Origin of the sequence: Variovorax sp. PBL-E5 (assembly GCF_901827185.1) — a bacterium.
Classification (GTDB): Bacteria; Pseudomonadota; Gammaproteobacteria; order Burkholderiales; family Burkholderiaceae_C; genus Variovorax.
Genome location: NZ_LR594671.1, coordinates 2,069,729 through 2,180,451, shown reverse-complemented (window position 1 = coordinate 2,180,451; position 110,723 = coordinate 2,069,729). Strand labels below are relative to the sequence as shown.

The 110,723-nt window shown below is 68.6% G+C and carries 110 protein-coding genes and 1 pseudogene (2 of these 111 running past the window's edge); 36 read left to right on the top strand and 75 right to left on the bottom strand.

Annotated features, from left to right (window positions below):
* The 8 genes from WDLP6_RS10670 to WDLP6_RS10635 all read left to right on the top strand — a co-directional run.
* A protein-coding gene (locus WDLP6_RS10670) for a substrate-binding protein (protein WP_162592309.1) crosses the window boundary here: on the top strand, positions 1-1,186 show its 3' portion. It extends 158 nt beyond the left edge of the window; only the last 1,186 of its 1,344 coding nucleotides appear in the window; the start codon falls outside the window, past its left edge; the stop codon is at positions 1,184-1,186.
* Positions 1,187-1,227: 41 nt separating this feature from the next.
* Positions 1,228-2,103: a branched-chain amino acid ABC transporter permease gene (locus tag WDLP6_RS10665; RefSeq protein ID WP_162566974.1), complete on the top strand. Its 876-nt coding sequence runs from the start codon at positions 1,228-1,230 to the stop codon at positions 2,101-2,103.
* On the top strand, positions 2,100-3,953 hold the full coding sequence (locus WDLP6_RS10660) for a branched-chain amino acid ABC transporter ATP-binding protein/permease (RefSeq protein WP_162592308.1): 1,854 nt from the start codon (positions 2,100-2,102) through the stop codon (positions 3,951-3,953). The genes WDLP6_RS10665 and WDLP6_RS10660 overlap by 4 nt, the downstream gene beginning before the upstream one ends.
* A complete protein-coding gene (locus WDLP6_RS10655) occupies positions 3,940-4,644 on the top strand; it encodes an ABC transporter ATP-binding protein (RefSeq protein WP_162592307.1) in 705 nt (234 codons plus the stop codon). The genes WDLP6_RS10660 and WDLP6_RS10655 overlap by 14 nt, the downstream gene beginning before the upstream one ends.
* 17 nt (positions 4,645-4,661) lie before the next feature.
* On the top strand, positions 4,662-4,955 hold the full coding sequence (locus WDLP6_RS10650) for a DUF1330 domain-containing protein (protein ID WP_162592306.1): 294 nt from the start codon (positions 4,662-4,664) through the stop codon (positions 4,953-4,955).
* A 144-nt stretch (positions 4,956-5,099) separates the two neighbouring features.
* Positions 5,100-5,537, top strand: coding sequence for a YciI family protein (locus WDLP6_RS10645; RefSeq protein ID WP_162566970.1), 438 nt, complete (start codon positions 5,100-5,102; stop codon positions 5,535-5,537).
* A gap of 43 nt (positions 5,538-5,580) precedes the next feature.
* Complete coding sequence (locus WDLP6_RS10640; protein WP_162566969.1) at positions 5,581-5,988, top strand: YciI family protein; 408 nt, start codon at positions 5,581-5,583, stop codon at positions 5,986-5,988.
* 9 nt (positions 5,989-5,997) lie between these two features.
* On the top strand, positions 5,998-7,299 hold the full coding sequence (locus WDLP6_RS10635; RefSeq protein ID WP_232077023.1) for an RNA polymerase sigma factor: 1,302 nt from the start codon (positions 5,998-6,000) through the stop codon (positions 7,297-7,299).
* A gap of 9 nt (positions 7,300-7,308) precedes the next feature.
* On the opposite strand, the gene WDLP6_RS10630 is transcribed toward WDLP6_RS10635, so the two are convergent.
* A complete protein-coding gene (locus WDLP6_RS10630; protein WP_162592305.1) occupies positions 7,309-8,193 on the bottom strand; it encodes a DUF3014 domain-containing protein in 885 nt (294 codons plus the stop codon).
* A 141-nt stretch (positions 8,194-8,334) separates the two neighbouring features.
* On the opposite strand from WDLP6_RS10630, the gene WDLP6_RS10625 reads away from it, so the two are divergent.
* Entirely contained in the window at positions 8,335-9,177 is an 843-nt protein-coding gene (locus WDLP6_RS10625; RefSeq protein WP_162566967.1) for a gallate dioxygenase, read from the top strand.
* The gene (locus tag WDLP6_RS10620) at positions 9,174-9,533 is read left to right on the top strand and encodes a protocatechuate 3,4-dioxygenase (protein ID WP_162592304.1); all 360 of its coding nucleotides are present in this window, start codon (positions 9,174-9,176) and stop codon (positions 9,531-9,533) included. The genes WDLP6_RS10625 and WDLP6_RS10620 overlap by 4 nt, the downstream gene beginning before the upstream one ends.
* Positions 9,534-9,566: 33 nt before the next feature.
* Here the strand turns inward: WDLP6_RS10620 and WDLP6_RS10615 are convergent, their stop codons facing one another.
* The 4 genes from WDLP6_RS10615 to WDLP6_RS10600 form a co-directional block, all read right to left on the bottom strand.
* Positions 9,567-11,057, bottom strand: coding sequence for a carboxylesterase/lipase family protein (locus WDLP6_RS10615; protein WP_162592303.1), 1,491 nt, complete (start codon positions 11,055-11,057; stop codon positions 9,567-9,569).
* A 56-nt stretch (positions 11,058-11,113) separates the two neighbouring features.
* Complete coding sequence (locus WDLP6_RS10610; RefSeq protein WP_162592302.1) at positions 11,114-11,977, bottom strand: IclR family transcriptional regulator; 864 nt, start codon at positions 11,975-11,977, stop codon at positions 11,114-11,116.
* A gap of 96 nt (positions 11,978-12,073) precedes the next feature.
* A complete protein-coding gene (locus WDLP6_RS10605) occupies positions 12,074-13,030 on the bottom strand; it encodes a PDR/VanB family oxidoreductase (RefSeq protein WP_162592301.1) in 957 nt (318 codons plus the stop codon).
* Between the two features lie 20 nt (positions 13,031-13,050).
* Positions 13,051-14,037: a protocatechuate 3,4-dioxygenase gene (locus WDLP6_RS10600; RefSeq protein WP_197910154.1), complete on the bottom strand. Its 987-nt coding sequence runs from the start codon at positions 14,035-14,037 to the stop codon at positions 13,051-13,053.
* 157 nt (positions 14,038-14,194) lie between these two features.
* Here WDLP6_RS10600 and WDLP6_RS10595 point away from each other — a divergent pair, with 157 nt between their 5' ends.
* Positions 14,195-15,184: a Bug family tripartite tricarboxylate transporter substrate binding protein gene (locus WDLP6_RS10595; protein ID WP_162592300.1), complete on the top strand. Its 990-nt coding sequence runs from the start codon at positions 14,195-14,197 to the stop codon at positions 15,182-15,184.
* Between the two features lie 40 nt (positions 15,185-15,224).
* Here the strand turns inward: WDLP6_RS10595 and WDLP6_RS10590 are convergent, their stop codons facing one another.
* From WDLP6_RS10590 to WDLP6_RS10535, 12 genes are all read right to left on the bottom strand, one after another.
* Positions 15,225-16,217, bottom strand: coding sequence for a Bug family tripartite tricarboxylate transporter substrate binding protein (locus WDLP6_RS10590; protein WP_162592299.1), 993 nt, complete (start codon positions 16,215-16,217; stop codon positions 15,225-15,227).
* Positions 16,218-16,223: 6 nt separating this feature from the next.
* Positions 16,224-17,564, bottom strand: a complete 1,341-nt coding sequence (locus tag WDLP6_RS10585; protein ID WP_162592298.1) for a Rieske 2Fe-2S domain-containing protein — start codon at positions 17,562-17,564, stop codon at positions 16,224-16,226.
* Positions 17,565-17,596: 32 nt separating this feature from the next.
* Positions 17,597-18,418 carry a pyridoxamine 5'-phosphate oxidase family protein gene (locus tag WDLP6_RS10580; RefSeq protein ID WP_162592297.1) on the bottom strand — a complete coding sequence of 274 codons (822 nt, stop codon included), beginning with the start codon at positions 18,416-18,418 and terminating at the stop codon, positions 17,597-17,599.
* The gene (locus WDLP6_RS10575; RefSeq protein ID WP_232077022.1) at positions 18,418-19,401 is read right to left on the bottom strand and encodes a Bug family tripartite tricarboxylate transporter substrate binding protein; all 984 of its coding nucleotides are present in this window, start codon (positions 19,399-19,401) and stop codon (positions 18,418-18,420) included. Before WDLP6_RS10575 ends, WDLP6_RS10580 begins: the two co-directional genes overlap by 1 nt.
* A complete protein-coding gene (rfbC, locus tag WDLP6_RS10570; protein WP_162592295.1) occupies positions 19,398-19,970 on the bottom strand; it encodes a dTDP-4-dehydrorhamnose 3,5-epimerase in 573 nt (190 codons plus the stop codon). Before rfbC ends, WDLP6_RS10575 begins: the two co-directional genes overlap by 4 nt.
* A gap of 217 nt (positions 19,971-20,187) precedes the next feature.
* Complete coding sequence (locus WDLP6_RS10565) at positions 20,188-23,631, bottom strand: hypothetical protein (protein ID WP_197910153.1); 3,444 nt, start codon at positions 23,629-23,631, stop codon at positions 20,188-20,190.
* Between the two features lie 18 nt (positions 23,632-23,649).
* Entirely contained in the window at positions 23,650-23,898 is a 249-nt protein-coding gene (locus tag WDLP6_RS10560; protein WP_162592294.1) for a hypothetical protein, read from the bottom strand.
* An 11-nt stretch (positions 23,899-23,909) separates the two neighbouring features.
* On the bottom strand, positions 23,910-24,416 hold the full coding sequence (locus WDLP6_RS10555) for a type III secretion system chaperone (RefSeq protein WP_162592293.1): 507 nt from the start codon (positions 24,414-24,416) through the stop codon (positions 23,910-23,912).
* Between the two features lie 217 nt (positions 24,417-24,633).
* Positions 24,634-25,947: an ABC transporter ATP-binding protein gene (locus WDLP6_RS10550; protein WP_162566957.1), complete on the bottom strand. Its 1,314-nt coding sequence runs from the start codon at positions 25,945-25,947 to the stop codon at positions 24,634-24,636.
* Between the two features lie 20 nt (positions 25,948-25,967).
* On the bottom strand, positions 25,968-27,695 hold the full coding sequence (locus WDLP6_RS10545; protein ID WP_162592292.1) for an ABC transporter permease: 1,728 nt from the start codon (positions 27,693-27,695) through the stop codon (positions 25,968-25,970).
* Positions 27,696-27,833: 138 nt separating this feature from the next.
* A complete protein-coding gene (locus WDLP6_RS10540; RefSeq protein ID WP_162592291.1) occupies positions 27,834-28,871 on the bottom strand; it encodes an NAD(P)H-dependent flavin oxidoreductase in 1,038 nt (345 codons plus the stop codon).
* Between the two features lies 1 nt (position 28,872).
* Positions 28,873-30,096 carry a YbfB/YjiJ family MFS transporter gene (locus WDLP6_RS10535; RefSeq protein WP_162592290.1) on the bottom strand — a complete coding sequence of 408 codons (1,224 nt, stop codon included), beginning with the start codon at positions 30,094-30,096 and terminating at the stop codon, positions 28,873-28,875.
* A 66-nt stretch (positions 30,097-30,162) separates the two neighbouring features.
* Between WDLP6_RS10535 and WDLP6_RS10530 the strand changes: the two genes are divergently transcribed.
* Positions 30,163-31,026: a LysR family transcriptional regulator gene (locus WDLP6_RS10530; RefSeq protein WP_162592289.1), complete on the top strand. Its 864-nt coding sequence runs from the start codon at positions 30,163-30,165 to the stop codon at positions 31,024-31,026.
* Positions 31,027-31,048: 22 nt separating this feature from the next.
* Here WDLP6_RS10530 and WDLP6_RS10525 read toward each other — a convergent pair whose 3' ends face one another.
* From WDLP6_RS10525 to WDLP6_RS10480, 10 genes are all read right to left on the bottom strand, one after another.
* Positions 31,049-32,260 carry a DUF1501 domain-containing protein gene (locus WDLP6_RS10525; RefSeq protein WP_162592288.1) on the bottom strand — a complete coding sequence of 404 codons (1,212 nt, stop codon included), beginning with the start codon at positions 32,258-32,260 and terminating at the stop codon, positions 31,049-31,051.
* An 11-nt stretch (positions 32,261-32,271) separates the two neighbouring features.
* On the bottom strand, positions 32,272-33,834 hold the full coding sequence (locus tag WDLP6_RS10520) for a DUF1800 domain-containing protein (RefSeq protein ID WP_162592287.1): 1,563 nt from the start codon (positions 33,832-33,834) through the stop codon (positions 32,272-32,274).
* 84 nt (positions 33,835-33,918) lie between these two features.
* On the bottom strand, positions 33,919-34,593 hold the full coding sequence (locus tag WDLP6_RS10515) for a DsbA family oxidoreductase (protein ID WP_162592286.1): 675 nt from the start codon (positions 34,591-34,593) through the stop codon (positions 33,919-33,921).
* A gap of 99 nt (positions 34,594-34,692) precedes the next feature.
* On the bottom strand, positions 34,693-35,457 hold the full coding sequence (locus WDLP6_RS10510; RefSeq protein WP_162592285.1) for an alpha/beta fold hydrolase: 765 nt from the start codon (positions 35,455-35,457) through the stop codon (positions 34,693-34,695).
* Positions 35,454-36,605 (bottom strand): MFS transporter, encoded by a 1,152-nt coding sequence (locus WDLP6_RS10505; RefSeq protein ID WP_162595047.1) that lies wholly within the window; start codon positions 36,603-36,605, stop codon positions 35,454-35,456. The genes WDLP6_RS10510 and WDLP6_RS10505 overlap by 4 nt, the downstream gene beginning before the upstream one ends.
* Before the next feature lie 53 nt (positions 36,606-36,658).
* Positions 36,659-37,081: a carboxymuconolactone decarboxylase family protein gene (locus tag WDLP6_RS10500; RefSeq protein WP_162592284.1), complete on the bottom strand. Its 423-nt coding sequence runs from the start codon at positions 37,079-37,081 to the stop codon at positions 36,659-36,661.
* Positions 37,078-38,289 carry a 3-carboxy-cis,cis-muconate cycloisomerase gene (gene pcaB / locus WDLP6_RS10495; RefSeq protein ID WP_162592283.1) on the bottom strand — a complete coding sequence of 404 codons (1,212 nt, stop codon included), beginning with the start codon at positions 38,287-38,289 and terminating at the stop codon, positions 37,078-37,080. The genes WDLP6_RS10500 and pcaB overlap by 4 nt, the downstream gene beginning before the upstream one ends.
* A gap of 18 nt (positions 38,290-38,307) precedes the next feature.
* Complete coding sequence (locus WDLP6_RS10490) at positions 38,308-39,141, bottom strand: shikimate dehydrogenase family protein (protein WP_162592282.1); 834 nt, start codon at positions 39,139-39,141, stop codon at positions 38,308-38,310.
* Between the two features lie 16 nt (positions 39,142-39,157).
* The gene (locus WDLP6_RS10485; RefSeq protein WP_162592281.1) at positions 39,158-40,024 is read right to left on the bottom strand and encodes a sugar phosphate isomerase/epimerase family protein; all 867 of its coding nucleotides are present in this window, start codon (positions 40,022-40,024) and stop codon (positions 39,158-39,160) included.
* Between the two features lie 27 nt (positions 40,025-40,051).
* The gene (locus tag WDLP6_RS10480) at positions 40,052-40,975 is read right to left on the bottom strand and encodes a shikimate dehydrogenase family protein (RefSeq protein ID WP_162592280.1); all 924 of its coding nucleotides are present in this window, start codon (positions 40,973-40,975) and stop codon (positions 40,052-40,054) included.
* Between the two features lie 206 nt (positions 40,976-41,181).
* Between WDLP6_RS10480 and WDLP6_RS10475 the strand changes: the two genes are divergently transcribed.
* Positions 41,182-41,967 (top strand): IclR family transcriptional regulator domain-containing protein, encoded by a 786-nt coding sequence (locus tag WDLP6_RS10475; RefSeq protein WP_162592279.1) that lies wholly within the window; start codon positions 41,182-41,184, stop codon positions 41,965-41,967.
* Between the two features lie 7 nt (positions 41,968-41,974).
* Here WDLP6_RS10475 and WDLP6_RS10470 read toward each other — a convergent pair whose 3' ends face one another.
* Positions 41,975-43,432 carry an NAD-dependent succinate-semialdehyde dehydrogenase gene (locus WDLP6_RS10470; RefSeq protein ID WP_162592278.1) on the bottom strand — a complete coding sequence of 486 codons (1,458 nt, stop codon included), beginning with the start codon at positions 43,430-43,432 and terminating at the stop codon, positions 41,975-41,977.
* A gap of 204 nt (positions 43,433-43,636) precedes the next feature.
* Here WDLP6_RS10470 and WDLP6_RS10465 point away from each other — a divergent pair, with 204 nt between their 5' ends.
* Complete coding sequence (locus WDLP6_RS10465) at positions 43,637-44,563, top strand: carbohydrate kinase family protein (RefSeq protein WP_162592277.1); 927 nt, start codon at positions 43,637-43,639, stop codon at positions 44,561-44,563.
* Between the two features lie 117 nt (positions 44,564-44,680).
* Here WDLP6_RS10465 and WDLP6_RS35045 read toward each other — a convergent pair whose 3' ends face one another.
* From WDLP6_RS35045 to aroC, 4 genes and pseudogenes are all read right to left on the bottom strand, one after another.
* On the bottom strand, positions 44,681-44,863 hold the full coding sequence (locus WDLP6_RS35045; RefSeq protein ID WP_232077533.1) for a hypothetical protein: 183 nt from the start codon (positions 44,861-44,863) through the stop codon (positions 44,681-44,683).
* A 91-nt stretch (positions 44,864-44,954) separates the two neighbouring features.
* Positions 44,955-45,059 (bottom strand): annotated as a pseudogene (locus tag WDLP6_RS35040) (putative toxin-antitoxin system toxin component, PIN family); the annotation flags it as partial.
* A 37-nt stretch (positions 45,060-45,096) separates the two neighbouring features.
* Positions 45,097-45,315 carry a hypothetical protein gene (locus WDLP6_RS10455; RefSeq protein WP_197910152.1) on the bottom strand — a complete coding sequence of 73 codons (219 nt, stop codon included), beginning with the start codon at positions 45,313-45,315 and terminating at the stop codon, positions 45,097-45,099.
* A gap of 15 nt (positions 45,316-45,330) precedes the next feature.
* Positions 45,331-46,455: a chorismate synthase gene (gene aroC, locus WDLP6_RS10450; protein ID WP_162592276.1), complete on the bottom strand. Its 1,125-nt coding sequence runs from the start codon at positions 46,453-46,455 to the stop codon at positions 45,331-45,333.
* Positions 46,456-46,562: 107 nt separating this feature from the next.
* Between aroC and WDLP6_RS10445 the strand changes: the two genes are divergently transcribed.
* The 3 genes from WDLP6_RS10445 (at position 46,563) to WDLP6_RS10435 (ending at position 49,414) form a co-directional block, all read left to right on the top strand.
* Positions 46,563-46,985, top strand: coding sequence for a cupin domain-containing protein (locus WDLP6_RS10445; protein ID WP_162592275.1), 423 nt, complete (start codon positions 46,563-46,565; stop codon positions 46,983-46,985).
* Between the two features lie 243 nt (positions 46,986-47,228).
* A complete protein-coding gene (locus WDLP6_RS10440) occupies positions 47,229-48,287 on the top strand; it encodes a Gfo/Idh/MocA family protein (RefSeq protein ID WP_162592274.1) in 1,059 nt (352 codons plus the stop codon).
* A gap of 11 nt (positions 48,288-48,298) precedes the next feature.
* Positions 48,299-49,414 carry a glycosyltransferase family 4 protein gene (locus WDLP6_RS10435; protein WP_162592273.1) on the top strand — a complete coding sequence of 372 codons (1,116 nt, stop codon included), beginning with the start codon at positions 48,299-48,301 and terminating at the stop codon, positions 49,412-49,414.
* Here WDLP6_RS10435 and WDLP6_RS10430 read toward each other — a convergent pair.
* The 7 genes from WDLP6_RS10430 to WDLP6_RS10400 all read right to left on the bottom strand — a co-directional run bounded on the left by WDLP6_RS10430 (position 49,411) and on the right by WDLP6_RS10400 (position 57,504).
* Positions 49,411-50,517, bottom strand: a complete 1,107-nt coding sequence (locus WDLP6_RS10430; protein WP_162595046.1) for an acyltransferase family protein — start codon at positions 50,515-50,517, stop codon at positions 49,411-49,413. The two genes, WDLP6_RS10435 and WDLP6_RS10430, sit on opposite strands and share 4 nt — an antisense overlap.
* A 40-nt stretch (positions 50,518-50,557) precedes the next feature.
* Positions 50,558-51,520: an NAD(P)H-dependent flavin oxidoreductase gene (locus WDLP6_RS10425; RefSeq protein WP_162592272.1), complete on the bottom strand. Its 963-nt coding sequence runs from the start codon at positions 51,518-51,520 to the stop codon at positions 50,558-50,560.
* A 51-nt stretch (positions 51,521-51,571) separates the two neighbouring features.
* On the bottom strand, positions 51,572-53,362 hold the full coding sequence (locus WDLP6_RS10420) for an acyl-CoA dehydrogenase (protein ID WP_162592271.1): 1,791 nt from the start codon (positions 53,360-53,362) through the stop codon (positions 51,572-51,574).
* A 74-nt stretch (positions 53,363-53,436) separates the two neighbouring features.
* Entirely contained in the window at positions 53,437-54,372 is a 936-nt protein-coding gene (locus WDLP6_RS10415; protein WP_162592270.1) for an electron transfer flavoprotein subunit alpha/FixB family protein, read from the bottom strand.
* 2 nt (positions 54,373-54,374) lie between these two features.
* Positions 54,375-55,124 (bottom strand): electron transfer flavoprotein subunit beta/FixA family protein, encoded by a 750-nt coding sequence (locus tag WDLP6_RS10410; protein WP_162566932.1) that lies wholly within the window; start codon positions 55,122-55,124, stop codon positions 54,375-54,377.
* A gap of 138 nt (positions 55,125-55,262) precedes the next feature.
* Positions 55,263-56,543 (bottom strand): mechanosensitive ion channel family protein, encoded by a 1,281-nt coding sequence (locus WDLP6_RS10405; RefSeq protein WP_162592269.1) that lies wholly within the window; start codon positions 56,541-56,543, stop codon positions 55,263-55,265.
* Between the two features lie 7 nt (positions 56,544-56,550).
* Positions 56,551-57,504, bottom strand: coding sequence for a histone deacetylase family protein (locus tag WDLP6_RS10400; RefSeq protein ID WP_162592268.1), 954 nt, complete (start codon positions 57,502-57,504; stop codon positions 56,551-56,553).
* Between the two features lie 73 nt (positions 57,505-57,577).
* On the opposite strand from WDLP6_RS10400, the gene WDLP6_RS10395 reads away from it, so the two are divergent.
* From WDLP6_RS10395 to WDLP6_RS10375, 5 genes are read left to right on the top strand one after another with little or no spacing between them, the layout of a single operon-like run.
* Complete coding sequence (locus tag WDLP6_RS10395; RefSeq protein WP_162592267.1) at positions 57,578-58,498, top strand: AAA family ATPase; 921 nt, start codon at positions 57,578-57,580, stop codon at positions 58,496-58,498.
* Positions 58,499-58,514: 16 nt separating this feature from the next.
* Positions 58,515-59,486 (top strand): DUF58 domain-containing protein, encoded by a 972-nt coding sequence (locus WDLP6_RS10390; protein ID WP_162595045.1) that lies wholly within the window; start codon positions 58,515-58,517, stop codon positions 59,484-59,486.
* Entirely contained in the window at positions 59,483-61,477 is a 1,995-nt protein-coding gene (locus WDLP6_RS10385; protein WP_162592266.1) for a transglutaminase TgpA family protein, read from the top strand. Before WDLP6_RS10390 ends, WDLP6_RS10385 begins: the two co-directional genes overlap by 4 nt.
* Before the next feature lie 53 nt (positions 61,478-61,530).
* Positions 61,531-62,613 (top strand): lytic murein transglycosylase B, encoded by a 1,083-nt coding sequence (gene mltB, locus WDLP6_RS10380; RefSeq protein ID WP_162592265.1) that lies wholly within the window; start codon positions 61,531-61,533, stop codon positions 62,611-62,613.
* A gap of 2 nt (positions 62,614-62,615) precedes the next feature.
* Positions 62,616-63,278, top strand: a complete 663-nt coding sequence (locus tag WDLP6_RS10375) for an N-methyl-D-aspartate receptor NMDAR2C subunit (RefSeq protein ID WP_162595044.1) — start codon at positions 62,616-62,618, stop codon at positions 63,276-63,278.
* A gap of 27 nt (positions 63,279-63,305) precedes the next feature.
* Here the strand turns inward: WDLP6_RS10375 and glpD are convergent, their stop codons facing one another.
* Positions 63,306-64,970 (bottom strand): glycerol-3-phosphate dehydrogenase, encoded by a 1,665-nt coding sequence (gene glpD / locus WDLP6_RS10370; RefSeq protein WP_162592264.1) that lies wholly within the window; start codon positions 64,968-64,970, stop codon positions 63,306-63,308.
* A 98-nt stretch (positions 64,971-65,068) separates the two neighbouring features.
* On the opposite strand from glpD, the gene WDLP6_RS10365 reads away from it, so the two are divergent.
* Both WDLP6_RS10365 and glpK read left to right on the top strand, forming a co-directional pair.
* Entirely contained in the window at positions 65,069-65,839 is a 771-nt protein-coding gene (locus WDLP6_RS10365; RefSeq protein WP_162592263.1) for a DeoR/GlpR family DNA-binding transcription regulator, read from the top strand.
* Between the two features lie 13 nt (positions 65,840-65,852).
* Positions 65,853-67,349, top strand: a complete 1,497-nt coding sequence (gene glpK, locus WDLP6_RS10360; RefSeq protein ID WP_162592262.1) for a glycerol kinase GlpK — start codon at positions 65,853-65,855, stop codon at positions 67,347-67,349.
* Between the two features lie 31 nt (positions 67,350-67,380).
* Here the strand turns inward: glpK and WDLP6_RS10355 are convergent, their stop codons facing one another.
* Positions 67,381-67,557 carry a hypothetical protein gene (locus WDLP6_RS10355; protein WP_162592261.1) on the bottom strand — a complete coding sequence of 59 codons (177 nt, stop codon included), beginning with the start codon at positions 67,555-67,557 and terminating at the stop codon, positions 67,381-67,383.
* 207 nt (positions 67,558-67,764) lie between these two features.
* Here WDLP6_RS10355 and WDLP6_RS10350 point away from each other — a divergent pair, with 207 nt between their 5' ends.
* Positions 67,765-69,894 (top strand): putative bifunctional diguanylate cyclase/phosphodiesterase, encoded by a 2,130-nt coding sequence (locus WDLP6_RS10350; protein ID WP_162592260.1) that lies wholly within the window; start codon positions 67,765-67,767, stop codon positions 69,892-69,894.
* 20 nt (positions 69,895-69,914) lie between these two features.
* On the opposite strand, the gene WDLP6_RS10345 is transcribed toward WDLP6_RS10350, so the two are convergent.
* Together WDLP6_RS10345 and pcaQ are read right to left on the bottom strand one after the other, a co-directional pair.
* Positions 69,915-70,283 (bottom strand): hypothetical protein, encoded by a 369-nt coding sequence (locus WDLP6_RS10345; protein ID WP_162592259.1) that lies wholly within the window; start codon positions 70,281-70,283, stop codon positions 69,915-69,917.
* Positions 70,284-70,330: 47 nt separating this feature from the next.
* On the bottom strand, positions 70,331-71,299 hold the full coding sequence (pcaQ, locus tag WDLP6_RS10340) for a pca operon transcription factor PcaQ (protein ID WP_162592258.1): 969 nt from the start codon (positions 71,297-71,299) through the stop codon (positions 70,331-70,333).
* Between the two features lie 175 nt (positions 71,300-71,474).
* Here pcaQ and WDLP6_RS10335 point away from each other — a divergent pair, with 175 nt between their 5' ends.
* Entirely contained in the window at positions 71,475-72,473 is a 999-nt protein-coding gene (locus WDLP6_RS10335; RefSeq protein WP_162592257.1) for a Bug family tripartite tricarboxylate transporter substrate binding protein, read from the top strand.
* 10 nt (positions 72,474-72,483) lie between these two features.
* Entirely contained in the window at positions 72,484-73,803 is a 1,320-nt protein-coding gene (locus WDLP6_RS10330) for a sulfatase family protein (protein ID WP_162592256.1), read from the top strand.
* A gap of 22 nt (positions 73,804-73,825) precedes the next feature.
* Here the strand turns inward: WDLP6_RS10330 and WDLP6_RS10325 are convergent, their stop codons facing one another.
* On the bottom strand, positions 73,826-74,740 hold the full coding sequence (locus tag WDLP6_RS10325) for a YihY/virulence factor BrkB family protein (protein WP_162566917.1): 915 nt from the start codon (positions 74,738-74,740) through the stop codon (positions 73,826-73,828).
* A 90-nt stretch (positions 74,741-74,830) separates the two neighbouring features.
* Here WDLP6_RS10325 and WDLP6_RS10320 point away from each other — a divergent pair, with 90 nt between their 5' ends.
* The 5 genes from WDLP6_RS10320 (at position 74,831) to WDLP6_RS10300 (ending at position 77,858) form a co-directional block, all read left to right on the top strand.
* The gene (locus WDLP6_RS10320) at positions 74,831-75,427 is read left to right on the top strand and encodes a chromate transporter (RefSeq protein ID WP_162592255.1); all 597 of its coding nucleotides are present in this window, start codon (positions 74,831-74,833) and stop codon (positions 75,425-75,427) included.
* Positions 75,424-76,023, top strand: coding sequence for a chromate transporter (locus WDLP6_RS10315; protein ID WP_162592254.1), 600 nt, complete (start codon positions 75,424-75,426; stop codon positions 76,021-76,023). The genes WDLP6_RS10320 and WDLP6_RS10315 overlap by 4 nt, the downstream gene beginning before the upstream one ends.
* A 24-nt stretch (positions 76,024-76,047) precedes the next feature.
* Positions 76,048-77,013, top strand: coding sequence for an aldo/keto reductase (locus WDLP6_RS10310; protein ID WP_162592253.1), 966 nt, complete (start codon positions 76,048-76,050; stop codon positions 77,011-77,013).
* 3 nt (positions 77,014-77,016) lie between these two features.
* Positions 77,017-77,493 (top strand): DUF3237 domain-containing protein, encoded by a 477-nt coding sequence (locus WDLP6_RS10305; RefSeq protein WP_162592252.1) that lies wholly within the window; start codon positions 77,017-77,019, stop codon positions 77,491-77,493.
* A 101-nt stretch (positions 77,494-77,594) separates the two neighbouring features.
* A complete protein-coding gene (locus tag WDLP6_RS10300; protein WP_162592251.1) occupies positions 77,595-77,858 on the top strand; it encodes a hypothetical protein in 264 nt (87 codons plus the stop codon).
* On the opposite strand, the gene WDLP6_RS35035 is transcribed toward WDLP6_RS10300, so the two are convergent.
* Genes WDLP6_RS35035 through WDLP6_RS10275 form a run of 5 tightly spaced genes read right to left on the bottom strand, consistent with a single transcriptional unit; the run spans position 77,855 to position 81,745 of the window.
* On the bottom strand, positions 77,855-78,478 hold the full coding sequence (locus tag WDLP6_RS35035) for a hypothetical protein (RefSeq protein WP_232077020.1): 624 nt from the start codon (positions 78,476-78,478) through the stop codon (positions 77,855-77,857). The two genes, WDLP6_RS10300 and WDLP6_RS35035, sit on opposite strands and share 4 nt — an antisense overlap.
* A gap of 2 nt (positions 78,479-78,480) precedes the next feature.
* Positions 78,481-78,999, bottom strand: coding sequence for a carboxymuconolactone decarboxylase family protein (locus WDLP6_RS10290; protein WP_162592250.1), 519 nt, complete (start codon positions 78,997-78,999; stop codon positions 78,481-78,483).
* Positions 79,000-79,986, bottom strand: coding sequence for a Bug family tripartite tricarboxylate transporter substrate binding protein (locus WDLP6_RS10285; RefSeq protein WP_162592249.1), 987 nt, complete (start codon positions 79,984-79,986; stop codon positions 79,000-79,002).
* Positions 79,987-80,018: 32 nt separating this feature from the next.
* Positions 80,019-80,843: an SDR family NAD(P)-dependent oxidoreductase gene (locus WDLP6_RS10280; RefSeq protein ID WP_162592248.1), complete on the bottom strand. Its 825-nt coding sequence runs from the start codon at positions 80,841-80,843 to the stop codon at positions 80,019-80,021.
* Positions 80,840-81,745 (bottom strand): amidohydrolase family protein, encoded by a 906-nt coding sequence (locus WDLP6_RS10275; protein WP_232077019.1) that lies wholly within the window; start codon positions 81,743-81,745, stop codon positions 80,840-80,842. Before WDLP6_RS10275 ends, WDLP6_RS10280 begins: the two co-directional genes overlap by 4 nt.
* Positions 81,746-81,814: 69 nt before the next feature.
* Here WDLP6_RS10275 and WDLP6_RS10270 point away from each other — a divergent pair, with 69 nt between their 5' ends.
* Positions 81,815-82,702 (top strand): LysR family transcriptional regulator, encoded by an 888-nt coding sequence (locus WDLP6_RS10270; RefSeq protein WP_162592247.1) that lies wholly within the window; start codon positions 81,815-81,817, stop codon positions 82,700-82,702.
* Positions 82,703-82,721: 19 nt separating this feature from the next.
* Here WDLP6_RS10270 and rlmB read toward each other — a convergent pair whose 3' ends face one another.
* Entirely contained in the window at positions 82,722-83,468 is a 747-nt protein-coding gene (rlmB, locus tag WDLP6_RS10265) for a 23S rRNA (guanosine(2251)-2'-O)-methyltransferase RlmB (RefSeq protein ID WP_162566907.1), read from the bottom strand.
* 7 nt (positions 83,469-83,475) lie between these two features.
* Positions 83,476-84,207 carry an ABC transporter ATP-binding protein gene (locus WDLP6_RS10260; protein WP_162592246.1) on the bottom strand — a complete coding sequence of 244 codons (732 nt, stop codon included), beginning with the start codon at positions 84,205-84,207 and terminating at the stop codon, positions 83,476-83,478.
* 34 nt (positions 84,208-84,241) lie between these two features.
* Here WDLP6_RS10260 and WDLP6_RS10255 point away from each other — a divergent pair, with 34 nt between their 5' ends.
* The gene (locus WDLP6_RS10255; RefSeq protein WP_174259931.1) at positions 84,242-84,880 is read left to right on the top strand and encodes an arylesterase; all 639 of its coding nucleotides are present in this window, start codon (positions 84,242-84,244) and stop codon (positions 84,878-84,880) included.
* Positions 84,881-84,974: 94 nt separating this feature from the next.
* Here the strand turns inward: WDLP6_RS10255 and WDLP6_RS10250 are convergent, their stop codons facing one another.
* The 22 genes from WDLP6_RS10250 to WDLP6_RS10145 all read right to left on the bottom strand — a co-directional run bounded on the left by WDLP6_RS10250 (position 84,975) and on the right by WDLP6_RS10145 (position 106,832).
* Positions 84,975-85,178 carry a hypothetical protein gene (locus tag WDLP6_RS10250; protein WP_162566905.1) on the bottom strand — a complete coding sequence of 68 codons (204 nt, stop codon included), beginning with the start codon at positions 85,176-85,178 and terminating at the stop codon, positions 84,975-84,977.
* Positions 85,179-85,248: 70 nt separating this feature from the next.
* Complete coding sequence (locus WDLP6_RS10245; protein WP_162592245.1) at positions 85,249-86,442, bottom strand: PLP-dependent transferase; 1,194 nt, start codon at positions 86,440-86,442, stop codon at positions 85,249-85,251.
* 20 nt (positions 86,443-86,462) lie between these two features.
* Complete coding sequence (locus WDLP6_RS10240) at positions 86,463-86,987, bottom strand: phosphoribosyltransferase (RefSeq protein WP_162592244.1); 525 nt, start codon at positions 86,985-86,987, stop codon at positions 86,463-86,465.
* A gap of 29 nt (positions 86,988-87,016) precedes the next feature.
* A complete protein-coding gene (locus WDLP6_RS10235) occupies positions 87,017-88,348 on the bottom strand; it encodes an adenylosuccinate synthase (RefSeq protein WP_162566902.1) in 1,332 nt (443 codons plus the stop codon).
* Positions 88,349-88,495: 147 nt separating this feature from the next.
* Positions 88,496-89,659, bottom strand: coding sequence for an ATP phosphoribosyltransferase regulatory subunit (locus tag WDLP6_RS10230; protein ID WP_162592243.1), 1,164 nt, complete (start codon positions 89,657-89,659; stop codon positions 88,496-88,498).
* A gap of 43 nt (positions 89,660-89,702) precedes the next feature.
* Positions 89,703-89,891, bottom strand: a complete 189-nt coding sequence (locus WDLP6_RS10225) for a DUF2065 domain-containing protein (RefSeq protein ID WP_162592242.1) — start codon at positions 89,889-89,891, stop codon at positions 89,703-89,705.
* 12 nt (positions 89,892-89,903) lie between these two features.
* A complete protein-coding gene (hflC, locus tag WDLP6_RS10220) occupies positions 89,904-90,821 on the bottom strand; it encodes a protease modulator HflC (protein ID WP_162592241.1) in 918 nt (305 codons plus the stop codon).
* A gap of 19 nt (positions 90,822-90,840) precedes the next feature.
* The gene (gene hflK, locus WDLP6_RS10215) at positions 90,841-92,205 is read right to left on the bottom strand and encodes an FtsH protease activity modulator HflK (protein ID WP_162592240.1); all 1,365 of its coding nucleotides are present in this window, start codon (positions 92,203-92,205) and stop codon (positions 90,841-90,843) included.
* A gap of 74 nt (positions 92,206-92,279) precedes the next feature.
* Entirely contained in the window at positions 92,280-93,452 is a 1,173-nt protein-coding gene (gene hflX, locus WDLP6_RS10210) for a GTPase HflX (RefSeq protein ID WP_162592239.1), read from the bottom strand.
* Positions 93,453-93,505: 53 nt separating this feature from the next.
* Entirely contained in the window at positions 93,506-93,751 is a 246-nt protein-coding gene (hfq, locus tag WDLP6_RS10205; protein WP_162566896.1) for an RNA chaperone Hfq, read from the bottom strand.
* A gap of 204 nt (positions 93,752-93,955) precedes the next feature.
* Positions 93,956-95,305, bottom strand: a complete 1,350-nt coding sequence (gene der, locus WDLP6_RS10200) for a ribosome biogenesis GTPase Der (RefSeq protein WP_162592238.1) — start codon at positions 95,303-95,305, stop codon at positions 93,956-93,958.
* Positions 95,306-95,324: 19 nt separating this feature from the next.
* On the bottom strand, positions 95,325-96,467 hold the full coding sequence (gene bamB, locus WDLP6_RS10195; RefSeq protein ID WP_162592237.1) for an outer membrane protein assembly factor BamB: 1,143 nt from the start codon (positions 96,465-96,467) through the stop codon (positions 95,325-95,327).
* Positions 96,464-97,177 carry a YfgM family protein gene (locus WDLP6_RS10190; protein WP_162592236.1) on the bottom strand — a complete coding sequence of 238 codons (714 nt, stop codon included), beginning with the start codon at positions 97,175-97,177 and terminating at the stop codon, positions 96,464-96,466. Before WDLP6_RS10190 ends, bamB begins: the two co-directional genes overlap by 4 nt.
* Before the next feature lie 6 nt (positions 97,178-97,183).
* A complete protein-coding gene (gene hisS, locus WDLP6_RS10185; protein ID WP_162592235.1) occupies positions 97,184-98,494 on the bottom strand; it encodes a histidine--tRNA ligase in 1,311 nt (436 codons plus the stop codon).
* 11 nt (positions 98,495-98,505) lie between these two features.
* On the bottom strand, positions 98,506-99,804 hold the full coding sequence (ispG, locus tag WDLP6_RS10180) for a flavodoxin-dependent (E)-4-hydroxy-3-methylbut-2-enyl-diphosphate synthase (protein WP_162592234.1): 1,299 nt from the start codon (positions 99,802-99,804) through the stop codon (positions 98,506-98,508).
* Positions 99,801-100,715, bottom strand: a complete 915-nt coding sequence (locus WDLP6_RS10175; protein ID WP_162592233.1) for a helix-turn-helix domain-containing protein — start codon at positions 100,713-100,715, stop codon at positions 99,801-99,803. Before WDLP6_RS10175 ends, ispG begins: the two co-directional genes overlap by 4 nt.
* The gene (gene pilW / locus WDLP6_RS10170; protein ID WP_162592232.1) at positions 100,708-101,538 is read right to left on the bottom strand and encodes a type IV pilus biogenesis/stability protein PilW; all 831 of its coding nucleotides are present in this window, start codon (positions 101,536-101,538) and stop codon (positions 100,708-100,710) included. The genes WDLP6_RS10175 and pilW overlap by 8 nt, the downstream gene beginning before the upstream one ends.
* A 4-nt stretch (positions 101,539-101,542) precedes the next feature.
* Positions 101,543-102,694 carry a 23S rRNA (adenine(2503)-C(2))-methyltransferase RlmN gene (gene rlmN / locus WDLP6_RS10165; RefSeq protein ID WP_162592231.1) on the bottom strand — a complete coding sequence of 384 codons (1,152 nt, stop codon included), beginning with the start codon at positions 102,692-102,694 and terminating at the stop codon, positions 101,543-101,545.
* A gap of 20 nt (positions 102,695-102,714) precedes the next feature.
* The gene (gene ndk, locus WDLP6_RS10160) at positions 102,715-103,140 is read right to left on the bottom strand and encodes a nucleoside-diphosphate kinase (protein WP_162592230.1); all 426 of its coding nucleotides are present in this window, start codon (positions 103,138-103,140) and stop codon (positions 102,715-102,717) included.
* 146 nt (positions 103,141-103,286) lie between these two features.
* Positions 103,287-104,966: a pseudouridine synthase gene (locus WDLP6_RS10155; protein WP_162592229.1), complete on the bottom strand. Its 1,680-nt coding sequence runs from the start codon at positions 104,964-104,966 to the stop codon at positions 103,287-103,289.
* Positions 104,963-105,679, bottom strand: a complete 717-nt coding sequence (scpB, locus tag WDLP6_RS10150) for an SMC-Scp complex subunit ScpB (RefSeq protein WP_162592228.1) — start codon at positions 105,677-105,679, stop codon at positions 104,963-104,965. The genes WDLP6_RS10155 and scpB overlap by 4 nt, the downstream gene beginning before the upstream one ends.
* A 127-nt stretch (positions 105,680-105,806) precedes the next feature.
* On the bottom strand, positions 105,807-106,832 hold the full coding sequence (locus WDLP6_RS10145; protein ID WP_232077018.1) for an RluA family pseudouridine synthase: 1,026 nt from the start codon (positions 106,830-106,832) through the stop codon (positions 105,807-105,809).
* Between the two features lie 14 nt (positions 106,833-106,846).
* On the opposite strand from WDLP6_RS10145, the gene WDLP6_RS10140 reads away from it, so the two are divergent.
* A complete protein-coding gene (locus WDLP6_RS10140) occupies positions 106,847-107,656 on the top strand; it encodes an outer membrane protein assembly factor BamD (protein ID WP_162566884.1) in 810 nt (269 codons plus the stop codon).
* Between the two features lie 3 nt (positions 107,657-107,659).
* Here WDLP6_RS10140 and WDLP6_RS10135 read toward each other — a convergent pair whose 3' ends face one another.
* A complete protein-coding gene (locus WDLP6_RS10135) occupies positions 107,660-109,564 on the bottom strand; it encodes an ATP-dependent DNA helicase (protein ID WP_232077432.1) in 1,905 nt (634 codons plus the stop codon).
* 245 nt (positions 109,565-109,809) lie between these two features.
* Here WDLP6_RS10135 and WDLP6_RS10130 point away from each other — a divergent pair, with 245 nt between their 5' ends.
* Positions 109,810-110,580, top strand: coding sequence for a PP2C family protein-serine/threonine phosphatase (locus WDLP6_RS10130; RefSeq protein ID WP_162595042.1), 771 nt, complete (start codon positions 109,810-109,812; stop codon positions 110,578-110,580).
* 20 nt (positions 110,581-110,600) lie between these two features.
* Here the strand turns inward: WDLP6_RS10130 and WDLP6_RS10125 are convergent, their stop codons facing one another.
* Positions 110,601-110,723 carry the end of a hypothetical protein gene (locus WDLP6_RS10125; protein ID WP_162592225.1) on the bottom strand. The gene runs 522 nt beyond the window's last position, so only the last 123 of its 645 coding nucleotides appear in the window; its start codon lies off the right edge, out of view — the gene reads right to left on this strand; the stop codon is at positions 110,601-110,603.

The following is a 110,723-nucleotide window of genomic DNA, read 5'->3' as shown; positions in this document are numbered from 1 at the left end:
CAGCGTGTTTGTCGGCCTGCCGGTCGACCTCACCGGCCCGTATTCGGCCGAGGGCGCGGACGAGCGGCGCGGCTACGAGCTCGCGGCAGAACAGCTCAACGCCGGCCATCCGAACGTGCTCAAGATCTCCCCGCTCACCAAGAAGGGCGTGCTCGGCAAGAAGATCGTGCTCGGCGTGGCCGATGCCGAGACCAAGCCCAACACCGCGGTGCAGGCGGCCACCCGCTTCATCCACGAGAACAAGGCGATGATGATCAGCGGCAGCGTCAGCAGCGCCGTCGCCATCGCATTGCAGAAGGTGTGCGACCGCGAGAAGACCATCTACCTCGCGGCCATCAGCGGCTCCAACGAAACCACCGGCGTCGACTGCCAGCGCTACGGCTTTCGCCTCTGCCATTACGCCTACTCCGCGGCCAAGGCGATCTCGCCGGTGCTCGGCCAGTCGCTCGGCAAGAACCGCAAGGCGGTGTACCTCGTGCCCGACTACACCTACGGCCACACCACGCACGACTCGATGGTCGAGTTCACCGCCAAGGAAGGCTGGAAAGAGGTCGGCCAGCAGGTCCATCCGCTGGGCGCCAAGGACTACAGCTCCTACCTCATCAACATCGCCAACAGCGGCGCCGACACGCTGGTCGTGATCGACTACGGCCTCGACGCGGTCAACTCCATCAAGCAGGCCAAGCAGTTCGGCATCCTCGACAAGATGAAGCTGGTCATTCCGTACATGGCGCCCTTCCTCGGCGAGGAGCTCGGCGCCGACATCATGCAGGGTGTCTACGGCTGCATGGGCTTCTGGTGGACGCTGCAGGACAAGTACCCGATCGCGAAGGACTTCGTCTCGGCCTTCGAGGCCAAGTACAAGGACAAGCCGCACGACTCGGCCTACATCGCCTACCTCAACACCGTGCTGTGGGCCGACGCCGTCGAGCGCGCCAAGACCTTCTATGCGCCCGAGGTGATCAAGGCCTACGAGAAGGGCGTCAAGCGCCAGGGCCCGGTCGGCGAGGTCTGGTTCCGCGGCGAGGACCACCAGGGCGTCGTCAACTTCCCGATCGTGCGCGGCAAGAAGCCGGCCGACATGAAGGCCAAGAGCGACTTCTTCGACATCGTCACCGTGGTCAACGGCGCCGATGTGGTTGCGCCGGTGGGATTGCTCGGCTGCAAGCTCGGTTCGTACACCTGATCCGCCCTCCCGCAACCGTCCGTTCCTGAAGGGAGTGCTGGATGCCCAGCATGCCGCTTGTCCTGTCGCAGCTGTTCAATGGCCTGGCTGCGGGCCTGCTGCTGGCATTGATCAGCACCGGGCTGACCATCATCTATGGCACCCTGGGCGTCATCAACTTCGCCCACGGTGCCATCTTCGTGGTGGGCGCCTACGCAGGGCTGATGACCTTCAACGCCACCGGCTCGTTCATCCTCGCGATCGTGGTCGGCTCGGCCGTCACGCTGGTGCTGGGGCTCGTCATCGAGCGCGGCATCGTGCGCCTGTTCTACGGACGGCCGCCGGAAGACCAACTGCTGGTCACCTTCGGCATCGGCATCGTGCTGGTGGAGATCGTGCGCTCCATCTTCGGCGGCATCGGCCTCACGATGCCCGAGCCGGCCTGGGGCCATGGCATCGTCAACATGGGCTTCCTGATCTATCCGCTCTACCGCATGGAGATCCTCGGCATCTCGGCGCTGACGCTGGTGGCGCTCTACATCGTGCTGTACCGCACCCGCCTCGGCCTGATCGTGCGCGCCGGCATCGAGGACGCGCTGATGGTCAACATGCTCGGCGTCAACGTGCAGCGCTCCTTCCTGATGGTGTTCGGCCTCGGCGCGATGGCGGCGGGCTATGCCGGCGTCATCAACTCGCCGATCGTCTCGCTGTCGCCGGACATGGGCGCGCGCATCCTGGTCGATTCCTTCGTGGTGGTCGTGATCGGCGGCGTCGGCTCCTTTCCTGGCGCGATCATCGGCGGCATCATCGCCGGCGAGATCCAGAGCCTGACCTCGATGTTCGATCCGGCCTACTCCGACGTGATGCTGTTCGCGGTGATGGCGCTGGTGCTGATCTTCCGGCCGCAAGGTCTGATGGGGCAGGAGGGACGCGAATGAGCCGCGGCATCCCGACTCCGCCCCTGCGCAGCCGCCTCGGGCCGGAGATCGCAGTGGCGATCGGGCTGGTCATCGCGCCTTTCATCCTGCCCCATCTCGGCATCGGCGCCGACCTGATGGGCCGCATCCTGATCTGGGGCCTGTTCGGCATCGGCTTCGACCTGCTGTTCGGCTACGCGGGGCTGCTGTCCTTCGGGCAGGCCGCGTTCTACGGCGTCGGCGGCTTCGTGACCGCCTACCTGCTGACCGACAACGTCGTGCCGAACATGCTGGTGGCGCTGCTGATCGGCACCGTCGCCGCCGGCATCGCGGGCCTGGTCATCGGCTACCTGACCCTGCGCCGCACCGGCATCTATTTCGCGATGAGCACGCTGGCCTTCGCCGAGATGTTCTTCTTCATCGAGAACGGGCCGCTGCGCGCCTGGACCGGCGGTGAGAACGGCGTCGCCGGCATCCCGCCGCCGGCGGTGGCGATCGGCTCGCTCACGCTGAACATCACGAGCGGCTGGCCGATGTACACCTTCCTCGCGCTCTTCTTCTTCGTCGGCTACCTCATCGCGCGCCGCATCGTGCGCTCGCCCTTCGGCGCGGTGCTGACGGCGATCCGCGGCAACCCGCTGCGCGCCACCGCGCTCGGCCACTCGATCCAGCACTACAAGCTCGCGGTGTTCGTCATCGCGGCGCTCTACGGCGGCGTGGCCGGCGGCCTGCTCGGCGTGTTCCAGAGCTTCATGCCGCCCGACGCCTTCATGCTGGACACCTCGGCGCAGTTGGTGATCCAGACGGTGATCGGCGGTGCCGGCACCCTGCTCGGCCCGCTGCTCGGCGCGACCATCTGGCTCTACCTGTACGAAGGCCTGCAGCACATCCCGAGCATCGGCGCCTACTGGAAGCTGGTGCTGGGCGTGGTCTTCGTGGTGCTGATCACGCTGTTCCGCCATGGCGTCGGCGGCGTGCTCGTGGCCGCGCTCAAGCGCCGCACCGGCACGGCCGAGAACATGCTCGCGCCCGAGGCCGCGCAGGCCGCAGCGACCTCGAACGCGCCCTCGCTCGCCATCGTGGCACCGGCCGCGGCGGCCGCCGGCACGCCGGTGCTCGAGACGCGCGGCGTCACCAAGGCCTATGGCGGCCTGACGGCCGTCAGCGACGTGAGCTTCACGCTGGCCGAAGGCGAGATCCGCGGCGTGATCGGGCCGAACGGCGCCGGCAAGTCGACCTTCTTCAAGATGCTGGCCGGCGAGGTACAGCCGACCCGCGGCCAGGTGTTCATGCGCGGCGCCGAGATCACCGGCATCGGCGTGACCGCGGTGTGCCAGCGCGGCATGAGCAAGAGCTACCAGATCAACCAGCTGTTCGAGACGCTCACCGTGCGCGAGAACATGGTGATCGCGGTGCTCGCCCGCGCACGCGGGCGCTTCAGGCTCGACATGCTGCGCCGGCTGTTCAGGGTGCAGGGCCTGGGCGACCAGGTCGAGGCGGCGATCGGCCTGGTCGGCCTCGGGGGCTCGGCCGCGACGCGCGTGTCCGAACTGTCCTATGGCGAGAAGCGGCGCCTCGAGATCGGGCTGGCGCTGGCCACCGGCGCCAACGTGCTGCTGTTCGACGAACCGCTCGCCGGCCTCGGACCCGAAGAGCGCGTGCACATCGTCGCGCTGCTCAAGTCGATCCGCCAAGGTCGCACGATGGTGATCGTGGAGCACGACATGGACGCGCTGTTCGAACTGGCCGAACGCATCACGGTGCTGTACGAAGGCCGCAAGCTCGCGGAAGGCACGCCCGCCGAGATCCAGCGCGATCCGGCCGTGCAGACCGCCTATCTCGGAGGGCTCGAAGAGCATGAGTCTGCTTGAGATCGACAAGCTCAACAGCTTCTACGGCGACTCGCACATCCTGTTCGATGTGTCGATGCGGGTGGAGGCCAACGAGGTCGTCGCGCTGCTCGGGCGCAACGGCGCGGGCAAGAGCACGACGCTGAAATCGCTGATGGGCGTGGTGCAGGCCAAGTCCGGCACCATCCGGCTCGACGGCCGCGACGTGACCGGCACCGCGCCCTACAAGCTGGCGCGCGCCGGCATCCAGCTGGTGCCCGAGGAGCGCCGCATCTTCGGCAGCCTGACGGTGCACGAGAACCTCGTGCTCGCCGCCATGACGGCCGACAAGCCGCTGTCCTTCGATGCGGTCTACCAGACCTTCCCGCGCCTGGACGAGCGCCGGCGCAACCGCGGCAAGCAGTTGTCGGGCGGCGAGCAGCAGATGCTGGCGATCGCGCGCGCGATGATCCGCGACCCGCGCATCATCCTGCTGGACGAGCCTTTCGAAGGCCTGGCGCCGCTGATCGTGCGCGACCTGATGCGGGTCTGCAAGGGCCTTGCGGAACGCGGCCACACCATCGTCATCGTCGAGCAGAACGTGCATGCGGCGCTGTCGCTCGCGCACCGCTGCTATGTGGTGAACAATGGCCATATCGTCTACGACGGCACGCCCGAGCATCTGCGCACCGAGCGCGATCTGGTCGAAAAATACCTGGGCGTGAAAACCTGAAGCCCGGAGCACCCGCCATGACGCCCACCGCCGCCTGCGTGATCGGACACATCACCGTCAAGGATGCCGCCAGGTGGGCGCAGTACGTGGCCAGCGTGCCGGGCACGCTGGCCGACTGGCAGGCCGAGCTGGTGTTCCGCGGCCAATGCCGCGAGGTGCTCGGCGGCGCGCACGGCCACACCGACACCGTGGTGCTGCGCTTCCCGAGCGTCGAGGCGGCCGAGGGCTGGTTCCGCTCGCCGGCCTACCAGGCGCTGATCCCGCTGCGCCACCAGGCCGCGGACGTCGACCTGATCCTCTGCGCGGCCTGAAGCCGGCGGGCAAACAAATATTTACACACCGGCGCGTCGCGGCGTGTCGATCTCGCCGACGCTCGCACGACGTTCATTCAGAGCCCAGCCTCGTTTCCGGTCGCACCGACCGGAGGGCGGGTTCGCGTTTCAAGGAGCGATGCGATGCGATTCATGGTGATCGTCAAGGCCAACAAGGACTCGGAAGCCGGCGTGATGCCCAGCCAGGACATGCTGACCGAGATGGGCAAGTACAACGAGGAGCTGGTCAAAGCCGGCATCGTGCTCGGCATGGAAGGCCTGCATGCGAGCTCGAAGGGCGCGCGCATGCGCTTCGACGGCAAGCAGCGCACGGTGACCGACGGCCCGTTCAGCGAGACCAAGGAGCTGATCGCCGGCTTCTGGCTGTGGCAGGTGCGCTCGAAGGAGGAAGCGCTCGAATGGCTCAGGCGCGCGCCCTTCGACGGCGGCACCGAGATCGAGCTGCGCCAGGTCTTCGAGGCCGAGGACTTCGGCGCCGAGTTCACGCCCGAGTTGCGCGAACAGGAAGAGCGGCAGCTCGCGCAGATGGCGGCCACGAAAGCGTCGGGCGAGCGCCGTTGATACGGAACAATAGCCTCTTCAATCCGAGCAAGGAGTGACCGACATGCGATTCATGATGCTGATGATCCCCAAGGGCTACGAGAGCGCGACGCCCGGTACCATGCCCGATGCCAAGGCCGTCGAGGCGATGATGAAATACAACGAGTCCCTCAAGCAGGCCGGCGTGCTGCTCGCGCTCGACGGCCTGCATCCGCCGTCGATGGGTGCGCGCGTGAGCTTTTCCGGCGGCAAGCCGAAGGTGACCGACGGCCCCTTCGCCGAGGCCAAGGAAGTGCTCGGCGGCTACTGGATGATCGACGTCGCCTCGAAGGCGGAGGCGATCGCCTGGGCCTCGCGCTGCCCCGGCTCGGAGAACGAGACCATCGAGGTGCGCCAGGTGCAGGAGTTCTCCGACTTCCCGCCCGACGTGCAGAAGGCCGCCGAGGGCTTCGACGACCTGAAGAAGCGCTGAGACCAACGCGTGCCCACCGACGCCGAGATCCACCGCAGCATCAACGCCGTCTGGCGCATCGAGTCCGCCCGGATCATCGGTGCGCTGGCGCGCATGCTGCGCGATGTCGGCACGGCCGAGGAACTGGCGCAGGACGCGCTGGTCGCGGCGCTGGAGCAATGGCCGCGCGACGGTGTTCCCGACAATCCCGCGGCCTGGCTCACGGCCACCGCCAAGCACCGCGCGATCGACCTGCTGCGCAAGCGCACGCTGCATGCGAGCAAGGAAGAGGAGCTCGGCCGCGAACTCGATGCGCAGCACGCGATGGCCGCGGCGGACTTCGCCGAGGCGGTCGATGTCGCGCTCGACGACGAGGTCGGCGACGACCTGTTGCGCCTGGTGTTCACCGCCTGCCATCCGGTGCTGTCGCCCGAGGCGCGCGTGGCGCTGACCCTGCGCCTGCTCGGCGGCCTGAGCACCGACGAGATCGCGCGCTCCTTCCTCGTGCCGGAGTCGACCATCGCGCAGCGCATCGTGCGCGCCAAGCGCACGCTGGCCGCTGCGCGCGTGCCCTTCGAGGCGCCGCGCGCCGACGAACTGGCGGCACGCCTGTCGTCCGTGCTGGAGGTCGTCTACCTGGTGTTCAACGAAGGCTACTCGGCCACCACCGGCGACGACTGGATGCGGCCCGCGCTGTGCGACGAGGCGCTGCGCCTCGGGCGCATCCTGGCCGAGCTCGTGCCGGACGAGCCCGAGGTCCATGGGCTGGTCGGGCTGATGGAGATCCAGGCCTCGCGCGCATCGGCGCGCGTCGATGCGGACGGCGAGCCGATCCTCCTGCTCGAACAGAACCGCAGCCGCTGGGACCAGCTGCTGATCCGCCGCGGATTCGCCGCGCTGGCGCGGGCCGAGAAGCTCGGCGGCGCGCTCGGGCCGTACGCGCTGCAGGGCGCGATCGCCGCCTGCCATGCGCGCGCCCGCACGCCCGAACAGACCGACTGGAACCGCATCGCCGCGCTCTACGACGCGCTGGCCCAGCGCATGCCCTCGCCCATCGTCGAGCTCAACCGCGCCGTCGCACTGTCGATGGCCTTCGGCCCGGCCGCCGGTCTCGAACGGGTCGATGCGCTGCAGTCCGAGCCGCAGCTCCAGGGCTACCACCTGCTGCCGAGCGTGCGCGGCGATCTGCTCGCCAGGCTCGGCCGCCACGCCGAGGCCGGTGAAGAGTTCCAGCGCGCGGCCTCGCTCACGCGCAATGCGCGCGAGCGCAAGCTGCTGCTGATGCGCGCGCTGGCCTGCGCCGGCGGCGCCGCGGCCGACGCGCAGGACTGAAGGGCCGCCCTACTTCTTCGCCATCGCGCCGGTCGCGATCTGGCGCCGCAGCTCCGACAGCTTCGTCTTCATGCGCCGCTCGTTGACCGGCCCCATGCGCACCATCATCTTCTGCCCGGCCGACAGCGCCTGCAGCTGAGGATCGGCGAATTCGTAGCGGACCCAGGGCCGATCGGGCGCCTGGTCGCCCTTGACCTCGGTCAACGTGACGCGGACCGGCCCCGAAGGCTCGGGCGCCTGCAGCAGATGGTCGAGCACCGCCACCAGCCGGTCGTTGAAGTAGCGCCCCGGATAGCCCAGCTCTTCGTAGGCCTGCTGGAACAGCGGATAGAGCCGCGCATAGACCGCCACCGCGCGCGCCGTATCGACCGACTCGGCGAACAACACGAAGGGCGTGTAGCGGCTGCCGTTGTCGGCGCTGATGGTCTGGTTGTCGCCCTCGCCCTGCACGGTGAAGCGCTGCGGCGCCGGGTTCAGCGGCCACACGCGGGCCGGCGCCTGCGCGCGCGGCAGGTTGTCCACGGTGGCGACGAAGCGGCGCACGAAGCCATCGAGCTGCAGGAAGGAGGCCACCGACTTCTTGCCGAGCAAATCGGTGAGCGCGGCGCTGACCTGTGCATCGGCATCGGCCAGCGCGGGCAAGGCGGCGTCGGGCGCGGCCAGCGCGTCGACGGGGTTCTGCGGACCCGACGCGACCGCGGCCGGTGCGGGCGCAGGCGGGTTGTCCGACGGCGGCGCGGATGCGGCCGGCGGCGGTGGCGGCGGTTCCACCTGCCGCTGCGACCCGTACCACCATCCGGCGCCGGCCGCGATCAGCACGAGCACGATGATGACGAAGGTCCAGGGCGAGGACTCGCGGCCCGGCCTGAATTCCGTGGGGTCCCGTTCGGACATGGGGCGTGTTCCTTTCATCGGTTGGCAACGGTCATTGTCCATTGGATACCACTGCGTTTCGCCGCGCCGTAACGCCCTGTGACGCCCAGTGCCTTCACATGCGCGGAATACAATTCCATTGTCATTTTCAGGAGCAGCGCGTTGGCACACATCATCGGCGGCATCGGTACCTCGCATGTGCCCACGATCGGCGTGACCTACGACAAGGGACGCCAGAACGAGCCGGCCTGGGCACCGCTGTTCGAAGGCTACAAGCCGGTGGCGAAGTGGCTCGCCGAACAGCGGCCCGACGTGCTGATCGTGTTCTACAACGACCACGCCAACAGCTTCTTCTTCGATTGCTATCCGACCTTCGCGATCGGCATCGGCGCACTGCACGCGCTGGCCGACGAAGGCGCCGGGCTGCGGCCGCTGCCGCCGATCCCGGGGCATTCCGATCTCGCGGTGCACCTGGCCGAATCGCTGGTCAACGACGAGTTCGACATGACGGTGTTCCAGGACCGCCCGCTCGACCACGGCTGCCATTCGCCGTTGCCGCTGCTGTGGCCGCATGCCGAGGGCTGGCCGGGCGCGATCGTCCCGATCCAGATCAACGTGCTCCAGTACCCGCTGCCGACCGCGCTGCGCTGCTACAAGCTGGGCCAGGCGGTGCGCCGCGCCGTGCAGTCGTACCCCGGCGATCTGCGCGTCGCGGTGGTCGGCACCGGCGGCCTCTCGCACCAGATCCATGGCGAGCGCACCGGCTTCAACAACACCGAGTGGGATCTGCGCTTCCTCGATCTGCTGGAGCACGAGCCCGAGGCACTCACGAAGCTCAGGCACGTGGACTACGTGCGCCTCGGCGGCGCCGAAGGGGCCGAGGTCATCATGTGGCTGGCGATGCGTGGCGCGCTCGCGCCGCGCATTCGCCAGCTGCACCGCAACTACTACCTGGCGACCACCACCGCGATGACGGTCACGCTCTACGAGGAGCTCGCCGCATGAACGCGCAGCTCGAAGGCATCGAGTCGATCGCGGGCACCTACCCCTTCGATCTGAAGGCGAGCCTGCGCACGCTGCGCATCAACCGTTTCTTCTGGCACCTGGCGCGCGCCGAGCATCGCGAATTGTTCCTGCGCGACGAGGAAGAAGCGATGCGCCGCGAAGCCCTGAGCGAGGAGGAGAAGGCGCTGGTGCGCACGCGCGACTGGCTGGGCCTGGTGCGCTACGGCACCAACTTCTTCGTGCTCGAGAAATTCGCGCGCGTGGTGAAGATGAGCAACCTCGAGGTCTACGCGAAGATGCGCGGCGAGAGCTTCGAGGATTTCATGAAGACGCGGCGCGTGCCGGACGCGCGCTGAAGGGCGCGCGGCCTCATCGCCGCGCCGGCTTCTTCAGCGCCGGTCGAGGTAGCTGTCCAGGAATTCGAGCGGCGCGGCATGCCATGCCCGGCCGGTGCCGACGCGGTCGCCGAACTCGATGTGCGCATCCGCGTCCGGTGCATAGGCCGGCCATGCGGCCAGGCCCGGCGCATTGGGATCGCCGCTGCGCGCGAACGCGATCCAGGCCGAGCGCATGGCCTGCGAGACCGCCACGTCGGTCGCGTCGAAGGGCTCCGGCTGCGCGCTGCGGCCGGCCGCGAGATGGCCGAACACGTGCGCGACCTCGTCGCCATGGTGGGGACCGTCGAGCTGCCCGGGCCGCCGCCGCGTGAACACATAGCGCCAGGTGCGCGGCTCGCGCCGGCTCATGGTCTGCGCCAGCAGGCGCGCGCCATGGTTGAACTGCGTGTCGGCGAAGATCCGCGCGATGGCCGCGCGGGCTTCGAAGTCGCTGCCTGCCGGATAGAGCGCCAGCGCTTCCTGCACGGCACCGCCGAAGTTGGCCTCGACCATGCGGCGATAGTCGTCCACCGTATCGATCGGCCAGCTGGCGGTGAGCAGCGTGCCCTCGTCGGCATTGGTGCCGACGATGAGCGGCATTGCGTGGATGCGGCCGGCCTTGAAGGCCGTCCGTTCGTCCTCGGGAATGAGCCAGCCGTCGCAGATCGGCCGCAGCACGCGCGGCGTGGTGAGGCCGCGCACCTTGGGCGAGCACTTCGCGGTCAGCGCGAAGACCTCGGCGGCGCTCAGGCGGCGCAGCGCATCGATGTCCTCGTCGAGGCTGCGGCCGACACCTTCCGCATCAGCCAGCGTGGCCAGCGGACGCCCCGCGCCCGGGCTGTGCAGGATCGCCTGCTGGAACAGGCCCTGGGCCATCGGCGAACTCAGCAGCAGCGAGATCGACGCCGACCCGGCCGAGACGCCGAACACCGTCACGCGCCGCGGATCGCCGCCGAAGGCCGCGATGTTGTCGCGCACCCAGGCCAGCGCCTGCAGCTGATCCAGCAAGCCGTAGTTGCCGGACACGCCCTGCCCCGACTCGCGGCTGAGCGCCGGATGTGCGAGGAAGCCGAACATGCCCGAGCGGTAGTTGAAGCTCACCACCACCACGCCCTCGCGCGCCATCTGCGTGCCCTCGCAGCGCGCATCGGCACCGCTGCCGCCGACGAAGCCGCCGCCGTGCACCCAGACCATCACGGGCAGCGAGCCCGGCGCGGCGCCGGCGGGTGACCAGACGTTGAGGTACAGGCAGTCCTCGCTCATCGAGGGCGCACGCGAGGCCGGCATCGGCGCCTGCGGAAAGTCGGGGCCGAACTCCAGCGCGGGGCGCACGCCGTCCCATGCGGCAGGCGCCTGCGGCGCACGCCAGCGCAGCGCGCCGACCGGCGGCGCCGCATAGGGAATGCCCTTCCAGGCCCGCACGCCGGCCGTGCCGGAGGCCCGGGCACCGGCCACCGTGCCGTCGCGGGTCGCCACGATCAGATCGTCTTGTCGCTCGCTCATTTGAAACTTAATTCCATTCATCAACGACGTCGATGCCCGACGCAGGCACCCGGACTTCAGTGTCCGAGCGAAGGCCCGTGGCCGTGCGGCGCGTCGGCCAGCCGGCGGCGGACTTCGGCCGTCAGCTCCAGCAGGCGTTTGCCGTTGCGCAGCATGGCGTCGGGCGTGTGGGTCTGCGAATGGCCCTGGCAGTTGAACGCCATGATGGTCTGGCCGTCGCCATGGATGAAGGGCACGGCCACCGAGTTGGTGGTCGACCGGAAGGTGCCGGCCGCGATGCAGAAGCCGCGCGTCTGCACCTGACCGGCCGCGTCCTCGAGCTCGTCGTGGAGCTTCGGCCACTCACGCTTGTAGTGCTCGCGCAGCTCCACATAGAACTGCTCGCGCTGCTCGGGGCGCATGCCGGCGATGCAGGCGCGGCCCATGCCGGTGCGCACCAGCGGCACGCGAAAACCGGCGCGCTGCAGGCGATTGGGATTGGCCTCGCCGAGCGCGTATTCCAGGTAGAGCACGCTCATGCCCTCCTGCACGCCGAGGCCCACGTTGGTCTTCGACTTGAGGGCCAGCTCGACCATCAGCGGCCGCGCGACCGGCGGCACCACCTGCCCCGCCAGATAGGGATAGGCCAGCCCCACGACACCGGCCGCGAGTTCGTACTTGCCGAACTCGGGGCGATAGCGCAGGTAGCCCAGTTGCGTCAGCGTGAAGCTCAGGCGCGAGACGGTGGATTTGGGAAGCCCGGTCAGCTCCGCGATCTCGAGGTTGCCCAGGAGCTTGATGTCGACATGGAATGCGCGAAGGATGGCGAGGCCGCGGGCGAGCGCGTTGTTGAAGCGCGGATCCTCATCCTCCGTCTTGATCTGGATGCCTTCGGAATAGTCCGGCTGGACGATCTTGTCTTTTCGACTGGGACGACCCAAGGCCCCTCTCCTTGTTCGGTGGCTGAACGGCGCTGCGAGCGCGGCCGATTCTAGCAAGGGGCCCGCGCGGTCGAGGCTCGGCATCGTGCGGCGCCTTCAGAGGTCGAGCACGAGTTCGCCGCCCAGACTGCCCGAGCAGCAGATCATCATCACGCGGTTGCTCTTTCTTTCTTCGGCGGACAACAGGCTGTCGCGATGGTCCGGCAAGCCGCCGAGCACGCGCGTCTCGCAGGTGCCGCAGATGCCCTGTTCGCACGAGGCCTGGACTTCGACGCCGGCCTCGCGCAGCGCTTCGAGGATCGTCCGGCCCGGTGCGACGGGGATGCTGCGCTTCGAGGCCGCAAGCCGCACGGTGTAGCCGCCCCCGGTGGCACCGGGCGCGACCGGCGCGAAGCGCTCGACATGCACGCAGGCCGGCGGCCGGCCGCCGGCCGCGGCCTCGAAGGCATCGAGCATCGGTGCCGGACCGCAGCAGTACAGATGCGCATCCGCAGGCGCCGCGGCAACGATGGCCGCGATGTCGAGCAGCGCGCCAGCGCTTTCGGCATCGACATGGAGATGCACGCGATCGTCGCCCAGTTCCTCGACGAAGGCCGCTTCCCTGCGCTCGCGCACGCTGTAGTGCAGTTCCCACGAGCGCCCGTCGCGGCGCAGCCGGTCCACCATGCAGGCGATCGGCGTGATGCCGATGCCGCCGGCGATGAAGACCGCCTGCGCCGAGCCTGCGTGCAGCTCGAAGTTGTTGCGCGGCACGCCAACCTCCAGCTCCGCACCGACGCGCAGTACCTCGTGCACGAAGGCCGAGCCGCCGCGGCTCGCGGGGTCGCGCTTGACCGCGACCACGTAGCGTTCACTGTCTTCGGGTGGATTCACCAGCGAATAGGGGCGCACCAGGCCGTTGGCCAGATGCAGATCGACGTGTGCGCCGGGTGTGAAGGCCGGCAGCGGCGCGGCGCCGTCGGGCCGGCCGAACTCGAGGAGGTGAATGCCGTGCGCCGCGTAGCGGATGCCGATGAGGCGCAGTCGCAGCGTTTGCGCCGGTGCGGTGCGCATGCCGGCCTCTACGCCGGGATTCAGTTCCAGACCGCGAAGCACAGACCCGTTCCCGTGCCGGCCGGCGTGCGATAGGCCGGAATGTATTCGAGCGAATCCAGCGCCAGATGCTCGACCGCGCCGGCCATGCAGATCCAGTTGCGGATCTCGGAGTTGCCCGAGTTGAGCTGTCTGCGCGGCAGGTCGTGGAGCGCCTGCGCATCGCGTTCGCGCAGCGCACGGATGATGCGGCCATCGAATTCTTCGTCGATGGTGAAGTGGCTCAGGCCGCCCGAAGCGATCACGCCCACGCGGGCATCGCGCGGCAGGCTTTCCACCGCCCTTCGCAGTTCCTGGCCGAGCCGGTGGCAGCGCTGCGGCGTCGGCTGGTTCGGCGGGTAGTAGGTATTGAGGAAGATCGGCACCACCGGCACCGTCGCGCCGTTGAGCAGGCGGTTGTGCACGAAGCCGAAGGCATGGCCTTCGCCGTAGCCGTCGGCGATCGTGTCGGCCACCGAGACGTCGAACTCGCGCTCCACCAGCTGGCCGATCAGATGGTTCGCCAGTTCGGTGTCGACCGGATAGTCCTTCGGCGTCTCGCGCTCGTAGTAGCGCGCGGCCGCGGCACGCGACCAGTCGGGGCCGGGATGGTTGGTGTGCAGCGGCACGTTGCGGATGCTGTTGCCGTGGTAGACCAGCACCGAGGGCAGGTTGTCGGTGTCGTAGAGCTCTTTCTGATCGTCGCCGACGATGATCAGCGTGTCGAGCTCGGCGCGCCGCAGCACGCCGGCCAGCTTCTCGACCTGCGCCGCCGCGGCCGCATGGCGCTGGGCCAGCACCTCGGGACGCAGCTCGGGCGCGATGCTGTCGCCGGCGATCTTCGCGAGCTCGTCGTAGCTCACCGGATTGCCGGCCTTGTCGAGATGGGCGCGCGCCCGGTCGCGTTCGATGAAGCGGGTCCAGTCCGCGAGGGGCGCATTGAGCATCGGCGTGTGCGACGAACCGATGCCGAGGACGATCTTGGCCATGAGAGGATGCATCCCAGGTGTTTCGATTTTGGAATTATATTCTGTTATTCAACCCCGAACGACACGGACGCCGAGCCGCGCGGCTTGGGTGAAATCCCGTTTGACATCGATTGTTTTTCGGAAGTAAATTCCATTTCTAAAAAGCAGGAGACAAGCCGTGAGTGACTCCACCTCGACGACGCGCCGCACCACGCTCAAGGGCCTCGCGGCCGGCGCATTCTGGCTGGCTGCCGACCGTGCGCTCGCGCAGGACGACAAGGCGGCCATCACGGTGCTGGTCGGCGCCGCTTCGTCGATGGACTTCACGGCCCGCATGATCGCCGACCAGCTGACCGAATCGCTCGGCCGCCCTGCCATCACGCTGAGCAAGCTCGGCGCCGGGCAGCGCATCGCGCTGGCCGAGGCGCGGCACGCGGCGCCCGACGGCCGCACCCTGCTGTTCGCGACCAACGGCCCGTTCTGCATCTATCCGCACATCTACACCCGGCTCGACTACGACCCCGACCGCGACTTCACGCCGATCGCGGGCGTCTCGAACTTCGACGTCGCCGTCGCCACCGGCCCGGCCACCGGCGCGCAGGACATGAAGCAGATGATCGCCTGGGCCAAGGCCAAGGGAAAGGACGCGGTGTTCGGCTCCGCGCCCGGCAATGGCTCGCTGTCGCAGTTCTTCGGCATCTCGATCTCGCTCGCGACGCACACGCCGATGGAGCACGTGCCTTACAAGGACAGCGGCGTGGGCATCATCGACCTGGCTGCGGGCCGGCTGCCGATGATGATCACCGGCTTGCAGCCGCTGGTCGAGATGCACAAGAACGGCAAGATCAGGATCCTCGCCGTCTCGGGCGAACAGCGCTCGCCGCTGGTGCCCGAGGTGCCGACGCTGAAGGAGACCGGCATCAACCTGAGCAGTTCCACGACGACCGGCCTGTTCGGCCCGGCGCGCATGTCGCCCAAGCTGGTCGCCACACTGCACGACGCGCTCGCGCCGATGTTCACCAAGCCCGCGACGCTCGAGAAGATGAGGCAGCAGGGCATGACGCCGGCCTACACCGACGGCAAGACGCTCGCGGCCTCGCTGGTGTCGGAGCGAAAGCATTTCGGGATGCTGGTGAAGGCGAGCGGCTACGTGCCGCAGGAAACCTGAGTTCATCCGCAGCACAGGCGATGCGCCGCCCTGCCCCGCTTCACTCCGGCTGGTAGCCGCTCAATTTCACCAGCCGCGCGAATTCGCGGTCCTCGCCGGCCATCAGCGTCGACAAAGCCTGCGCGCTCGACGGCGCCGGCGCGAACAGGAACTTCAGCAGCTTGTCGCGCGCCTCCTGGCCCTGCACCGCAGCCACCGCGGCCGCATTGAAGCGCTGCACGAGTTCCGGCGCCATGCCCGCGGGTCCGTAGACGCCGCAGGTCGTGGTGTTGCTGACGTCGATGCCGCTTTCCTTCAGCGTGGGCACGTCGGGCAGCGAAGGCGAGCGCTGCGCGCCCGACACCGCCAGGATGCGGATGCGGCCCGACCTGTGCATCTCGACCAGCTGGCTCACGCCGGTGATCAGCATCGGCAGCCGGCCGCTGGCCAGATCCACCACCGAGGTGCCGCTGTCCTTGTAGGGCACATGCGTGAACTGGATCCCGGTCGCGATGCCCGTGGCGATGCCGACGAAATGCGACAGCGAGCCATTGCCCGGCGAGCCGAAGGCCGCGAGCGACTTGTCGCTGCGCGCCATCGCCAGTTGCTGCTGAATGGTCGTCGCATGCGTCAGCGGACCGCTGGCGATGCCGACGTCGAAGGAGGCCACCGCACCGATCGGCGTGAAGTCCTTGACCGGGTCGTAGTCGAGCTTCTTGTAGATGTGCGGATAGATGGTGAAAGGCCCGGTGGTGCACAGGATGAGCGTGCGCCCGTCCGGCGCCGCACGCTTGAGCTCGCCGAGCGCGATGCGCTGGCCGGCGCCCGGCTTGTTGTCCACCACCACCGGGCGGCCCAGCGCCTCGCGCATGCTGTCGGCCACCAGGCGCGCGGTGAAGTCGTTGCCCGAGCCGGCCGAGATGCCGCACAGCATGCGGATCGGCGACTTGTCGTCCTCGGCGCGCGCGCCGCCGGCCGCGAGTGCCAGTGCACCCGCGCCCAAAGCGCGCAAGGCCTCGCGGCGCCCGCGGCTTTCGGGGTCTTCGTGCGACACGGCCGACTACTTCGCCATCGCCGATTCGGCCGGCACCTTGGGCGCCTTGGGCGCGCGCTGCGCGGTGCGCATCATGTCGGCATAAGCCTTCTGCCAATCGACCGACTGGTGCATCTCGAAGTAGCCGCTGCGCGCCGCCATCATGACCTCGGGCGTGGCGATGCCCGGCGCCGGCGCGCCGTCGCGAAAGGCGCGCGCGGCCTGCAGCGCGCGGCGCCGCGTGCGGGCGATCATCAGGTCGCCGGGGCCGAGGTGTTCCTTCGAATGGTCGGTGATCGGCCCCATGCTCTCGGTCACGGCCTGGTCCTGCGAACCGATGTGGTCGATGCCCGAATAGATGCGGCCGGTGCGCTGCGCTTCGCGGTCGATCAGCCAGTCGTTCGACTCGTTGGCCTTGATGCGGTAGCGGCCCAGCCACTCGGTGGAGACCGGCAGGAAATCCGGCTGCGGCTTGGAGCCGGCCAGCGGCTTGCCGTCCTTCAGCGGCGCGCCGCTGCCGGGCATGCTGCTGCGCTGGCGCCAGAAGATCATCATCACGTGCTCGTCGTCCAGCGGCACCCAGGCGCGGGCCTGGATGTTGCGCGGGAATTCGCCCTGCGGCGTCTGCGTCCAGAACGGGAACATGTAGTTGGCGAAGCGCCAGTAGATGGTCTCGGGCCGCACGGTGCGGTAGGCGCCGTAGGTGGTGCCCCAGGGCGTGTCCTGCACGTGGTATTCGGGTGCGCGCTCGCTCGCCGTGTGCTGCAGCGGATGGCCTTCGGGCACGTTGTCCGGATCGAGGTGGCCGACGTGCAGGAAGCCGAAGTGCGAAGTGTCGATGTCGCCTTCCAGCGCCTGCATCCAGTTGCAGGCGCGCTGCATGAAGAACAGATCCACCTCGTGCTCTTCGAGCAGCGTGGCCTCGACCATCGGCATCGGCGGCGGCGCGTCCTGGTGCTCGCCCATGTAGACCCAGAGGATGCCGTTGCGGTCGACCGCCTTGTAGGCGCGCGCCTTCACCTTCTCCTTGAAGTCCTGGCTCGGCGGCACGCTGGGCATGTCGACGCAGTTGCCGTCGACATCGAACTTCCAGCCGTGGTAGATGCAGCGGATGCCGTCTTCCTCGTTGCGCCCCAGCACCAGCGACGCGCAGCGGTGCGGGCACTGGTGGTCCATCACGCCGACGCGGCCGCTGCTGTCGCGGAACGCAACCAGTTTCTCGCCCAGCAGCAGCAGACGCATCGGCGTACCGTCGACGCCGAGCTCGCTCGACTTGGCCGCCGGTATCCAGTACTGGCGCATGAAGTTGCCCATCACCGTGCCCGGACCGACCCGGGTCAGTTCCTCGCTGTCTTTGCCTGCCTTCATATCCGCTCCATGTGAGTTGAGAAAAGAAAAAATCAGTTCGGCACCGTGCCGCGCACCAGCCGGATCTGGTCGACCTGCCCCGCCGGACCGAGGCCCGCATAGCCTTCGACCCGGTCCAGGTCCACCAGCACCACCACGCCGAGCATCGCGAAATCGTGGCCGCGCTCGGCCTCGGGCGATGCATCGAAGACGCGCCGGCGATCGCTCCCGAGATCGCTCACGCGCGCACGGCCCTGGAAGTTGTAGGTCGCCTTGGTCTCCTCGTTGCGGTAGACCAGCGCCAGCTTCGGGTTGTGGCGGATCGCACGGATGAAGGCGCCGTCGGGGCTGCGGATCCACATCGCGAGTTGGTCGTCGCCGTAAGCCTGCACCGAGCCGCGAAAGCTCAGCACCGGCTGGCCTTCGGGATCGCTGTAGGCGACCAGCATCGGATGGCGCTCGACCAGCGCGTGGTCGATCATTCGCTTGAGCGACGCCGGCAGCACGAGCGGCTGCGCATCGGGCGGTGGCGGTGGGGTGCGCTGTTGCTGCACCAGCGCGATCGCATCGCCGTCGAAGCCGAGCGTGACGACCAGGCCGCGATCGCGCTCGCCGGGGCGCCGCTCGCCGACAAGACGCACCACGCTGTCCACCACCGGCTGCGGCGCCTGCCATTGCAGACGGCGCGACAGCTCGCCATTCGCGCCCTGCCGCAGTTCGTCGATCACCGCGGCCGTGCCGTCCACGGTCTTGCCCAGGCGCATCAGGCGAACGTCCGGATGGAGCAAGGGCATCAGCGCGTCGGCCCCAGTGCCCTGCGGCGCGGCCAGCGCGTCCAGAAAGCGCTGCGCCGTCGTCATGCGTGCATCGCTCATCACAGCGCCTCCGGCACGTAGCCGCTGGCCTTCACCAGGGCCGCGTAGCGCTTGCGCTCGCCCGCCAGCGAGGCCGCGAGCTGGCTGCCATTCATCGGCGAAGGCGCCATGCCCTGCCCGATCATCTTGTCGCGCATGTCGGCCTTCTGCAGCATCGGCATCACCGCACCGTAGAGACGCTCCACCATGTCGCGCGGCATCTTCGCGGGCGCATAGAGGCCGGCGGAGTTCTGGATGGTGATGTCGAGGCCGGACTCCTTCAGCGTCGGCACCTCGGGCACGAGGGGCGATCGCTGCTCGCCCGACACCGCGAGCAGGCGGATCTTGCCGGACTTGTGCATCTCGACCAACGGACTCGTGCCGGTGATCATGATCGGCAGCCGGCCGGCCGCCAGGTCGACGATGCCGACGCCGCTGTCCTTGTACTGCACCGGCGTCATCGGCACGCCGCTGGCCAGCGCCATGGCGATGCCGGCGAAGTGCGACGACGAGCCCGCGCCGGGCGCCGCGCCGTAGACGACGCTGGCGCCTTCCTGGGTTCGGGTCTTGGCCCAGCCGATGAGTTGGTGGATGTCGGTGACGCCGGTCGACGGCCCGGTGGCGATCCCGACATCGAACCAGCAGACGCCTGCGATCGGCGTGAAGTCGGTCACGGGGTCGTAGTCCAGCTTGGTGTAGATGTTCGGATAGATCGCGAACGGGCTGCTGGTGGAGAACATCAGCGTGCGGCCGTCGGGTGCCGAGCGCTTGAGCTCCTGCAACGCCACGCGACCGCCCGCGCCGAGCTTGCTCAGCACGATGACCGGGCGGCCCAGCGGCTCGCGCAGCTGTTCGGCAATGAGCCGCGCAGTGAAGTCCATCGACGATGCGGCACCGACCAGCAGCGTGACCGGTGACTTGTCGTCCTGCGCCAGCGCGGGTCCGGCGATCATCGCGGCAGCGCCTGCAGCCAGGCCATGAAGGGTTGCTCGGCGTGTGATCATTGCGGCATGTCTCCAGCGTGGAAGGGTGAATCCAGTGTGTCGAGCAGCGGCCATTCACGGTCCACCGGGAAGACGAAGCCCGGCGCATCGCCGCAGGGCCAGTCGATGCCGAGCGCGGGGTCGTTCCAGCGCAGGCCGCCGGCGAAGGCACGGTCGTTGTAATCAGTGAGCCGGAACACGATTTCGCAATCAGGCTCGAGCGTGCAGAAGCCGTGCGCGAAACCCGGCGGCACATGCAGCTGCCGCCAGTCGCCGGCGGCGAGTTCCACCGCCGCATGCCAGCCATAGGTCGGCGAACCGCGCCGGACATCGACGCACACATCCCAGATGCGGCCGCGCGCGACCCGCACCACCTTGTGCTGCGCGTGCGGCGGCTTCTGGAAATGCAGGCCGCGCACGGTATGGCGCTGCGGATAGAAGGAGGCGTGCTCCTGCACGTAGTGCGATGCCGCGCCGGCCTCGGCGAACGCACGCTCGCTGTAGTAGTAGCTGTAGCGGCCGTTCGCGTCGGCGCTCACATCGGGCGCGATGACGAACAGGCCTGCGAGGCCGAGTGCTTGCGTCTCCATCGTTGCAGCGATGCCTTGTCAATTTGTTATCAGAATATAATTCCATTTTTGAAATTGCGCAACGCGCAGGCACAGCGAAAGCGCCGGGAGCCGGCGCGATCGGCCGCGAGGCACGGGAATGCATGGCTGCCATGGCGCCGCCCGGGCCGGGCCTTTGCGCCATCGGTTCTTTGCCCGATGCGGCACTGGCGGCCGCGATCACGTCGACTGCCGCGGATCAGTTTCCCTGGAACGGAAAGCCGGTCGGCGTCGGAGGCAGATCTTCGGGAGGAGCCGACGAAGACCGCGCCTCCACTGCCACTGCAAGTTGGCGCATGACCTCGTCGGGCGACGCTTCCGCAGCTTGGACCAGCCGATAGATGGCGGCGAAAGCGCCTTCTGGGGCGAGAAGGTTCAGCAGAATGTTCTGGAAACTCTCGCCAAACTCGCGCAGATCTTTCTGTTGATCGGCTGGCAATTGAGCAATGTAGTTCTCGTCGGTGAACAGTGCCGCCGCAAACTGCAGCGCATTCAATTGAGAGAGCACGGCATCCTTCAGTGCCCGCGCGTCTTGGATGAAGAATATTTTTCCGAGCAAGAGATTTTCCAGCGGCACGGACATTGCCGCCATGGACCTGCGGATCGATGAAAGCATGGTCCTCGCGGCCTGCGCCGACGGCATGCGGTAAGGGCCGGCGGGCATCTGCCTGACAAAGGAGTCGGTGATCTTGATGAAGCTCTCGAGTTTTGCCTGGCTTGACTGGCTGATTTGCTGTGCGCGCAATTCACCAGTCTTGACGTGCTGCATCAATTCAGATGTGGGCGCCGAGGACGCCGGGATCGACCGGCCAATATCGCGAAAGACGTGGTGCTTCACGTTGCGGTCGACAATGCGCGGCCCAATGGCGGCCATGAACCCGTTGATCGTGCCTGGGATATCGGACGTGCTGGGCTGTTGCTCCATCTGAGAACGCAAAACATTGATGCGGTCGTGATTGGCAGCAGCAAGCTGCTCACGTCGCGGCGCCGCCGCAGTGGATGACTTGCTGTTCCGGGCGGGGAACAATCCGTCGGCGATCCGCCGACGGACACGACGCACGCGGTCTGCGACATTGGGACGCGCAAGCGCAGGCCCGGGCGTGGTCGACGTCGATGCGGGCGAAGCCGTGGATGGCACAGGAAGAGGCGGAGGGAAATCCAGAGGTGGGGGGACTTCCCCGAACTCCGAGGAGTTCGCGGAAGGCAGAGCGCTGTCGGGCACGCCATCGCCCGGCAATGGCAATGGCAATGGCAATGGCAATGGCAATGGCAATGGCAATGACGACTCAGCCTCCTGCTTGAACGGCGGCGGCGGCACGTCAGAAGGCGGCGCTGGCATCGCCGATCGCAATTGCTGCAAGACCTCTGCCGGCGAAGCTATCGCAGCCTGAGCCAGACCATAGGTGGCCGCGAAGGCCCCATCGGGATCGAAAAGCCTCAGCGCGATCTGCTGGAAACTCTCGCCAAGCTCGCGCAGCGCCATCCGCTGATCTGCCGGCCATCGAGCGAGGTAGTTCTCGTCGGTGAAGAGCTGCGACGCAAACTGCAGCTGGTTCAATTGCGAAAGCATGGTTTGCTCCAAAGCCTTTGCTTTCTGGGCGAATTTGACGGGATCGTCTTCGGACAGGAAAGCGTCAAGCCAGGTAGGCAATCTCTCCGCGAAATCGTCGATCGACCCGAGAAGGCTCTGCGTCGCATCCGCCGCCATGCGGTAGGAGGCAGGCTCGGGGCCGGCAGGCATCTGCTCGATGAACGACTGAGTGACGGCGGCGAACTTCTCGTAGTCCTTGCGGCTGGATGGGCCGATCTTCGCCGCCCGCGATGCGCCGATCTTGATGTCTTCCATCAGCTCAAGCTTTTCCGGGTTTGCGGAGCCGGCGGCTGAACTGCCGGTCCCGGCGCCTGCAGGCAGGCCAGAAGGTGTCTTGAGCGAGTCGCGGATGTCGCTGAAGACGTGCTGCGCCTTCTCGCCAACGAAGTGCAGACCGCTGGTGGCCTGGAATGCATCGATCGTGGCCCGGGTACCGAGCGTGCGGGGCTTGCGTATTTCCGCAGCGTACCGATCGATACCGTCCTGCTGGACTTTGGCGGCGCCTCTGCGCAACGGCTCGATGGGCTGCCTGGCATCGTTGGTTCGGCTGGCGGGGGACAGCTGTCTGGCAAGGCGCTGGCCGACACGACGCACGCGACCTGCGACATTGGGGCGCACAGGCACAGGCGTTGGCAAGGGGGGTGGCGCAACCAAGGGCGGCGAAACAGACGCAGGCGCGGGCGTGGTCGGCAAGGGAGGTGGCGGAACCAAAGGCAGCGTGCTGTTGGCCCGGGGCGCCAGTTGAGGCGGAAGCAAAGGCTGCGTCGGGGTCTCGGGCGGTGGCCGCCGCGGAGGCTGCGTCGGGGTCTCGGGCGGTGGCCTGTTCGGTGTTGGTGTTGGTGTTGGTGTTGGTGTTGGTGTTGGCAATGGTGCCGTGACCGCCGCAAGTCGCTGCTGGATCTCGCCAGGCCATGTCTGCGCCGCCTGCGCCAGACTGTTGACGGTCATGAGTGCGCTCCGAGGATCGAGAAGCTGCAGGACAATTTCCTGCAGTGTCTCGCCGTAGTTGCGCATCGTTTCGCGGAACTCTTCCGGTATGGATGCGAGATACTCCGCGCTGGTGCAAACGTACGCGGCAAACCGCAGGTCGTTCACATGGGTGGTGATGCTTCTGCGCAGTTCCGCCACCGCCGCCGCGAACTGCGCAGGGTCGCCCTCGGCTGCGCTGAACAACTCGTCGATGCGAAGCGACATGTCCGCCATCGTCGTGCCGACCACTGTGAGCATGCTGCTCATCGGTCCGTTTTTCATCGCCTGCGAAACGGCCGCGAGATTGGCGGGCGCCAATCCATTGATGAACGACCGGCTTGCCCTGTCCAGGTCCCCGAGAGCGTCAGCGCGGATGTCTTTGCGGGTGAAGATCTTTTGCGAAAGCCTGGCAGCGTTCTGGATATCCTGCATCAGCTTTTCTTTGCCGGGAATATCACGCAGGGTGGACTTCGTGAGTTCTTCTGTCCGAGCTGATGGATTTGTGGAACGCGCGAGCATGGACAGGGTGTCGTCGAAAAAATTCCATGCTTTGCCGTGAACGAACGCCACATCATTGGCGGCCATGAAGCCGTCGAACGACGACGCGGCGTCGGAGGTGGTCCGCTGCAAGGCCTCGTCGATGCGCTCCTGGATGTGCTTGTTACGGTCCTCAACGTCCATGGCTTGCTCCATGGACATCGCCCGATGGGCGTTGATGATGTCCTTCAAATGAGGCTTGATTTTCGCCAGCCGGACGTTCCCGCCGGAACTGCTGGCTTTCGCCAGCAGCTGGTCGATGCTCGTGATGGCAGTCTGGACGTAGCCGGTGTCCATCATGCGGGCGTTGCGCTTGACTTGCTCGACCAGCGACGCGACGGTGTGAAGAGCGTCATCCCGCTGGGCGGTCCTGCGTACTTCGAGGTCGACCGTTGCGCCGCCGCGGGTCGCTGTCTTGGACCCATTGCCTGAGCCCATCTTGATGGGGGTCAGATACTTCTTGTTCGAATTGACGACACTTTGGAGGTCGGCAACGATGCTGTCGAGACTCTCGACGCGTCTCGCGGGCTTTTGAATGTTCTGCATGGCGTGCGCTCCTCTTGGTCAGGCAGGGAGGGCTCGGTCATTGACTTTCCTGACAATCGATTGGAACGCCGACATGGCTTCCTCGTGCTGGGCAGTCCTTCGTCCCCTGAGCTTGTCCGAGGCCGACTGCAGCGGGTTCGTCTTCGTGCGCGCGCTGAGATAGAGCATTCTCTCGTTCTGAGTCGCGCGCCTGAGGCCCTTGCTCGCATCGGCCTTGATGCTGTGGAGATCCTGGGTGGTAGCGGATGGCTGGATGTTCTGCACCATGTTCACCCTCCTCAGGCACGTGAAGTCAGCTCTGCCATTCCAGGCATGTTCATGCCGAGGTCTTCGCTGGTGACATAGCCCTCCCACCACCGCGTCAGCTCTGCAAAGTGTTCGAGGGTCCCGATGAAATCGCCGCCCCGCACGCTGTCCGCATCCAGTTCGCGGACCAGCAGCAGATCGCCGGGTTCGCCACCCATGCAGATCCTGGCGCCGCCGGTTTCGCGCCACAGGGTGTTGTAGGAAAGCCCGGCCGCGTGGACTTCGGCGGTGCGTTGCGCCGGCGGCTTGCCGATGTCGGCGCTGAGGACGATGCGCGCCGGCTCGTCGGCCCACTCGATCAGCATCGCAACGTCGTTGTCGAAGGCGAGCGCCCAGGTGCTTTCACTGTTCTGGAGCACGGCCGCAATGGCTTCGGATTGCGGCGCCACTTCGCTCAGGCGCTGGCTGACGTATTCAGGATCGAGAAGAAAGGTCACGGACGTTGCCTCCGGCAGATAGGTGGACGCACGCACCTCCACGGATACATGCCTGCCGTGAGTAACGTCAGAGTCTTTTTGGTTCAGTCCTCGCGTCAGCCCGCCTGCATCGAACAGCGCCGGTCTATGCCCAGCGCCCGGCCGGCACAGCCAGGCCCCTTCGTGAAACACCGCGGATCCGGCTTCGCCGGTCCGCCGGTGTTGCCCCCTGCAAGGGGGTGCAGAGCCACACGAAGTGGGCGAGGCCGGGGGGTGAGCTTTATTCCACCGCCTCGGCCTCTTCCCCGGCCGGCAAGTGGATCAGGCCGGTATTGAATTCGTATTCGAACACCTCGCCATAGCGCCCCCACTCGATCGCGGTGCGCAGCACGCGCTCGGCCACGACCGCGTCGAGGCTTTCGCGCAGCAGATCCAGGAAGGGCTCTTCGGGCAGCTCGCCCGACGGGGCCTGCTCCAGGCTGTGGCGGATGTGCGCGGCCAGCGGCACATGGGCCAGCAGCTGCTGGCCGAACAGCTGCTGGCGCAGCGTGTGGGCGCCTTCGACGTAGCGGCGGCCCAGGCTGGTGAGGTGCAGGTCGGCATCGGCCAGCTGCGCGAAGCCGAGCAGCGCGAGCGCCTGCGCCAGCGGCAGCAGTTCGTGGTCGGTGAGCTCGGCTTCTTCGGCCAGCTGCGGCAGGTCGGCGCGTCCGTCGCGGCCGTCCTCCACCAGCATCTCGAGCAAGGCCTCCATGCGGCCGACATCGGCGTCGGGCAGGCGGTCGCTCAGATGCATGTGCACCACTTCGTCGGCCGGGCGGCCGGCGACGGCCACGCTCTCTGTCATGAGCGCATAGACCTCGTCGATCAGCGCCCTCACCTCCAGGCTTTCGACGGCGCGCGGCCGCGGCAGGCGGATCGGCAGCTCGGCGCGCACGCGGCCCGGGTCGGTCGCGAAGATCAGCACGCGGTCGGCCATCAGCACCGCTTCCTCGATGTTGTGCGAGACGATGAGCATGGCCTTGGTCGGCATCTCGCCGCCGCCCCAGAGCTGCAGGATGTCGTCGCGCAGGCGCTCGCCGGTGAGCACGTCGAGCGCCGAGAAGGCTTCGTCCATCAGCAGGACCTCGGGCTCGACCACCAGCGCGCGCGCGATGCCCACGCGCTGGCGCATGCCGCCCGACAGTTCACGCGGCAGCGCGCCCTCGAAGCCCGCGAGACCGATGAGTTCGATCGCCGCCTCGGCCCGCCGTGCGCGCTCGGCCGGCTCGATGCCGCGCGCTTCCAGGCCCAGCTCCACGTTCTGCTGCACCGTGAGCCAGGGAAAAAGCGCGAAGGACTGGAACACCATCGCGATGCCGCGCGCCGGTCCATAGAGCGGTTGCCCGCGATAGCGCACGCTGCCCGCATCGACGCCGATCAGTCCCGCCAGGATGCGCAGCAGCGTCGACTTGCCCGAGCCCGACTGGCCCAGCAGCGCGACGATCTCGCCTTCGGCCAGGCGCAGGTCCACGCCCTCGAGCACCGACCGTGCAGTGCCGTCGGCGGAGCGGAAGGACTTGCCCACCCCCTTGAGTTCAACGATGGCTTCGGCCATGGGCCCTCCTCGCGCGTTCATCAGAAATGCATCCTGTTCTCCGCCAATTCATAGAGCCGGCGCCAGACGAAATGGTTCATGCCCATCACGAACACGCACATCACGCCGATGCCGAGCGCGATGCGCGGGAAGTCGCCGATGGCCGTCATGTGGGCGATGTAGCTGCCGAGGCCCGCGGCCTGCAGCGTGGTGTCGCCCCAGGTCACGTATTCGGCCACGATGCTGGCGTTCCACGAGCCGCCGCTGGCGGTGATGGCACCGGTGACGAAGCTAGGGAACACCGCCGGCAGCAGATAGCGCCGCCACATCAGCCAGCCGCGCAGGCCGAGGTTCCTGGCCGCGTAGCGCAGCTCGGTCGGCACGCTCGACGCGCCGGCGATCACGTTGAAGAGCAGATACCACTGCGTGCCCAGCACCATCAGCGGCGCGAGCCAGATGTTCGGGTTGAGATGCCAGCGCACGATGAACACCACCGCCACCGGGAACATCAGGTTGGCCGGGAAGGCTGCCATGAACTGCGCCACCGCCTGCAGCCGCCCGGCCCAGCGCGGGTTCATGCCGATCCACACACCGACCGGCACCCACACCAGCGCGGCCAGCGCGATCAGCACCAGCACGCGCAGCAGCGTGTAGAAGCCGAGCAGGAACACATGCGCCACCTCGGACCAGCCGACCTCGGCATGGATGAAGCGCGCCAGCCACACCACCGCGAGCAGCACCCCGGCGGCGATCGCGGCGTCCCACACGCGCGCCACGGCCGGATTGGGCGGCCGCGGGCGGGCCTTGATCGAGGTGCCGTCATGGTCGCGCCGGAACAGCACCAGCGAGCGTTCGAGCAGCCGCGCGGCGCGCACCATCAGGCCCTTGAGCCGGTCGGTGCGGCGCAGCCAGGTCAGCAGCCAGGAGTTCGGCATGTCCTCGCTGCTGCCTTCCTCGAAGCGGAACTTGTCGGCCCAGGCGATCAGCGGCCGGAAGAACAGCTGGTCGTAGAGCACGATGCCGATCAGCATGCCGCCGATGGCCCAGCCGATCGCGCCGAGGTCACGCGCCTCGATCGCCATCGCGATGTAGGAGCCCACGCCCGGCAGCTTGATGTTCTGGTTCGACACCGAGATCGCCTCGGACGCGACCACGAAGAACCAGCCGCCCGACATCGACATCATCATGTTCCACAGCAGCCCCGGCATGGCGAAGGGCAGCTCGAGCCGCCAGAAGCGATGCCAGCCCGAGAGCTGGAACACGGACGCCGCCTCGCGCAGTTCCGGCGGCACGGTGCGCAGCGACTGGTAGAGGCTGAAGGCCATGTTCCAGGCCTGCGAGGTGAAGATGGCGAAGATCGCCGCGCATTCGACGCCCAGCAGGTTGCCCGGGAACAGCGCGATGAAGCCGGTGACCGTGATGGACAGAAAGCCCAGGATCGGGATCGACTGCAGGATGTCGAGCACCGGGATCAGGATCTTCTCGGCGGTGCGGTTCTTCGCCGCCAGCGCCGCGAAGCAGCAGCTGAAGACCAGCGACGCGCCCAGCGCGAGGAACATGCGCAGCGTGGTGCGCAGCAGGTAGTAAGGCAGGTACCACGGGTCGAGGCTGATCGGCAGCGACTCGCCGAGCTGGTAGGGCCGCGCCATCTGCGAGCCGCCCCAGGCGAGCGCGAACAGCAGCGCCAGCACCAGCGGCAGCAGCGCCCAGTCCCATCGGTTGCCGCCGGAGGCGACGGCCTGGCGAGGGAAAAATCGTTTGTCGAACATGGAGCGGAGGCAACGGGTCGGATTCACGGACCCTGTCCGCGCGGGGCGCCATTGTGCCTGCGGCACATGGCAGCAACCTGACGGCCTCGCGGCGCCCCGGTCCTACGGGCTTGCAGGAAGCCTCGCCGCTTCGCGGACTCAGAGGCCTTCCGCCAGCCCGCGCGTGATCTCCGCGGCCGGCACCGCCCGGCAGCCGCTCGCGTTCTGTCCGGACCACAGCGGCGAGAAATCGCCACTGCCCTGCCGCTCCGCCGCCGCGCGCAAGGGCGCGATGGCCGGCGTGGCCAGCGGAAAGTCGGGGGCCGCGTCGCTGATGGGGCCGAGCTCGCGCATCACGCGGTTGACCATGCCGCGCGCCGGCCCGCCGCTGAAGAGATTGGTCAGCGCGGTGTGCGTGCCGCCGGCCTGCAGCGCGCTGCGGTGCACCGCGCTGATGGTGGCTTCCGGTGTCAGCAGATAGGCCGTGCCGGCCTGCACGCCGCTCGCGCCCAGTGCCAGCGCGGCCGCGACCCCCGCGGCATCGGCGATGCCGCCGGCCGCGACCACTGGCACCCGCACCGCGCGCACCATTTGCGGCAGCAGCGCGAAGGTGCCGACCTGCGTACTCAGGTCGCGCGTGAGGAACATGCCGCGATGGCCGCCGGCCTCGAGCCCCTGCGCCACGATCACGTCGGCGCCGTGCTGTTCGAGCCAGCGCGCCTCGTCCAGCGTGGTGGCCGACGAGACCACGATCGCGCCCCAGGCCTTCACGCGCGCCAGCAGCTCGGCCGAGGGCAGGCCGAAATGAAAGCTCAGCACGCGCGGCCGGAACTCGGCCAGCACATCGGCCATTTCGGCATTGAAGGGCCGGCGCCCCGCGCCGGCAGGCACGCCGGCGGCAGCGATGCCGAACTCGGCGTAGAACGGCGCCAGCGCCTCGCGCCAGCGCGCCTCGCGTGCCGGGTCCGGGGCCGGCGGCGTGTGGCAGAAGAAATTGACGTTGTACGGCCGCGTGGTCTGCGCAGCGATCGTCGCCAGTTCCTTGCGCAGCGCGTTCGCGTCGAGCATCGCCGCAGGCAGCGAGCCGAGGCCGCCGGCATTGCTCACTGCGATCGCCAGCGCGCTGTCCTGGGCGCCGGCCATGGGGGCCTGGATGATCGGCAGCTCGATGCCGAGGAGGGTGGTCAGCGATGTCATCTCATGTCCTTTCGCGAGAGGGAACCCGGTTCGTGCCGAAAGCCAGCCAGACCGCGCTGCCGAGCAGCGCCACGGCACCCGCCGCCAACGCGATGAAGAGGCCACCGAAACCGTGCGTCCGGGTGCTCAGCACGGACGAGAGCATGGGCCCGATCATCTGGCCGATCGCGAACGCGGCGGTCATGCGGCCGAGCGCGCGCGTCGGATCGCCGGCGGCGCCGGCCCGGGCTTCCTGCATGCCGGCCATGGTCGCGACCACGAAGGTGCCGCCCACCAGCAATGCCGCCGCGAGGACCGTGAAGGCGGACAGGTGCAGCACCGGCAACAGGCATCCGAGCGCCATCAGCACGTGGCTTCCCGCCAGCAGGTCGCGGCGCGAAAGCTGCGAGAACAGTGCGCCGGCAAGCAGCGTGGACACGGCCGCCGCCGCACCGAACACCGGCCACGCCGCGCCGAACACGGCGGGGTCGTCGACCACCGCGCGCGCCAGCACCGGCAGGAAGGTGGCAGGCAGGATGTAGCCGAAGCCGAGCATGCCGTAGCTGATCACCAGGCCCCGCGGCAATCCGGCGGACGGCGCCGGCGCGGCCGTGGCCGTGGCCGTGGGGGTGGCCGCGGGCGCGGCGCCGCCCGCCGCATCGCGCGGCATCAGCGCCGCAACGACCGCAAAACCCACCAGCGACAGCGCACCGAGCTGCAGCCAGAGCCGGTCGGGCGCGACCTCGGCCGCGCCTGCGCGCCAGCAATAGAGCCCCGCGACTGCGATGCCCGCGCCGACGCCCGCATACAGGATGCCGGCGCCCGACGGCCGCCCGAGGCGCGCGAGCCACGCCAGGCACCAGACGCTGGTGCTGATCAGCACCCACGCGCTCGCCACGCCGGCCGCGAAGCGCAGCACCAGCCAGATCGGCAGCGACGCGGTCCAGCCCATGGCCGCGGTCGACAGCACGATGACGGCCAGCGCGGCCAGCCCGATGCGTTGCGGCGAGAGCGGCAGCCGCGCGGTCGTCAACGCACCCACCAGGTAGCCCGCATAGTTGGCCGCCGCGAGCCAGCCGCCCGCCGCCACGTCGGTGCTGCCGGCGCGGAGCATCAGCGCCAGCATCGGCGTGAAGGCGAAACGCCCGATGCCCATCGCCAGCGCGAGCGCCAGCAGGCCGGCGGTGCCAACCGCGAGGAACGACGGCGTCGCCACGGGGATGGAGGGGTTGGAGGCATTCGACATGGGCCTTCATTAGACGCAGAATCGATACTCTCCACAAATGAATTATCCAGAACAATCATTCTTTCTATGAGAACCATCGACCTGGACTCCCTCGAGATCTTCCGCACCGTCGTGGCCGAAGGCGGCGTGATCCGCGCGGCCGGCAAGCTCCATCGCGTGCAGTCGAACGTCACGACCCGCATCCAGCAGCTCGAGGAACGGCTGGGCCACAAGCTGTTCCATCGGCAGGGCCGCACGCTCGCGCTCGCGCCGGCCGGCCACAAGCTGCTGCCCTATGCCGAACGCCTGCTGCGCCTGGCCGACGAGGCCGAGAGCGAACTGCGCAGCGATCTTCCGCTCGGCGCCTTCAGGCTCGGCTCGCTCGAAAGCACGGCGGGCAGCCGGCTCGCACCGGTGCTCTCGCGCTTCCACAAGCTCTATCCGGGCGTGGTCGTCGAGCTGGTCACCGGCACCACGGGTGCGCTGCTCGAGCGCGTGAATGCCTTCGAGGTCGAGGCGGCCTTCGTGTCCGAGCCCTTCTCCGCGGCCGGCATGAGCACCCTGTCGGTCTTCGACGAGGAACTGGTGCTGATCACCGCGCGCAGCGCAGCGCCGGTGGTGCGGCCGGCCGACCTCGCCGGCTCGACGCTGATCGGCTTCGCCCATGGCTGTTCGTACCGCCGGTTGCTGGAGCAGTGGCTGGGCAAGGGCGGCTTCGCGCCGGGGCGCTCGCTGGAGTTCGCGTCCTACCAGGCCATGATCGCCTGCGTGGCTGCCGGCACCGGCTTCGCGATCGTGCCGGTGTCGGTGCTCAAGGCCCTGCGCGCCACGGCCGACGTGCGCCAGCATGCGCTGCCGGCGCGCATCCGCGCCAACCACACGCACCTGGTGTGGCGCGGCACGCCGTCGGTGGCGCTGGCGCGGCTGATCGAGATGGTGCGCAAGCCCTGATCGCGCCACCCGACGCGCCGGGCTACACCAGCTTCAGATCCCTCGGCGCCACGCCCGCGAAGACGCGGTCCAGCTGCGCCGGCGAAAGCCCGTACATGCGCTGGAACAGGCCGCCGAACACGGCCCGGTATTCGTTGAGCACCGGATAGTCGCGGTTCTGGAACAGGGTCGGCTGCGACACCTCGACCTGTTCGCCCAGCACGCGGCCGCCGGCCTGCGCCGCAAGCCCGCCGCCGAGTACCCAGTAGACCGTGCCATGGCCATGGTCGGTGCCGCGGTTGCCGTTCTCGCGGAAGGTGCGGCCGAATTCGCTGAGGACCACGACCACCGTGTCGCGCCAGGCCTCGGGACCCATTTCCTCGGCGAAGCCGGCCACGCCGCGGCCCAGCTCGTCCAGCCGGTTCGCGAGATAGCCGGTGGCGGCGCCCTGCCCCACGTGCGTGTCCCAGCCGCCGACATCGACGAAGCCGAGGTCGTAGTTCTCGCGCATCAGGCGGGCCATGCGACGGGCCACGCGTTCGAAGCCGCGGGCCGTCATCGCGTTGCGGCTCGCGGCATCCATCTCGTCCTTCACCGCGCGCTGCACCTCGTCGCGCACCTGGAAGCCTTCGGCCACCGGCTGGGCCAGTGCGGTGTGGCGGTACATCGCCTCGATCACCTGGCTCTGCCGCGCATCGACCGATGGCCGGCCGACCGACGCGAGCGCCATGTTGGCCGCCTTGGCATCGCCGCGCAGCGAGATCGGCAGCTCGTCGGTGAAGGCGATCGGCGCGACGCCGATCGACGGGCCGGCGCCGAGCACGGCGGCCAGCCGGTTCAGAAAGCCCGAGCGATAGTCGCGGCCCCGGTCGAGCGGTTGTCCGAGTTCGATCGAATCCTGCGTCTCGAAGTGGCTGCGCGTGAGGTCGTCGGTGCCCGCGAAGGCGATGAACGCGGCCTGCTTGCTTTCGAAGAGCGGCATGACACTCGACGCCAGCACCGGATGCAGCCCCCATGCAGCATCGATAGGGAGCGCACCGCCGGGCTCGCCCGGCCGCGCGATCGCGATGTTCGGGCGCGACGCACGGTAGAAGTCGCTCGCGACCGGCACCAGCAGGCTGGCGCAGTCGTAGGCGCCGCGCAGGAAGACCACCAGCAGCCGCGCATGGCCGGCCGCCGGCGCGGCGATGAGTTGGCCAGCCGCGCCGGCAAGGGGCGCCGCGGCAAGCAGCCTGACGAGATCGCGTCGTTGCATGAAGGCTCCTTTCAACGGTGCATGAGTTCGGGCGATGCCAGCAGGAAGGTGTTCCAGTCCTGCGGCGACGTCGCCTGCGCCAGCGCGTCGCGCGTGTCGGCGCTCAGGCCGGGCCATGCCGCGCGCACGGTGCGCGAATCGGCGAGTTGCGGAAACGCGGGCCGCTCGAGCGGCGCCTTGTCGTCGGTGCGGAACAGCACCGCGCCGCTGGCGCCGATGGCGCGCGCCACCTCGAAACGCGTGCTCATCTGGCCGGCGCTGGCCCAGGCGTCCTGCGTGAGCGGATAGCCGTCGGGCGTCTGGTGCGCATAGAGCGGCTCGCCCATGCGGTTCATCCAGGCCAGCATCGGGTTCACGTTGGCGACGACGCGGCCGTCGTAGGCGAGCCGCACGCCGGCGATGACGTAGTGCACCGGATCGCGGAACTTGCCGCCCAGCGAGGCAGTGAATTCCGGCGACTCGAACATCGTCGTCAGCGTGGCCGCGATGTCGCCGTCGGTCCGCTCGAAGGTCTGCGCCATGTGCGCGACCAGCGGCGCCGGCGGCGCATCGGCGACGAAGTAGACGGCCAGCTGGCTGGCGATGAAATGCGCCGTGGCCGGCGCGCGCGCCAAGCGGTCGAGCGCCTCGTCGACCTCGGCCAGGCCATGCTGCGTGATCGGCTGCCCGAGGAAGGTCTTCGGTCCATCGTCGTGGCGATTGGGATTGAACGCGAACACGCCGCGCCGGACGTAGCCGGCCTGCAGCGCCGGGCGCATGCGCGGCGGCGGCGCGTCGAGCGCGCGCAGGTCGAGCCCGACGCCGGTGAGCACGCGCGCGAGCTCCTGCACGTCCGTCTGCGAATAACCGCCGCCGACGCCGAGCGTGTGCAGCTCCATCAGCTCGCGCGCATAGTTCTCGTTGATGTGGCCGGCGCCGTTCTGCGCGTTGTCGAGGTAGCGCAGCATCGCCGGGTGATGCAGCGTCGCGCCGAGCAGGTCGCGGAACCTGCCGAGCGCATGCGGGCGGATGGCGTTTTCCTCGTAGTCGCCGACCAGCACGCGCAGGTTGTTCTTGCGCGCATCGATGTTGAAGTGATTCATCCAGAACCAGGTCATCTGCTCCTGCAGCTGGTTCGGCGAGTACAGCGCACGCAGCACGAAGCGCTGCTGCGCCTCGCGCATCAGGCGCGTGAGTTCCTGCTGCCAGGCCTGGCGCGCGGCCTTCTTCTGGTCGTCGTCGGTCAGCGCGTCGGCGGCGACGCGCTGCGCTTCCAGCGCCACGGCCAGCTGATCGACCGGCGTGCGGGAGATCGTCATCGCGTCGATCTGCGCTTGCGCCTCGGCCGTCAGCACCGCGGGCCCCGGATGCAACTGCTGCTGCAACCAGGAAGGCAGACCCAGGCGCGCGAGCCGCTGCGCGTCGCGTGCATCGGCGCCCCAGGTGACGCGGTCGAGCCAGCGCAATTGCGCGGCCTCGCCGCTGGCCGAGACCTTCGGCGGCGGGCCGAGGTCCGGCCGCGCCGCGCAGGCGGCCAGCAGCGTGGCGGTCATCGCCAGCACAGACGCTGCAGCCGAAAGTCGGGGAATCTTCATCGGGGCTCCCGGCCCGCGATGCCGGGCCATGCGCCATCAATCGCCCGGTCGCGCCCGCGGTTGACCGGCTTTACATGCCGTGCGTCAGGCTGCGGACAGGGTGGCCGGTGCAGCGCCGGCGATCTGCCGCAACGCGCGCTCGAACACCTCGACCGGCTGGCCGCCCGAGATCAGGTGCTGGTTGTCGATGATGATGGCGGGCACCGAATGGATGCCGGCATCGGTGTAGAGGCGCTCGCGTTCGCGGGTCTCGGCCGCGTACTCGTCGCTCTCGAGGATGGCGCGCGCACGTTGCGGATCGAGCCCGGATTCGGTGGCCAGGCGCACCAGCAGCGCGGGGTCGGACGGATTCTCGCCATCGGTGTGGCAGGCCTTGAGCAGCGCCTTCTTGAGCGCGATCTGCTTGTCCGCGCCTTCGAGTTCGGCCCAGTGAAGAAGCCGGTGCGCATCGAAGGTGTTGTAGACGCGCGAGCGCCCTTCCTCGCGGAACGCGAAGCCCACCGCGGCACCGCGCGCGCGGATGGCGGCGCGCGACTGCGCCTGCTGCTCGCGCGTGCTGCCGTATTTCTGGTTCAGGTGCTCGAAGGCATCCTGGCCTTCGGGCGGCATCTGCGGATTGAGTTCGAAGGGCTGGAAGTGCAACTCGGCGGTCACGTCGGGCGCCACGCGTTCGAGCGCGGCTTCCAGCGCACCGAGGCCGACGGCGCACCACGGGCAGGACACATCGGAGACGAAATCGATCTTGAGGCGGGAGGTCATGGCGGGGGTCTCTGAAGGAAGGAGCAAGCCTGAATGATGGGGTCGGCCGCGCGTCTTTCAACCGCGGCCGCGGCGATCACCCCACTGCCGTCGCAGTCGTCAGAGGCTGCGCCAGAAGTCGATCAAGAGCTGCGTGAACTCCACGGGACGTTCGACCGCGCTCAGATGTGCGGCATCGATGGCGGCCAGCCGCGCATGGGGAATGGCTGCCGCGATCGCCTCGGACATCGAAGGCGGCGTCGCCTCGTCGCGCGTGCCGGCGATCACCAGCGTAGGCACCGCGATGCGGTGGTTGCTGTCGCGGAAGTCGATCGCGGCCACCGCATCGCAGCTCGCGCAATAGGCCGCCGCATCGGTGTGCACCAGCGTGTCGTGCAGCCTGCGTGCGGCCTCCGCGCCCTCGGGCGTGCCGACGTATTCCGGCGTCAGCCAGCGCGACACGGCACCATCCGCGATCGCCGCCACGCCTTGCGCACGCACCGTCTGCACGCGTGCGCGCCACGGCGCAGCATCGGGATAGTGGGCCGAGGAATTGGCGATCACCACGCTCCTGAGCAGCGCCGCATGCTTCGGCGCCAGCGCCTGTGCCGCCATGCCGCCCATCGAGAGGCCGACGAAGTGCACGGGCTCGCCGTCGGCTTCGCGCGCGATCAGCTCGGCCGCATCGTCGGCCAGCGCCTGCACCGTGAGCGGACCGGCAACCACCTCGGAGCCGCCGTGGTTGCGGTGGTCGTAGCGCAGCACCGTGTGGGCGCGCGACAGGATGGCGGCGACGCTGTCCCACATGCGCAGGTCGCAGCCCAGCGCATGGCTGAGCACGACGATCGGGCCTTCGCCCTCGCGGACGACATTCAAGCGGGTCATGGGGTTTCCTTTCTTGGATGCGAGTGTGGCAGACGCGGCAGCCATCCGAAGGCGATCAGCACCAGCGTAGCGCCAGCCAGCACCATCGGCAGCACCATCGGCCAGGCGCCGTGGCTCATCGCGGGGTCGACGAAGCTGGCCGCGATCTGGCCGACGATGAACGCGACCGCCATCATGCCGAAGCCCGACCACGACACCGCGCGGCCGGCGAGATGCGGCAGGTCGCCGACCGCGCCGGCCTGCCCGCAGGGCTGGTGGATGCCATGGCCGATGCAGTAGAGGCCGTGGCCCAGCAGCAGCGGCCATGCCGACAGCGGCTCGAGCCAGCAGCCCAGCGCCTGCACCAGCGGGCCGCCCAGGCTGAGCATCGATCCGAGCTGCACGGCCCGCACCGCGCCATGGCGCCGCAGCAGCCGGCGGCACAGCGTGGTGCTGAAGATATAGACCAGCGAGCCGCCGGCTGGGATCCATCCGTACAAGCCCGGCGACAGGCCGAGGTAGCTGATGTAGACCATCGGCGACAACAGCAGGAAGCAGAACAGTCCGCCGTAGGTAACCGCGGACACCGAGGACCAGGCACGAAAGCCCTGGCTCGCGAAGACCGCGCGCAGGCTGCCGCGCGGCGCCGTGGCACCGGCGTGCGGCGGGCGCGTTTCGTCGAAGCCGCGCAGGCACATGCCCCAGAGCACCAGCGCATACACCGCCATGCCGCCGAGCACCCAGCGCCAGCCCGCGCCCTGCACCGCATAGGCGCCCAGCACCGGCGCGATCAGGGCCACCACGCCGAGGCCGGTGAGCGCGCGCGCCATCACGTGCGGCCCTTCGTACGCCGGATAGACATCGCGCACCGCGGCCCGCGCGCACACCAGGATCGCGGCCATCGAGAAGCCTTGCAGCGCACGGCCGGCCACCAGCATCGGAATGCCCGGCGCGAGCGCGGAGCATGCGGCGGCCAGCGCATAGCACGCGAGACCGGTGAGCAGCACGGGCCGGCGCCCCCAGCGATCGGCCAGCGGGCCGCAGGGCAGCTGGCCGAGGCCGAAGGCGAGCACGAAGACGGTGAGGCTCGCGCTGGCCGAACCCAGCTCGCGGGCGATGGCCGGCAACGCCGGCAGGTAGCTGTCGGTGGCCACCGGCTGCGCGGCCATGAGCAATGGCAGCAGCAGCGCGAGCGGGATGCCGCGCTGCGCGGCCACCGTGCTCACTTCGGCGATTCCGCCAGCAGGCCCTTTTCGCGCAGGATGCCGGTGGCAATGCCGAAGGCATGGTTGGCGACCGGCACGCCGCAGTAGATCGCGGCCATGATGATCACTTCCTTGATGTCCTCGGGCGTGAGCCGCGATTCGGGCGGCCCGTCGAGCGCGGCGCGCACGTGCATCGCGAACTCCTCGTACGCATGGATGCCGAGCATCATCGACAGCACCATGAAGCGGCGCGTCTTGTCGCCCAGCGCGGGCCGGCCCCAGATGTCGTTCCACGCATGGCGCGTGATGAGTTCCTGGAACTCGCTGTTGAAGTCATTGCGGTTGGCGAGCGACTTGTCGACCCAGGCGTCACCGAGCACGCGGCGGCGGTTGAGAAGCCCGGCCTGGTAGTCGTCGGGCGGTGCGGCGGGTGCGGTCATCGTGCGGTGTTCCGTGGATCGAGTTGGGCTTGCAGGTCCTTCACCAGCGCCACGGTGATGTCGGCGGCATGCGCCGCCAGCGCGGGATCGAACCATTCGTCGGCGGCCTCGCGCGGCAGCTCGGCGCGCAGGCGATCGATATTGGAGCGCATCCGCGCCGCGTCCACCTGCAGCCCGGGCAAAGCCCCTGCGAGCGCGCGCACGCTGCCGTGCGCGGACATCAGCAGCTGCGGCCACTCGGCCAGCTCGGCCTGCCAGGCGCCGAGCGCGCGTTCGTGCTCCTGCGGCATCGCGGCCAGCAGCGCGGCCACGCGCTGCGGCGCACGATGCGCAGCCGCCAGCGCGACCATCGAGGCGACCGGATTGCGCTTGTGCGGCATGGCCGACGAGCCGCCGCGGCCGGGCTCGCTGGGCTCGGCGAGCTCGGCCACCTCGTACTGGCCCATCAGCGCGATGTCGGTGGCGATCTTGCCCAGGCTGCCGACCATCAGGCCCAGCTCGCAGCCGAGCGCGACCCATTCGTCGCGCTGCGTGTGCCAGGTCGCGCCGGGATCGCGCAGGCCCAGTTCCTCGGCCATGCGCTGCCGCACCGCGGGTCCCTGCCCCTTCATCTGCGCCAGCGTGCCGACCGCGCCGCCGAGCTGCAGCTGCAAGGCCCGGCTCGCCGTCTCGGCCAGCCGCGCGCGGCTGCGCACCAGCGGCGCCGCCCAGCCCGCGCACTTGAAGCCGAAGCTCGTCACCGAGGCCGGCTGCATCAGGGTGCGCGCCAGGATCGGCGTCGCGGCATAGCGCTCGGCATGCCGCAGCAGCGCCTGCGCGGCCTTGTGCAGGTCGGCATCGACCAGCGCCACCGCCTCGCGCGTGACCAGCGCCATCGCGCTGTCGATCACGTCCTGGCTGGTGCTGCCGAAATGCACGAAGGGCATGGCGTCGGCATTGAACACGCCCACCGCGTCCTTGAGACTCTTGACCAGCGGTATCGCGACGCTGCCGGCACGGCCGCTGTCGCGCACGATCTTGGCGACGTCGAACAGCTCGACCTTGCAGCTGCCGATGATCGACTGCGCGGCCGACTCGGGGATCAGCCCGAGCTGCGCCTGCGCACGCGCCAGCGCCGCCTCGAAGCGCAGCATGGCGTCGACGAAATTGCGGTCGCTGAACGCGGCCAGCGTTTCGGACGTTGAAAGAAAGCCTTCGAAGATGCTCATGGTGCCGCTTTCCCCTTTTCAGTACGCGATCTGCGCCACGCCGCGCAGTTCCTCGGCCGTCGCAGTGCCGAAGCCGAAGAATTCGAGGTAGGCAGGGATCATCTCGAACAGCATGTCGGTGCCGACCTGCACCGCGCAGCCCTTGTCGCGCGCGGCGCGCAGCAGCGGGGTGTACTCGGACTTCATCACCACCTCGCCGACGAAGGTCGCCGGCGCGATGCGCGCGATGTCGAAGGGCAGCGGATCGCCCTCCTTCATGCCGAGCGGCGTGGCGTTGACGACCACGTCGTGGCCGGCGGGATCCTTCGACCCGGTGTCCACCGTCAGCGCCGGATAGTGCGCGCGCAGGCGTCCCGCGAGCGCATCCGCCGACGCGGCGCTGGCGTCGAAGAGCGACAGCTGCGCGACGCCGGCCGCCGCCAGCGAGGCCGCGATGGCCGAGCCCACGCCGCCGCAGCCGGAAACCAGCACCCGCGCACCGGCGAGCGCGCGGCCCTTGCGCAGCACGCCCCGCACGAAGCCGGCGCCGTCGAACTGGTCGCCCAGCAGCGTGCCGTCCGGGCGCTTGAGGATGGCATTGCAGGCGCCCGCGATCTTCGCCGTCGGCGTGACCTCGTCGACCAGCGACATCGTGGTGATCTTGTGCGGCATGGTCACCAGCGCGCCGCGCAGGTTGGTGAGCCGGAACAGCGACGCGAGCACGCCGGGATAGTCCTCGGGCTTGCAGCCCATCGGCACCACGACGGCGTCGATGCCCTGCCTGTCGAACCAGGGGTTGTAGATCATGGGCGCCTTGAAGCTCTCGGTCGGATAGCCGAGATGGGCGATGAGGGTGGTCTTGCCGGAAATCATGGATCCTCTGCTTCAATCAATCGATGGCGCTGCCGGCCACGTGCGACTCGCTGATCCAGCGCGCGCTCTTCATGGCGCGCTGGCCGATCACCATCGGGTCGGAATTGACGTAGTCGTCGTTGAACACCTCGAAGGTGTAGTGGCCGCGGTAGCCCTTGTCCTCGAGCAGCTGCACGAGGTCGCGCACATCGTGCAGGCCCTCGCCGGGGAACAGGCGCTGATGGCGCGCGAGTTCGATCATGTCGGCCTGGCGGTCGCTGTACTCGAAGAAGTAGTCGGCCAGCTGGACCAGGAAGACCTTGTCGATCGGCACCGCGGCCAGCTGCGCCAGCGTCTCGGGCGTGTCGTCGCCGCGCACCGACATGTGGAAGGCATCGAGATTGAGGCCGACGTTCTCGCGGTTGCAGCGGCGCACGATGTCCCAGGCCTGGTGCCAACGATTGACGTGGCGACCCCAGGACAGCGCCTCGTAGCAGATGCGGATGCCCAGCGGCGTGGCGAGCGTGGCCAGCGTGCGCAGGTCTTCGGCGGCGCGTTCGGGATCGTCGATGGCGAGCGGGCTGGTGGTCGAACACACGAGCAAGAGGTCGGTGCCGACCAGTGCCATCTGGCGCAGCTGCTCGCGTGCCATCTCGAGGCGGTGCGGCCGCATCGCGTCGGGTGCGCATTCGAAGTCGCGCAGCGGCTGGAAGTCGGTGACCTTGAGGCCGCTGGCCTTCACCAGCTCGGCGGCCTTCTCGACGCCGGCCGGATGGTTGATGAGGTCGCGCGCCCACAGCTCGACGCCCGCGAAGCCGGCGGCCTTCATGCAGTCGAGCTTGTGACCGAGTTCGCCGCCCATGGTCACGGTGTTGAAGCCGAAGCGGTCGATGGCGATGGCCATGGAATCCCCGTGGTGAAGCTTCGCCGCTCAGGCCACGCTGGCCGAGTGGTAGCGCAGTGGATGCCGGATCTCGCCCGCCATCGCGGCCGGATAGATCAGCTCGCGCAGAAAATCCGCATCGCCGCGCACGCCGTGCGCCGCATCGCGGTGGCCGAAGAAGTCGAGGTAGTGCGCCATCTGCTGCACCAGCATCTCGAAGCCGGCCTGCGCATTGAGGCCGCGCGCACGCACCGCGCGCACCAGCGGCGTCGGCTGGTTGCGCAGCAGGATGTCGAACAGCGCCGCATGCGGCTCCATGCGCGCCACATCGAGCGGCAACGCATCGCCCTCGCCCAGGCCCAGCGGCGTGGCGTTGACGACCAGGTCGTAGCCGGCCGGGTCGCTGCTGTCGACCGCGACGCTGGACGCATCGAAGAAGGCATCGAGCTTGGCCGCGACACCGGCCGCCTTGCCGGCCTCGACATCGTGAAAGGCGATGTGCTCCGCGCCATTCACCGTACCGCCTTCGGCCAGCGCCACGCCGATCGCCGCCGCGCTCACGCCGGCGCCGAGGATCAGCACCCGCTTGCCGCGGTAAGGGATGTGATAGTGATCGAGCGCGCCGAGCAGCCCTTCGCCGTCGAACAGATCGCCTTCGAGCTCGCCGTTCTCGATGCGGCGCACCACGTTGACGGAGCCCGCCACGCGGCCGAACAGACCGCAGCCGTCGAGCAGATCGACCAGGAGCGGCTTGTGCGGCGGCGCGATCGCCATGCCGCGCACATTCCTCGCGAGAAAGGCGGCCTTGACGAACACCGCGAGGTCACGCCGGGCGACCTGCACCGGCGCCATCACGGCGTCGATGCCGAAACGTTCGAACACGCTGTTGAACATGCGCGGCAAGCGGACATTGGTGACCGGGTCGCCGGGAAGCAGGTACAGCGCGGTACTGCCCGCGATGGAGGGAAACATGGGTGCTGGTCTCGCTTCGAGGTTGTTCGGCAATCGCGCAGGTCGGAAGGAAGCTGCGCTACTCTAGATCCCGCGCTGGAGGCGACAAAGCGAAACCCGTGCGACATGATCGGTCGTCGAACTCTTCCGATCGATCATTGAACGAATCAAGGGTTTTCCCTTGATAAAAAGACAGACGCTTCATTCAGCATCGCCCAGGTCCGGACATGAAAACAGCCACCCTCCCCGCACCTGCCGAGCTCGACAAGCGCGACTGGATCGCCGGCCTGGAACGCGGCGTCGCCGTCATCGAGGCCTTCGACGACGCGCATTCGCGCATGACCGCGAGCGAGGCCGGCCAGCGCACCGGCATGACGCGCACCGCGGCGCGGCGCTATCTGCTGACGCTGCAGCACATGGGCTATGTGGCGGGCGACGGCAAGCTGTTCTGGCTGACGCCGCGCGTGCTGCGGCTGGGCCAGTCCTACCTCGAATCGGCGCGGCTGCCGCGCATCGTGCAGCCCTTCCTGCAGCGCGTGGCGGCGGGCACGCACGAGATCGCCTACCTCAGCGTGATGGATGGCGACGAGGTGGTCTACATCGCGCGCAACGGCCCGAACCGCAGCATGAGCACCGGCTACGTGCTGGGCGCGCGCGTGCCCGCGCAGGTGACGGCCGCCGGCATGCTGATGCTCGCGATGCGCAGCGACGAGGCGCTGGCGAGCTGGCTGGCCACGCGCGAACTCGCCATCTACACCTCGCACACCATCGCCAGCAAGGAACGCATGAAGCTGGAACTGGCGCGCATCCGCGCCCAGGGCTGGTCGTTGTCGGAGCAGCAGCTCGACCTCAACTCGCGCGGCATCGCCGTGCCGCTGCGCGACCGGCGCGGCGAGCTCGTGGGCGCATTGAACATCACGATGCCGATGGGCCACGAAAGCAGCGAGGACGCCGTCGCCCGCGTGCTGCCCGTGCTGCGCGAGACGGCGCAGGCGATGCGCAATCTGATCTAGGGCCGGATCAAACCCCGAGGATCGACACCGACTTGGTGACCAGGTACGACTCCAGCGCTTCCGGACCGCCTTCCGAACCGTAGCCCGAATCCTTCACGCCGCCGAAAGGCATCTCGGCCGAGGGCATCGCAGGCTGGTTGACCCACAGCATGCCGAGCTCGAGGCGCTGGCCGAGCAGGTGCGCGTTCTTGATCGACTTGGTGAAGGCATAGCCCGCCAGACCGAAAGGCAGGCGGTTGGCTTCGGTGATCGCCTCTTCCAGCGTGTCGAAGCCGCGGATCGCGGCCACCGGACCGAAAGGCTCGTTGTTGAACACGTCGGCATCGAGCGAGACATCGGTCAGCACGGTGGGCGCAAAGAAGTTGCCGGCGTCGCCGATGCGCTCGCCGCCGGTCGCGATCTTGGCGCCCTTGGCGCGCGCGTCGTCCATCACCTTCGCCATGGCCGTGAGGCGGCGCGAATTGGCCAGCGGGCCGAGCGTCGTGCCCTCGGCCAGGCCGTCGCCGAGCTTGAGGCTTTCGGCATGCTTGACCAGCGCGCGCGAGAACTCCTCGCGCAGGCTGTTGTGCACCAGGAAGCGGGTCGGCGAGATGCAGACCTGCCCGGCATTGCGGAACTTGGCGGCGCCCGCGGCCTTCACGGCCAGCGCCACGTCGGCGTCCTCGGCAATGATCACCGGCGCGTGGCCGCCGAGTTCCATGGTGACGCGCTTCATGTGCGCGCCGGCCAGCGCCGCGAGCTGCTTGCCGACCGGCGTCGAGCCGGTGAAGGTGACCTTGCGGATGATCGGGTGCGCGATGAGGTAGTTCGAGATCTCGGCCGGATCGCCGAACACTAGGCCTACGGTGCCGGGTGGCACGCCCGCATCGACGAAGGCCTGCAGCAGCGCGGCCGGCGAGGCCGGCGTTTCCTCGGGCGCCTTCACGAGGAAGGAGCAGCCGGTCGCGAGCGCCGCGCCGAGCTTGCGAACGATCTGGTTGACCGGAAAATTCCACGGCGTGAAGGCCGCCACCGGACCCACCGCTTCCTTCAGCACCAGCTGCTGCACCGCGAGGTTGCGCGAGGGCACGATGCGGCCATACACGCGCCGGCCTTCGTCGGCGAACCATTCGATGATCTCGGCCGCCGCGAGCACCTCGCCGCGCGCCTCGGCCAGCGGCTTGCCCTGCTCCTGCGTCAGCAGCGCGGCAATGGTGTCGGCGCGCTCGCGGATCAATCCCGCGGCCTTGCGCATCGTCGTGGCGCGCGTGGGCGCCGGCGTGTTCTTCCAGGCCTCGAAGCCGCGCTGGGCGGAGGCGAGCGCGCGGTCGAGGTCCACGATGCCGGCATGGGCGACCTTGCCGATGGCCTTGCCGGTGGCGGGGTTGACCACGTCGAGGGTCTTGCCGCTGGCGGCATCGGCCCATTGGCCGTCGATCAGCAGGCGGGTGTCGGTGTAGGGAGTGGAGGAAGAGGCGGAGGTCATGGAAATACTTTCCTTGGTTTCTTGAAACGGGAGGCGAAGCGCGACGCGGCGGGCTCGGGCAGCGTTCGGGATGCGCGGCGGCAGGACGAACGCGCGGGCGCCGGACCCCGCGTTTTTACCCTATCGCCGCCGCAGCGTCCCGAGCGGGGTCTGCGCGTCGGCGCGGGCGACAATACCGGGCGGTGCAATTCGAAAGGACAGCAAATGTTCGTGGTCTGCGGCGAAGCATTGATGGATGTCTACGTGGGCGCATCGACGCCGACCGGCCTCGCGCTCGACGCGCGCATCGGCGGCTCGCCGCTCAACGTGGCGCAGGGGCTGGCGCGGCTGGCGCGGCCTGTGGCCTTCCTGGCCGGACTGTCGACCGATGCGCCCGGCGAGCGGCTGCTGGCCTCGCTGCGTGCCGAGGGCGTGGACACCTCGCTGGTGCTGCGCAACGACGCGCCGAGCACGCTCAGCGTCGTCAGTGTCGATGCCAACGGCGTGCCGCGCTATGCCTTCCACGGCAACGGCGCGGCGGACCGCCAGATCACGACCGACACGCTGCCCGCGCTGCCGCCGGCGACGCGGGTGCTGCAGTTCGGCTCCTACGCGCTCGCGGTCGAGCCGGTCGGCAGCGCCCTGCGCGCGCTGGCAGCGCGCGAGCGCGCGCAGCGGCTGATCGCCTACGACCCCAACGTGCGGCTCAATGTCGATTCGGACCTCGCGCACTGGCGTGCGGTGGTCGAGCAGATGGTCTCGATCGCGCACCTGGTCAAGGTCAGCGACGAGGACCTGGGCCTGCTCTACCCGGCCGAAACGCCGGAACAGGTCGCGGCGCGCTGGCTCGCGCAGGGCGCGGCGCTGGTGGCGGTGACGCGCGGTGGTCAGGGCGCGAGCGCATGGACCCGGGCGGCGCAGGCCGATGCGCCGTCGCCGAAGACGCAGGTGGTCGATACCGTCGGTGCCGGCGACACCTTCCAGGCCGCGCTGCTCACCTGGCTGGACGAGCACGATGCGCTGACGCCCGAGGCTCTGTCGAACCTCGACACGGTGTCGCTCGGCGCGCTGCTGCACTTCGCTGCGCGGGCAGCCGCGATCACCTGCTCGCGCCGCGGGGCCGACATGCCGCGCCGCGCTGAAATCGATTGACCCCCCAGCCACGCCCACTTCGTGCGGCTCTGTACCCCCTTGCAGGGGGCAACACCGGCGGACCGGCAAAGCCGGATCCGCGGTGTTTCCCGAAGGGGCCTGGCTGCGCCGGCCGGGTCATCGTCGCACGATGAACGCCTCGATGCCGACGATGGGGAATGTTGTAGCGCCTGCCAGCACGAGCAGATCGCGATCGCCGGTGACCAGCACCGCCTTGCCCGCGGCGGCCAGCTGCAGGAATGGCAGATCGAAGGGATCGCGGCAGGCCGGCACGGCCGGCGGCGGATCGGGCAGCTTCACGACCTGCGTGCAAGGCAGGTCGTCGGCGAGCAGCTTCCCGCTCCGCCGGCGAGAGCCGGAACTTCCGATAGGCCAGCACGCGCACCAGTTCGGCCGCGGTCGCGGTGCTGACCAGCGGCGCGCAGCCGCCCTGCTGCCAGATGTCGCGCAGCGCGCGGGTCGCCTTGCCGCCGAAGAGCAGTGCCGAGAGGACCACGTTGGTGTCGAACACGACACGCCGCACGGCCACCCGGTCAGTCCTTGCGCTTTGGCTTGCGCGAAGACAAGGCGGATGGCTTGGGGCGCGAAGCGCCGTGGGCGGTGTCGGGTTCAGCGACCGCCAGCACGGGCGACACGGCGCCTTGCCGCGCCCAGTCCACCGCATCGCGCACGTCCTCGGTGGTCAATCCCAATGCAGCCAGCTTGGCGCGCACCGCATCGCCGCGCTGGATGCGCACCGGCAGCAACGTCAAGCCGCGCGGAGCCGCTCAGAGAAACGATGCCTGCGGCGACGATGCGTCGCCGACGGGCGGTGCCGCCGGCGCCTGCACGTTCACGTCGCCGCACTGGGCGCGGTGGCGCAGCGCATGCTCCATCACGACCAGCGCCAGCATCGCCTCGGCGATCGGCGTCGCGCGGATGCCGACGCAGGGGTCGTGGCGGCCCTTGGTGACGACCTCGACCGGCTGGTTGTTGACGTCGATGGACTGGCGCGGGCTGATGATCGAGCTGGTCGGCTTGATGGTGATGCCCACCTCCAGATCCTGGCCCGTGGTGATGCCGCCGAGCGTGCCGCCCGCGTTGTTGGTGACGAAGCCCTCGGGCGTGATCGAGTCGCCATGCACGGTGCCGCGCTGCACGACGCTGTCGAAGCCGGCGCCGATCTCGACGCCCTTGACGGCATTGATGCCCATCATCGCCCACGCGATGTCGGCGTCCATCTTGTCGAACAGCGGCTCGCCGAGGCCGACCGGCACCTTCGACGCGGTCACGCGGATGCGCGCACCGCACGAATCGCCGGCCTTGCGCAGCGCATCCATGTAGGCCTCCAGGTGCGAGACATCGGCCACCGGCGCGAAGAAGGGATTGGCCGCCACGTGGTCCCAGCTCTCGAAGGGAATGACGATCTCGCCGATCTGCGCCATGCAGCCGCGGAACACCGTGCCGTATCGCTCGAACAGCCACTTCTTGGCAACCGCGCCGGCTGCGACCATCGGCGCCGTGAGCCGCGCCGACGACCGCCCGCCGCCGCGCGGATCGCGAATGCCGTACTTCTTCCAGTAGGTGAAGTCGGCATGGCCGGGCCGGAACTGCTGCGCGATCTGGCCGTAGTCCTTGCTGCGCTGGTCGGTGTTCTGGATCAGCAGCGCGATCGGCGTGCCGGTGGTCTTGCCCTCGTACACGCCGCTCAGGATCTGCACTGCATCGGGTTCGTTGCGCTGGGTCACATGGCGGCTGGTGCCGGGGCGGCGGCGATCGAGGTCGCCCTGGATGTCGGCCTCGCTGAGCGCCATGCCGGGCGGGCAGCCGTCGATGACGCAGCCGATCGCAGGGCCGTGCGATTCGCCGAAATTGGTGACCGCGAAGAGATGTCCGAAGGTGTTGCCGCTCATAGGCGGCGATTATCTCCGAGCAGGGCCTGCGGCCCCGCGTGGTCGCGGTGCCTTCGGGAACGCTTTATGCGTGCGCAGCGCAGCATTCCACCCCCGAAGGAGCACACATGCTGGACCGCACCGACACGAAGTTCTCCCACGTCAAGCCCGGCGACACCGCGTTCGTCCCGGGCGGGTTGCGCGATTTCTTTCTCTACCGCGACCTGGGCATCGCCGAGGCGACCCACGGCAAGGTGATCGCGCACCTGGTCAAGGCCAACATGGCACCGGAAGCGGGCACCGGCTGGCACCGGCACGAGGCGGACTTCCAGATCGTGATCATGGTGAAGGGCTGGGCCCGCTTCATGTACGAGGACCAGGAGACGCTGGTCGAAGCCGGCGATGTGGTGCACCAGCGCCCCGGCATCCGGCACTACCTGTTCGACTACTCGCCCGACATGGAATACCTGGAGATCGTGTCGCCGGCCGACTTCAAGAGCATCGACGTCGAGCCAGCCTGCGAGGTCCCCGCGCCCACGCCTTGGGAATAGGCGGCGTCTCGCCTCCTCACGCCGTCGCCATGCCAGACGGTCCTGAAGCGCTCCCAGCAGCCGGCGTCACGCCACACGTCCCAGTTCCCGATCAGGTCGCGGGTGGCGGAGAGGGTCGGCCCATTCGTTGGTCATTCCACGCTCCTTGCGCGTTGGCGATGAATGCCCGCAAACCCGGCAGCGGCTGAGCATGGGAGAATAAATTCATATTGCGACGAAGCGCTTCTCGACAGGAATAGCCACTTGAAAACAACCCGGTCCACCCCTTCCGCCCTGCGCATCGGCATCCTCGGCTGCGCCAACATCGCCAGGCAGTTCGCGCGCGACGTCGCCCCCAGCCGCAAGGTGCGCGTCGACGCCGTCGCGAGCCGCAATGCAGAGACCGCGGCCGCCTTTGCCGCCGACCATGCGATCGGCCGGCACCACGGCACTTACGAAGCGCTGCTGTCGGACCCCGGCATCGACGCCATCTACATTCCGCTGCCCAACAGCCTGCATGCCGAATGGGCCATCCGGGCGGCCGAAGCCGGCAAGCACGTGCTGTGCGAGAAGCCGCTGGCACTGGGCGCGGCCGAGGCGCGCTCGATGTTCGATGCGGCTGCGCGTCATGGCGTCATGCTGCTGGAAGCCTACCCCTACTACTTCCAGCCGCAGACCGGCGACATGCTCGCGCTGCTGCGCGAGGGCGCGATCGGCACGGTGCGCTCGGTGCAGGCGAGCTTCGGGTTCAACCTTGCCAAGCCGCAGGGCAACATCCGCATGAACCCCGAACTCGGCGGCGGCGCGCTGCTGGATGCGGGCAGCTATCCGCTGAGCCTGATCCGCCTCGTCATGGGCTGTGCGCCGCAGCGCGTGCAGGCCGACGCGAGCTGGGCCGACAGCGGCGTGGACATCAGCCTCGCAGCCACGCTGCTCTACGCTGACGGACGGCGCGCGCAGTTCGACTGCGCGATGGACAGCGCCATGCATCGGCGCGCCATGATCGCCGGCACGCAAGGCACGATCGAAACCGAGTTCCTGAATCACACCAGCGCCGAGCCCGCCGGCGATGCCCACGGCTACCTGCCCAGCCAACTGCGGCTGCGGCGCGGCACGGCCGGCACCGTCCCCTTCGAAAACCTCCAGTCGGCCACCGGCAGCGGCTTCCGCTTCGCGGCCGAGGCCTTTGCGGCCGTCATCGCGCGGCGCGACTTCGAGGGCATCGCGCGCGCGGCCGCGGCCAGCATCGACATCGCCGCCACGATCGAAGCCCTGGCGCAAAGCGCCAAACTGGGACGCGCCATCGACGTGCAGGCCGGCTGAAACCGCGCGCCATGAAGATCCTTTCGATCACGCCGACCTATTTCCCCGAAGTCGGGGGCATCGAGTCGGTGGTGCGCGAACTGGCGATGCGAACCGGCGGCCCGGGCATCCAGGTCGACGTGGCGCACGTCTCGGCCAACCATCCGGCGTTCTCGGTGAGCCAGCACGACGGGCTCGACGTGTACCGGGTGCCGGTGCTCGGCAATCGCCTGGCCGGCTACGCGCGCGGCTTCGGCCGCCTGGCCGCGGGCTACGACCTGCTGCATGTGCACGACCCGCAGCTGATGATGATCACCGGCAACGTGCTGCTGCAGGCCGGCCGCATTCCCGCGGTGCTCAGCACGCACGGCGGCTTTCATCACACGCAGAAGTACCCGGCCATCAAGTGGCTGCACGAGCATGTGCTGATGCGGCGCCTGCTGGGCCACTACCGCCGGATCCTCGGCAGCAGCGAATCGGACACCGCCTATTTCAGCCGCTTCTCGGACCGGGTCGAGAAGTGCGAGAACGGCATCGCCTACGCGAAATTCCAGAACGGCCGCCGCACCGGCGCGGCCGATCCGACGAGGTGGATCTACTGGGGCCGCTGGTCCGCCAACAAGCGCATCGACGCCGTGATCGACACCGTCGCGCTGGCGCGGGACCATGGCATCGCCATCGACCTGCTGATCGCCGGCCCCGATTTCGACCATCTGGGCGAATCGTTCAAGGCGAAGATCGAGGCCCTGCAGCTCGGCGCCTCGATCCGCATGCATCCCTACATCGAGGACGATGCGCTGCTGCGGGAATTGCAGCAGCGCACCGTCTTCATCACCGGCAGCGAGTACGAAGGCTTCGGCGTCGGCATCCTCGAAGCCATGGCGGCCGGCAAGATCGTGGTCTGCCGCGACATGAAGCCGATCAACGGTTTCGTCGAGCGCGCCGTCAACGGCTTCTTCCTCGACTTCGACGGCGGCGCCGGCGATCTGGCCGTGGTGCGCGAGATCGCAAGCCTCGATGCGCCGCGCTGCGAGGCGATGTCGAACGCAGCCCAGCACAGCGCCAAACGCTACGACTGGGACTCGGTGGCCGCGCGCTTTTCGGCGCATTACGCGAACGCACTCGGCGCCGCGTCGCGCCCGCGCTAGACCGAGACGATCGCGCCGCAGACCAGCAGCGCTGCGAACATCCCCAGCACGGCGCGCCAGGTGGCGGGCCGCGATTCCACCCACCGGTACAGGAGCGCCGCGGCCGCGATCGACAGCACGAAGGTCGCCAGCAGGCCCAGCAGATCGACCCAGGGTCCGGCGGGCGCGAAGCGGCTGACCACCGCGCTCACCAGCAGCAACACCGGGAAGTGGATGAGAAACAGCGAATACGAAATGCGCCCGAGCCGCACCAGCGGCGCGCCGATGCGCGGCCATGCCGCCGGCGCAAGGCCGTCACGATGCTGCACCAGCGCCACGGCGAGCGCCGTGACCAGCGCCACGGCGATGCGGCTGCGCCATTCGAGTGCCAGCGCCGCGCCGCCCATCAGCGCCAGCAGCAGCATCGCGAAGCGCCAGGTGCTGCGCCGCGTGGCGCGGCCGATCCAGAACACCAGCATGCCCAGGCCATAGGAGCCGAAGAAATAGAAGGCCGTGACATCGAGCACCTCTTCGCGGTTGAACACCGCCAGCGAGGCCATGACCAGCGCCATCACGAGTGCCACCACCAGCCAGCGCGAGCGCTCGGGCCGCACCGACCAGCGCCGCTGCATCAGCTCCGACAACGCAATCGCCGCCAGCGCCAGCACGAAGAGCTGGAAGTCGATCGCCACATACCAGACGCCGGTCGACAGCGCCTCGTAGCCGAGCAGGTCCTGCAGCAGCAGGCCATGCGCCAGCAACTGCATCAGTCCCGGTGCGCCCGGCACGGCTTCGTCGTCGAGCCAGGGCCGCACCAGCGCAGCGACCAGCACGCTGAAAGTAAGCGTTGCGAGGTAGGGCATCGCCAACCGGCCGTAGCGCTGGAACACACGGGCCCACGGCCGATCCACGCGCATCGCGCCATCGGGCGCGAGGCTGCCTGCCGCGAGGAAGCCGGCCAGCACCAGAAACACCTGCACCGCGAGCCGGCCGTTCTGCGACAGCCAGTCGAACAGGCCGGGCGCGAGCGGCGATGCGACCACCGGCATCGGCCCGTAGCGCGAGAGGTGATGCCAGACGATCATCACGCAGGCCAGCCCCTTCACCGCATCGAGCAGCGGCATGCGCCCCGACGCCGTCCGGGGCTCCGGCATGGCCGCGGCGTCAGAGTGCAAGGCGGCGCCGCGCTTCGAAATACTCGCGCCTGAGCCTCTCGACGAAGGCAGCGGCGCTCGCGACCTCGGTCACCGCGCCGATGCCTTGGCCCGAGCCCCAGATGTCCTTCCAGGCCTTGGCCTTGCTGCCTTCGCCGCCGCCGAAGTTCATGGTCTTCACGTCGCCCTCGGGCAGGTTGGCCGGGTCCATGCCGGCGGCCACGATGCTGGGCGCGAGGTAGTTGCCGTGCACGCCGGTGAAGAGGTTCGAATAGACGATGTCGTCCGAGCTGCCGTCGACGATGGCCTGCTTGTAGGCATCGCTGGCGCGCGCTTCCTCGGTCGCGATGAAGGCGGTGCCGATGTAGGCCAGGTCGGCGCCCATGGCCTGCGCCGCAAGCACCGCGCCGCCGGTGGCGATGGCGCCCGACAGCACGAGCGGCCCGTCGAACCATTGGCGGATTTCCTGGATCAGCGCGAACGGGCTCTTCACGCCCGCATGGCCGCCGGCACCGGCCGCCACCGCGATGACGCCGTCGGCGCCCTTCTCGATCGCCTTGCGTGCGAAGCTGTTGTTGATGATGTCGTGCAGCGTGATGCCGCCGTAGCCGTGGACCGCATCGTTGACGTCGGTGCGCGCGCCCAGCGAGGTGATGACGATCGGCACCTTGTACTTCACGACCATCTCCATGTCGTGCTCGAGCCGGTCGTTGCTCTTGTGAACGATCTGGTTGATCGCAAAGGGCGCGGCGGGCCGGTCGGGATGGGCCTTGTCGTGGGCGGCGAGTTCTTCGGTGATCTCGGCCAGCCAGTCGTCGAGCTGCGAGGCCGGTCGTGCATTGAGCGCCGGCATCGCACCCACCACGCCGGCCTTGCACTGTGCGACCACGAGCTTGGGATTGCTGATGATGAACAGCGGCGAGCCGATGATGGGCAGCGGCAGGTTCGCGAGCACCGCAGGAAGCTTGGACATGATTCGGTCGTCTCTCGGAAGATTGTGAAAAGCGAAGGCCCGGCGCGCGTGTCAGAAGGCGTCGATCGCCAGCGCCGTCACGCTCGCGGCGCCGTCGACGATGCTGTCGCGCAGGCCCGGCGCCTTGTTGAGGATGTGCTCGGCATAGAAATGCGCGGTCGCGACCTTGGCGTTCATGAAGGGCACGTCGGTGCCGGCCTTGGCAAGATCCTCGGCCACCAGCAGCGAGCGCGCGAGTTGCCAGCCGGCCACCAGGTTGCCGGCCAGCATCAGGTAGGGCACGCTGCCCGCGAACACCGCATTGGGCGAGGCCTTGGTCTGGCCAGCCACGAAGCCCACCACGTCTACGAAGGCTTCGCGCGCCGCCTTCAGGCGCCGGCCCACGGCGCGCGCCTGGGCGCTGTCGCGCTTGGCGAGTTCGGCCTCGGTCTGCTCGATCTGCGCGGCGATCGCCTTCGCGGTCTGGCCGCCGTCGCGCGCGGTCTTGCGGCCCACGAGGTCGTTGGCCTGGATCGCCGTCGTGCCTTCGTAGATCGTCAGGATCTTGGCATCGCGCAGGTACTGCGCCGCACCGGTCTCCTCGATGAAGCCCATGCCGCCATGCACCTGCACGCCGAGCGATGCCACTTCGAGGCTCATCTCGGTGCTGTAGCCCTTCACCAGCGGCACCATGAATTCGTAGAAGGCCTGGTTCTGCCGGCGCGTGTCGGCATCGGGATGGTGGTGCGTGGCGTCGTACGCCGCTGCAGCGACGCTCGCCATCGCACGGCAGCCTTCGGCGTAGGCACGCATGGTCATCAGCATGCGCTTCACGTCGGGCTGGTGGATGATCGGCGCGCTGGCATTCAGGGAGCCGTCGACCGGCCGGCTTTGCACCCGGTCCTTCGCATAGGCCACCGCGTGCTGGTAGGCCCGCTCGGCGATCGCGATGCCCTGCATGCCCACCGCGTAGCGGGCCGAGTTCATCATGATGAACATGTACTCGAGGCCACGGTTCTCCTGGCCGACGAGGTAACCCACGGCGCCGCCGTGGTCGCCATATTGCAGGACCGCGGTGGGCGAGGCCTTGATGCCCAGCTTGTGCTCGATGCTCACGCAATGCACGTCGTTGCGATCGCCGAGCGAGCCATCCTTGTTCACGAGGAACTTCGGCACCACGAACAGGCTGATGCCCTTCACGCCCTCGGGCGCGCCGGTGACGCGCGCGAGCACGAGGTGCACGATGTTCTCGGCCATGTCGTGCTCGCCGTAGGTGATGAAGATCTTGGTGCCGAAGACCTTGTAGCTGCCGTCGGGTTGCGGCTCGGCGCGGCTGCGCACCAGGCCCAGGTCGCTGCCGGCCTGCGGCTCGGTCAGGTTCATGGTGCCGGTCCACTGGCCGCTCACGAGCTTCTCGAGGTAGGTGGCCTTGAGTTCATCGGAGCCGGCGGTGAGCAGCGCCTCGGTCGCGCCGTCGGTCAAGAGCGGACACAGCGCGAAGCTCATGTTGGCCGAGTTGAGCATCTCGCCGCAAGCCGCGCCGATGGTCTTGGGCAGGCCCTGGCCGCCGAAGTCGGCCGGATGCTGCAGGCCCTGCCAACCGCCCTCGACGTACTGTTTGAAGGCCTCCTTGAAGCCCGGCGTGGTGGTGACCTTGCCGTCCTTGAACGAGGATGGATCCCGGTCGCCCGCCACGTTCAGCGGCGCGACCACGTCCTGGTTGAAGCGCGCGCATTCCTCGAGCACCGCTTGCGCGGTTTCGAGGCCGGCGTCCTCGAAGCCGGGGATCTGCGCGATCTGCGCGATGTTCGCGAGGTGTTCGATGTCGAACAGCATGTCCTTGATCGGGGCGGTGTAGCTCATGCGGGTCTCCTGGTTCGGCAGATACGAAAAGGGCATCGCGAACGATGCCCTCTCTTGGATTCGACGAAGGCCTCTTACAGCGCCTTGACCAGTTCCGGCACCGCCGTGAACAGGTCCGCCACCAGCCCGTAGTCGGCGACGCTGAAGATCGGTGCCTCCTCGTCCTTGTTGATGGCCACGATCACCTTGGAGTCCTTCATCCCCGCCAGATGCTGGATCGCCCCCGAGATGCCCGCGGCGATGTACAGCTGCGGTGCGACGATCTTGCCCGTCTGGCCCACTTGCCAGTCGTTCGGTGCGTAGCCCGCATCGACGGCCGCACGGCTGGCGCCCAATCCGGCGTTGAGCTTGTCGGCCAGCGGCGTCATCACTTCCTGGAACTTCTCGGCGCTGCCCAGGGCCCTGCCGCCACTGACGATGATCTTGGCCGAGGTGAGTTCGGGCCGGTCGTTCTTGGCGATCTCGCTGCCGACAAAGCTGCTCTTGCCCGAGTCGGCCACGCCTTCGGCGTTCTCGACGCTCGCGCTGCCGCCGGTGGCGGGCGCAGGATCGAAGCCGGTGGTGCGCACGGTGAGGACCTTGATCGCATCGGCGCTTTGCACAGTGGCGATGGCATTGCCCGCATAGATGGGGCGCTCGAAGGTGTCGGGACTGTCGACCTTGGTGATGTCGCTGATCTGCGCGACATCGAGCTTGGCGGCCACGCGCGGGGCGACGTTCTTGCCGTTGGCGGTGGCCGGGAACAGGATGTGGCTGTAGTTCTGGGCGATGGCCAAGACCTGCGCGGCGACGTTCTCGGCAAGGTTGTCTTTCAGGCTGGCGCTGTCGGCCACGATGACCTTGGCGACGCCGGCGACTTGCGCAGCGGCCTTGGCGGCTTCGGCGGCGTTGGCGCCGGCGATCAGCACATGGACCTCGCCACTGGCGCAGGCGATGGCGGCCGTCACGGTGTTGAGGGTCGCCGGCTTGAGGGTGGCGTGGTCGTGTTCTGCGATTACGAGGACGGTCATGTTCAGATCACCTTGGCTTCGTTCTTGAGCTTGTCGACCAGCGTGGCAACGTCGGGCACCTTGATGCCGGCGCCGCGCTTGGGGGGCTCCGCGACCTTGAGGGTCTTCAGGCGTGGCTTGGCGTCGACACCGAGGTCCTCGGGCTTGAAGACATCGAGCGTCTTCTTCTTGGCCTTCATGATGTTGGGCAGGGTCACGTAGCGCGGCTCATTGAGGCGCAGGTCGGTGGTGATGACGGCGGGCAAGCTCAGCTGCAGGGTCTCCAGGCCACCGTCGACTTCGCGGGTGACGTTGACTTTGTCGCCGTTGACTTCGACCTTGCTGGCGAAGGTGGCCTGCGGCAGGTCGGCCAGCGCGGCGAGCATCTGGCCGGTCTGGTTGGCGTCGTCGTCGATGGCCTGCTTTCCGAGGATGATGAGGCCGGGCTGCTCTTTGTCGACCAGGGCCTTCAGGAGCTTGGCGACGGCCAGGGGCTGCAGTTCCTCGCTGGTCTCGACCAGGATGCCGCGGTCGGCGCCGATGGCCATGGCGGTGCGCAGGGTTTCCTGGCACTTGGCATCGCCGCACGAGACGGCGATGACTTCGGTGACGACGCCTTTCTCTTTCAAACGCACGGCTTCTTCGACGGCGATCTCGTCGAAGGGGTTCATGCTCATCTTGACGTTGGCGATGTCCACGCCGGTGCCGTCGCTCTTGACGCGCACCTTGACGTTGTAATCGACGACCCGCTTGACGGGGACCAGGACCTTCATTGGCTTGACTCCATTGAATTGATAACCGGGGTATGCAAAGCAACCGAGGATTTTAGGCGCCACCCTCTGCGCGGGCTTGCCTCATTCCATCACCGGGGTCGCGTGCAAAGGAAAAGAACGGTCGTGCTTTTTTGACGATTATAGAGGAGCAGGCAAAGCGGACGCATCGCCGCCGGCCAAGGACTCGATGCGCAGCACGCGCTGCGGAGAGGGAATGTCGATCTTCGCCGCGCGCAGGCCTTCGAGGATCGCGATGTTGATGGCCGAGCGCACGTTGTCGCGGCCCTTGGCCGGGTCAGCGACCCAGAAGTTGAGCGTGAACTCGAGTCCGTCGGGCGCGAACTGGGTCAGGAAAGCCACCGGCACCGGATCGCCCAGCACGCGCGGCTGCGCGGTGGCCGCCGCGCACAGGATGCTCTGCACCTGCGCCACATCGCTCTTGTAGCCGACCACGATGCTGGTCGTGATGTTGAACTTGAGGTCGGCCAGCGACAGGTTCTCGACCCGGCTGGTGATCAGCGATTCGTTGGGCACGATCGACTCGCGCCCGTTGCCCGCGCGCACCAGCGTGTAGCGGGTCTTGATGTCGGTGACGCGGCCCTCGAAGCCGTCGACCTTGACGTTGTCGCCGATGCGAATCGCGCGCTCGAGCAGGATCACGAAGCCGCTCACGTAGTTGGCCGCCAGCTTCTGCAGCCCGAAGCCCAGCCCGACGCCGAGCGCGCCGCCCAGCACCGACAGCGCCGTGAGGTCGACGCCCACGGCCGACAGCGCGAACAACAGGCCGATCAGCAGCAGGATCGCCCTGAGCGCATTCGACGCCACCTTGCGCATCGACAGGTCGGTCACCGCGGTGCTCAGGATGCGCTTCTCGATGGTGGTGGCGATCCAGAGCGAGATCACCAGCACCACGCCGGCCGACAGCGTGCCTTCGAGGATCGTGCGCAGGCTCACGTGGGTCTTGCCGAAGGCCAGCGTGATGTCCTCCAGCTCGGCCAGCACCGCCGGCAGCAGGCCGACGATCCACAGCACGGCGGCGATCCATGCCAGCCACGAGACGGTGCGCTCGATCAGCCGCACCATCCCCGAAGACGGGAACACGGCCCGCAGCACACGCGCGAACAGGCGGATGGCCGCGAGCGACAGGAACACCGAGACCGCGATGCGCAGCACCAGCCCCGGCTGGACATCGAACAGGAAGCGCCGCGCCATGTCGGTCAGGAACAGCGCGAGCAAGGGGAACAGCAGGCCGTCGAAAGTGCGCTCGCCGAACCAGATCGAGTCCTTGGGCTGGTCGCGGCCGAACCAGCGGCACACGGCCCAGGCGATGCCCACGCAGGCCACCAGTGCGGCGAGTTCGATCCACACGTTCTGCGCGTGGATCTCCTGAAGACGGCGGATGAAGTCGTCGAGGTTCATTGCAGTACTAGAGATCGGCCAGCACCCGCAGATGCGCTTCGACGCTCGCCGCCAGCGCATCGAGGTGGTAGCCGCCTTCCAGCATCGAGACGATGCGGCCCTGCGAATGCCGCTTTGCCACCTCGACGATGCGCTCGGTGATCCAGGCGAAGTCGCTCTCGTTGAGGCGCAGCTGGCCGAGGTCGTCGTCGCGGTGGGCGTCGAAGCCGGCGCTGACGAAGATCATCTGCGGACTGAAGGCTTCGAGCCGCGGCATCCAGCAGGCTTCGATGAGTTCGCGCACGTCCATGCCGCGGGTGTAGGCCGGCACCGGCAGGTTGAGCATGTTCGGCGCCGGATGGTCGGTGCCGCTGTACGGATAGAAGGGATGCTGGAAGAAGCCCACCATCAGCACCTTCGGATCGTTGCGAAGGATGTCCTCGGTGCCGTTGCCGTGGTGCACGTCGAAGTCGACGATCGCGACGCGCTCCAGCCCGTGCACCTCGATCGCATGGCGCGCCGCGATGGCAATGTTGTTGAAGAAGCAGAAGCCCATCGCCTTGTCGCGGCATGCGTGATGCCCCGGCGGGCGCACGGCGCAGAACGCATTGGCGAGTTCGCCGGCGATCACCGCATCGGTCGCCGCGATCCCGGCACCCGCCGCGCGGCGCGCCGCCAGCACGGTGAAGCGGGTGAGCGTGGTGTCGGGATCGAGTTGCGCGTGGTCGGGACCACCGGCCGGCGCGTCCTCGATCAGGCGCTGGCTCAGCGCCTCGAGGTGCTCCATGTGTTCGACACTGTGGGCGCGGGTGATCTGCGGCAGCGTGGCGATCGGCACCTCGCCGCGTTCGAGCGCATCGCCGACGCCGGTGACGAGCAGCCGGTCCTCGATCGCATCGAGGCGCGCAGGGCACTCCGGATGGCCCGCGCCCATGTCGTGTTTCCAGCAGTCGCGGTGTGTGAAATAGCCGGTTTTGCCCATGGATCGATCACGCCGTGGCCCCACGCCGGACGCGGCTGCGGGCTTACGGTATTGTTTGCATATGGATACAAAAATGGACGTCGCCGCGAAGCTCGCCAGTTTGCTCGGTCAGCTTAACACGGTGATCGTGGGCAAGGAGGCGCAGGTGCGCGACTGCGTGGCCTGCCTCCTGGCCGGCGGCCACCTCTTGATCGAGGACGTGCCGGGTGTCGGCAAGACCACGCTCGCGCATGCGCTGTCGCACACCTTCGGGCTGCAGTTCTCGCGCGTCCAGTTCACGGCCGACCTGATGCCGGGCGACCTCTCGGGCGTCGCGATCTACGACCGCGGCCAGCAGGCCTTCGTGTTCCATCCCGGGCCGATCTTCGCGCAGGTGCTGCTGGCCGACGAGATCAACCGCGCGAGCCCCAAGACCCAGAGCGCGCTGCTCGAGGCGATGGAGGAAAAGCAGGTCACGATCGAAGGCGAGACGCGCCCGCTGCCCACGCCCTTCTTCGTGATCGCGACGCAGAACCCGCACGACCAGCTCGGCACCTTCGCATTGCCCGAGTCGCAGCTCGACCGCTTCCTGATGTGCATCTCGCTCGGCTATCCCGACCGCGCGGCCGAGCGCGAACTGCTCGCAGGCGCCGACCGGCGCGAGCTGCTCGCTTCCCTGCCCGCGCTGCTGACGGCGGGCGAGCTCACCGCCCTGCAACAGCGCGTGCTGCAGGTGCATGCGGCCGAGCCATTGCTCAACTATGTGCAGGACCTGATCGCCGCGACGCGCTCGGGCCGCTGGTTCCTGCAGGGCCTGTCGCCGCGTGCCGGCATCGCGGTGCTGCGCGCGGCCAAGGCGCAGGCCTTGCTGGGCAACCGCGACTACGTGGCGCCGGACGACGTGCAGGCCATCCTGCCGCAGACCATCGCGCACCGCCTCACGCCGGTCGGCGATGCGGGCCGCGGTGCGGTCGAACAGGTGCGGGCAATGGCGGCCGCCGTGCCGTTGCCATGAGCCACGGTCGGCCATGATCGCGGCGGCGCTTCGCTCGCGCATCGACCGCTGGTTCCTGTCGCGCCGCCCGCCTTCGGACACGCTGGAACTCACGCAGCGCAACGTCTACATCGTGCCGACGCCCGCCGGATGGATGCTGGCGGCGACGCTGCTGCTGCTGCTGATCGCGTCGATCAACTACCAGCTCAATCTCGGCTACCTGCTGACCTTCCTCCTGGCCGGCAGCGTGGCCGTCGGCATGCACGTATGCCACGGCACGCTGCGCGGCCTGGCACTGCACCTGGCCGCGCCGGAGGCACAGTACGCGGGCACTGCGGCGGTGCTTCGCGTGGTGCTGCACAACGCGCGGCGCAGCACGCGCTACGGCATCGGCATGGCGGTGCGGCACAGCGGGCAATGGTCGTGGAGCGATGTGCCGGCGCAAGGGAGCACCACCGTGGAAGTGGCATTCAAGCCCGAGCGGCGTGGTCTTCATCCGGTGCCGACGCTGACGGCCGAGACCCGCTTTCCGCTCGGCACCTTCCGCGTGTGGACTGTGTGGCGGCCGGCATCGCGGGTGCTGGTGTACCCCGCGCCCGAATCGAATCCGCCGCCGCTGCCGCCCGGCAAACCGCTGGATGGGGAGCCGGCTTCGGCGCCGATGCAGGCCCACGTGGCGGGCGAGTACGACGGCGTGCGGGCCTATCGGCGCGGCGATCCGCTCAAGCTCGTGGTCTGGAAGCGAGCCGCCCGGGCGCAGGCGGTGGGGTCCGAGGAACTCGTGAGCAGGGACACGCAGCAGACGCGCCAGCAGGAGCTCTGGCTGGACGCGCAGCTCGCGGGATTGCCTGATTTCGAGGCGCGGCTGTCGAGAGTCTGTGCGTGGGTGTTGATGGCGGATCGGCTCGGCGTGACGTATGGCGTGCGGATCGGAAGCCGCAGCGTGGCCCCGTCGCAAGGGGAAGGGCACAAGAGAAAGTGCCTGGAGGTGCTGGCGCTATGTTCATGAAGCTTGCGACCCGGCTCCAGGCCCTGTCCAGAGACGCGAGAGACACCCTCTTCCTCCTTGCCGTCATCACCCTGCTCCTGCTTCCCCAGCTACCCAACCTTCCCTGGTGGTGCAGCAGCCTCACCGTCGTCGTCCTGATCTGGCGCGGCACCCTGGCCGTGCAGGCCAGGCCGCTGCCCGGCAGATGGTGGCGTGCCGCCCTGCTGGCCATCACCCTGATCGCCACCTACGCCACCCACCGCACGCTGCTCGGCCGCGATGCCGGCGTCACCCTGGTGGTGATTCTGCTGGCGCTCAAGACGCTCGAGTTGCGGGCGCGGCGCGATGCCTTCGTGATCTTCTTCCTGGGCTTCTTCACGATGCTCACCAACTTCTTTTATTCGCAGTCGCTGCCCACCGCCTTTGCGATGCTGCTGGCGCTGCTGGGCCTCTTGACCGCGCTCGTCAATGCGCACATGCCGGTCGGCAAGCCGCCGCTCGCGCAGGCCGCGCGCACCGCCGGCTGGATGGCGCTGCTCGGCGCGCCGATCATGCTGGTGCTGTTCATGCTGTTCCCGCGCATGGCGCCGCTCTGGGGCACGCCGAACGACACCATGACCGGCCGCTCCGGCCTGTCCAACTCGATGCGCGTGGGCGCCATCGCCGAGCTCGCGCTCGACGACGGCATCGCGGCACGCATCAAGTTCGAAGGGCCCGTGCCGGCGCAGCGCAACCTGTACTTCCGCGGGCCGGTGCTGTCGAACTTCGACGGCCGCACATGGACCGCCGCGCCGCTGTTCGAGAACGCCTTCATGCCGCTCAACCTGCGCGTGGACGGCGAGCCCGTGCGCTACGAGGTCACGCTCGAGCCCAGCAACCGGCCCTGGCTGCTGACACTGGACGCCACGCCGATCAAGCCCGAACTGCCCGGCTACCGCGTGTTCGGCACCAGCGACCTGCAATGGCTCGCCAATCGTCCGATCGGCGATCTGGTGCGCTACAGCGCCGAGAGCTACACCCGGTTCCTGAGCGGACCGACACGCCGCACGGCCGCGCTGCAGCCCTACCTCGCGCTGCCGCCCGGCTCGAATCCGCGCACGGCCCAGCTGGCCGCCCAGATGCGCAGCGACCCCGCACTCGCCGGCGCCACGACCTCCGCCTTCGTGCAGGCCGTGCTGCAGCGTCTGCGCACCGGCGGCTACAGCTACACGCTCGACCCCGGCGTCTACGGCGACGACACGGCCGACGAGTTCTGGTTCGATCGCAAGGCCGGCTTCTGCGAGCACATCGCATCGGCCTTCGTGGTGCTGATGCGCGCGCTCGACATCCCGGCGCGCATCGTCACCGGCTACCAGGGCGGAGAGATCAACGGCGTCGACCGTTACTGGGTGCTGCGGCACAGCGATGCGCACGCGTGGGCGGAGGTGTGGGAGGACGGCGCGGGCTGGGTGCGCGTCGATCCGACCGGCGCGATCTCGCCGGATCGCGTGGGCCAGTTCCGCCGGCTCGCGCCCGCGCCGGGCCTGTTCTCGGGCGCGATCGACGCCATGAGCCCGACGCTCGCGCAGAACCTGCGCGCCGCCTGGGACGCCGTCAACAATGGCTGGAACCAATGGGTGCTCAACTACACGCAGAGCCGCCAGCTCGATCTGCTGAAGAACCTCGGCTTCGAGACGCCGAGCCTGATGGATCTCGCGACGGTGCTGCTCGCGCTGCTGGTCGTGGTCAGCCTCGCGGGCGCCGGCTGGACCTTGTGGGAACGCAGCCAGCACGACCCCTGGCTGCGCCTGCTCGGGCAGGCACGCGCGCGGCTGCGGCGCGCCGGCATCGAAGTGCCGGAAGCGATGCCACCGCGGCAGATGGCCGCCCGCGTGGCCGAACGCTTCGGCGACAGCGCACGGCCACTGCAGGACTGGCTGCTGCGGCTCGAGGCCCAGCGCTACGCGAGGACGCCGGCCGCGGCGCTGTCCGCGCTGCGCGCCGAATTCCGCCGGCTCGCCTGGCCGCGCTGAAACACCGCGTGACCGCCGCGGGCCGAGCCGGAACGGGCGGCACAATCGGGACGATGCGACGCCCTCTTCCGAACGTTCTTTCGATCGCCCTGATGCTGGCGACAGCCGGCCTTCTTCTCTCCCCATCCGCTTCGGCGCAGAGCGGGTCCGGCCCGCGCGGCAACGTGGTGCGCGGCGGCGTTGCGTATGCGAGCCGCGACGACGCCATGCAGTTCGCCGACGAGGTCGCCGCACGGCGCAACCTCGATCGCGATCAGGTGCGCGCCACCATCGGCGCCGCGCGCATGCTGCCCAACGTGCCGCGGCTGATGCTGCCGGCGCCGACGGGCACGCCGAAGAACTGGGCCATCTACCGCAGCCGCTTCATCGATCCGGTGCGCATCGCGGCCGGCGTGCGCTTCTGGCGCAGCAATGCCGACACGCTCGCGCGGGCCGAGGCCGAGTACGGCGTGCCGCCCGAGATCATCGTCGGCATCGTCGGCGTCGAGACGATCTATGGCCGCAGCATGGGCAACTTCCGCGTGATCGATGCGCTGGCCACCCTTGCCTTCGATTTTCCGCAGGCGCATCCGCGCGCGGCCGAGCGGCAGGCCTTCTTCCGCAGCGAACTCGAAAGCTTTCTCGGCATCGAGAGCCGTACTGCCGGCGACCCGATGGCGCCGGTGGGCAGCTATGCGGGCGCGATGGGCATGCCGCAGTTCATGCCGAGCAGCATCGCGAAGTACGCGGTCGATTTCGACGGCGACGGCCGCATCGACCTGGTCAACGACGCAGCCGACGTGATCGGTTCCGTCGCCAACTACTTCAAGGCCTTCGGCTGGAAGCCGGGCGTGCCGCCGATCTTCCCCGTGAGCTTCGACATCGCCCGGCTGCAGAAGGCCGTGCTGCTCGCGCCGGACATCGTTCCCACCTTCAGCGCCGACAGCTTCGTGGCCGGCGGCGCGGTGCTCGAAGGCGAGGCGCTGCGCTACCCCGGACTGCTGGCGCTGATCGAGCTGCAGAACGGCGACGACCCGCCGAGCTACGTGGCCGGCACGAAGAACTTCTATGTCATCACGCGCTACAACTGGAGCAGCTACTACGCGATGTCCGTGATCGAACTCGGGCGCGAAGTGCGCGCCGCGATGGTGCCATGACGATGGACACCGCGGCACTGCATGCTTCGTGGACCGAAGCCTGGCACGAGCTCGGCGCCGACGCGCCCGGCGCATTGCTGTCCGCGCTGATGGCGCGCTATGCCGAGCCGCAGCGCCATTACCACACGCTGCAGCACCTGGGCGAATGCCTCGCGCTGCTGGCACTGCATCGCGCGGCGGCCGAACGGCCGGCCGAGGTGGCGCTGGCGCTGTGGTTCCACGATGCAATCTACGACGTGCAGGGCCACGACAACGAGGCCCTGAGCGCCGGCTGGGCACGCGATGTGCTCGGCGCAGCGGGATTGCCGGCCGAGGTGGCGGAGCGCGTTCATGCCCTGGTGATGGCGACGCAGCACAACGCGGTACCCGAGGGCCGCGATGCCGAACTGCTGATCGACATCGACCTCTCGATCCTCGGCGCCGCGCCGGCCCGCTTCGCGCAATACGAACACCAGATCCGCGCCGAGTACGCGCACATATCGCCGGCGGTGTTCGAGCCGCGCCGGCGCGGCATCCTTTCGCGCTTTCTCGAGCGCCGGCCGCTCTACCAGACGGCCGAGATCCGCGCGGCGCGCGAGGCGCAGGCGCGCATCAATCTGCAGGCGGCGATCGACAGCACGTTCAGCCGCAGCCCCGCTGCCAACGCCGGGGACGCCAGGCCATAGCAAGGCGCCCGCAGCGCCACGCGCGCATCAGTGGGCGATCTGCGCTGCCCGGGCCGCCCCATGGACCTGCATCCAGGCGCTCACCTGATCGCGCTGTGCCGGCGTGATGTGCAGCCCGAGCTTCGATCGGCGCCAGAGCACGTCCTCCCCGCTCACGGCCCATTCCTGGTCCTGCAGATAGTGCAGTTCGCGCTCGTGAAGCCCGGGCGCGACGGCCGCGCCCATGTCGGCCATCGATCGCGCGTCGCCGATCACTTCCGAGATGCGCGCGCCGTAGGCCCGCGCGAGCCGCTGCGCGAGCGCGGCATCGAGCCACGGATACCGGGCGCGCACCGCTTCCACGAAACGCGCGAACTCGTCGCCGGGCCGCGAACCCTGCGTGCGGGCGCCGATCCAGCCCGAGAGATCGCCGCCGGCCATGAAGGCGCCATGGGTCCACGCGGGGCGCGACTCGCCGAGCATCCTGCCGATCTCGTCGGACGCATCCTCCGCCAGCTTGCGGAAGGTGGTGATCTTGCCGCCCCAGACCGACAGCAGCGGCGCCGCCGTGGTGTTCGACTCGAGCATGTAGTCGCGCGTCACGGCCGACGGGTCGCCCGAATCGTCGTCGAGCAGGGGGCGCACGCCGGAGTAGGTCCAGACCACGTCGGACGGCCGAACGGGTTTTTCGAAATAGCGGCTGGCCTGCGTGCACAGGTAGTCGATCTCGTCATCGGCGATGCGGGCCGCGCCCGGATCGTCGCCGTGCAGCTCGACGTCGGTGGTGCCGATGAGCGTGAAGTCGTCCTGGTAGGGAATGGCGAAGATGATCCGCTTGTCGGGGTTCTGGAAGATGTAGGCGTGGTCGTGCGTGAACAGGCGCGGCACCACGATGTGGCTGCCTTTGACGAGGCGCAGATGCCGCGTCGCGAGCGCCTCGCCCTCGGCCGGACGCGCCACGCCGCGCAGGAAGGATTCGGCCCATGGCCCCGCGGCATTGACCACGGCCCGCGCGCGCACCATGCGCCGGCCGGCGGGCCCTTCGAGCTCGGCGGTCCAGCCCCGGGCATCGCGCCGCGCGCTGACGCAGCGCGTGCGGGTCAGCACCTCGGCGCCGCGCGCGCGCGCATCGAGCGCATTGAGCACCACCAGCCGCGCATCGTCGACCCAGCCGTCGGAATAGATGAAGCCGCGCTTGAACTGCGACTTGAGCGGCGCGCCCGCCGCATGGCGGCGCAGGTTGACCGAGCGCGAGCCGGGAAGGACTTCGCGCCTGGCGAGATGGTCGTACATGAAGAGACCGATGCGCACCATCCAGGCCGGCCGCATCGACGGATCGTGCGGCATCACGAAACGCAGCGGCGCCATGATGTGCGGCGCACTGCGCAGCAGCACCTCGCGCTCCTGCAGTGCCTTGCGCACCAGCGAGAATTCGTAGTACTCGAGATAGCGCAGCCCGCCATGGATCAGCTTGGTGGAAGACGACGATGTGTGCGCGGCCAGGTCGTCCCTCTCGCACAGCACGACGCGCCAGCCGCGGCCCGCGAGATCGCGCGCGATGCCGCAGCCGTTGATGCCGCCGCCGACGATGAGCACATCGCAATCGGTCACGCCGGCGGATGGGGAGGGAGGGTTGGCGCTCACGAGGTGAAGGTGGGTGGGCCTGCGAGCTGGATGGCCCTTTGCGCTCGAATAATTTTCGTATTCGCTCATCTTGATTCCTTAAGGCGCGATTTTCCTTCGTGTTTTCCCTTGAGTCCATTCGTTTCTTTTCGTTCTAAAGTGAGCAAGCGCCCGGCCGTCCCCTCTCGATGAACTCCAATCCCCGCCAGATCAAGCTGCTCGATACCGTCCGCGCGCGTGGTTCGGTCACGGTCGAGCAACTGGCCGAGATGCTCGGCGTCACGCTGCAGACCGTGCGCCGCGACGTGCAACGGCTCGCCGACGAGGGCCATCTGACGCGCTTCCACGGCGGCGTGCGCATGCCCAGTTCGACCATCGAGAACATCGGCTACCAGCAGCGCGAGACGCTGCATGCCGAAGGCAAGGCGCGCATCGCGCGCGCGGTGGCGGCGCAGGTGCCGAACGATTGCTCGCTGATCCTCAACATCGGCACCACGACCGAGGCGATCGCCAAGGCGCTGCTGCGCCACACCGGCCTGCGCGTGATCACCAACAATCTCAACGTAGCGACCCTCCTGAGCGGCAACCCGGCCTGCGAGGTGATCGTGGCCGGCGGCTCGGTGCGGCTGCGCGACCGCGCCATCGTGGGCGAGGCGACGGTGGATTTCATCCGCCAGTTCAAGGTCGACATCGCGCTCATCGGCGTGTCGAGCATCGAGGCCGACGGCACGCTGCGCGACTTCGACCTGCGCGAGGTGAAGGTGGCGCAGACCATCATCGCGCAGGCGCGCGAGGTCTGGCTCGCGGCCGATGCCAGCAAGTTCAACCGGCCAGCGATGATCGAGGTGGCGAAGCTGTCGCAGATCGACCGCCTGTTCACCGACGCGGAGCCGCCGCCGCCTTTTCCCGCGTTGCTGGAAGAGGCGCAGGTGCGCTGCGACATTGCTCGCGAACCCTGAAGGACTTTTCGTCATGACCTACCTGCTCGCCCTCGACCAGGGCACGTCGAGCTCCCGCAGCATCGTCTTCGACCGCGAGGGCCGCATCGTCGCCATCGCGCAGAAGGAACTCACGCAGATCTATCCGCAGCCCGGCTGGGTCGAGCACGATCCGATGGAGATCTGGACCCGCCAGCTCGCGACCGCGCGCGAGGTGCTCGCCAAGGCCGCGCTGAAGCCGAGCGACATCCACGCCATCGGCATCACCAACCAGCGCGAGACCACGGTGCTGTGGAACCGCAAGACCGGCCATCCGGTGCATCACGCCATCGTCTGGCAGGACCGCCGTGCCGAGCCGCTGTGCGCGCGGCTGCGCGAGGACGGCATGACCGACACCATCCGCGAGAAGACCGGTCTCGTGATCGACGCCTACTTCTCGGCCACCAAGCTGCGCTGGCTGCTCGACCACGTGCCCGGCGCGCGCGCCGCGGCCGACCGCGGCGAGCTGGCCTTCGGCACCATCGACAGCTGGCTCATCTGGCAGCTCACCGGTGGCAAGGTGCACGTCACCGACGTGAGCAACGCCTCGCGCACGATGCTGTTCAACGTGCACGACAACCAGTGGGACGCCGCGCTCATGAAGGCGCTCGACATTCCCGCCTCGCTGATGCCGCAGGTCAAGCCTTCGAGCGCGCACTTCGCCGACACCGATGCGCATCTGTTCGACGGCCGTGCCCTGCCCATCGGCGGTGTCGCGGGCGACCAGCAGAGCGCCCTCTTCGGCCAGGCCTGCTTCGAGGCCGGCATGGCCAAGAACACCTACGGCACCGGCTGCTTTTTGCTGATGCACACGGGTGCGGCCTTCCAGCCTTCGCAGAACGGCCTGCTCGTGACCAGTGCCGCGCAGACCGACGCGCAGCCGCAGTACGCGATGGAAGGCAGCGTGTTCGTCGGCGGCGCGGTGGTGCAATGGCTGCGCGACGGCCTCAAGGCGATCCAGGGCAGCGCGCAGGTGCAGTCGCTGGCCGAGAGCGTGCCCGATGCGGGCGGCGTGATGATGGTGCCCGCCTTCACCGGCCTCGGCGCGCCCTATTGGAACGCCGACGCGCGCGGCACCATCACCGGCCTGACGCGCGGCACGACGCTCGCCCACATCGCGCGCGCCGCGCTGGAAAGCATCGCCTACCAGAGCGCCGCACTGCTGCAGGCGATGAGCCGCGATGCCGTCGCCGCGGGTGGCGCGCCGGTGGCCGAGCTGCGTGTCGACGGCGGCGCGGCCGTCAACGATCTGCTGATGCAGTTCCAGGCCGACCTGCTCGGGATTCCCGTGGTGCGGCCCGAGGTGACCGAGACCACGGCGCTGGGTGCGGCCTACCTCGCGGGGCTGTCGACCGGCGTGTACGGCGATGCAGCCCAGCTGTCGAAGCTGTGGCGCGTCGAGCGGCGCTTCATGCCGACGATGAGCCGCGCGAAGGCCGACGAGGCGATGGCGCAATGGGAATTGGCGGTGCGCCGGGCGACGCTGGCCTGAGAAGACCAGCGCCGCAGCAGGCCACGCGCGCTCAATGCCAGTTGGCCGCGATCACCGCATCGAGGCCGCTGTGGTAGCTGGCCGGCAGCGAGGTCTGCCCGCGTGGTTCGCCCCACGCGCCACGATCAGGATGGCCGATGTGCCGGAGCGGGATGCTGACGGTGTCGCCGGGCTTGGACCTGCAACGTGCAGGTTGACGCATTTGCATCGGAAACCTGCGCACCTCGGGCACGAAATCCCCGGCGCGCGGCCTACATTTGCGGCAAAGTCTGCCGATACTCGAAGGTGCAGCCGTGATAGTTACCGCACGAAAACTTCCTTCGTACTCGGCGTGTTCCTGTGCGTTTCGACAACGTGAAACACACCTCACAATTCGACGCTTGCGACGATACTCCCCCTGGTGACCCCCGAGCCGATGCTTCTTACCCCTCACTACGACCTGTGGTTCATCGCGGCTTCGGTGGTCATCGCGAGCCTGACTTTCTACGTCGCGCTCGATCTGGCGCGCCGCGCCAGGACGTCCTCGGGCGAGCTGAATCTTCCATGGTGGGCGGCCGGCTCGTTCGTGCTGGGAACCGGCATCTGGGCGATGCAGTTCGTCGGCCTGCTCGGCTTCTCGCTGCCCATCCCGCTGGGCTTGGCGGCAGCGATGACGGCGCTGTCCTGGGCCTCGGCGATGGCGGCGGCCGGCATCGCGCTCTGGATCGCCAGCCGGCCCGGTGACGCCCTGATCGCGCCCGGCGCGCTGGTCGTGGGCGCGGGCCTCGGCGGCATGCACTACATCGGCATGGCCGCGCTGGACATGAAGCCCGGCATCGCCTGGCACATGCCGACCGTGGCCCTGTCCCTGCTGATCGCCGTGGGTGCCTCGGCGGTGATCCTGACCCTCTTCCACCGGCTGATGCAGATGCGCGAGTTGCCGCGGCCGTCCATCCATCTGCTTGCGGCGCTGACGATGGCCGCCACCGTCTGCGCGATGCACTTCACCGGCATGGACGCTGCCAAATTTCCGGCAGATTCGGTGTGCCTGAGCATCGACGGCATCCACGGCAAGGGGCTGGCGGCCGTCGTCGCCGTGGGAACCGGCGTGCTGCTGCTCGGCATCCTCTATGCGTCGATCCTGGAGTCCCGGCTGCAGGTCGTCGCGATGCGGCTGACGCGCTCGCTGCAGGAGTCGAACGCGCAGCTGCAATCCGCCAACCAGGAGCTGCAGCAGCACGCCCTCGGCGACCCATTGACCGGCCTGGCCAATCGCGTGCTGTTCGAGGATCGGCTCGGCCATGCACTGACGCGGATCAATCGCGCCAACAACGTGCAGATCGTGGAACGGATCGCCGTGCTGTTCGTGGACCTCGACGGCTTCAAGCCCATCAACGATTCCTTCGGCCATGCTGCAGGCGACCTGGTCCTGCGCGCGACGGCCGACCGGCTGAGCCGCGAAGCACGCGCCAGCGACACGGTGGCGCGCGTCGGCGCCGACGAATTCCTGGTCCTGCTCGAAGGCGTGCTGGACACTGCCGATTGCGTGCAGATGGCCAAGCGCATTCTGCGGGCTCTGGCCCAGCCCTTCGAGCTCGCGGGCAAGCAGTTGCAGATCGCGTGCTCGATCGGCATCGTGATCCATCCGGACCAGGGAGAACCGGGCAAGCTGGTCGCCAATGCCGACGCGGCCATGCGCCAGGCCAAGCGCGGCGGCGGCGGCAACTACGCCGTCTTCGAGTCGTCGATGGGCGTCGACGTCGCGGGCCAGCTCCAGCTCCTGAGCGACCTGCGGGTAGCGATCGAGCGCAACCAGTTCGAGCTCTACTATCAACCGAAGATCGACGCGCGCCGCAACCAGATCAGCGGTGTGGAGGCACTGGTGCGCTGGAACCATCCGCAGCGCGGGCTGGTCGGTCCGGCGGAGTTCATCAACCTGACGGAGCGCTTCGGCCTCATCGTGCGCCTGGGCGACTGGATCATCGACGAAGCGTGCCGGCAGGTGGCCGCATGGAGCAAGCAGGGCCTGCACATGCGGGTGGCGATCAATCTGTCGGCGCTGCAGCTGCGCGAAGGCGGCCTGGCCGACAAGGTGGAAGAGGCACTGCGGCGGCACGACGTGCTGCGCTCGCAGCTCTTGTGCGAGATCACCGAATCGGTGGCGATGGAGGACATCACGGCCACCAAGCGCACCTTCGAGGGCCTGTCGCTCATCGGCGTGTACCTGTCGATCGACGATTTCGGCACCGGCTATTCGAGCCTGAGCCATCTGCGGCAGTTGCCGGCCCGGCAGCTCAAGATCGACGGCAGCTTCGTGCAGGAACTGGAAACGAAAGAAGACGCGCGCGCCGTGGTCGAAGCAGTGATCCGGCTGGCACATGCGCTCAGTCTCACCGTGGTGGCCGAGGGCGTCGAAACCCAGGGCCAGCACGACATCCTCATGCGCCTGGGCTGCGACGAGTTCCAGGGCTATTTCTTCGCACGGCCGATGCCGGCGGACGAACTGGCGCGCTGGGCGCTCGCGGCGAGGGAATCGCGCCAGCCCGTGCTGGCGCCGGCGCGCTGAAGCGAGCGGCAGCCCGGCGCCTATGCGTCAGGGTCGACGGCCATCAGGCCGGCGACATGAAAACACGCGAGCATGGTGATCGCGGAGAGCGCGGCCAGCGTGCAGGCCAGGCGCTCCCCATGCCAGAGCGACGCAAGCCAGCGATCGAAGCGATAGGTCCACACCGCCGCCTTCCCGCCCAGGCGTTCCAGTTGCTGTTCTTCGCCGGACGAGCTGTCGAACGGCACGGCATAGGCATGCCCGTTCACGATCCGGTAGCCGCCGACCTTCGTGTCGGGCGAGTCCGCGGCCGAGATATGGACGCACAGCGCGGCCAGCAGACCCACGAGCAGGACGATGACGCCGGCGAGTCGAAGGCGGCTGTGCGGGGTCGAGAATTTTCCGGGCATGGCATTCGGGCGGCGAAGATCGAGTATGCCGGGGATCCGGACCCGCTTCAGTGCGCGCGCGGACGCCGCGGCGCTTTCGGCCGGTCGGATGCGGCCGGCCGCGCGGACTGGCGCAACACGCCATGCACCGCCTCCATCAGCCGGCGCGCGCCTTCGCCGAGTTCGCTGGCGCGGCGCGTCGTCAGTCCGACCGGACCTTCCGTGCTGGCGGTATCGAAAGCCAGGCGGCACAACTCGCCGCGCGCCAGTGCGGCATCGACGGCGCCCTGGGGCGCGAACCAGATGGCGTCGGTCCGCTGGAGCAGGCCCAGCACGAAGCTGGTGTCGGTGGCCTCGATGACGCACCGGGGCGGCGCCGTGCCGCGCGCGAGCAGGAAGGCGTCGGTGGTATCGCGGATGAGCGTGCCGTGGACCGGCACCACCAGCGGAAAATCCGCCAGCGCATCGAGCGCCGGACGGCGCAGTGCGGCGAGCGGATGCGCGGGGCGCGCAACCAGCAGCAGCGGTTCGCTGTAGAGCTGCTCGAAGGCCAGGTCGACCATGGCCGAAGCCTGCGCGAGCCGGCCGAGCACGAGGTCGATCTCGCCCTGCCGCAGCTGCGTCATCAATTGCGCATTGGTTCCGCTGACGACGCGCACGCGCAGCGCGGGCTCCGATGCGGTCAGCGACGCGACGGCCGCCGGCAGCAAGCCCGCCGCCATGTTCGGCAAGGCACCGACCGCGACCTGGATCTGATCGACCTCCGGCTGGTCCAGCGCCAGCGACAATCCTTCGCGCAGCCCGCGCAAGGTGGCCACCGCATGCTGGACCAGCACCTCGCCGGCCGGCGTCAGATCGACGCCGCGGCGCCGCCGCACCAGGAGCCGGCGGCCCACGATGTCCTCGAGCTCGGCGATGGTCTTGGAGACCGCGGGCTGCGTGAGCGCCATCGCCTTGGCTGCGCGGACCAGATTGCGTTCCTGCGCCACCATGGCGAGGCACTGCAGATGGCGCAGCTTGAGGCGAGCAAAGTTCATGGCTGGAAAATCCGTGGCCCTTGGAATGAGGATTTCAAATATAACAAGCAGGAATAGCAGGCAGAACAGCTTTCAGTTGTGCCGTCACCGCCGAGCTTCTAAAGTGCCGTGGCCTGCACGTCGCCGCGACGACGCCCGTTCGCCATGGCAGGCCATCGATCCCGGAGACTCCCGCATGACCCATCCCTCTTCCCTGCGCGGCCCCCAGCGCCTCTTCAGCCTGCTGGCCTGCGCGGCCTTCATCGTCGGCAGCCTGGGCGCCGGCGCGGCCCGCGCCGACGCCGCCTATCCCTCGAAGCCGGTCAAGTTCATCACCAACTTCCCGCCGGGCGGTCCGCTCGACATCCTTGGGCGCGCGCTGGCCGTACCGCTGAACAAGGAACTCAAGCAGCCCTTCGTCGTCGAAAATCGTCCCGGCGCCGGCGGCAACATCGGCGCGGACGCCGTCGCCAAGAGCCCGGCCGACGGCTACACGGTGCTGCTGACCATCGACACCACCGTCACCATCAATCCGCACCTCTATGCGTCCATGCCCTTCGCCCCGAAGGACCTGAAGCCGCTGATGATCTTCAGCTCCTCGGGCCTGACCTTCGGCGTCAATCCTTCGCTCGGCGTCAAGACGCTGCCGGACTTCGTGGCCCGCGCCAAGACGCAGGATGTCACCTTCGCCTCCGCCGGCAACGGCAGCCCCGGCCACATCGCGGCAGAGATCTTCGCGCAGGCGACCGGCGCCAAGATCACGCACGTGCCCTACAAGGGCAACGCGCCGGCCGTGCTGGCCTTGCTGTCGAACGAAGTGCAGGCGGGCATCCTCGCCACGCCGGGGTTGTTTCCGCAGGTGCAGAGCGGCAAGGCGAAGCCGCTGGCCGTCACCGGCAGCCAGCGATCGCCGCTGCTGCCCGACGTGCCCACGGTCGGCGAACTCGGTCTCAAGAACCTCGAGTTCGAAGTGCTCTACATGGCGATGGTGCCGGCCGCGACGCCCGAGCCGGTGGTCGAGACATTGCGCCGCGCCCTGCAGACGGCGCTGGCGACGCCGGAACTCAAGAGCCGCCTGGCGAGCCTCGACATGGTGGCGCTCGGCGAGACCGGGCAGGCCGCATCCGACCGTCTCGCGGCCAACAGCGTGCGCTATGGGAAGATCGTCAAATCCACCGGCATGAAAGCCGATTGAGTCGCGCCTCATGTCTCAGCGTCCCAACCTGATCTTCATCGTGGCCGACGACCTCGGCTTCGCGGACCTGGGCTGCTACGGCGGCCGCGATGCGGCCTTCGGCCCCGTCTCCCCCGTGCTCGACGGCCTGGCCGCCAACGGCATCCAGTTCACGCAGGGCTATGCCAATTCGCCCGTGTGCTCGCCCACGCGCTTCGCCCTCATGACCGCGCGCTACCAGTACCGCCTGCGCGGCGCGGCCGAGGAGCCGATCAACAGCAAGAGCCGCGGCAGCACGTCGCTGGGCCTGCCGCCTGCGCATCCCACCCTGCCCTCGCTGCTGCGCGACGCGGGCTACCGCACCGCCCTCATCGGCAAGTGGCACCTGGGCTTTCCGCCGGCCTTCGGCCCCTTGCGCTCGGGCTACGAGGAGTTCTTCGGCCCGATGTCGGGCGGCGTGGATTACTTCACCCACTGCGATTCTTCCGGCCGCCACGACCTGTGGTCCGGCGAGGAGGACAAGCAGGAAGACGGCTACCTCACCGACCTGCTATCGCGCCGCGCGGTGGACTACGTCGAGCGCATGGCGCAGCAGCAAGCCCCCTTCTTCCTGAGCCTGCACTACACCGCACCGCACTGGCCGTGGGAGACGCGCGAGGATGCGGCCAAGGCGCCGGCCATCAAGGACAACCTGTTCGACCTGGCCGGGGGCAACATCCATACCTACCGGCGCATGATCCATCACATGGACGAGGGCATCGGCTGGATCATGGCAGCGCTCCAGAAGCACGGTATCGCCGAAGACACGCTGGTGGTCTTCACCAGCGACAACGGCGGCGAGCGCTTCTCGGACAACTGGCCGCTGGTGGGCGGCAAGATGGACCTGACCGAGGGCGGCATCCGCGTGCCGTGGATCGCGCACTGGCCCCAGGTGATCGCACGCGGCGGCCAGAGCGCGCAGCTCTGCATGACGATGGACTGGTCGGCCACGCTGCTGGATGCGGCGGGGGTGGCGCCCGATGCGGGCTATCCGCTGGACGGCGTGTCGCTGATGCCGGTGCTGCGCGATGCGACGAAGCGTTTCGCGCGCCCGCTGCACTGGCGCATGAACCACCGCGGGCAGCGCGCGCTGCGCGAGGGCGACTGGAAGTACCTGCAGGTGGACGGCAACGAGTACCTGTTCAACATCCCGGGCGACGAGCGCGAGCGCGCCAACCTGGGCAAGAAGCATCCGGAGCGGCTGGCTGCGATGCGCCAGGCCTGGCAGGACTGGAATGCGACCATGCCCGCGATCCCTGACGATGCCACCGTGAGCCTGGGCTATTCGACCAAGGACATGCCGCAGCGCTGAGCGTTGTCCGGCCGCGCGGCGCTCAGGCGGCCGGCCTCGCGGGCGGCTCGCCGCGGGTCGGCGTCGACGCCGCCTCGGGCCGCTCGGTGTGCCTGAGCGAGCCGTAGCTGTGCGCATAGACCCAGGTGAACTCGGCGCCCAGCAGGAAGATCTGCGCCGAGTAGTAGACCCACACCAGCACCACCACCAGCGAGCCCGCCGCGCCGTAGCCCGAGGCGACGCTGCTCTTGCCGATGTAGAGGCCGATCAGGTGCTTGCCGATCGCGAACAGCAGCGCCGTCACTGCGGCGCCGACCCAGACGTCGCGCCACTGCACCCGCACGCGCGGCATGATCTTGTAGATCATCGCGAAGCCCACGGTGACCATGCCGAAGCTGAAGACGAAGTTGACCGCCTGCGCCAGCATCGCCCAGCCGCCGAAGATCGGCGCCCACCACTTGCCGAGCGCCGCCAGCGCCGCGCTCGCCACCAGCGACACCATCAGCAGGAAGCCGATGCCCATGATCATGCTGAAGGACAGGAGGCGCACGCGCAGCACGTTGAAGAGGCTCTTGCCTTCGTCGCGCGCCGGGGCGCGCCAGATGCGGTCGAGCGCATCCTGCAGTTCACCGAACACCGTGGTCGCGCCGAGCAGCAGGAGGCCGATGCCGACGACCGTCGCGACGATGCCCTCCCGCGGCTTGTTGACGGCCTCGAGCATGCCCTGCACCGCCCGCGCGCCCTGCTCGCCCATCAGGCCCGACAGCTGCGTGATGATCTCGCCGCGCGCCGCTTCCTGGCCGAACACGAGGCCGGCCACCGAGATCACGATCAGCAGCAGCGGCGCCACCGAAAAGACCGTGTAGTAGGCCAGCGCCGCGCCCATGCTCGGCGCATAGTCGGCCTTCCAGGAAGACAGGGCCTGTTTGAAGAGATCGTAGAGTGCGCGTGCCTGCATGGCCCGAGTGTCGCAGCATGCACAGGCCGCGTGTGTCGGCAGAGTCCCCGCGCAGTCGCCGGTCACGCGGCGCCGCGATAATCGGCGGCAATGCAGACGGCTCCCACCCTCCCCACGGCAGCAGCGCCCGTCAGTCGCCCGCGACCCGAGTCCTTGCGCGACCTCTTCCTTTCGTTCACCTGGCTGGCCCTGCAGGGTTTCGGCGGCGTGCTGGCCGTCGTGCAGCGCGAGATCGTCGAGAAGAAGCGCTGGCTCACGCCCGATGAATTCCTCGAGGACTGGGCCGTGGCCCAGGTCCTGCCGGGGCCGAACGTGATCAACCTCGCGCTGATGATCGGCGACCGCCACTTCGGACTACGCGGTGCCGTCACCGCCGTGGCCGGCATGCTGACGCTGCCCCTGTGCGTGATCCTGGCGCTCGCCGTGCTCTACAGCCACTACGCCGACAACGCGCAGGTCGCGGGTGCCCTGCGCGGCATGGGCGCGGTGGCGGGCGGCCTGATTGCGGCCACCGGCGTCAAACTGGTGCCGGCCATGCGCCGGCACCCGCTCGGCTTCGGCGTGTGCCTGGCGCTGGTGGCCTTGGTGTTCGCGGCGGTTGCGATCGTGCGCATTCCGCTCGGCTGGATCCTGCTGGTGCTGGGCGGCGCGGCCTGCCTCTGGACCTGGCGAAGGATCGGCCCATGACGATCGTGATGCACTGGCAGGACTGGCTCGCGCTTTTCGCGCAGTACATGCTGCTGTCGCTGCTGTCGATCAGCGGCGCCATCACCACCGTGCCCGACATGAACCGCTACCTCGTCGGCCAGCACGGCTGGCTCACGGACGCCCAGTTCACGTCTTCGATCGCGATCGCGCAGGCCGCGCCCGGACCCAACGTGCTGTTCGTGGCGCTCCTGGGCTGGAACGTCGGGCTGAATGCCGCCGGCGGCATCGGCGCCGGCCCGCAGGCCTGGCTGCTGGGCCTGTTCGGGCTCGCGGTCACGATGATCGGCATCATGGTGCCCAGCACCACGCTGACCTACATCGCGACCCGCTGGGCCCATCGCAACCGCACCCGGCGCGGCGTGCGCGCCTTCAAGCAGGGCATGGCGCCGATCGTGGTCGGCCTGCTGGTCGCGACCGGCTGGGTGCTGGCCACGGGCAACCGCGCGGGCGGCGCGCCGGCCTGGCATCTGTGGCTGCTCACCGGCGTCGCGGCATTCATCGTGTGGCGCACCCGGCTCCATCTGCTCTGGCTGCTGGGCGCGGGCGCGCTGCTCGGCGCCATCGGCTTTGTCTGATCTTTCGAGAGGAACCCCATCACCATGCAGCTTCGCCCCCTCGGCCGTTCCGGCCTGCAAGTCTCGCCCCTCGCCTTCGGCGGCAACGTCTTCGGATGGACCGTCGACGAGGCTCTCTCCTTCCGGCTGCTGGATGCCTGGCTCGATGCCGGCTTCAACTTCGTCGATACCGCCAACGTCTACTCGGCCTGGGTGCCCGGCCATGTCGGCGGCGAATCGGAAACCATCATCGGCAAATGGCTTCGGCAGACCGGCAAGCGCAACCGCGTGGTGCTCGCGACCAAGGTCGGCATGGCGATGGGCGACGGCCGCAAGGGACTCTCGCCGGCCTACATCCGCGAGGAGGTCGAGGCCTCGCTGCGGCGGCTGAAGACCGACCACATCGATCTCTACCAGTCGCACGCCGACGATGCCGACACGCCGCTCGAAGACACGCTCGGCGCCTATGCCGAGCTGATCAAGGCCGGCAAGGTGCGCGCGATCGGCGCGTCCAACTACACGGCGCCGCGCCTGGCCGAGGCGCTCGACCTGGCCGAGCGCACCGGCCTGCCGCGCTACGAGAGCCTGCAGCCGCTCTACAACCTCTACGACCGCGCGGTGTTCGAGGATGCGCTGGGGCCGCTGTGCCTGGAGCGCGGTGTCGGCGTCATCAACTTCTACGCGCTGGCCGCGGGCTTCCTGACCGGCAAGTACCGCACCGAGGCCGATGCCGCAAAGAGCGCGCGCGGCGCCAACACGACGAAGAAGTACCTCAACGAGCGCGGCCTGCGCATCCTCGGCGCGCTCGATGCCGCCGCCAACGCGCGCGGCGCGACGCCGGGCCAGGTCGCGCTGGCATGGCAGATCGCCCGGCCGGGCATCACGGCGCCGATCGCGAGTGCTTCTTCGGTGAAGCAACTCGACGAGCTGACGGCGGCCACGCGCCTGCAGCTCGATGCCGACACCATCGCGGCGCTCGACAAGGCGAGCGCCGAGACGACAAAGACCTGAGCCGTGCCGGGGCTCGACCCTCTCGCCGCACCTGCTCTCGCGTATTTCGCCGACCTGACGGTCGAGGTCGGCACGCCGCAGGTGTTGAGCCAAAGCGCGCGCGGCCTGCGCCGGCTCGTCCCCATCACGGGCGGCCAGGCGCACGGGAACGGATGGCGCGCCCGCGTGCTGCCGGGCGGCACTGACTTCCAGCTGATCGCATCCGACACGCTGTCGGAACTCGACGCGCGCTATGGCCTCGAGACCGATGCCGGCGATCTGATCTATGTCCACAACCGCGCCGTGCGCGCGGCACCCCCCGAGGTCATGGCGGCGCTGCTGCGCGGGAAACCGGTGGACCCGGCACAGATCTACTTCCGGTGCAGCCCGAGCTTCGAGACGGCGTCGCCCTCGCTGCGCTGGATCGGGGAGCGCATGTTCGTCGGCGCGGGCGTGCGGCGTCCCGCGCAGGTCGTGATGCGCTTCTTCACCTTGCTGTAGGTAGCACTTCTCCGGCGGCGGCATTCGGCTGCCGGTACGATCCGACCCAAGCATGTCCGCGCCGCGACCGTCGGGCATCGAAAAACATGGTTGGAGGAACGATGGACGAAGACGACGAGGTCAAGCGGATCGAGCACGAAGGCTGGGAAATCCGCATCTGCCTCACGGCACAGCCCAGCGAGGGCCAGCTCGCCGGCCATGCCGACCTGTGGCGCGACGGCGTCCACAGCTGCCGCATCGCCTTGTCCGGCCACTTCCCGGATGTCGCGAGCGCCTGCGATGCGCTGGAGCGCAAGGCCCGGGACTGGATCGGCGACTGGGCCGCGCGCGACCATACCGGCGACACTGGATTCGCCAATCTCTAGGTTGTCCTCGAATCCGTCCGGGCCGCGTGCGGCGGCACGCGGAACATGGTGCGGCGCGTGTTCATGAAATGCGGTCGCGCGATGTCGCTCCATGCGGTCGCGCGCACCGCGAGCCAGGCCGGCGAGCCCAAGGTCTCCTCCGACACGAGGTCATAGCAAGCCAGCGACAACGGCCCATGACCCTGGTTGAGGAAGCGCCGTGCACGGACGCAGCCCGGCACGGCCGCCAGGCCCGGCATGTGCTCGGTGTCGTACCAGCGCGTGAGCTCAGGCATCCAGCCGGCCTCGGGGTCCATCTCGACGACGTAGTGAAAGGCGGCCGGCTCGGCCACCGACGCGCCGGCCACGTCGAACACCGGTTCGAGCCGCGAAGCCAGCACCTCGCCGGCCCAATCGCAGCGCTGGGCAAAGGCCTCGGCCAACGCCGGAAGATCGCCGGTCGCGACCTCCTGCATCGGCTGCAGATAAACATACGCCATTGCCGATGCCGAAGCGCATGCAACACGCTCCAGCCGCAGCGGCGCGGCATCGCAGAAGGCGCGGCAGTCGGCATCCATGCGCGCCTCGGCGTCGCGCGCCGTGCGGATGCGCAGCAGGACCCGCGCGGCATTCGTCGGCATGCTCAATGCCCGATGTGCAGCGCCACCAGGAAGCGCGACACCATGTTGTAGGCCGCGACAGTGGCCGTCAGGTCGACCAGCGCCTGTGCATCGAAAGCGGTACGCACGCGCTCGAACAGCGCATCGGGCACCTCGATGTCGCGCGTCATCGCATCGGTGAGTTCCAGCGCCAGCCGCTCGTTGCACGACAGCGCGATCGCGTCCGGCAGCGGCTGCATCCGCAGGTCATCGATAGTGGCCTGCGGCACGCCGGCCGCCAGCGCGTGCGGCACATGCGCATCGAATTCGTAGTCGGCCCGATTGAGCACGGCCACGCGCAGGATGACCAGCTCGCGCAGATGCGCGGGCAGGCTGTTGCGGTTGCGCACCGCCGACAGCATCTGCTCCCAGCCGTGCGCCACCGGCGGGCTGTTCAGCAACACCTGGTAGAGCGGCGAGATGCGGCCGCGCTCGGCCATGATCCGCGCTTCCTGCGCGGCGAGTTCGGGCCGGCTGCCGGGGGTGATGGGTGCGATGCGCATTCAATCCGCCTTGATGTTCTTGGCACGCACGACGGCGGACCACTTGGCCGAATCCTTGGCGAGCAGCGCGGCCAGTTCCGCCGGCGACGAGGGCGCGGGCTCGGCGCCGGACTCCGACAGCCGCTTCATCACCGACGGCGTCTCGAGCGTTCGGCGCAGCGCCTGGTTCATGCGCGCGATCGCGGCCGCCGGTGTGCCCTTGGCGGCGAACAGCGCATACCAATTGTCCGAATCGACGCCATGGATGCCCATCTCCTCGAAGGTCTTCACGTCCGGCAACAGCGGATGGCGCTTGCCGGCGGCCAGGCCGATGGGCTTGAGCTTGCCGCCGCGGATCAGGCCGATGAGGCCCGGGATGTCGCCGAAGAAGCCGTCCACGTGGCCCGCGATCACGTCGGCGATGGCCGGCGCGGCGCCCTTGTACGGCACGTGCAGGAGCGGCGTGCCGGTGGCATCCGACAGCAGCTCCATCGCCAGATGCGGCACGCTGCCGGTTCCGGACGAAGCCAGCGTCAACGGCTGCTTGCTGCGCTTCGCCGCGGCCACGAACTCGGCGCCGGTCGCGTAAGGCGCATCGGCGCCCACCACCAGCACCTCGACATTGCGCACCACCAGCGAGACCGGCGTGAGATCCTTTGCCGGGTCGTAGGCCAGCTTGTCGTAGAGCGAGGGATTGATCGCCACCGCGCCCACGCTGGTGAGCCAGAGCGTCTCGGCATCGGGCGCGGCGCGCGAGACGTACTCGGCCGCGATCGCGCCGTTGGCGCCGGCCTTGTTCTCGACGATCACCTGCTGGCCGAGCGCCTTGCCGAGCTGCTCGCTCAATGCGCGCGCCACGAAGTCGACCGGGCCGCCGGGCGGAAACGCGACCACGATGCGCGTGATCTTTTCCTGCGCGAACGCCGACTGCATGCAGGCCGCGGCGGCGAGCGCGAGGGCCAGATGGCCCAGCGAAATCCGGCGCAGCAGGCGCCCCAGGTGGTTCATGAAAGTCTCCTTGTTGTTGTCTGGTTCGGCGTTCAGTCGCAGCGCACCGACATTCCGCCATCGACCACGATCTCGGTGCCGGTCACGAAGCGCGCCTCGTCGGACGCGAGGAACAGCGCCGCCGCCGCGCTGTCGCGGCCATCGCCCATGAAAGGCAGCGGGATGCGCGCCTGCCGCTGCGCCAGCAATGCCTCGACGTCGCCGCCGGCGCGCTGGCCGGCCAGGCGCGACTCGACCATCGGCGTGTGCAGCTGACCCGGTACCACGGTGTTGACGCGAATGCCCTGCCCTGCGTACTGCACCGCCAGCACGCGCGAGAACTGGATCACCGCGGCCTTGGTCGACGCATAGGCGATCTGTGCCGCGCCGGTCCAGCGCAGGCCGGAAGTCGATGCCAGATTGACGATCGCGCCGCCGCCCTGTTCGACCATGTGCGGCAGCACGTGCTTGCAGCTGAGGAACACGCTCTTGAGGTTGTGGTCGACCTGCGCGTCCCACACCGCCTCGGACATCTCCACCGGGCCGCCGCGGGCCGAGCCGCCGACGTTGTTGACCAGCACGTCGATGCGGCCGAAGCGTGCGATGCAGGCCTGGACCACGGCGGCGACGGATTCGCTGTTCGTCACGTCGCACGTCGCAGTGGCCAGCACGCCGCCGGCCTCGGCCACGCGCGCCACGGTCTCGGCGAGGCGATCGCTGTCGCGGTCCACGCCGAAGACCTGCGCGCCCTCTTGCGCGAAGCGCACCGCGATCGCACGGCCATTGCCCCAGCCGGGCCCGACCGAGCCGGCGCCGGTGACGAGCGCGACCTTGCCGTCGAGCCGGCACGCGGAGGGCTGAAACAGCGCCGCACTCATTGGTCGAAGCGGTAGAAGTCTTGCGGATTGCGCACCAGCAATTGCTCGCGCAGCGCGGCATCGGGCGCGATGTCGGCCAGCCGATCGACCAGCACGCCATCGTCCGGCACGTGATGATGGTTCGGATGCGGCCAGTCGGTGCCCCAGAAACAGCGCTCGGGAAAATCGCGCACCAGGATGCGCGCCAGCGCCACGCCGTCGGCGTAGCTGCGCTCGCCGGAGATGCGGTCCACGCCGCTGACCTTGACGCGGAACAGCGGGTTCTTCATCAGCGCATGCAGGGCCGCGAAGTCGGCATGGTCCGGGCCGAGCGATGCGTCGACGCGCGCCATGTGGTCGATCACCACCGGCACCGCGCTGCGCGCGAGCGGCGCGGCCAGCGCGTGGATCAGGACGCCGTCGAAGTGCACCTGAAGGTGCATGCCGAGCGGCTCGAGCCGCCGCGTGAAGGCGACGACATCCTCCACGCCCGACGCGCCACCGCCGCGCGACATGAAATGGAAGCGCACGCCGCGAAAGCCCTCGGCCGCGAGCCGCGCCAGTTCCGCATCGTCGATGCCGAGCGGAACCAGTGCGACGCCCAGGTAGCGGCCGCCGCCGGCCGCGATCGCATCTTCCACCACGCGGTTGTCGAAGCCATGGACCAGCGACTGCACGATCACGCAACGCGCGATGCCGAGCTGGCGATGCAGCGCGAACAGCGTCTCCTTGGGTGCATCGGCCGGCGTGCTGCCGCGCTCGGGTGCGAACGGAAAACGCGCGGCCGGCCCGAACACATGGACATGCGCATCGCAGGCGTCGGGCGGCAGGCGCAGCGAGGGCGTCGAGGGATGGCGGTTGTAAGTCAGCGTGGTCTGCATGCGATGGCGCGTGTCATGGCGCAGGTGAGGGGCTGGCTTCATTGTGCGGTGGCGAAGCGCGCCGTCACCTTGCTTTTCACCAATATCAGCTATCCGTAAGATGCATGACCCATGGACCTCGCCCGCCTGCACTATTTCGCCGCCGTCGCCGCGGCCGGCAGTTTCAGCCGCGGCGCAGCGGCGCTCCACATGTCACAGCCGGCGCTGAGCCGGCAGGTGCTGCTGCTCGAGCAGGAAGTTGGCCAGGCGCTGCTGGTGCGCACCGGCCGCGGCGCCGAGCCGACCGACGCCGGGCACGCCCTGCTCGCGCATGCGCGCGGCATCTTCGAGCTGGCCGAGCGCGCCCGCGCCGACATGCGCGAGCGCCAGGCGAGTCCGCGCGGTCGCATCACCATCGGCCTGCCGCCGCGCGTGGCCCACGTGCTGACCGCCGACCTGATCGAGCGCTTTCGCGCAGCCTATCCCGATGCCGTGATCAGCGTGGTCGAAGCCCTCAGCATCCGGCTGCGCGAATGGCTGGTGGCCGGCAAGCTGGACATGGCGATGCTGTTCGATCCGCCGCACTCGCCGCAGGTGCAGGAGGAAACGCTGGCACGCGAGCCGCTGGTGCTGATCGGCCCCAAGGCGCTGCCGCGCCGCATGCGATTGGCCGACGTCGCGGCGCTGCCGCTGGTGATGCCCAGCGGCCCGAACGCACTGCGGCAGCTGCTCGAGACCTACACGCGGCCGCGCGGCCTGCCGTTGTCGATCGTGGCCGAGGTCGACTCCGTGCAGACCGTGCTGTCGCTGGTGGCGCGCGGCGTCTCGCACACGGTGCTGCCGAACAGCGCGTTGCGGCTGTGGACCTACGACCAGCCGCTGCACGCGGCCGCGATCTACGCGCCGGCCATCCGCAACCGGCTGGTGCTGGCGGTGCCGAAAGCCAGGCCGGCGACGCGGCCCGGCCGGCTGGCGGTGCAGCTGCTGCGCGCGCTGGCGCTCGAACACTACGGCAGCTGAGGCCGCGCCGCCCGGGTGCTCAGACCGTGCGTTGGCGCATGGCCTCGTACAGGCACACGCCGCTCGCCACCGAGACATTGAGGCTCTCGACCGCGCCCGCCATCGGAATGCTGATCAGCGCATCGCAGGTCTTGCGCGTGAGCTGCCGCATGCCTTCGCCCTCGGCGCCCAGCACCAGCGCGAGGGGCCGCTTCAGGTCGCACTGGTAGAGCGTGCCGGGTGCGTCGTCGCTGGTGCCCACGCACCAGATGCTGCGTTCCTTGAGTTCGCCCAGCGTGCGCGCGAGATTGGTCACCATGAAGTAAGGCACCGTCTCGGCCGCGCCGCTCGCAACCTTGGCGACCGTGGCGTTGATGCCGGCCGCATGGTCCTTGGGTGCGATCACCGCATGGGCGCCGGCGCCGTCGGCCACGCGCAGGCAGGCGCCGAGGTTGTGCGGATCGGTGACGCCGTCGAGCACCAGCAGCAGCGGCATCGTGCCGGCGGCTTCGAGGCCTTCGAGCAATTCGTCGAGCGAATGGGTCTGCGCAACCGGCTCGACGCGCGCGGCAACGCCCTGGTGCCCATGGCTGCCGCTGAGCTTGGACAGCCGCAGCCCGTCGGCCTCGACCAGCCGCACGCCGGCTTCCTGCGCCCGCGCGACGAACTGCCGCATGCGCGCATCGCGCCGGCTGGCATCGAACAGCACCTCGATCACCGATTTCGGCGCGGTCTTGATGCGCACGCCCACGGCATGAAAGCCGAAGATCACTTTGGGAGAAGACATGCCTGGATTATCGAGCGGCAGCCTGGACGGCCCCGGCGTGTTCGTCCAGGCTCACATGGCCTGCATCGATCGTGATGCGGCGCTCGCAGCGGCTGGCAATCCCGCGGTCGTGCGTCACGAGCACGAGCGTGGTGCCGAGTTCGCGGTTCAGGTCGAACATCAGCTTCATCACCTGCTCGCCGGTGGCGAAGTCGAGGCTGCCGGTGGGCTCGTCGGCAAGCAGCAGCGCCGGCTGCACGACAAAGGCGCGGGCCAGCGCCACGCGCTGCTGCTCGCCGCCCGAGAGCACCTTGGGGTAGTGGCCCAGGCGCTGGCCGAGGCCGACGCGGCCGAGCATCTCGGTCGCGGCCTTGCGCGCGTCCTTGCGGTCGGCCAGCTCGAGCGGCAGCATCACGTTCTCGAGCGCGCTCAGGTTGCCGAGCAGCTGGAAGCTCTGGAACACGAAGCCGACCTTGCGCGCGCGCAGCGCGGCACGCTCGTCCTCGTCGATCGCGAACAGGTCTTCGCCCGCGAGTTTCACCGTGCCGCGCGTGGGCGTGTCGAGCCCGGCGACGATCGACAGCAGCGTGCTCTTGCCCGAGCCGGAGGCGCCGACGATGGCGCAAGTCTCCCGCGTGCCGAGGGTGAAATCGATGTCCTGCAGAATGTCCAGCGTGCCGGCAGAGTCGGTGACCGACTTGAAAACGTGCTCGACGGCAACAATTGCTTCGGATCGGCCATCGGGTCGGAGTGAGGACATTGAAAGGTTTCGCTTGGTGAATCGACGCCACTTTATCTTGACCGCCGCGCTGGGCGGCATTGCGGGGTCTTGGGTCGATGCCTCGGCCCTGGCTGCGAGCGCGTCCGGCAAGGCGTCCGTGATCCTGGTGCTCGGCGATTCGCTGTCGGCCGAATACGGCCTCAAGCGCGGCGAAGGCTGGGTGCCGCTGCTGCAAAAGCGCCTGGTGGAGCAGAAGATCGCGGCCACCGTGATCAACGCCAGCATCAGCGGCGATACCACCTCCGGCGGGCGCGCGCGGCTGGCCAGCCTGCTTGCGCAGCACAAGCCCACGCAACTGGTGCTCGAACTCGGCGCCAACGATGCATTGCGCGGCCTGCCGCTCGCCAGCACGCAGGACAACCTGTTGCAGATCACGAAGACGGCCCAGGCCGCGGGCGCGCAGGTGCTGATCGTCGGCATCCAGGTGCCGCCCAACTACGGCAGCGACTACACGCGCCGCTTCGGTGCGATCTTCGCGGACGTGGCCGCCGCCACCAAGGCCGCGCTGGTGCCCTTCCTGCTCGCGGGCGTGGCGGATGCGCCCGATGCCGCGACGCTGTTCCAGGCCGACCGCATCCATCCGATCGCCGCCGCGCAGCCGCGCCTGCTGGACAACGTCTGGCCGGCGCTGCGCAAGCTGCTGCCCCGATAGCGGGGTCGCAGGCGCCACGAAAAAGCCGCCGCAGGCCATGGCCTGGGCGGCTTTGTTCGGGCTGTCTGTTGCGGCCGGTGCCGCGGATGGCGGCTCAACCGTTCTTGGTCGGCTCCGTCGGCACGGTCGGCGGGTCGCGCTCCAGCGAGGCCACGTCGGTTTCCGGGTCGCCCGGCGCCAGCCCATCGGTGCTCGGCCCCAGCTTGCGGTTGGCCTTTTCCCTCAGCTTCTCTTCCTTTTTCTTTTTCTTCGCAAGCTCTTTCTGGCGCTTCTCGTAGCCGTAATTTGGTGTTGCCACTGCATCTCCTTGGGGGCGCGGCAGTCCGGGTGACTGCACTGATGCGACTGTACGCGATAACCGGCGCGGTTCAGAGGGCCGCGAGGGCCTGTTCCAGGTCGGCGCGCAGGTCCTCGACGTCCTCCAGGCCGACCGAAAAGCGCACGAGCGTGCCCTTGTGCGGCCAGCGGGCGACCGTCGCATCACGCATCAATCCGATGTCGTAAGGCACGACCAGGCTGATCGGGCCGCCCCACGAATAACCGAGGCGGAACAGCTCGAGGCTGTCGCAGAAACGGTCGACCTGTTCGCTGCTGAAACTGGCGTCGAAGACGACCGAGAACAGCCCGGCCGCCAGATCGGCCGCGCCGCACAGGCGCAGCCAGTGCGCATGTCCCGGCGAACCATCGAGCGCGGGATGCAACACCTGCGCGATCTCCTCGCGGCCTTCGAGCCAGCGCGCCAGCTCGCGCGCGCTGCGGTCGTGCGTCTGGTAGCGCAGCGCCATGCTGGGCAGCGAGCGCAGCAGCATCTCGACATCGCCGACGCCGATGCCGAAGCCCATGCGCATGTGCGTGAGCTTCAGGGCCCGGTGCAGGCGCTCGTCGCGCGTGACGACGCTGCCCATCAACACGTCGCCGCCGCCGCTCGGGTACTTGGTGAGCGCATGCACCGAGACGTCGACGCCCTGCCCGCTGCCATTGAAATCGAAGGGCGCGAAGGCCAGCCCGGCACCCCAGGTGTTGTCGAGCGCGGTGATCACGCCGCGCGCACGGCACACGCCCACGAGCGCGGGCAGGTCCGGGAATTCCATCGTGACCGAGCCAGCCGCCTCCATCCAGACCAGGCGGGTGCGGTCCGACAGCTTGGCGGCGAGATCGGACGGGTCCATCGCATCGTAGAGCCTGTGGCTGATGCCGAAATTGGCCAGCTCGCCCGTGGCCAGCGCCTTGTTCGGGCCGTAGGCGTTGTCGGGGATCAGCACCTCGTCGCCGGTCTTGAGCAGCGCGAACGCGACCAGCGTGATCGCCGCCAGCCCGCTCGGCACCAGCAGGCACTCGGTGCCGCCTTCCAGCGTCGCGAGCCGCTCTTCCAGCGTGAAGGTGGTCGGCGTGCCATGCAGGCCGTAGGTGTAGCCGGCCTTGGTCTTCCAGTCGCGCGCACGCATCGCGGCGACGTCGGCGAAGAAGACCGTCGAGGCCTTGAACACGCCAGGCTGCGGCGCCGCGAAATTCGCCGGCGGACGGTAGGGATGATGGATGAGGTCGGTGTTGGGCTTGCGCATCCCGCGATGCTAGTCGACCGTCAGACCGACCACTTCTCCAGCAGCTTCTCGGCGCCCATCGCGTCATAGCCCTCGAAGGGTTGATGGATCCAGGGATTGGTCGGCAGGAACTCGACCGAGTAGTCCGGCGTGAAGGTCGACAGCGCCTTGGTCCACAGGACGGCGCTGCGCATCTCGGTGATCGGGCGGTAGTTGCTGCGCAGCATCTCGACCACCGCGTGCAGCGTGTGGCCCGAATCGGCGAGGTCGTCGACCAGCAGCACCTTGCCCGCGATCTCGCCCTTGGGCGTGGTGATGTAGCGCGCGATGTCGAGATGGCCCTGGATCGTGCCCGCATCGGCCCGGTAGGAACTGGTCGACATGATCGCCAGCGGCTTGTCGAAGATGCGCGACAGCACGTCGCCCGGCCGCATGCCGCCGCGCGCCAGGCACAGGATGGTGTCGAACTGCCAGCCCGATTGGTGCACCTTGATCGCGAGCTTCTCGATCAGGTTGTGGTACTCGTCGTAGCTCACGTAGAGGTGCTTGCCGTCTTCGGTCAACATGCGAATGTCTCCTGCTGGTGTTGTTCTGTTCAGTCCGCGAGGTACGGATGGCGCATCATGATGGTGTGATCGCGATCGGGGCTGGTCGACACCATGTGGATCGGCACGCCCGTGACCTGCTCGATGCGCTGCAGGTACAGGCGCGCGTTGATCGGCAGCTTGTCGTACTGCGTGACGCCGACGGTGCTCTCGCTCCATCCCTCGAGCTTTTCGTAGACCGGCGTGCAGCGCTCGATCTCGTCGGCGCCCATCGGCAGGATGTCGGTGTATTCGCCGTCGAGCTCGTAGCCGGTGCACAGCTGCAGTTCTTCCAGTCCGTCGAGCACGTCCAGCTTGGTGATGCAGAGGCCGCTCAGGCCGTTGACCTGCGCGGAGCGCTTGAGCAGCGCGGCGTCGAACCAGCCGCAGCGGCGGCTGCGACCGGTGGTCACGCCCTTTTCGGCGCCGACGGTGCTCAGGTGATAGCCCACGGTGCCGGGCGTGGCCCAATCGAGCTCGGTCGGGAACGGACCGCCGCCCACGCGCGTGCAGTAGGCCTTGGTGATGCCGAGGATGTAGTGCAGCATGCCCGGACCGACGCCCGATCCGGCGGCCGCATTGCCGGCCACGCAGTTGCTGGAAGTCACGTAGGGATAGGTGCCATGGTCGACGTCGAGCAGCGTGCCCTGCGCGCCTTCGAACAGCAGGTTGGCGCCCGCGCGGTGCGCATCGTTGAGCTCGCGCGAGACGTCGGCCATCATCGGCCGCAGCAGTTCGGCATGAACCATGGCCTCGTCGTAGACGGTGTCGAAGTCGATCGCCGGCGCGCTCAGCACCTGGGTGAGCACGTGGTTGTGGAGTTCGAGCAGCACGCGCAGCTTGGCGGCGAAGCGCTCGGGATGCTTCAGGTCCTGCACGCGCAGCGCGCGGCGCGCGATCTTGTCCTCGTAGGCCGGGCCGATGCCGCGGCCGGTGGTGCCGATCTTCTCGACGCCGCCCTTTTCGCGGTAGGCCTCGCGCGCGATGTCGAGCGCGGCATGGAAAGGCAGGATCAGCGGGCAGGCCTCGCTGATGCGCAGGCGCGAGCGCACTTCGACGCCGGCCTTCTCGAGTCCTTCGATCTCCTCGAACAGCTTGGCCGCCGAGAGCACCACGCCGTTGCCGATGTAGCACTTGACGCCGGGCCGCATGATGCCGCTCGGGATCAGGTGCAGCGCGGTCTTGACGCCGTTGATGACCAGCGTGTGGCCCGCGTTGTGGCCGCCCTGGAAGCGCACCACGCCCTGCGCGCTTTCGGTGAGCCAGTCGACCAGTTTGCCCTTGCCCTCGTCGCCCCACTGGGTGCCGACGACGACCACGTTTCTTCCGGTGGTAACGCTCATGATTTCACTCTTCACTTTTCGGTGCGCTTGCGCGCGTCTATCTCGGAAACACCGCGGATCCGGCTTTGCCGGTCCGCAGGTGTTGCCCCCTGCAAGGGGGTTGGCGTAGCGACACGAAGTGCGCGAAGCCTGGGGATGTGCTTCATGCTAAATGGCTTGCACGCGCCATTGGCCGTTGCTCTCGACCAGCTCGCGGTCGCAATGGAATTCGTCGATTTCGCTGTCGTGGCCGGGCAGCACGCACACCACGGTTTCGCCCTGGCTGCGCAGAGCGGAAATGGTCTGGGCCAGCCCGGCGGCGTCGCTCCACGGCGCGCGGATGGCGGCGCGCAGCGGCTGCGCGGGCAGCACGCCGACCAGCTCGCGCACGTCGAGGCTGAAGCCGACGGCCGGCCGGTTGCGGCCGAACACGGCGCCGACTTCGTCGTAGCGCCCGCCGCGCACCAGCGCGTCGCTGGCACCGTCGGCGTAGATGCCGAAGCGCATGCCGCTGTAGTACGCATAGCCGCGCAGGTCGGCCAGGTCGAAACTGACGCGGGCGCCCTCCAGGCGCGCGGCGAGGCGCTTCAGGTCCGCGAGCGCCTCGCCGATGGCGGCCGTGGCGGGGAGGGCCCTGCCCGCCTCGTCGAGCACCGCGGCGTCGCCGTACAGCTGCACCAGCGCAAGCAGCCCCTCGCGAGAAGGCGCGGAGAAATCGGCGGTGAATTCGCGCAGCGCACTGGCATCCTTGGCGGCGAGCGCAGCGTGCACGCGGGCGATCGCGGCCGCGTCGGCCGGCACATCCGCGAGCAGCGCGCGCACGATGCGGGCATGGGCCAGATCGACGATGACGGTGGCCGACCCACTGCCGCCCACGCCGGCCGCGCGCAGGCAATCGAGCGCGAGCCGCAGGGTTTCGGTATCGGCCTCGAGCCCGGCATGACCATAGATCTCGGCGCCGAACTGAAGCGGCTCACGGGTCGCGTGCGGGCGGTCGGGCCGCGTGTGCACGACCGGGCCGCAATAGCAAAGCCGGGTGACGCCGCGGCGATTGAGCAGGTGCGCATCGATGCGCGCGACCTGGGGCGTGGTGTCGGCGCGCAATCCGAGGCTGCGCCCGGAGAGCTGGTCGACCAGCTTGAAGGTCTGCAGGTCCAGCGCCTCGCCGGTGCCGGACAGAAGGGATTCCAGGTGCTCCAGCAGCGGCGGCATCACCAGCTCGTAGCCGTAGCCACGGGCGGTGTCGAGCAGCTGGCGTCGAAGTTCTTCGATGTGGCGCGCCTCGGAAGGCAGCACATCGGCAATGTGATCCGGGAGGACCCAGGCGGACATGGGAGTCGGGGGCGTGGTCAAACCGGGATTCTACCGGGCCGCGTCACCCCGAAATCCAGAGCAGCAACAGGCCAAGGACAATGCTGCAGAGACCGAAGAAGCGCAACTGCCCGTCCCGCAGCTGCAGCAACTGGCTGAAGGCGCGCCGCCAGCGGCCCGGCGAGACCAGCGGCAACAGGCCCTCGATCACCAGCACGAGCGCGATGGCGCTCCAGAAAGTATCGCTGCTCACACCCGACCGTCGTCAGCGGCGCGGCGGCGCGGCCGTGGTGCTTGGCGCCGTCGTCGATCCCGAACTGCGCATGGCGCGGAAGAAATCCGACGAAGGATCCAGCACCATGACGTCGCTCTTCTTGTTGAAGCTCTGCTTGTAGGCATCGAGGCTGCGGTAGAACAGCGCGAACTGTGGATCGCGGCCGAAGGCGTCGGCGTAGGTCGAAGCAGCCTTGGCATCGCCCTCGCCCTTGATCTTCTGCGCGTCGCGGTAGGCGTTGGCGACGATCACCTCGCGCTGGCGGTCGGCGTCGGCGCGGATCTTCTCGCCCTCGGCGACGCCGGTCGAACGCAGTTCGTTGGCCACGCGCTTGCGCTCGGCCTCCATGCGGCGGTAGACCGATTCGGTGATCGCTTCGACGTAGTCGACGCGCGTGATGCGCACATCGATGACGTCCACGCCCCAGGGCTTGGCACCCTTCACGACCGACAGCACCTCGCGCTGCACGTCGGCCATCAGCTGCTCGCGGCGCACCGAGATCAGATCGCGCACGGTGCGCTTGTTGATGTTTTCCTGGAACGCGTTGCGCACCACGCGGTTGAGTTGCATCGCGCCCGCGTTCTCGTCGAGGCCGACGTTGCGGATGTATTCCGACGGATTGCTGATGCGCCAGCGCACGTACCAGTCGATCACCACGCGCTGCTTCTCCGCCGTGAGCATCGGTTCGGGATCGATGCTCGACAGCGTGAGCAGGCGCTTGTCGATGTACGACACGTTCTGGAACGGCGGCGGCAGCTTGAAGTTCAGGCCCGGCTCGGTGATCACTTCCTTGATCTGTCCGAGCGCATAGACCACGCCGAACTGGCGCTGGTCGACGACGAAGACCGTCGAGCTCAGCAGCACAAGCAGCACGAGGATCGACGTGGCGATGAATCCGATTCTGTTCATGAATGTGTTCCTCGGCGCATCAGCGGACATCGCGGTCGCGTGAGCGGCCGTCGCGTGCGCGCGCATCGCCCACGGAAGAAGGAGGTGCGACCGGAATGACCGACGACTGCGAAGGCGCCGTGCCGGCCACGTTGGGGCTGGCGGCATCGACCGGCGTGGCGGGCGCGTTCTGCGCGGCCTGCTGGATCAGCTTGTCGAGCGGCAGGTAGAGCAGGTTCGAGCCCTGCTTGGAATCGATCAGCACCTTGGTCGTGCTGGCGTAGATCTGCTGCATCGCATCGGTGTACATGCGATCGCGCGTGACTTGCGGCGCCTTCTGGTATTCCGCGAGCACGGAGCCGAAGCGCTGTGCGTCGCCCTGCGCCTGCGCAATGATCCGCGCCTTGTACGCCTCGGATTCTTCCTTGAGCCGCGATGCGGTGCCGGTGGCGCGCGGCACCACGTCGTTCGCATAGGCCTGGGCTTCGTTCTTGGTGCGCTCGCGCTCCTGGCCGGCCTTGAGCACGTCGTCGAAGGCAGCCTGCACCTGCTCGGGCGGCCGCACGCCGCCCTGCTGCAGGTTGATGCCGACGATCTCGACGCCGACCTTGTAGCGGTCGAGGATGGTCTGCATCAGCGTGCGCACGCGCGGCGCGATCTGGTCGCGCTCCTCGGCGAGGGCGGCATCCATCTTCATCTTGCCGACCACTTCGCGCACGGCCGTCTCGGCCACCTGCACCACCGTGTCGGCGGGGTTCTTGCTCTCGTACAGGTAGGCGCGCGCATCGCTCAGGCGGTATTGCACGGCGAACTTGATCTCGACGATGTTCTCGTCCTCGGTCAGCATGGCCGACTCGCGCAGGCCGGTCGAACGCACGATGGCGTCACGGCCCACGTCGGTGGAGCGGATCTGCGTCACGACCACGAGTTCATGGCGCTGGATCGGATAAGGCAGACGCCAGTTGAAGCCCGCGCCCACGGTCGCCTTGTAGCGACCGAACTGGGTGATGACGGCCTGCTGTCCTTCGTTGACGATGAAGAACCCGGTGCCCAGCCAGATCAGGATCGCCACCGCGATGACCAGGCCCACGCCGAAGCCCGCATTCTTCATGTCGGGCTTGAGACCGCCACCACCGCCGCCATTGCCGTTGCCGCCGTTCGGACGGTTGCCGCCGCCGCGCCCGCCGCCGAACAGGCCACCGAGCTTGCGGTTGAAGTCGCGCCACAGTTCATCGAGGTCCGGCGGTCCCTGGTTCGGACCCTGGCCACGCGGGCGGTTGTTGTTGTTGTTGTTGCCGGAAGGCGGAGGCGCGGGGGGCTCTCCGTCAGGCCGGTTGGCGGCAGGACGATCGCCGCCGGACGCGGAGTCGTCGCGCCCCCACCGCCCATCGTTCAGGTTGAACATGCCCTGGAACCGTCTCCACACTGGCTTTGCATTCATTCGTTCTGTTCTCTCGTCAGTGAGGTGATTGTGCCCAATCAGTGAGGGGCCTCGTGCAATTCGGGGTCTGGTTCTGGGGTCATGGCCGATTCGCCCGCAGGACGCGATCGCTGTGCGAGCTCGGCCCGGAGCGCCGGGACGCCCTCGCCGGTATGCGCGCTCACGAAGATCCGGGGCACCTGCATGCCATCGATGTCCATCTCGTCGCTCAGATGCAGGGGCTTGCGCGTACTTTCAAGTGCATCGAGCTTGTTGAATACCAGCAGCTGGGGCACGGTGTCGGCGCCGATCTCCCTGAGCACCGCCTGCACTTCGGCCATCTGTTCAGGATGGTGAGGGTTGGACACGTCCACCACGTGCAGCAGCAGGTCGGCATCGACCGCTTCCTGCAGCGTGGCCTTGAACGCATCCACCAGGCCGTGCGGCAGCTCGCGGATGAAGCCGACCGTGTCGGAGATCGAGACCTTGCGGCGCGCATCCCCCAGGTACAGGTGGCGCGTGGTGGTGTCGAGCGTCGCGAACAATTGGTCGGCCGCATAGGCGCGCGCCTTGACCAGTGCATTGAACAGGGAAGACTTGCCGGCATTGGTGTAGCCGACCAGCGAGATGTTGAAGGTATCGCGCCGTTCGCGCTGGCGGCGCTGCGTGCCGCGCTGGCGCTGCACCTTGACGAGCCGCTCGCGCGTGCGCTTGATGGACTCGCCGATCATGCGCCGGTCGAGTTCGATCTGCGTTTCGCCGGGCCCCCCGCGCGTGCCGATGCCGCCGCGCTGGCGCTCCAGGTGGGACCAGCGCCGCACGAGGCGCGTGCTGAGGTACTGCAGCCGCGCCAACTCGACCTGCAGCTTGCCTTCGTGCGAGCGCGCGCGCTGGGCGAAGATCTCGAGGATGAGGAAGGTGCGGTCGTACACCGCCACCCCGAGCTGGCGCTCGAGGTTGCGCTGCTGTGCCGGGCTCAGCGCCTGGTCGAAGATGACTTCGCTGGCGCGATGCAGTTCGGCCAGCTCGCGGATCTCGTCGGCCTTGCCGCTGCCGACGAACAGCGCGGCGTCGGGCGCACGGCGTTTGCACACGAGGCGGGCGACCGGCTCGAGGCCTGCCGTTTGCGCGAGCAGGCCGAGCTCTTCGAGCTCGCCGTCGAAATGGGGCAACCCGAAATCAACGCCGACGAGAACGACGGCGCCGCCTTTCCGGGGAATCAGTTCAGACAAACGGAATCAGGATGGAAAAAGCGCGGCGGACGAACCGCCGCGCTCCGTGCCGTTCACGCGGCTGCGTCGTCGCTCTCGGCAGCCGAGAAGTTGACGGCCCGCCCTGGCACGATGGTGGAGATGGCATGCTTGTAGACCATCTGTGTCACCGTATTGCGAAGCAACACGACATACTGGTCGAACGACTCGATCTGGCCTTGCAGCTTGATGCCGTTGACCAGATAGATCGAAACCGGCACGTGCTCGCGACGCAAGGTGTTCAGAAAGGGGTCTTGTAGAAGTTGCCCTTTATTGCTCACGATATTCTCCGTGTTCAAGAGTAGTTGTTGGACCGGTCACCTTAACACAGGGTTTCCGCGCTGCAGCAACAAAGGCCAATGGCCTTCCAAAAATAACGGCACTTAAAAGACGGAACTTGAGCCGCAGGCGCGAGTCATCGGCCGTCATTGGAAGCCAAGCCGCGCGCCCATTCAGCGCGTTGTCAGCGCACGGCCCGCTGGCGTTCAGCCGCGGTCGTCCTTGCCGGCGTAGGGGTTGTGCGAGGTCTTGAGCTCGATGCGCAGCGGCGTGCCGACCAGATCGAACTCCTTGCGGAAGCGTCCTTCGAGGAATCGCTTGTAAGCATCGGTGACGTGCTCCAGCGAGTTGCCGTGGATCACGATCACCGGCGGGTTCATGCCGCCCTGGTGCGCATAGCGCAGCTTCGGCCGGAACATGCCGGACTTCTTGGGCGCCTGGAACTGCACCGCCTCCAGCAGCAGGCGCGTGAGCACGGGCGTCGACATCTTGCGCGTGGCGGACTTGTGGGCCTGCGCGATGGCCTGCCACACGGGGCCCAAGCCCTGGCGCTTGATGGCCGAGATGAAATGCAGCGCGGCGAACTTGAGAAAAGGCAGCCGCGTTTCGATCTGGCGCTGGATCTGCTCGCGCTGGTAGCTGTCGACCGCATCCCACTTGTTGATCGCGATCACCACCGCGCGGCCGCTTTCGAGGATGTAGCCCGCGATGTGCGCGTCCTGGTCGGTCACGCCCTGCGTGGCGTCGAGCAGCAGCAGCACGACGTTCGCCGACTCGATGGCCTGCAGCGTCTTGACCACGGAGAACTTCTCGATCGCCTCGAACACCTTGCCGCGGCGCCGCAGCCCCGCCGTGTCGATCAGCTCGAAGCGCTGGCCGTTGCGCTCGAAGGGCACGGTGATCGCATCGCGCGTGGTGCCGGGCAGATCGAAGGCGACCAGGCGTTCCTCGCCGAGCCAGGTGTTGATCAGCGTCGACTTGCCGACGTTCGGGCGGCCTGCGACCGCCAGCTTGGTCGGCTTGTTGACATCCTCTTCGTCGGCTTCGTCGCCGGGCTCGGGCAGGTTCAGCGGCTCGAGCGCAAGCTGGACCAGATCGCGAATGCCCTGCCCGTGTGCCGCCGAGATGCCGTGCACCTCGCCGAAGCCGAGTTCGTAGAAGTCGACCAGCTTCGTGCCGTCGTGCATGCCTTCGGCCTTGTTGGCCACCAGCACGCAGGGCTTGCCGAGCCGGCGCAGCTCGTTGGCGATGTCGTGGTCCTGCGCGGACAGGCCTTCGCGCGCGTCGACCACGAAGACCACCACGTCGGCCTCGGCCACGGCCTGCCGCGTCTGCTTGGCCATCTCCTTGAAGATGCCGCTGCCGGCGTCGGGCTCGAAGCCGCCGGTGTCGATCACGATGAACTCGTGCCGGCCCTGACGGCCATTACCGTAATGGCGATCGCGCGTGAGCCCCGCGAAATCGGCGACGATGGCGTCGCGCGTCTGCGTGAGCCGGTTGAACAGGGTCGACTTGCCGACGTTGGGACGCCCGACCAGCGCGATGACCGGCTTCATCGAAGGCGTCCTTTCACGGTCATTCCGGGCGGTAGCCGAAGACGCCGCCGTTGCGCGTGACGATGACGACCGTGTTGCCGGCCAAGACCGGTGCTGCGGCAATCGCCGAGCCGTCGGGCGTGATCCGGTTCAGCGGCTTGCCGTCGTCGCGCGAGAGCAGGTGCACGAGGCCGGTGCTGTCGCCGATGATCAGCGAGCGGCCGACTGCGAGCGGTGCGGTCAGGACGCGGTACTTGAAGAGCTCGGTCTGCCAGGCGCGCTCGCCGTCGCTGCGGCGCCAGGCCACCACGCTGCCGTCTTCCTCGGTGCCGTAGACGAAGCGGTCGTCGCCGCTCACGCCCTCGGCGCCGACGGCCGGCTTGCTCCAGACCAGCGTGCCGCGAGAACCGTCGACGCAGCCGACGTTCGCGTAGTAGGCCCGCGCGCAGAGGCTGTCGCCGACGCGGCTCACGTTGCCGGTCAGATCCACCAGGCGCTCGATGTCGTTGGTGCCGCGCGGCGCGGCGATGGGCGACTCCCAGCGCGACGAGCCGTTGGCCGGATTGATGCCGACCAGCCGTCCGCCCACGCCGGTGACCAGCGTGTCGCCGAAGGCGAACAGCGGGCCCGGCTTCTTCAGCACCAGGTTTTCGGGCGTGCGCTGCTGCGACCAGATGCGGCGGCCGGTCTGGCCGTCCCATGCGCTGGTGGTGCGGTCGGCCGTCTGCACGAAGACGCGCCGGCCGGCGACCAGCGGCGGGGTATAGGCCTGCGCCGTGAGCTTCTGCCGCCAGAGCACCTTGCCGCCCTGCAGCGCGACGACCTCGTTGGCGGTGGTGACGGCGGCAACCAGCGAACCATCGCTGCCGACGCCGGCGGCCAGCGGCGCACCGGCATTGGCGCGCCACGATTCCTGCCCCGAACGCGCATCGATCATGACCACGGTGCCGTCGCTGGCGCCGACGCTGACCATGTCGCCGCTGACATCGGTCGAGAGCGGAAAGCTCACCGCCGGGATGCGGATGTTCCACGCCTGGCGGATGCCGAGCAGCGGGACGTTGGCAGGCAGCTCGGCCGGCTTCGGCTTGGGCGTGCCCGAGCAGGCCGCGAGCGCGGCAACCAGGGCCAGGGCTGCACCGGCGCGCAGAGGGGGCACGAGAGACGCGAAACGCTTGAAGTTCATGGTGCGGTCTTGGCTGAAGCGGGAGCTGAAGCGGAGGATGGCGAAGGGACAGCAGCCGGCGTCAGGCTCTTCGGGTCGACGCCGACAGCATTGAGCTTGATCTCGACCAGGCGGCGGTAGTCGGTGCGGGGATCGAACGCGCTCCAGGCCTTCTGGTATTCGGCCTTGGCCTCGTCGCGCTTGCCCTCGGCCAGGTAGATGTCGCCCTTGCGGTCGGCCACCAGCGCATCGAACTCCTTGGGCATCTCGCCCGAGAGCTGCTTCAGCGCCTCATCGTAGGACTTGGCATCGAGCAGCTCGGCCGCGAGCCGAAGCTTCGCGACGGCCTGATAGCCCGGGTCGACCGCATGCTCGGCCACCCAGGCGAGCGCAGCGCGCGACTCGTCGTTCTTGCCCTTCACGTGCAGCGTCTTCGCGGCCAGCAGGCCGGCCTGCTGCGCGTAGGCCGTGCCGGCGAAGCGGTCCTTCATCTCGGTCAGCGCGCGCTCGATACGGGCCGGATCGCCCGACTGCGCGCTGCGTTCGACCTCGTCGTACAGCGCCGAGGCCTGCGCGGCCTTGTTGCGCTGCAGGTACTGCCAGCCGTTCCAGGCCACGAAGGCACCGGCCACAAGCAGCACGGTCCAGGTGATCAGGTTGCCGTAGGTGTTCCAGAAATGCTTGAGCTGGTCGAGCTGTTCCTGTTCTTCGAGATCGAGAGGGGTGGCCATGCGCTGTCAGTCGTTGGGAGCCAAAGATTGTAGGGTGGCGGCCCACGCGGCCGGATCGGCCAGCGGGCGCGTCGTCTGCGTGCCGCTGCCGTCGCGCAGCGCCTTGACCGTGACCTCGCCGCGCGCGAGTTCGTCGGCACCGAAGACCAGCGCATGCGCGGCACCGCTGGCATCGGCCTTCTTGAACTGCGACTTGAAGCTGCCCAGGCCGTCAGCCGTGGCGGCATGCATCTGCACCCGCAGGCCGGCGTCGCGCAGTTGCTGCAGCGTGCGCAGCGCGAGTGGCATCGCAGCGGCATCGGGCACCACCGCGTAGGCGTCGGGCACCGGCAGCGGCACTGGCGTGCCCTGCTCCTTCAGGAGTTCGAGCACGCGCTCCACGCCGATGGCCCAGCCCACCGCGGGCGCGGGCTTGCCGCCGAGCTGCTCGAAGAGGCCGTCGTAGCGCCCGCCGGCGCACACCGTGCCCTGCGAGCCCAACCGATCGGTCACGAATTCGAAGACGCTGAGGTTGTAGTAGTCGAGGCCACGCACCAGGCGCGGGTTGACGGTGTAGGCGATGCCGTTGGCGTCGAGGATGGCCTTCAGCCCGTCGAAGTGCGCGAGCGACTCGGCGCCGAGGAAGTCGATCAGCTTCGGCGCCGATTCCACCAGCGCCTTCATCGCCGGGTTCTTGGTGTCGAGGATGCGCAGCGGATTGCTGTGCAGCCGGCGTTTGGCGTCCTCGTCGAGCTGGTCGGCATGCGCCTCGAAGTGCGCAATCAGCTGTGCACGATGCTGCGCGCGCTCGGCCGGCTGGCCCAGGCTGTTGATCTCCAGGCGCACGTCGGTGAGGCCGATGGCTTTCCACAGGGCATTGGCCAGCAGGACCAGTTCGGCGTCGACGTCCGGCCCGGCGAAGCCCAGCGCCTCGACGTCGATCTGGTGGAACTGGCGGAAGCGCCCGCGCTGCGGCTTCTCGCGCCGGAACATCGGCCCGATCGCCCACAGGCGCTTGCCGCCGTCGTAGAGCATGTTGTGCTCGATCGCGGCGCGCACGATGCCGGCGGTGTTCTCGGGGCGCAGCGTCAGATGGTCGTTGTCGCCGTATTTGTCCGAGCGGTCCTGGAAGGAGTACATCTCCTTCTCGACGATGTCCGTGACCTCGCCGATGCCGCGCACGAACAGCGCCGTGTGCTCGAGGATCGGCGTGCGGACATTGCGAAAGGCATAGCGCGCCATCAGCTCGCGCACGATGCCCTCGAGCCATTCCCAGCGCGCCGATTCCGGCGGCAAGGTGTCGTTCATGCCTTTGACGGCATTCAGTTTGTCAGCCATGGGTAGGAAGCTCAGGCAGCTTGCACGGCGGGTGCACTGCCGAAGCGCTTTTCGATGTAGTTTTCGACCAGTTGATGGAACTCGTTGGCGATGTTGTCGCCACGCAGCGTGAGCGCCTTCTCGCCGTCAATGAAGACCGGCGCGGCCGGCGCCTCGCCCGTGCCGGGCAGGCTGATGCCGATGTCGGCATGCTTGCTTTCGCCGGGACCATTGACGATGCAGCCCATCACGGCCACCTTCATCGTCTCGACGCCGGGGTACTTGCTGCGCCAGACCGGCATCTGCAGGCGCAGGTAGTCGTCGATCTGCTTGGCCAGTTCCTGGAAGGTGGTGCTGGTCGTGCGGCCGCAGCCGGGGCATGCGGTGACGCTGGGCACGAATACGCGCAGGCCGAGCGCCTGCAGGATCTCGTTGGCGATCAGCACTTCCTGCGTGCGCGACTCGCCGGGCTGCGGCGTGAGCGAGACGCGGATCGTGTCGCCGATGCCTTCCTGCAGCAGGATCGACAGCGCCGTGGCCGAGGCCACCGTGCCCTTGGTGCCCATGCCCGCTTCGGTGAGGCCCAGGTGCAGGGTGTAGTCGCAGCGCTTCGCGAGTTCGCGGTAGACCGAGATCAGGTCCTGCACGCCGCTGACCTTGCAGCTGAGGATGATCTGGTGGCCCTTCATGCCCATCGATTCGGCGAGCTTCGCGGAATCGATGGCCGAGCTGACCAGCGCCTCGTACATCACCTGCTTCGCATCCCAGGGCTCGGCGCGGCGGCTGTTGATGTCCATCAGGCTGGCCAGAAGCTCCTGGTCGAGGCTGCCCCAGTTGACGCCGATGCGCACGGGCTTGTCCCAGCGCATGGCAACGTCGATCATCTGGCCGAACTGGCGGTCGTGCTTGTCGCCCTTGCCGACGTTGCCGGGATTGATGCGGTACTTGCTGAGCGCCTCGGCGCAGGCCGGATGGTCGGTGAGCAGGCGGTGGCCGTTGTAGTGGAAATCGCCGATCAGCGGCACGTCGATGCCCATGCGGTCGAGCTGCTCGCGAATGTAGGGCACTTGTGCGGCGGCTTCGGGCGTGTTGACGGTGATGCGCACCATCTCCGAGCCGGCGATCGCCAGTTCCTTGATCTGGATCGCGGTGCCGATCGCATCGACCGTGTCCGTATTGGTCATCGACTGCACGCGCACCGGCGCGTCGCCGCCGACCGTCACGGTGCGCGCGCCCCAGACCACGCTGGCCTGGCGCGAGCGGCGCGCCTTCGGTGCCGCGGACCCGATCGGCAGGCAGCCGAGAGTGCCGGTAGTGTCGGTGTCTGTCATGGTTTGACCTCGAAGCGTGCGACGCCGCCGGAATGCGTGAGCGGCGCCAGGTCGTAGGGCTTGCCGCGCACCTGCACGTCGACGACCGATGCCCGGCCGACCACCACCGCGAGCGGCAAGGTGCCCGTCACGCCCACCGTCTCGCCGCCCTTGACCGTGCGCCTCAGCAGCGGCTTGCCCCCGGCCTCGCTCACGGTGATCCAGGAATCTTCGCGCGCCGTGAAGACGATCACGTTGCTGCCGACGGCCGCAGGCGCAACCGCCGCTGCTGCAACAGGCGCAGCCGCGGAAGCCGCGGCCTGCGGTGCGGGCGCCGCCGGCGGCGCGGGCTGCACCGTCTCGACAGCGCCGCCGTCAGGCGCCGGCGCGGCCGTGGGCTCCACGGCCGGGGCGGGCTGCGCCGCGTCGTTGCGCGACATCAGATGGGAGAACGAGGCACCGATCTGGTCGAACACCGATTGCGGCAGCCAGAACAGCACGGCCGCCCCGGCCAGCAGCAGAACCACCACGCCCAGCAGGGCGCGCGAAGGCAGGCCCTGCGCGCCATTGCCCGAGCGCGGCACGTTGGAACGCAGGCTCCTGCTGATGGTGCGATCGGCATCCGCCAGGCCGGCGCGCGGCGCGCCCGGCAGCTTGGCCAGCACCGGCGCGGGATCGATCCGCAGCGCACGGCATACGCTGGCCGCGAGTGCGCGCGCGAACACAGGGTCCGGCAGCGCATCGATGTCGTCGGCCTCGAGGGCAGCCAGCTTCTGCGTCGACACCTTCAGCGCCGCCGCCACCATGTCGATGTGCAGGCCATGCGCTTCGCGCGCCTCGCGCAGCATGTCGCCGGCCGTCATGTGCGCGGTGTCGGGGCCGCCCAGCGGCACCGAGGCGGAGGTGCCGAACTCGCTGATCCGCTCACTCATTGAAGTTTCCGCGCTCGTACGCGCTCGCCTCCCGCGATTCGGGGAAACGGCGCTGCAACTGGCTTGCGAGTTGCGCGGCGGCGTCGCGGTTGTTGAGGTGGCGCTCGACCTTGATGCCCAGCCAGAGCGTCTCGGCATTGGCCGAGGGGCCATTGTTGACACGGCGAATGTAGAACTGCGCACGCGCCCATTCCTCGCGCTGCGCCAACAGCACGGCCAGGTTGAAGCCGATCACCGGATTGCCGGCATCGAGCTCGTAGGCCTGCGTGAGACTGCGCTCCGCCTCGGCGCGCTGGCCGGCCTTCATCTGGCACACGCCCTGGGTCATGAACGTCTTGGCGCGCTCGCCGTAGGTCGGGATCGCCAGCGCCGCCGAGAACTGCGCCTGCGCATCGGCGTAGCGGTTCTGCTGGCACAGCAGCCAGCCGTAGTTGTGCAGCACGTTGGGGTCGCGCGGATTGAGCGCGATGGCGCGGCGAAAGCTGTCTTCGGCCAGGCCCGCGTCGTCGAGCCGCATGTAGACCAGGCCGCGCAGGTTGTAGGCATCGGGGAAAGTCGGGTCGGCCGCCAGCGCCTGTTTGATCTCGTCGAGCGCCACCTTCGTCTCGCCGGCCTGGAAGTAGCCGATCGCGAGTTCCATGCGCAGCTTGGCGCGCTTGCGGCCGGCGGTCTCGTCGGAGTCGGTCACGATGTCGGCACCGTTGCCCGCCGTGCTGCCGACGGTGCCGGCCTTGTTGGCGCAGCCCGCCAGCAGCACCGCCGCGGCCAGGCCGAAAAGGACCCGCATCCACAGCTTGTGCACGATCGGAAAGGCATGGCTCATCGCTTCATCGCTCCTGGGCAGTGGGTGTGGTGGTGGCCGCCTTGCGGGCCGGATGCAGAACAACGGTACGCCGCTGCGCCATGCGCTGGGCGGCATGCGTGCGGTCCTTCACATCGCCGGCCAGCTGACCGCAGGCCGCATCGATGTCGTCGCCGCGCGTCTTGCGCACGGTGGTCACGATGCCGGCCTCGCTCAGCACCTTGGCGAAGGCGAGCACGCGGGCCTGCGGCGAGCGCAGCAAGCCGGAGGCCGGGAAGGGATTGAAAGGAATCAGGTTGAACTTGCAGGACATGCCCTGCGAGCGCACCAGTTCGACCAGCTGGCGCGCATGCTCGGGCTGGTCGTTGACGCCGTCGAGCATGCAGTACTCGAAGGTGATGAAATCGCGCGGCGCATGCGCAAGATAGCGCTTGCAGGCCTCGAGCAATTCGGCGATGGGGTACTTGCGATTGAGCGGCACCAGATCGTCGCGCAGCGCGTCGTTGGGCGCGTGCAGCGACACGGCCAGTGCCACCGGGCAGTCCGCGCCCAGGCGGTCGATCATCGGCACCACGCCGGAGGTCGACACCGTCACACGCCTGCGCGACAGCCCGTAGGCGTTGTCGTCGAGCATGGTACGCAGCGCCGGCACGAGAGCGGCGTAGTTCTGCAGCGGCTCACCCATGCCCATCATCACGACATTGGAGATCACGCGCTCGTCGCGCTGCAGATGCTTGCGCAGGAAGTGCTCGGCGAACCAGAGCTGGGCGACGATCTCGCCGGTCGTGAGGTTGCGGCTGAAGCCCTGATGGCCGGTCGAGCAGAACCGGCAGCCGACGGCGCAGCCGGCCTGCGAGGAGACGCACAGCGTGCCGCGGTCGTCCTCGGGAATGAACACCGCCTCGACCGCGTTGCCGTCACCGACGTCGAACAGCCACTTGATCGTGCCGTCGGCCGACGCGTGCTGCGTGATCACCGGCAGCGGCTCGATGCGCGCCGTGGAGGCGAGCTTCTCGCGCAGCGACTTCGCGAGATCGGTCATCTGCGTGAAGTCGGCCGCGCCGCGCTGGTGGATCCAGCGGAACAGCTGCGTCGCGCGGAAACGCTTCTCGCCCAGGCCCTCGCAGAACGCGGCCAACCCCTCGAGATCGAATTCGAGCAGGTTGGTGGTGGTCATCGCGTCAGGCGGGTTGAACCTCAGCGTGCGTAGACGTTGAGGCCGGCGAAGAAGAAGGCGACTTCGGCCTGGGCGGTTTCCGGAGCGTCCGAGCCGTGCACTGCGTTGGCGTCGATGCTGTCGGCGAAGTCGGCGCGGATGGTGCCGGCGGCGGCCTTCTTGGGATCGGTGGCGCCCATCAGGTCGCGGTTCTTGGTGATGGCGTCTTCGCCTTCGAGCACCTGCACGAAGACCGGGCCGGAGATCATGAACTCGACCAGGTCCTTGAAGAAGGGACGCGCCTTGTGGACCGCATAGAACTGCTCGGCTTCATTGCGCGACAGATGCACCAGCTTGGCGGCCACGACCTTGAGGCCGGCCGCTTCGAAGCGGGAGACGATCTTGCCGATGACGTTCTTCGCCACGGCGTCGGGCTTGATGATGGAGAGGGTACGTTCGATGGCCATTGAAGTGATTTCCTGAGAACTTGGATCTGGATGTGGCTGCGTCACGCCGCGCCGCTCGCGCCTGCCTGACAAAGCCTCTAATTTTAACCGGCGCGGTCAGCACGGCCCGTGACGAGCCGACGAAAAACCGCGGCGCCGGCCCGTTTTCAGCGGCCGCGGCGACGTCCGCCGCTCGGCCCGCCGAAATTACCGCCGCCACCGCCGCCGCCGCGACGCGGGCCCTGGCGCTGCTCCTTGCGCTGACGCGAGAAGCTGTCGGCGCCAATGTACCCGAGCGAGGTCTTCATCGGATCGGGCTGGTTGGCGCCGCTCGGCGGACGGTCTTCGCCCTGGCGATTGCCGCCCTGTCGGTCGTTGCGGTTGTTGCGGCGGCCCTGGGGCGGGCCGCCGGCGTTGCCGCCGCTGCGGCCGCGATCGCCGCGCACGCCCTGGCCGCCGCCCAGCGGATTCGGAATCGGCGGCTCGCGCATGTCGTCGCGCGGACCGCCACCGCCACCTCCGCCGCCATTGCGATTGCCGCGCCGCTTGCGATTGCGGTTGTTCCGGCCACCGCCGTCCTGGCCGGGCCCCTGCCCCTTCGGGCCCATGCCAGAGCGCGGTGCACGCTCCCCGGAACCCGCAGCCTCGAACAGCGCGCGGATGTCGCGCTCGTCCAGCTCCATCCAGGCGCCGCGTTTGAGGCCGCGCGGCAGCACCATCGCGCCGTAGCGAATGCGGATCAGGCGGCTCACCGCATGGCCGACCGATTCGAGCATGCGCCGCACCTCGCGGTTGCGGCCTTCGGAGATCGTGACACGGTACCAGCAGTTCGAGCCTTCGCCGCCGCCCTCCTCGATCGAGCCGAACTGTGCCATGCCGTCGTCGAGCCGCACGCCGTCGAGCAGGTGCTGCTTCTCTTCGCTGCTGAGCGCGCCGAGCACCCGCACCGCGTATTCGCGCTCCAGCCCGAAGCGCGGATGCATCAGCTGGTTGGCGAGTTCGCCGGAGCTGGTGAAGAGCAGCAGGCCTTCGGTATTCAGGTCGAGACGGCCGACCGATTGCCATTTGCCCTGCTGCAGGCGCGGCAGCTTGCGAAATACGGTCGGGCGGTTCTGCGGGTCGTCGTGCGTCACGACCTCGCCGACCGGCTTGTGATAAGCGATCACGCGCGCCGGCGGCGGTGCGATGCGAAAGCGGATCGGCTTGCCGTTGATCTTCACCTGGTCGCCGTACTGGATGCGCTGGCCGATGTGCGCCGGCTCGTTGTTGACCGAGATGCGCCCCTGCAGGATGAGCTGCTCCATCTCGAGCCGCGAGCCCAGGCCGGCCTGGGCCAGCACCTTGTGCAGCTTGGGCGAATCGGCCTCCGGCAGCAGCACGCGCTTGATCGCCGGCACGTCCGGGCTTTCCTCGTCGGCGTCGAACTGGCCGGAGATGACATCGGCGAAACGGATCGGCTCGGGCGGCGGTGCGTTGCGCTGCTCCTTTTCGGCGGCCCGGCGGGCGCGGTCGAGGTCATCCTCCTCTTCGTCGGGCTCCTCTTCTTCTTCCTCGTCGTCGTCATCGCGCTGGTCATGGCCGCCCGCATCCTGCGCGACCGCGGGGGCCGCGGCGACAACGGGCTCCTGCGCGGCGGGTGCAGGCGCCTCGTCCGCCTGCGGCTCGTCGGCGATCGCATCCGCCGCGGGCTTGCGCTGGCGCGGCCGGCGTTTGCGAGGTGCCTCGGACGGGTCCCGCGTCAGCGCTTCGGCCGGGCTTTCTGCCGCCTGAGCAGGAACGGCCGCCTCGTCTTCGGGCGCGGGTACGGCGGGCATCGCGCCCGCTTCGTCAGGTTCGGAGGGGCTCATGATGGGTTTCCGGAAGGAACGGCGGTGGGTGTTGCCTCGTCGGGCGCGGGTTCGTCGTCGACAGGGGAGGATGGCTCGAGCTCGGGCTCGGCCTGTGCATCGGTCTCGGCCTCGGCCTGCGTCCCGGGTTCGTCGATCAGCAAGGCCGGCTGGTCGGACCCTGCCGCCTGATCGAGCGCGTCGATCAGCGCGCCCTGTTGCGCCGGCGTTTCGATCACGGGCAGCTGGTCGAGCGACGCCAGGCCGAGGTCGTCGAGGAACTGGCGCGTGGTCGCATAGAGCGCGGGGCGGCCGACCGTCTCGCGGTGGCCGATGACTTCGACCCAGTTGCGGTCCTCGAGCTGCTTGAGGATCAGCGAATTGATGGTGACGCCGCGGATGTCTTCCATGTCGCCGCGGGTGACCGGCTGCCGATAGGCAATGATGGCCAGCGTTTCGAGCGCCGCGCGCGTGTAGCGCGGCGGCTTCTCGGGGTGCAGGCGATCGAGGTGATCACGCAGCTCGGGCCGGCTCTGGAAGCGCCACCCGCTGGCCACGCTCACCAGTTCCAGGCCGCGCTGCGACCAGTCTTCCTGCAGCTCGAGCAACAGCGTCTTGATGGTGTCGCCACCCAGCTCATCGTCGAACAGCACGCGCAATTCGCGCACCGGCAACGGCTGGGTCGAACAGATCAAGGCGGTTTCGAGAATGCGCTTGGCATCCGCCGTATTCATGGTTCGCGTTATCCGGGAAAAGGCGCCTCGAAGGACGCTTGTTCAGAAGGATGGAAGAAGGCGTTGCCGGCACGCGGCGCAATGCAACGCAAGGCCGGCTCGGTGGCCGGCGCGGCCCTCGGGGCCGTCAGGCGCGATTGTAATCCAGGCCCCAGCTGCGCAGCCCTGCTTCGAGATCGGGCGGCGGCGGCGAGCGGAATTCCATCGGCACCCGGCTGACCGGATGCACGAACGCGAGCCTGAATGCGTGCAGCGCCTGGCGCGTGAGGCCGGCTGCCGCGACGCCGCCGTACAGGGCGTCGCCGACCAGCGGATGGCCGATCGATGCCATGTGGACGCGGATCTGATGGGTGCGCCCGGTCTCCAGCGTGCAGCGCACGGCGCAGCCTTGTTCGTTGCTATCCAGCGCCTCGATCAGCGTGCGTGCCGGCTTGCCCGAATGCCGCGCCAGGTCGACCACGGCCATGCGCAGCCGGTTGCGCGGATCGCGCCCGAGCGCGGCATCGACATGCCGCGCAGCAGCGCCCTGCCAGCTGCGGTGCGCGAGGGCGAGGTACTGCCGCTTCACCTCGCGCGCGGCGATCAGCGCGACCAGGGCATCCATCGCCGCGCGGCTGCGGGCCACCACCATCAGCCCGCTGGTGTCGCGGTCGAGCCGATGGACGATGCCTGCGCGCGGCAGCAGCGTCGCCTTCGGGTCGAGCGCCAGCAGGCCGTTGAGCAGCGTCCCGCTCCAGTGGCCGGGCGCCGGATGCACCACGAGGCCCACCGGCTTGTCGATGATGCGCAGGTGCTCGTCCTCGTACAGCACCTCGATCGGCATCGGCTCGGGCCGGAAGGCCTGGCTTTGCGGCGTCGGGCGCAATTCGATGCGCCCCTCCTCGCCGGCATGCACCGTGGCCGACGGCTTGGTGGCGGGCTGCCCGTGCAGTTCCACCATGCCGGCATCGATCAGTTGCTGGAGGTAGCTGCGCGAAAACTCGGGCACCAGCGCGGCGAGCGCGCGGTCCAGGCGCTGGCCGTGCTGGGCCTGGCCGACGCGGAACGAACGGAGTTCGCTGGCATCCGAAGGATCGGCCCCCTCGTCGTGCTCGGCCGTCTCGGGGCTATGGCCCGAAGGGTCGGCCGATATAATTGAGGGCAACTGTTTCACGAAAGCCTTATGTGATGTTTCGCGCCAAATTATCGGTTGTCCCCGGCTGGCTGGCTCTGTGCGCAGCCGCATGGCTGGTGGCCGGCTGCTCGTCGACACCCGTCGACAAGACCGCGAACTGGAGCCCCAATCGCATCTATGCGGAGGCCAAGGACGAATCGGGCTCGGGCGCCTACGACAAGGCCGTGCCGCTCTATGAAAAGCTTGAGGGCCGCGCGGCCGGCACGCCGCTGGCACAGCAGGCCGAACTCGAAAAGGCCTATGCGCAGTTCAAGTCCGGCGAGAAGCCCGCCGCGATCACCACCATCGACCGCTTCATGAAGCTGCATCCGGCCAGCCCCGCGGTCGACTATGCGCTCTACCTCAAAGGCGTCATCAATTTCAACGACGACCTCGGCCTGTTCTCGTTCCTGACGCGCCAGGACCTCTCGGAACGCGACCAGAAGGCGGCCAAGGAATCCTTCCAGGCCTTCAAGGAACTGGTGACCCGCTTCCCCGATTCGCGCTACGCGCCCGACGCACGCCTGCGCCTGAACTACATCGTCAACTCGCTGGCGCAGTACGAAGTGCATGTGGCGCGCTACTACTACACGCGTGGCGCCTACCTGGCCGCGATCAACCGCGCGCAAGTGGCCCTGGCCGACTACCGCGAAGTGCCGGCGCTCGAGGAAGCGCTCTACATCATGGTCCAGTCGTACGACGCCCTGGGCATGACGGACCTGCGCGACGACGCGAAGCGCGTGCTGACCACCAACTACCCGAAAAGCGAATACCTGACGCGCGGCTTCAAGACGAAGGACGATCCCTGGTGGAAGGTCTGGTAGGGCTCAGTCTTTGAGCGCCTCGAGCGCAGCCTCGAACTCCAGCTGGTTCTCCAGCCTGCGCATCGGCGGCAACGCGGCCAGCAGGCGGCGGCCGTAGCCCATCGCGACCAGCCGGGTGTCGCAGATCACCAGCACGCCGCGATCGCTCTCGCGCCGGATCAGCCGGCCAGCGCCCTGCTTGAGCGCGACCGCCGCTTCCGGCAACGAATAGTCGCCGAAGGCGCTGCGCCCCTGCGACTCGAGGCGCTGCGAACGCGCCTCGACGAGCGGATCGTTGGGCGGCGGAAAGGGCAGCTTGTCGATCACCACCAGCTGCAGCGCATCGCCGGGTGCATCGAATCCTTCCCAGAACGACGCCGACGCGACCAGCACGCAACCGGCACGCCCGGCAGCGGCGCCTTCGCGGAAACGGTCCATCAGCACGCGTTTGGGCAACTCGCCCTGCACCAGCACCTCGGGTCGCGTGCCGGCATCCAGCGATTCGAGCTGCTGCTTCATCGCGTCGCCGATCGCGCGCAGCGCACGCAACGTGGTCGTGAGCACCAGCGTGCGTCCGCCCAAAGCGGCAGCGCCGCGCGCCGCCAGCTGCGCGACCTGCGCGCTGTGCGCGGGATCGCCGGGCTTGGGAAAGACGCGCGGAACGTAGAGCGCCGCCTGGCGTGCGTAGTCGAAGGGGCTCTGGACACGCAGCACCTCGGCATCGTCGAGGCCGCAGGGCTCGGTGAACCATCGCAGCTTCGGATCGTCGCCGAGCGTGGCCGAGGTGAAGACCCAGGCGCGGCCCTCCTCTTGCGGCTCGGCGCTGCCGGTCTTCAGCACGCGCGTGCGCACCGCTTCGGCAATGTCGAGTGGCGACTCCACCAACCGCAGCTGCGCGCCCACATCCACCCAGCGCACCGACTCCGATGCGCAAGGCTCGGCGAAGCGGCGGGCGCGCTCGGCGAGCTGCTGCGCGCGGTCGTGCAGGCGGACGAAATCTGGCGAGAGTTCGCTGACCGTGTCGAGCCCCTCGGCGGCGCGTGCAAAGGCCTGCTGCAGCATGTCGAGCGCCTCCTGCCACGGGCCGGCCGGCACGCCCTCCGGCGCGGGACCGGCCCAGCGCAGCTTGGTGCCGGGCCACTGCTTGCCGGCCGCGAGTCGCAGTTCGCGCGCGCCGCGCTCGGTCGCCGCGACGAGCTGCTGCCAGTCGACCAGCCCGCGCGCATGCTGCAGGCCCGCGGCCAGCAGGTCGCGGGCGAAATCGAGCGCCTGCCCGCTGCCCAGCTGCACGCCGAGGAACTGCACGCCGGTCTCGTTGAGCTGGTGCGCCTCGTCGAAGACCACGACGCGCACCGTCGGCAGCAGCTCCGCCATGCCCGACTCGCGCACCGCGAGGTCGGCGAAGAACAGATGGTGGTTGATGACCACCACGTCGGCCGCCATGGCTTCGCGCCGGGCCAGGTTGACGTGACAGGGCTTGAACTGCGGGCATTGGGCGCCGAGGCAGTTGTCGCGCGTGGAGGTCACCAGCGGAATCAGCGGCGAGCGCTCGTCCAGGCCTGGCAGCTCGGCCAGGTCGCCGGTGCGGGTGGCTTTCGACCACTGCTCGATCTTCGCCAGCGTGCGCACCGTGCCGCGCTCCGGCAGCGAAGGATCATGGCGTGCGAGATCGAGGCGATGCAGGCACAGATAGCTCGCGCGTCCCTTGAGCAGGGCCATGCGCACCGGCAGCCCCAGGGCCTCGACCAATTGCGGCAGGTCGCGGCCGAACAGCTGATCCTGCAGCGTCTTGGTGGCGGTCGACAGCAGCACCCGCTCGCCGCTCAGCAACGCGGGCACGAGGTAGGAGAAGGTCTTGCCGACGCCGGTGCCGGCCTCGACCACGAGCACGCCGCCCTGGTCGATGGTGCGCGCCACGGCCAGCGCCATCTGCGTCTGCCCCTCGCGTTCGCGGAATTGTTCCGCTGCATGCGACAAAATTCCATCCTGCGCGAAGGCATCGCGTACCTCCTGCTCGATGGACTGGCGTGACAATGTGTGAAGAGTGGAATCCAACGGGCGCGATGCGAAGCGGTATGACGGCGACGCGGCCGCCGCCGGGGTTCACTCGATAATACGTCCTCGCCGGATCCCAACGACAACATGAAGACTGCGCCATCGGCGCACCCGTGCCCATGACCCAAGGCTTTCGACTGGCTGCCGCCACCGGGCTGCACAAGGGCGACCGCCCCTACCAGCAGGATCAGGTGCTGATCCTGAATCACCCGCGCACGCCGGGTTGCGTGCTCGGCGTCATCGCCGACGGCATGGGCGGGCGCAGCGGCGGGCGCAAGGCCTCCGACCAGGTGCTGATGACGGCGCGCCAGCTGTTCGGCAGCTACAAGGTCGGACGCGACGAGCCCGTGCGCGTGCTGCGGCATCTGCTCGACGATGCCCACACGGTAATCAAGCTCACCGCCCTGTCCAGCGAGCAGGAGCCGCACAGCACGCTCGCCGCGTTCCTCATGAACCCCCGGGGCGACTGCGCGTGGATCCATGCCGGCGACTCGCGCATCTATCACTTCCGGCACGGCCGCCTGATCACGCGCACCAAGGACCATTCCTACGTGCAGGCGCTGGTCGACCGCGGCGAACTCAGCGAGGACGAGGCCCACATCCATCCGCAAGGCAACATCCTGCTCGGTTGCCTCGGCATGACCAACGCACCGCCGCCGGTCGACATCCACCTGATCCCGCGCCTGGAGCCGGACGACCTGCTGATGGCATGCAGCGACGGACTCTGGCACTACTTCACGCCCGAAGAGATGGGCGCGGTGCTGGCCGAGCAAACGCCGCGCGCGGCGGTCGAACTGCTGGTGGCCGAAGCGCGCCGGCGCGCGCGCGGCATGGGCGACAACATTTCGGTCGTCGTGCTGAAGCTGGAGCCCCTGCCTCCCGAGGAATAAGGGCGCGGCCCCGAACGCGCTCAGGGCGGCGTCGGCAAGGGTGCGGAGCGGGGTTTGGTATTTCCCGCGTTGTGCCGCTCGACGTCGGCCTTGTGATCCGCGGCCCGCTGCAGCTTGTCCTCATAGCGCGCACGTTCGATCGG

Coding starts and splice junctions, on each gene's coding strand:
- WDLP6_RS35035 (WP_232077020.1), bottom strand. CDS start 78,478: ATGCCGACGAATGCCGCGCGGGTCCTGCTGCGCATCCGCACGGCGCGC.
- WDLP6_RS10520 (WP_162592287.1), bottom strand. CDS start 33,834: ATGAAGATTCCCCGACTTTCGGCTGCAGCGTCTGTGCTGGCGATGACC.
- WDLP6_RS10140 (WP_162566884.1), top strand. CDS start 106,847: ATGTTTCGCGCCAAATTATCGGTTGTCCCCGGCTGGCTGGCTCTGTGC.
- rlmB (WP_162566907.1), bottom strand. CDS start 83,468: ATGTCTTCTCCCAAAGTGATCTTCGGCTTTCATGCCGTGGGCGTGCGC.
- WDLP6_RS10530 (WP_162592289.1), top strand. CDS start 30,163: ATGAGAACCATCGACCTGGACTCCCTCGAGATCTTCCGCACCGTCGTG.
- WDLP6_RS10490 (WP_162592282.1), bottom strand. CDS start 39,141: ATGATTTCCGGCAAGACCACCCTCATCGCCCATCTCGGCTATCCGACC.
- glpK (WP_162592262.1), top strand. CDS start 65,853: ATGACCTACCTGCTCGCCCTCGACCAGGGCACGTCGAGCTCCCGCAGC.
- pilW (WP_162592232.1), bottom strand. CDS start 101,538: ATGAGCCATGCCTTTCCGATCGTGCACAAGCTGTGGATGCGGGTCCTT.
- WDLP6_RS10315 (WP_162592254.1), top strand. CDS start 75,424: ATGACGATCGTGATGCACTGGCAGGACTGGCTCGCGCTTTTCGCGCAG.
- WDLP6_RS10665 (WP_162566974.1), top strand. CDS start 1,228: ATGCCCAGCATGCCGCTTGTCCTGTCGCAGCTGTTCAATGGCCTGGCT.
- WDLP6_RS10300 (WP_162592251.1), top strand. CDS start 77,595: ATGGACGAAGACGACGAGGTCAAGCGGATCGAGCACGAAGGCTGGGAA.
- WDLP6_RS10330 (WP_162592256.1), top strand. CDS start 72,484: ATGTCTCAGCGTCCCAACCTGATCTTCATCGTGGCCGACGACCTCGGC.
- WDLP6_RS10565 (WP_197910153.1), bottom strand. CDS start 23,631: ATGCAGAACATTCAAAAGCCCGCGAGACGCGTCGAGAGTCTCGACAGC.
- WDLP6_RS10135 (WP_232077432.1), bottom strand. CDS start 109,564: ATGGCGCTGGCCGTGGCGCGCACCATCGACCAGGGCGGCGTGCTCGTG.
- WDLP6_RS10350 (WP_162592260.1), top strand. CDS start 67,765: ATGCTTCTTACCCCTCACTACGACCTGTGGTTCATCGCGGCTTCGGTG.
- WDLP6_RS10500 (WP_162592284.1), bottom strand. CDS start 37,081: ATGACCGCACCCGCCGCACCGCCCGACGACTACCAGGCCGGGCTTCTC.
- WDLP6_RS10600 (WP_197910154.1), bottom strand. CDS start 14,037: ATGGCCAAGATCGTCCTCGGCATCGGTTCGTCGCACACGCCGATGCTC.
- WDLP6_RS10285 (WP_162592249.1), bottom strand. CDS start 79,986: ATGAACCACCTGGGGCGCCTGCTGCGCCGGATTTCGCTGGGCCATCTG.
- WDLP6_RS10560 (WP_162592294.1), bottom strand. CDS start 23,898: ATGGTGCAGAACATCCAGCCATCCGCTACCACCCAGGATCTCCACAGC.
- WDLP6_RS10190 (WP_162592236.1), bottom strand. CDS start 97,177: ATGGCCACCCCTCTCGATCTCGAAGAACAGGAACAGCTCGACCAGCTC.
- WDLP6_RS10345 (WP_162592259.1), bottom strand. CDS start 70,283: ATGCCCGGAAAATTCTCGACCCCGCACAGCCGCCTTCGACTCGCCGGC.
- hisS (WP_162592235.1), bottom strand. CDS start 98,494: ATGGCTGACAAACTGAATGCCGTCAAAGGCATGAACGACACCTTGCCG.
- WDLP6_RS10630 (WP_162592305.1), bottom strand. CDS start 8,193: ATGTCCGAACGGGACCCCACGGAATTCAGGCCGGGCCGCGAGTCCTCG.
- WDLP6_RS10550 (WP_162566957.1), bottom strand. CDS start 25,947: ATGGCCGAAGCCATCGTTGAACTCAAGGGGGTGGGCAAGTCCTTCCGC.
- WDLP6_RS10545 (WP_162592292.1), bottom strand. CDS start 27,695: ATGTTCGACAAACGATTTTTCCCTCGCCAGGCCGTCGCCTCCGGCGGC.
- WDLP6_RS10400 (WP_162592268.1), bottom strand. CDS start 57,504: ATGGGCAAAACCGGCTATTTCACACACCGCGACTGCTGGAAACACGAC.
- WDLP6_RS10575 (WP_232077022.1), bottom strand. CDS start 19,401: ATGATCACACGCCGAGCAACCCTTCATGGCCTGGCTGCAGGCGCTGCC.
- rfbC (WP_162592295.1), bottom strand. CDS start 19,970: ATGGAGACGCAAGCACTCGGCCTCGCAGGCCTGTTCGTCATCGCGCCC.
- der (WP_162592238.1), bottom strand. CDS start 95,305: ATGAAGCCGGTCATCGCGCTGGTCGGGCGTCCCAACGTCGGCAAGTCG.
- WDLP6_RS10660 (WP_162592308.1), top strand. CDS start 2,100: ATGAGCCGCGGCATCCCGACTCCGCCCCTGCGCAGCCGCCTCGGGCCG.
- WDLP6_RS10465 (WP_162592277.1), top strand. CDS start 43,637: ATGTTCGTGGTCTGCGGCGAAGCATTGATGGATGTCTACGTGGGCGCA.
- hflC (WP_162592241.1), bottom strand. CDS start 90,821: ATGAACAGAATCGGATTCATCGCCACGTCGATCCTCGTGCTGCTTGTG.
- WDLP6_RS10655 (WP_162592307.1), top strand. CDS start 3,940: ATGAGTCTGCTTGAGATCGACAAGCTCAACAGCTTCTACGGCGACTCG.
- hflK (WP_162592240.1), bottom strand. CDS start 92,205: ATGTTCAACCTGAACGATGGGCGGTGGGGGCGCGACGACTCCGCGTCC.
- scpB (WP_162592228.1), bottom strand. CDS start 105,679: ATGAATACGGCGGATGCCAAGCGCATTCTCGAAACCGCCTTGATCTGT.
- WDLP6_RS10620 (WP_162592304.1), top strand. CDS start 9,174: ATGAACGCGCAGCTCGAAGGCATCGAGTCGATCGCGGGCACCTACCCC.
- WDLP6_RS10270 (WP_162592247.1), top strand. CDS start 81,815: ATGGACCTCGCCCGCCTGCACTATTTCGCCGCCGTCGCCGCGGCCGGC.
- WDLP6_RS10505 (WP_162595047.1), bottom strand. CDS start 36,605: ATGGCCGCGCAGCCGGTGGCCACCGACAGCTACCTGCCGGCGTTGCCG.
- WDLP6_RS10280 (WP_162592248.1), bottom strand. CDS start 80,843: ATGAGTGCGGCGCTGTTTCAGCCCTCCGCGTGCCGGCTCGACGGCAAG.
- WDLP6_RS10240 (WP_162592244.1), bottom strand. CDS start 86,987: ATGTTGACCGAAGACGGCAAGCACCTCTACGTGAGCTACGACGAGTAC.
- WDLP6_RS10640 (WP_162566969.1), top strand. CDS start 5,581: ATGCGATTCATGATGCTGATGATCCCCAAGGGCTACGAGAGCGCGACG.
- WDLP6_RS10310 (WP_162592253.1), top strand. CDS start 76,048: ATGCAGCTTCGCCCCCTCGGCCGTTCCGGCCTGCAAGTCTCGCCCCTC.
- WDLP6_RS10435 (WP_162592273.1), top strand. CDS start 48,299: ATGAAGATCCTTTCGATCACGCCGACCTATTTCCCCGAAGTCGGGGGC.
- WDLP6_RS10615 (WP_162592303.1), bottom strand. CDS start 11,057: ATGAGCGAGCGACAAGACGATCTGATCGTGGCGACCCGCGACGGCACG.
- WDLP6_RS10335 (WP_162592257.1), top strand. CDS start 71,475: ATGACCCATCCCTCTTCCCTGCGCGGCCCCCAGCGCCTCTTCAGCCTG.
- WDLP6_RS10385 (WP_162592266.1), top strand. CDS start 59,483: ATGAAGCTTGCGACCCGGCTCCAGGCCCTGTCCAGAGACGCGAGAGAC.
- WDLP6_RS10535 (WP_162592290.1), bottom strand. CDS start 30,096: ATGTCGAATGCCTCCAACCCCTCCATCCCCGTGGCGACGCCGTCGTTC.
- WDLP6_RS10515 (WP_162592286.1), bottom strand. CDS start 34,593: ATGACCTCCCGCCTCAAGATCGATTTCGTCTCCGATGTGTCCTGCCCG.
- WDLP6_RS10510 (WP_162592285.1), bottom strand. CDS start 35,457: ATGACCCGCTTGAATGTCGTCCGCGAGGGCGAAGGCCCGATCGTCGTG.
- bamB (WP_162592237.1), bottom strand. CDS start 96,467: ATGAACTTCAAGCGTTTCGCGTCTCTCGTGCCCCCTCTGCGCGCCGGT.
- pcaB (WP_162592283.1), bottom strand. CDS start 38,289: ATGAGCATCTTCGAAGGCTTTCTTTCAACGTCCGAAACGCTGGCCGCG.
- WDLP6_RS10580 (WP_162592297.1), bottom strand. CDS start 18,418: ATGAGCGATGCACGCATGACGACGGCGCAGCGCTTTCTGGACGCGCTG.
- WDLP6_RS10525 (WP_162592288.1), bottom strand. CDS start 32,260: ATGCAACGACGCGATCTCGTCAGGCTGCTTGCCGCGGCGCCCCTTGCC.
- WDLP6_RS10445 (WP_162592275.1), top strand. CDS start 46,563: ATGCTGGACCGCACCGACACGAAGTTCTCCCACGTCAAGCCCGGCGAC.
- glpD (WP_162592264.1), bottom strand. CDS start 64,970: ATGAGCGAATACGAAAATTATTCGAGCGCAAAGGGCCATCCAGCTCGC.
- WDLP6_RS10415 (WP_162592270.1), bottom strand. CDS start 54,372: ATGACCGTCCTCGTAATCGCAGAACACGACCACGCCACCCTCAAGCCG.
- WDLP6_RS10365 (WP_162592263.1), top strand. CDS start 65,069: ATGAACTCCAATCCCCGCCAGATCAAGCTGCTCGATACCGTCCGCGCG.
- WDLP6_RS10645 (WP_162566970.1), top strand. CDS start 5,100: ATGCGATTCATGGTGATCGTCAAGGCCAACAAGGACTCGGAAGCCGGC.
- WDLP6_RS10480 (WP_162592280.1), bottom strand. CDS start 40,975: ATGTTTCCCTCCATCGCGGGCAGTACCGCGCTGTACCTGCTTCCCGGC.
- WDLP6_RS10585 (WP_162592298.1), bottom strand. CDS start 17,564: ATGAAGGCAGGCAAAGACAGCGAGGAACTGACCCGGGTCGGTCCGGGC.
- ispG (WP_162592234.1), bottom strand. CDS start 99,804: ATGACAGACACCGACACTACCGGCACTCTCGGCTGCCTGCCGATCGGG.
- WDLP6_RS10410 (WP_162566932.1), bottom strand. CDS start 55,124: ATGAAGGTCCTGGTCCCCGTCAAGCGGGTCGTCGATTACAACGTCAAG.
- WDLP6_RS10155 (WP_162592229.1), bottom strand. CDS start 104,966: ATGAGCCCCTCCGAACCTGACGAAGCGGGCGCGATGCCCGCCGTACCC.
- WDLP6_RS10430 (WP_162595046.1), bottom strand. CDS start 50,517: ATGCCGCTGCTCGATGCGGTGAAGGGGCTGGCCTGCGTGATGATCGTC.
- WDLP6_RS10325 (WP_162566917.1), bottom strand. CDS start 74,740: ATGCAGGCACGCGCACTCTACGATCTCTTCAAACAGGCCCTGTCTTCC.
- WDLP6_RS10420 (WP_162592271.1), bottom strand. CDS start 53,362: ATGAGCTACACCGCCCCGATCAAGGACATGCTGTTCGACATCGAACAC.
- WDLP6_RS10290 (WP_162592250.1), bottom strand. CDS start 78,999: ATGCGCATCGCACCCATCACCCCCGGCAGCCGGCCCGAACTCGCCGCG.
- WDLP6_RS10230 (WP_162592243.1), bottom strand. CDS start 89,659: ATGTCCGCCTGGGTCCTCCCGGATCACATTGCCGATGTGCTGCCTTCC.
- WDLP6_RS10475 (WP_162592279.1), top strand. CDS start 41,182: ATGAAAACAGCCACCCTCCCCGCACCTGCCGAGCTCGACAAGCGCGAC.
- pcaQ (WP_162592258.1), bottom strand. CDS start 71,299: ATGAACTTTGCTCGCCTCAAGCTGCGCCATCTGCAGTGCCTCGCCATG.
- WDLP6_RS10245 (WP_162592245.1), bottom strand. CDS start 86,442: ATGCGCAAGCCCAACACCGACCTCATCCATCATCCCTACCGTCCGCCG.
- WDLP6_RS10355 (WP_162592261.1), bottom strand. CDS start 67,557: ATGCAAATGCGTCAACCTGCACGTTGCAGGTCCAAGCCCGGCGACACC.
- WDLP6_RS10405 (WP_162592269.1), bottom strand. CDS start 56,543: ATGAACCTCGACGACTTCATCCGCCGTCTTCAGGAGATCCACGCGCAG.
- WDLP6_RS10605 (WP_162592301.1), bottom strand. CDS start 13,030: ATGCGCACCGCACCGGCGCAAACGCTGCGACTGCGCCTCATCGGCATC.
- aroC (WP_162592276.1), bottom strand. CDS start 46,455: ATGAGCGGCAACACCTTCGGACATCTCTTCGCGGTCACCAATTTCGGC.
- WDLP6_RS10650 (WP_162592306.1), top strand. CDS start 4,662: ATGACGCCCACCGCCGCCTGCGTGATCGGACACATCACCGTCAAGGAT.
- rlmN (WP_162592231.1), bottom strand. CDS start 102,694: ATGACCACCACCAACCTGCTCGAATTCGATCTCGAGGGGTTGGCCGCG.
- WDLP6_RS10275 (WP_232077019.1), bottom strand. CDS start 81,745: ATGAAGCCAGCCCCTCACCTGCGCCATGACACGCGCCATCGCATGCAG.
- WDLP6_RS10320 (WP_162592255.1), top strand. CDS start 74,831: ATGCAGACGGCTCCCACCCTCCCCACGGCAGCAGCGCCCGTCAGTCGC.
- ndk (WP_162592230.1), bottom strand. CDS start 103,140: ATGGCCATCGAACGTACCCTCTCCATCATCAAGCCCGACGCCGTGGCG.
- WDLP6_RS10470 (WP_162592278.1), bottom strand. CDS start 43,432: ATGACCTCCGCCTCTTCCTCCACTCCCTACACCGACACCCGCCTGCTG.
- WDLP6_RS10130 (WP_162595042.1), top strand. CDS start 109,810: ATGACCCAAGGCTTTCGACTGGCTGCCGCCACCGGGCTGCACAAGGGC.
- WDLP6_RS10235 (WP_162566902.1), bottom strand. CDS start 88,348: ATGAGCGTTACCACCGGAAGAAACGTGGTCGTCGTCGGCACCCAGTGG.
- WDLP6_RS10395 (WP_162592267.1), top strand. CDS start 57,578: ATGGACGTCGCCGCGAAGCTCGCCAGTTTGCTCGGTCAGCTTAACACG.
- WDLP6_RS10175 (WP_162592233.1), bottom strand. CDS start 100,715: ATGAGTGAGCGGATCAGCGAGTTCGGCACCTCCGCCTCGGTGCCGCTG.
- WDLP6_RS10540 (WP_162592291.1), bottom strand. CDS start 28,871: ATGACATCGCTGACCACCCTCCTCGGCATCGAGCTGCCGATCATCCAG.
- WDLP6_RS10485 (WP_162592281.1), bottom strand. CDS start 40,024: ATGGCCATCGCCATCGACCGCTTCGGCTTCAACACCGTGACCATGGGC.
- mltB (WP_162592265.1), top strand. CDS start 61,531: ATGCGACGCCCTCTTCCGAACGTTCTTTCGATCGCCCTGATGCTGGCG.
- WDLP6_RS10425 (WP_162592272.1), bottom strand. CDS start 51,520: ATGTCCAAGCTTCCTGCGGTGCTCGCGAACCTGCCGCTGCCCATCATC.
- WDLP6_RS10260 (WP_162592246.1), bottom strand. CDS start 84,207: ATGTCCTCACTCCGACCCGATGGCCGATCCGAAGCAATTGTTGCCGTC.
- WDLP6_RS10375 (WP_162595044.1), top strand. CDS start 62,616: ATGGACACCGCGGCACTGCATGCTTCGTGGACCGAAGCCTGGCACGAG.